This window comes from Pseudomonas mucoides, assembly GCF_015461845.1.
GTDB classification, from domain to species: domain Bacteria; phylum Pseudomonadota; class Gammaproteobacteria; order Pseudomonadales; family Pseudomonadaceae; genus Aquipseudomonas; species Aquipseudomonas mucoides.
The window spans coordinates 1-115,343 of sequence record NZ_JACOPW010000008.1; the positions used below are offsets into that span (position 1 = coordinate 1).

General features: G+C 60.1%; 95 protein-coding genes and 4 pseudogenes. 52 read left to right on the forward strand and 47 right to left on the reverse strand.

The annotated features are described in order from the left end of the window. A partial coding sequence (locus H8F22_RS26180) for an IS3 family transposase (RefSeq protein WP_135192744.1) occupies positions 1–109 on the forward strand: 109 nt, incomplete at its 5' end. Between the two features lie 348 nt (positions 110–457). Here the strand turns inward: H8F22_RS26180 and H8F22_RS26185 are convergent. The 5 genes from H8F22_RS26185 to putP all read right to left on the reverse strand — a co-directional run bounded on the left by H8F22_RS26185 (position 458) and on the right by putP (position 10,274). Further along, positions 458–874 carry a hypothetical protein gene (locus H8F22_RS26185; protein ID WP_194940865.1) on the reverse strand — a complete coding sequence of 139 codons (417 nt, stop codon included), beginning with the start codon at positions 872–874 and terminating at the stop codon, positions 458–460. Continuing rightward, positions 871–5,679, reverse strand: coding sequence for an RHS repeat-associated core domain-containing protein (locus tag H8F22_RS26190; RefSeq protein WP_194940866.1), 4,809 nt, complete (start codon positions 5,677–5,679; stop codon positions 871–873). The genes H8F22_RS26185 and H8F22_RS26190 overlap by 4 nt, the downstream gene beginning before the upstream one ends. Continuing rightward, on the reverse strand, positions 5,679–6,416 hold the full coding sequence (locus H8F22_RS26195) for a DUF4123 domain-containing protein (protein ID WP_194940867.1): 738 nt from the start codon (positions 6,414–6,416) through the stop codon (positions 5,679–5,681). The genes H8F22_RS26190 and H8F22_RS26195 overlap by 1 nt, the downstream gene beginning before the upstream one ends. Beyond that, positions 6,406–8,424 (reverse strand): type VI secretion system Vgr family protein, encoded by a 2,019-nt coding sequence (locus H8F22_RS26200; protein WP_194940868.1) that lies wholly within the window; start codon positions 8,422–8,424, stop codon positions 6,406–6,408. The genes H8F22_RS26195 and H8F22_RS26200 overlap by 11 nt, the downstream gene beginning before the upstream one ends. Positions 8,425–8,789: 365 nt before the next feature. Further along, complete coding sequence (gene putP / locus H8F22_RS26205; RefSeq protein ID WP_027922055.1) at positions 8,790–10,274, reverse strand: sodium/proline symporter PutP; 1,485 nt, start codon at positions 10,272–10,274, stop codon at positions 8,790–8,792. Between the two features lie 463 nt (positions 10,275–10,737). Between putP and putA the strand changes: the two genes are divergently transcribed. Next, the gene (gene putA, locus H8F22_RS26210; protein ID WP_194940869.1) at positions 10,738–14,688 is read left to right on the forward strand and encodes a trifunctional transcriptional regulator/proline dehydrogenase/L-glutamate gamma-semialdehyde dehydrogenase; all 3,951 of its coding nucleotides are present in this window, start codon (positions 10,738–10,740) and stop codon (positions 14,686–14,688) included. Between the two features lie 254 nt (positions 14,689–14,942). Further along, a complete protein-coding gene (locus H8F22_RS26215; protein ID WP_027922057.1) occupies positions 14,943–16,745 on the forward strand; it encodes an acyl-CoA dehydrogenase in 1,803 nt (600 codons plus the stop codon). 115 nt (positions 16,746–16,860) lie between these two features. On the opposite strand, the gene H8F22_RS33160 is transcribed toward H8F22_RS26215, so the two are convergent. The 4 genes and pseudogenes from H8F22_RS33160 to H8F22_RS26230 all read right to left on the reverse strand — a co-directional run bounded on the left by H8F22_RS33160 (position 16,861) and on the right by H8F22_RS26230 (position 19,429). After that, entirely contained in the window at positions 16,861–17,706 is an 846-nt protein-coding gene (locus tag H8F22_RS33160; protein ID WP_371258936.1) for a methyl-accepting chemotaxis protein, read from the reverse strand. An 18-nt stretch (positions 17,707–17,724) separates the two neighbouring features. Beyond that, positions 17,725–18,798, reverse strand: a pseudogene (locus H8F22_RS33165) (HAMP domain-containing protein); the annotation flags it as partial. A gap of 101 nt (positions 18,799–18,899) precedes the next feature. Further along, a complete protein-coding gene (locus tag H8F22_RS26225) occupies positions 18,900–19,202 on the reverse strand; it encodes a cell division protein ZapA (protein ID WP_194940870.1) in 303 nt (100 codons plus the stop codon). Beyond that, positions 19,199–19,429 carry a hypothetical protein gene (locus H8F22_RS26230; RefSeq protein WP_027922060.1) on the reverse strand — a complete coding sequence of 77 codons (231 nt, stop codon included), beginning with the start codon at positions 19,427–19,429 and terminating at the stop codon, positions 19,199–19,201. Before H8F22_RS26230 ends, H8F22_RS26225 begins: the two co-directional genes overlap by 4 nt. Positions 19,430–19,719: 290 nt before the next feature. Between H8F22_RS26230 and H8F22_RS33170 the strand changes: the two are divergent. The 5 genes and pseudogenes from H8F22_RS33170 to selO form a co-directional block, all read left to right on the forward strand. Next, positions 19,720–20,475: pseudogene (locus H8F22_RS33170) on the forward strand (MCP four helix bundle domain-containing protein); the annotation flags it as partial. Next, complete coding sequence (locus H8F22_RS33175) at positions 20,467–21,330, forward strand: methyl-accepting chemotaxis protein (protein ID WP_370741086.1); 864 nt, start codon at positions 20,467–20,469, stop codon at positions 21,328–21,330. The pseudogene H8F22_RS33170 and the gene H8F22_RS33175, both read left to right, overlap by 9 nt. Before the next feature lie 276 nt (positions 21,331–21,606). Next, positions 21,607–23,349 carry a potassium/proton antiporter gene (locus H8F22_RS26240; RefSeq protein WP_027922062.1) on the forward strand — a complete coding sequence of 581 codons (1,743 nt, stop codon included), beginning with the start codon at positions 21,607–21,609 and terminating at the stop codon, positions 23,347–23,349. Between the two features lie 34 nt (positions 23,350–23,383). After that, positions 23,384–26,734 (forward strand): mechanosensitive channel MscK, encoded by a 3,351-nt coding sequence (gene mscK, locus H8F22_RS26245; protein WP_027922063.1) that lies wholly within the window; start codon positions 23,384–23,386, stop codon positions 26,732–26,734. Between the two features lie 48 nt (positions 26,735–26,782). Next, entirely contained in the window at positions 26,783–28,246 is a 1,464-nt protein-coding gene (gene selO / locus H8F22_RS26250; RefSeq protein WP_027922064.1) for a protein adenylyltransferase SelO, read from the forward strand. Between the two features lie 6 nt (positions 28,247–28,252). Here the strand turns inward: selO and mazF are convergent, their stop codons facing one another. Continuing rightward, positions 28,253–28,615: a type II toxin-antitoxin system toxin MazF gene (gene mazF / locus H8F22_RS26255; RefSeq protein ID WP_027922065.1), complete on the reverse strand. Its 363-nt coding sequence runs from the start codon at positions 28,613–28,615 to the stop codon at positions 28,253–28,255. Next, entirely contained in the window at positions 28,615–28,884 is a 270-nt protein-coding gene (gene mazE / locus H8F22_RS26260) for a type II toxin-antitoxin system antitoxin MazE (RefSeq protein WP_194940871.1), read from the reverse strand. The genes mazF and mazE overlap by 1 nt, the downstream gene beginning before the upstream one ends. 270 nt (positions 28,885–29,154) lie before the next feature. On the opposite strand from mazE, the gene trxC reads away from it, so the two are divergent. Beyond that, positions 29,155–29,589 (forward strand): thioredoxin TrxC, encoded by a 435-nt coding sequence (gene trxC, locus H8F22_RS26265; protein WP_027922067.1) that lies wholly within the window; start codon positions 29,155–29,157, stop codon positions 29,587–29,589. Between the two features lie 130 nt (positions 29,590–29,719). Here the strand turns inward: trxC and H8F22_RS26270 are convergent, their stop codons facing one another. Beyond that, positions 29,720–30,490, reverse strand: a complete 771-nt coding sequence (locus H8F22_RS26270) for a ParA family protein (RefSeq protein WP_027922068.1) — start codon at positions 30,488–30,490, stop codon at positions 29,720–29,722. Between the two features lie 355 nt (positions 30,491–30,845). Here H8F22_RS26270 and H8F22_RS26275 point away from each other — a divergent pair, with 355 nt between their 5' ends. The 19 genes from H8F22_RS26275 (at position 30,846) to H8F22_RS26365 (ending at position 48,460) form a co-directional block, all read left to right on the forward strand. Beyond that, positions 30,846–31,571: a beta-ketoacyl synthase chain length factor gene (locus tag H8F22_RS26275; RefSeq protein ID WP_059181766.1), complete on the forward strand. Its 726-nt coding sequence runs from the start codon at positions 30,846–30,848 to the stop codon at positions 31,569–31,571. After that, complete coding sequence (locus tag H8F22_RS26280; protein WP_027922070.1) at positions 31,547–32,356, forward strand: lysophospholipid acyltransferase family protein; 810 nt, start codon at positions 31,547–31,549, stop codon at positions 32,354–32,356. The genes H8F22_RS26275 and H8F22_RS26280 overlap by 25 nt, the downstream gene beginning before the upstream one ends. Next, positions 32,337–32,597, forward strand: a complete 261-nt coding sequence (locus tag H8F22_RS26285; RefSeq protein WP_027922071.1) for a phosphopantetheine-binding protein — start codon at positions 32,337–32,339, stop codon at positions 32,595–32,597. The genes H8F22_RS26280 and H8F22_RS26285 overlap by 20 nt, the downstream gene beginning before the upstream one ends. 9 nt (positions 32,598–32,606) lie before the next feature. Further along, positions 32,607–32,861, forward strand: a complete 255-nt coding sequence (locus H8F22_RS26290) for an acyl carrier protein (protein ID WP_007947135.1) — start codon at positions 32,607–32,609, stop codon at positions 32,859–32,861. Then, complete coding sequence (locus tag H8F22_RS26295; protein ID WP_027922072.1) at positions 32,858–33,403, forward strand: COG4648 family protein; 546 nt, start codon at positions 32,858–32,860, stop codon at positions 33,401–33,403. Before H8F22_RS26290 ends, H8F22_RS26295 begins: the two co-directional genes overlap by 4 nt. Further along, positions 33,400–35,079 carry an acyl-CoA synthetase family protein gene (locus H8F22_RS26300; RefSeq protein WP_194940872.1) on the forward strand — a complete coding sequence of 560 codons (1,680 nt, stop codon included), beginning with the start codon at positions 33,400–33,402 and terminating at the stop codon, positions 35,077–35,079. The genes H8F22_RS26295 and H8F22_RS26300 overlap by 4 nt, the downstream gene beginning before the upstream one ends. 162 nt (positions 35,080–35,241) lie before the next feature. Continuing rightward, positions 35,242–35,976, forward strand: coding sequence for a glycosyltransferase family 2 protein (locus H8F22_RS26305; protein WP_027922074.1), 735 nt, complete (start codon positions 35,242–35,244; stop codon positions 35,974–35,976). After that, a complete protein-coding gene (locus tag H8F22_RS26310; RefSeq protein ID WP_027922075.1) occupies positions 35,973–36,920 on the forward strand; it encodes an LpxL/LpxP family acyltransferase in 948 nt (315 codons plus the stop codon). Before H8F22_RS26305 ends, H8F22_RS26310 begins: the two co-directional genes overlap by 4 nt. Continuing rightward, on the forward strand, positions 36,901–38,445 hold the full coding sequence (locus H8F22_RS26315; RefSeq protein WP_027922076.1) for an HAL/PAL/TAL family ammonia-lyase: 1,545 nt from the start codon (positions 36,901–36,903) through the stop codon (positions 38,443–38,445). Before H8F22_RS26310 ends, H8F22_RS26315 begins: the two co-directional genes overlap by 20 nt. Then, the gene (locus H8F22_RS26320) at positions 38,438–38,863 is read left to right on the forward strand and encodes an acyl-CoA thioesterase (RefSeq protein WP_027922077.1); all 426 of its coding nucleotides are present in this window, start codon (positions 38,438–38,440) and stop codon (positions 38,861–38,863) included. The genes H8F22_RS26315 and H8F22_RS26320 overlap by 8 nt, the downstream gene beginning before the upstream one ends. A 167-nt stretch (positions 38,864–39,030) precedes the next feature. After that, positions 39,031–39,609: an outer membrane lipoprotein carrier protein LolA gene (locus H8F22_RS26325; RefSeq protein ID WP_027922078.1), complete on the forward strand. Its 579-nt coding sequence runs from the start codon at positions 39,031–39,033 to the stop codon at positions 39,607–39,609. Beyond that, the gene (locus H8F22_RS26330; protein WP_194940873.1) at positions 39,593–41,935 is read left to right on the forward strand and encodes an MMPL family transporter; all 2,343 of its coding nucleotides are present in this window, start codon (positions 39,593–39,595) and stop codon (positions 41,933–41,935) included. Before H8F22_RS26325 ends, H8F22_RS26330 begins: the two co-directional genes overlap by 17 nt. After that, positions 41,932–43,092 (forward strand): cation:proton antiporter, encoded by a 1,161-nt coding sequence (locus H8F22_RS26335; RefSeq protein ID WP_194940874.1) that lies wholly within the window; start codon positions 41,932–41,934, stop codon positions 43,090–43,092. The genes H8F22_RS26330 and H8F22_RS26335 overlap by 4 nt, the downstream gene beginning before the upstream one ends. Continuing rightward, on the forward strand, positions 43,079–44,326 hold the full coding sequence (locus H8F22_RS26340; RefSeq protein WP_027922081.1) for an NAD(P)/FAD-dependent oxidoreductase: 1,248 nt from the start codon (positions 43,079–43,081) through the stop codon (positions 44,324–44,326). Before H8F22_RS26335 ends, H8F22_RS26340 begins: the two co-directional genes overlap by 14 nt. 49 nt (positions 44,327–44,375) lie before the next feature. Continuing rightward, positions 44,376–44,858 carry a hypothetical protein gene (locus tag H8F22_RS26345; RefSeq protein ID WP_027922082.1) on the forward strand — a complete coding sequence of 161 codons (483 nt, stop codon included), beginning with the start codon at positions 44,376–44,378 and terminating at the stop codon, positions 44,856–44,858. Continuing rightward, entirely contained in the window at positions 44,855–46,051 is a 1,197-nt protein-coding gene (locus H8F22_RS26350; protein WP_059181769.1) for a beta-ketoacyl-[acyl-carrier-protein] synthase family protein, read from the forward strand. The genes H8F22_RS26345 and H8F22_RS26350 overlap by 4 nt, the downstream gene beginning before the upstream one ends. Beyond that, positions 46,048–46,509 (forward strand): hotdog family protein, encoded by a 462-nt coding sequence (locus H8F22_RS26355; RefSeq protein ID WP_027922084.1) that lies wholly within the window; start codon positions 46,048–46,050, stop codon positions 46,507–46,509. Before H8F22_RS26350 ends, H8F22_RS26355 begins: the two co-directional genes overlap by 4 nt. Then, the gene (gene fabG / locus H8F22_RS26360; protein WP_027922085.1) at positions 46,506–47,234 is read left to right on the forward strand and encodes a 3-oxoacyl-ACP reductase FabG; all 729 of its coding nucleotides are present in this window, start codon (positions 46,506–46,508) and stop codon (positions 47,232–47,234) included. Before H8F22_RS26355 ends, fabG begins: the two co-directional genes overlap by 4 nt. Continuing rightward, positions 47,234–48,460 carry a beta-ketoacyl-ACP synthase gene (locus tag H8F22_RS26365; RefSeq protein WP_027922086.1) on the forward strand — a complete coding sequence of 409 codons (1,227 nt, stop codon included), beginning with the start codon at positions 47,234–47,236 and terminating at the stop codon, positions 48,458–48,460. The genes fabG and H8F22_RS26365 overlap by 1 nt, the downstream gene beginning before the upstream one ends. Positions 48,461–48,664: 204 nt before the next feature. On the opposite strand, the gene H8F22_RS26370 is transcribed toward H8F22_RS26365, so the two are convergent. Together H8F22_RS26370 and H8F22_RS26375 are read right to left on the reverse strand one after the other, a co-directional pair. Next, positions 48,665–49,108, reverse strand: a complete 444-nt coding sequence (locus tag H8F22_RS26370) for a DUF2846 domain-containing protein (protein ID WP_027922087.1) — start codon at positions 49,106–49,108, stop codon at positions 48,665–48,667. Between the two features lie 399 nt (positions 49,109–49,507). Then, positions 49,508–50,404: a LysR family transcriptional regulator gene (locus H8F22_RS26375; RefSeq protein WP_027922088.1), complete on the reverse strand. Its 897-nt coding sequence runs from the start codon at positions 50,402–50,404 to the stop codon at positions 49,508–49,510. A gap of 119 nt (positions 50,405–50,523) precedes the next feature. Between H8F22_RS26375 and H8F22_RS26380 the strand changes: the two genes are divergently transcribed. Then, positions 50,524–51,798 (forward strand): MFS transporter, encoded by a 1,275-nt coding sequence (locus tag H8F22_RS26380; protein WP_194940875.1) that lies wholly within the window; start codon positions 50,524–50,526, stop codon positions 51,796–51,798. Between the two features lie 177 nt (positions 51,799–51,975). On the opposite strand, the gene hemE is transcribed toward H8F22_RS26380, so the two are convergent. The 11 genes from hemE to H8F22_RS26435 form a co-directional block, all read right to left on the reverse strand. Then, positions 51,976–53,043, reverse strand: coding sequence for a uroporphyrinogen decarboxylase (gene hemE, locus H8F22_RS26385; protein ID WP_027922090.1), 1,068 nt, complete (start codon positions 53,041–53,043; stop codon positions 51,976–51,978). Between the two features lie 248 nt (positions 53,044–53,291). Then, the gene (locus H8F22_RS26390; RefSeq protein WP_027922091.1) at positions 53,292–54,710 is read right to left on the reverse strand and encodes an FAD-dependent oxidoreductase; all 1,419 of its coding nucleotides are present in this window, start codon (positions 54,708–54,710) and stop codon (positions 53,292–53,294) included. 33 nt (positions 54,711–54,743) lie between these two features. Then, positions 54,744–59,189 carry a glutamate synthase large subunit gene (gene gltB, locus H8F22_RS26395; RefSeq protein ID WP_194940876.1) on the reverse strand — a complete coding sequence of 1,482 codons (4,446 nt, stop codon included), beginning with the start codon at positions 59,187–59,189 and terminating at the stop codon, positions 54,744–54,746. Positions 59,190–59,538: 349 nt separating this feature from the next. Then, positions 59,539–61,131, reverse strand: coding sequence for an SPOR domain-containing protein (locus tag H8F22_RS26400; RefSeq protein ID WP_027922093.1), 1,593 nt, complete (start codon positions 61,129–61,131; stop codon positions 59,539–59,541). Positions 61,132–61,141: 10 nt separating this feature from the next. Continuing rightward, positions 61,142–62,242, reverse strand: coding sequence for a 3-dehydroquinate synthase (aroB, locus tag H8F22_RS26405; RefSeq protein ID WP_027922094.1), 1,101 nt, complete (start codon positions 62,240–62,242; stop codon positions 61,142–61,144). 150 nt (positions 62,243–62,392) lie between these two features. After that, on the reverse strand, positions 62,393–62,911 hold the full coding sequence (aroK, locus tag H8F22_RS26410; RefSeq protein WP_027922095.1) for a shikimate kinase AroK: 519 nt from the start codon (positions 62,909–62,911) through the stop codon (positions 62,393–62,395). A 4-nt stretch (positions 62,912–62,915) separates the two neighbouring features. Then, positions 62,916–64,982, reverse strand: coding sequence for a type IV pilus secretin PilQ (gene pilQ, locus H8F22_RS26415; RefSeq protein ID WP_194940877.1), 2,067 nt, complete (start codon positions 64,980–64,982; stop codon positions 62,916–62,918). A 13-nt stretch (positions 64,983–64,995) separates the two neighbouring features. Next, complete coding sequence (locus H8F22_RS26420) at positions 64,996–65,523, reverse strand: pilus assembly protein PilP (protein WP_194940878.1); 528 nt, start codon at positions 65,521–65,523, stop codon at positions 64,996–64,998. After that, positions 65,520–66,137, reverse strand: coding sequence for a type 4a pilus biogenesis protein PilO (gene pilO / locus H8F22_RS26425; protein ID WP_059181774.1), 618 nt, complete (start codon positions 66,135–66,137; stop codon positions 65,520–65,522). The genes H8F22_RS26420 and pilO overlap by 4 nt, the downstream gene beginning before the upstream one ends. Continuing rightward, complete coding sequence (locus H8F22_RS26430) at positions 66,134–66,700, reverse strand: PilN domain-containing protein (RefSeq protein ID WP_027922099.1); 567 nt, start codon at positions 66,698–66,700, stop codon at positions 66,134–66,136. Before H8F22_RS26430 ends, pilO begins: the two co-directional genes overlap by 4 nt. Then, positions 66,700–67,764, reverse strand: a complete 1,065-nt coding sequence (locus H8F22_RS26435; protein ID WP_027922100.1) for a pilus assembly protein PilM — start codon at positions 67,762–67,764, stop codon at positions 66,700–66,702. The genes H8F22_RS26430 and H8F22_RS26435 overlap by 1 nt, the downstream gene beginning before the upstream one ends. A 220-nt stretch (positions 67,765–67,984) precedes the next feature. On the opposite strand from H8F22_RS26435, the gene H8F22_RS26440 reads away from it, so the two are divergent. Further along, entirely contained in the window at positions 67,985–70,426 is a 2,442-nt protein-coding gene (locus H8F22_RS26440; RefSeq protein WP_371258937.1) for a penicillin-binding protein 1A, read from the forward strand. Positions 70,427–70,566: 140 nt separating this feature from the next. Here the strand turns inward: H8F22_RS26440 and H8F22_RS26445 are convergent, their stop codons facing one another. The 3 genes from H8F22_RS26445 to rpmE form a co-directional block, all read right to left on the reverse strand. After that, positions 70,567–71,835: a malic enzyme-like NAD(P)-binding protein gene (locus H8F22_RS26445; protein WP_027922102.1), complete on the reverse strand. Its 1,269-nt coding sequence runs from the start codon at positions 71,833–71,835 to the stop codon at positions 70,567–70,569. 182 nt (positions 71,836–72,017) lie between these two features. Then, positions 72,018–72,818 carry a thermonuclease family protein gene (locus H8F22_RS26450; protein ID WP_032833435.1) on the reverse strand — a complete coding sequence of 267 codons (801 nt, stop codon included), beginning with the start codon at positions 72,816–72,818 and terminating at the stop codon, positions 72,018–72,020. A 14-nt stretch (positions 72,819–72,832) separates the two neighbouring features. Further along, positions 72,833–73,063 (reverse strand): 50S ribosomal protein L31, encoded by a 231-nt coding sequence (gene rpmE, locus H8F22_RS26455; RefSeq protein ID WP_059181778.1) that lies wholly within the window; start codon positions 73,061–73,063, stop codon positions 72,833–72,835. Between the two features lie 293 nt (positions 73,064–73,356). On the opposite strand from rpmE, the gene H8F22_RS26460 reads away from it, so the two are divergent. Continuing rightward, positions 73,357–75,576: a primosomal protein N' gene (locus H8F22_RS26460; RefSeq protein ID WP_027922105.1), complete on the forward strand. Its 2,220-nt coding sequence runs from the start codon at positions 73,357–73,359 to the stop codon at positions 75,574–75,576. A 60-nt stretch (positions 75,577–75,636) separates the two neighbouring features. Here H8F22_RS26460 and H8F22_RS32905 read toward each other — a convergent pair whose 3' ends face one another. Then, entirely contained in the window at positions 75,637–75,759 is a 123-nt protein-coding gene (locus tag H8F22_RS32905) for a hypothetical protein (protein ID WP_256218298.1), read from the reverse strand. On the opposite strand from H8F22_RS32905, the gene argS reads away from it, so the two are divergent. From argS to H8F22_RS26505, 9 genes are all read left to right on the forward strand, one after another. After that, a complete protein-coding gene (gene argS / locus H8F22_RS26465) occupies positions 75,758–77,494 on the forward strand; it encodes an arginine--tRNA ligase (protein WP_194940879.1) in 1,737 nt (578 codons plus the stop codon). The genes H8F22_RS32905 and argS overlap by 2 nt on opposite strands. A gap of 1 nt (position 77,495) precedes the next feature. Further along, entirely contained in the window at positions 77,496–78,203 is a 708-nt protein-coding gene (locus H8F22_RS26470; protein WP_027922107.1) for an SPOR domain-containing protein, read from the forward strand. 232 nt (positions 78,204–78,435) lie between these two features. Beyond that, positions 78,436–78,966 (forward strand): ATP-dependent protease subunit HslV, encoded by a 531-nt coding sequence (hslV, locus tag H8F22_RS26475; RefSeq protein WP_007899242.1) that lies wholly within the window; start codon positions 78,436–78,438, stop codon positions 78,964–78,966. Between the two features lie 55 nt (positions 78,967–79,021). Continuing rightward, positions 79,022–80,362, forward strand: a complete 1,341-nt coding sequence (gene hslU, locus H8F22_RS26480; RefSeq protein WP_027922108.1) for an ATP-dependent protease ATPase subunit HslU — start codon at positions 79,022–79,024, stop codon at positions 80,360–80,362. Between the two features lie 79 nt (positions 80,363–80,441). After that, entirely contained in the window at positions 80,442–80,813 is a 372-nt protein-coding gene (locus tag H8F22_RS26485; protein ID WP_027922109.1) for a gamma-butyrobetaine hydroxylase-like domain-containing protein, read from the forward strand. Between the two features lie 257 nt (positions 80,814–81,070). Beyond that, a complete protein-coding gene (gene phaC, locus H8F22_RS26490; RefSeq protein WP_027922110.1) occupies positions 81,071–82,750 on the forward strand; it encodes a class II poly(R)-hydroxyalkanoic acid synthase in 1,680 nt (559 codons plus the stop codon). Positions 82,751–82,897: 147 nt separating this feature from the next. Continuing rightward, positions 82,898–83,752: a poly(3-hydroxyalkanoate) depolymerase gene (gene phaZ / locus H8F22_RS26495; RefSeq protein WP_027922111.1), complete on the forward strand. Its 855-nt coding sequence runs from the start codon at positions 82,898–82,900 to the stop codon at positions 83,750–83,752. Positions 83,753–83,862: 110 nt separating this feature from the next. Beyond that, the gene (phaC, locus tag H8F22_RS26500; RefSeq protein WP_027922112.1) at positions 83,863–85,545 is read left to right on the forward strand and encodes a class II poly(R)-hydroxyalkanoic acid synthase; all 1,683 of its coding nucleotides are present in this window, start codon (positions 83,863–83,865) and stop codon (positions 85,543–85,545) included. 60 nt (positions 85,546–85,605) lie between these two features. Further along, positions 85,606–86,226, forward strand: a complete 621-nt coding sequence (locus H8F22_RS26505) for a TetR/AcrR family transcriptional regulator (RefSeq protein WP_027922113.1) — start codon at positions 85,606–85,608, stop codon at positions 86,224–86,226. A gap of 107 nt (positions 86,227–86,333) precedes the next feature. On the opposite strand, the gene H8F22_RS26510 is transcribed toward H8F22_RS26505, so the two are convergent. From H8F22_RS26510 to H8F22_RS26520, 3 genes are all read right to left on the reverse strand, one after another. Further along, complete coding sequence (locus tag H8F22_RS26510; RefSeq protein ID WP_027922114.1) at positions 86,334–87,206, reverse strand: phasin family protein; 873 nt, start codon at positions 87,204–87,206, stop codon at positions 86,334–86,336. Between the two features lie 10 nt (positions 87,207–87,216). After that, positions 87,217–87,639, reverse strand: a complete 423-nt coding sequence (locus H8F22_RS26515) for a phasin family protein (RefSeq protein ID WP_027922115.1) — start codon at positions 87,637–87,639, stop codon at positions 87,217–87,219. Between the two features lie 252 nt (positions 87,640–87,891). Then, positions 87,892–88,167, reverse strand: coding sequence for a polyhydroxyalkanoic acid system family protein (locus H8F22_RS26520; RefSeq protein WP_027922116.1), 276 nt, complete (start codon positions 88,165–88,167; stop codon positions 87,892–87,894). Positions 88,168–88,322: 155 nt separating this feature from the next. On the opposite strand from H8F22_RS26520, the gene ubiE reads away from it, so the two are divergent. The 11 genes and pseudogenes from ubiE (at position 88,323) to H8F22_RS33185 (ending at position 96,438) form a co-directional block, all read left to right on the forward strand. After that, on the forward strand, positions 88,323–89,093 hold the full coding sequence (gene ubiE / locus H8F22_RS26525; protein ID WP_007948968.1) for a bifunctional demethylmenaquinone methyltransferase/2-methoxy-6-polyprenyl-1,4-benzoquinol methylase UbiE: 771 nt from the start codon (positions 88,323–88,325) through the stop codon (positions 89,091–89,093). Beyond that, positions 89,093–89,716: a ubiquinone biosynthesis accessory factor UbiJ gene (locus tag H8F22_RS26530; protein WP_027922117.1), complete on the forward strand. Its 624-nt coding sequence runs from the start codon at positions 89,093–89,095 to the stop codon at positions 89,714–89,716. The genes ubiE and H8F22_RS26530 overlap by 1 nt, the downstream gene beginning before the upstream one ends. Then, a complete protein-coding gene (ubiB, locus tag H8F22_RS26535; protein ID WP_027922118.1) occupies positions 89,713–91,317 on the forward strand; it encodes a ubiquinone biosynthesis regulatory protein kinase UbiB in 1,605 nt (534 codons plus the stop codon). The genes H8F22_RS26530 and ubiB overlap by 4 nt, the downstream gene beginning before the upstream one ends. Positions 91,318–91,397: 80 nt before the next feature. After that, positions 91,398–91,799, forward strand: coding sequence for a phosphoribosyl-AMP cyclohydrolase (hisI, locus tag H8F22_RS26540; protein WP_007989281.1), 402 nt, complete (start codon positions 91,398–91,400; stop codon positions 91,797–91,799). Then, positions 91,792–92,124 (forward strand): phosphoribosyl-ATP diphosphatase, encoded by a 333-nt coding sequence (locus H8F22_RS26545; RefSeq protein ID WP_027922119.1) that lies wholly within the window; start codon positions 91,792–91,794, stop codon positions 92,122–92,124. The genes hisI and H8F22_RS26545 overlap by 8 nt, the downstream gene beginning before the upstream one ends. Positions 92,125–92,149: 25 nt before the next feature. Next, a complete protein-coding gene (locus H8F22_RS26550) occupies positions 92,150–92,428 on the forward strand; it encodes a twin-arginine translocase TatA/TatE family subunit (protein ID WP_010464483.1) in 279 nt (92 codons plus the stop codon). 10 nt (positions 92,429–92,438) lie between these two features. Next, the gene (gene tatB, locus H8F22_RS26555; RefSeq protein WP_027922120.1) at positions 92,439–92,888 is read left to right on the forward strand and encodes a Sec-independent protein translocase protein TatB; all 450 of its coding nucleotides are present in this window, start codon (positions 92,439–92,441) and stop codon (positions 92,886–92,888) included. Continuing rightward, a complete protein-coding gene (gene tatC / locus H8F22_RS26560) occupies positions 92,885–93,679 on the forward strand; it encodes a twin-arginine translocase subunit TatC (RefSeq protein ID WP_027922121.1) in 795 nt (264 codons plus the stop codon). Before tatB ends, tatC begins: the two co-directional genes overlap by 4 nt. Then, the gene (locus tag H8F22_RS26565; protein WP_027922122.1) at positions 93,676–94,383 is read left to right on the forward strand and encodes a 16S rRNA (uracil(1498)-N(3))-methyltransferase; all 708 of its coding nucleotides are present in this window, start codon (positions 93,676–93,678) and stop codon (positions 94,381–94,383) included. Before tatC ends, H8F22_RS26565 begins: the two co-directional genes overlap by 4 nt. Before the next feature lie 138 nt (positions 94,384–94,521). Continuing rightward, a pseudogene (locus H8F22_RS33180) lies at positions 94,522–95,580 on the forward strand (methyl-accepting chemotaxis protein); the annotation flags it as partial. A 144-nt stretch (positions 95,581–95,724) separates the two neighbouring features. Beyond that, positions 95,725–96,438, forward strand: a complete 714-nt coding sequence (locus H8F22_RS33185) for a methyl-accepting chemotaxis protein (RefSeq protein WP_371258938.1) — start codon at positions 95,725–95,727, stop codon at positions 96,436–96,438. Positions 96,439–96,484: 46 nt separating this feature from the next. On the opposite strand, the gene H8F22_RS26575 is transcribed toward H8F22_RS33185, so the two are convergent. From H8F22_RS26575 to H8F22_RS32985, 10 genes and pseudogenes are all read right to left on the reverse strand, one after another. Then, positions 96,485–97,219, reverse strand: a complete 735-nt coding sequence (locus H8F22_RS26575; protein WP_027922124.1) for an amino acid ABC transporter ATP-binding protein — start codon at positions 97,217–97,219, stop codon at positions 96,485–96,487. After that, the gene (locus tag H8F22_RS26580; RefSeq protein ID WP_027922125.1) at positions 97,212–98,171 is read right to left on the reverse strand and encodes an amino acid ABC transporter permease; all 960 of its coding nucleotides are present in this window, start codon (positions 98,169–98,171) and stop codon (positions 97,212–97,214) included. The genes H8F22_RS26575 and H8F22_RS26580 overlap by 8 nt, the downstream gene beginning before the upstream one ends. 175 nt (positions 98,172–98,346) lie before the next feature. Beyond that, on the reverse strand, positions 98,347–99,144 hold the full coding sequence (locus tag H8F22_RS26585; protein ID WP_194940880.1) for a transporter substrate-binding domain-containing protein: 798 nt from the start codon (positions 99,142–99,144) through the stop codon (positions 98,347–98,349). 211 nt (positions 99,145–99,355) lie between these two features. Continuing rightward, positions 99,356–101,926, reverse strand: a complete 2,571-nt coding sequence (gene mdoH, locus H8F22_RS26590; protein WP_027922127.1) for a glucans biosynthesis glucosyltransferase MdoH — start codon at positions 101,924–101,926, stop codon at positions 99,356–99,358. After that, positions 101,919–103,733 (reverse strand): glucan biosynthesis protein G, encoded by a 1,815-nt coding sequence (locus H8F22_RS26595; RefSeq protein ID WP_027922128.1) that lies wholly within the window; start codon positions 103,731–103,733, stop codon positions 101,919–101,921. The genes mdoH and H8F22_RS26595 overlap by 8 nt, the downstream gene beginning before the upstream one ends. A gap of 321 nt (positions 103,734–104,054) precedes the next feature. Then, complete coding sequence (gene dtd / locus H8F22_RS26600) at positions 104,055–104,492, reverse strand: D-aminoacyl-tRNA deacylase (RefSeq protein WP_059181779.1); 438 nt, start codon at positions 104,490–104,492, stop codon at positions 104,055–104,057. Beyond that, the gene (gene pip, locus H8F22_RS26605; protein WP_027922130.1) at positions 104,489–105,460 is read right to left on the reverse strand and encodes a prolyl aminopeptidase; all 972 of its coding nucleotides are present in this window, start codon (positions 105,458–105,460) and stop codon (positions 104,489–104,491) included. The genes dtd and pip overlap by 4 nt, the downstream gene beginning before the upstream one ends. Before the next feature lie 105 nt (positions 105,461–105,565). Continuing rightward, positions 105,566–106,483 (reverse strand): alpha/beta hydrolase, encoded by a 918-nt coding sequence (locus H8F22_RS26610; protein ID WP_027922131.1) that lies wholly within the window; start codon positions 106,481–106,483, stop codon positions 105,566–105,568. 74 nt (positions 106,484–106,557) lie between these two features. Next, positions 106,558–107,505 (reverse strand): choline ABC transporter substrate-binding protein, encoded by a 948-nt coding sequence (locus H8F22_RS26615; protein ID WP_027922132.1) that lies wholly within the window; start codon positions 107,503–107,505, stop codon positions 106,558–106,560. 150 nt (positions 107,506–107,655) lie between these two features. Then, positions 107,656–107,922, reverse strand: a pseudogene (locus H8F22_RS32985) (N-formylglutamate amidohydrolase); the annotation flags it as partial. Between the two features lie 38 nt (positions 107,923–107,960). Here H8F22_RS32985 and H8F22_RS26620 point away from each other — a divergent pair. Then, positions 107,961–108,500 (forward strand): hypothetical protein, encoded by a 540-nt coding sequence (locus H8F22_RS26620; protein WP_194940882.1) that lies wholly within the window; start codon positions 107,961–107,963, stop codon positions 108,498–108,500. A 91-nt stretch (positions 108,501–108,591) separates the two neighbouring features. Here H8F22_RS26620 and hutG read toward each other — a convergent pair whose 3' ends face one another. The 5 genes from hutG to H8F22_RS26645 form a co-directional block, all read right to left on the reverse strand. Beyond that, positions 108,592–109,392, reverse strand: a complete 801-nt coding sequence (gene hutG, locus H8F22_RS26625; RefSeq protein WP_059181781.1) for an N-formylglutamate deformylase — start codon at positions 109,390–109,392, stop codon at positions 108,592–108,594. A 10-nt stretch (positions 109,393–109,402) separates the two neighbouring features. Further along, complete coding sequence (hutI, locus tag H8F22_RS26630) at positions 109,403–110,608, reverse strand: imidazolonepropionase (protein ID WP_027922135.1); 1,206 nt, start codon at positions 110,606–110,608, stop codon at positions 109,403–109,405. A 17-nt stretch (positions 110,609–110,625) separates the two neighbouring features. Beyond that, positions 110,626–112,035, reverse strand: coding sequence for an amino acid permease (locus H8F22_RS26635; protein ID WP_059181783.1), 1,410 nt, complete (start codon positions 112,033–112,035; stop codon positions 110,626–110,628). A gap of 120 nt (positions 112,036–112,155) precedes the next feature. Continuing rightward, positions 112,156–113,688, reverse strand: coding sequence for a histidine ammonia-lyase (gene hutH, locus H8F22_RS26640; protein ID WP_194940883.1), 1,533 nt, complete (start codon positions 113,686–113,688; stop codon positions 112,156–112,158). A 113-nt stretch (positions 113,689–113,801) separates the two neighbouring features. Next, positions 113,802–115,325, reverse strand: coding sequence for an HAL/PAL/TAL family ammonia-lyase (locus H8F22_RS26645; RefSeq protein WP_194940884.1), 1,524 nt, complete (start codon positions 115,323–115,325; stop codon positions 113,802–113,804). Positions 115,326–115,343: the final 18 nt, after the last annotated feature.

Here is a 115,343-nt window from a genome sequence, read left to right on the forward strand (position 1 = left end):
CGATTACATCGAGATGTTCTATAACCCTAAACGCCGACACAGCAGTGCTATGCAGCTGTCTCCAGTAGAGTATGAGAAACGCTATTTCCTGAGCTTGGAGAGTGTCTAGAAAACCAGGGGCGATTCAATATACCCGCAATGCCTCACCTAGTGTTTCCTCACGATCAAAAACAGAGACGCCTCCCAGCCAGTACAATAGCGTTGGCTCAAAAGGAAGGTCATACATAGGCCACTTCAACATTTTATTATCCTAATCTGTAACAAAAAGGGGACGGATTTATTTGTTGTTCTACAACAACACCTTCGAAGCTAGCAGCAAAATTAAATCTGCCCCCTTTGATTCCCAGTGACCACCAGAGACTATTGATGAAACGCGTTGCCCACCAGTTCATGAAAGCCGCCGCAGATTTGCAGGAAACTTCCGACGACCCTACCCAGAAATTTCACTGACTTCATCTCACCAAGTGGATTGATCCTCAAGGCTTGCCTTTAGCAGCTGACCTTTCCACTCATCGCTCAAAACACTGTAAATATCTTCAAAAAATGCACGAGGATTTTTCATTTCATCCCAACCACTTGGAAAGAGATACGTGCTTTCGCAGTCATGCTCTAGCAATGCCTGAAAGTCATAAGACTCATCTTGTAGTGCAGACTCAAGAACGGCCACCAGCGAAAATTTATGTCTATAACTCAAAAAATCGTAACTAACTAAAATATATTTTCTTGCAAGAGCCCTCCTATCAATAGAAAGATTGATATCGTATTTCTCTAACTCTACACCAAGAGTGTGCTCCCTATCATAAATATCAAAATCCCCTATAAGCTCCCTCACTGTTGGCGAGTATGGCTGATCTAAATATGGATCTTTAATCATTTAATTATCACCGGATGAGATGTAAACGGTTTAGGGTTGTCACCTTTACTAAATTTTGTTTCCGAACCGTGCATATTTTCAAACAGGTGTGGATTTTCCGGGTCTTTTCTATTTGGCTTATACCCTCGCCCAACATTTCTATTCTCCCTTCTAACCACATTGTAGCCATTGACATCTTTGCCGGTGAATTGCGGAAGCCCTCGAACAACCCTAGTCATATCATCGTTTAGCGTATGCATTTGCAAGTTCCAGCTTTTATATTGCGAGCTTAAGTTCCCTCTGTTTTCTCTATGGGGAATCTTAGTAATGGGATCCGTACCGTCTACCGAGCGCTGTCGAATTACCACATCAGGAACCTCGATACTATGCTTACCGATGGAATGCATTCCAGGGTACTTTTTCTCAAACCGCTCAACCCAGCGCTTAGCAACCTCCTCCTTAAGAATCCCAATCCTTTCTCGCCGCTGATCACCTGTCAGCTTCGGCAGAGCCGGCTCACCTTCATCTACCCTAGCGCCAGCCGTATCATCCGGCGCCCCACACCCAGGCTTATTCGGCGGCGGGCAATTCCCGCTCAACCCCAACGGATCAACCCACCCCGTCGGGTTCGGCGTGTACTGGTACTGATTCAGCCCACCCGCCAACTTGATCGGGTCCGGCGTCAGGTATCGGCCAATCTTCGGATCATAGTACCGATGCCGGTTGTAGTGCAGACCGCTCTCGGCGTCGAAGTACTGCCCCTGAAACCGCAACGGCTGTTCAAGTTGCTCGCCCCCGCCGAACGCCTGCTGCGTAACCTTGCCGTAGGCGTTGTACTTCGCCGACCAGACGATCTCGCCACCAAAATCGGTCAGTTCTTGCGGTGTGCCGAGGTGGTCGAGTTGGTAGTAGAACGGGCAAGCCTTGCGTGGGCCTTTGCCGTCGAGCATGGCCAGCGGGCGGAAGCTGCCGGGTTCGTAGAGGTAGCTGCGGTAGTGTTCGCGGCTGCTTTCGGCGACGAGGTTGTCGCCTTGCCAGAAGAATTCGGTGGTGTGGCCGTCGACGGTTTTGGCGATACGGCGGCCGAAGGCGTCATAGCGGTAAGTGGCGGTGCGACCGTCCGGGGTGGTGACGCCGATCAAGCGGTGTTGGCAGTCGTAGCGGTAGTCGGTGACGAGTTTTTGCCCGGTGCCGCGGCGTTCGCGGATGAGGTTGCCGAAGGCGTCGTAGTCGTAGTGGCGGTCGCCTTGTAGGAGCAGGCGATTGCCCAGCACTTTCGCGGCGCCGGGGCGGTCCTGCATCAGCAGGTTGCCGGCCAGGTCGTGGGCGAAGCTTTCCGCTGGGGTGTCGCGGGTGTGGCGCACGCGGGTCAGGCGGTTGAGCGGGTCGTAGGTATAGTTGCGTTGGCCGTGGCGGGTGTCGGCGATATGGTCGAGATTGCCGTTGGCGCTGTAGGCATAGTCGCGGCGATACAGCGGTTGTTGCTGTTGGCTGACAGCATGGGCTTTCAGACGCCCCTGATCGTCGTAGGCAAAGTCGCTGAGCAACTGGCCTTGCTGACGTTGTTGTTCGCGACCGAAGGTAAATTGGTGGCGGGTGAGCCGCGTGCCGTTGAGGTCGATGGCGGTGAGTGCGCCGCCCTTGGCATGGTGGTAATCGAGTTTGCTGCCGTCCGGCAGGCGCAGGCGCTTGAGTTGGCCGCAGGCGTCGTAGCCATAGCGCAGGGTGCCCCAGCCCTGATGTTCGGTGATCAGGCGGTCCTGTAGATCGTATTCGAATTCCAGCGGATGGTCGTGGCCGTCGTCGACGCCGATCAGGCGGCCGAGGCTATCGTAGCGGTACTCGACCTTGAGCCCGTCGGGCAGGGTTTTGACCAGCAGTCGCCCTGAGGAATCCCGTTCGTAAGCGGTGACCAGCTGCGAACCGTCTGCGCCGAACTCGGTCTTTTCCTGCAGATGACCATTGAGGTCGTAGGCGTACGCCGTGCGTTGACCGTCGAAGCCGGTTTCCTGTCGGATCAAGCCGCCGGGCGTGTAGTCCAGCCGATATTGCTCGCCGGATTCGTTTTCGATTTCCGTGAGCAACAGCTGCGCGTTGTCGTAGCGATACTTCAGCTGGGAGCCGTCGGCATTGAGCCGACGGCTGACCAGGTGCAGGTCGTTGAGGTATTCGTAGCGCGTGATGCGGCCGAGCTCGTCGCGTTCGGCGGTGATTTTTCCGTAGGCGTTGTAGCTGTAGGCGCGACTGGCACCGGTAGGAAGAATCGTCTGGATCAGTCGGCCAACGGCGTCCCATTGCGACTGAGTGACTGCACCCTGCTCGTCCTGACGGGTAATCTGTCGGCCGAGCGAGTCGTAGGAAAACCGCCGTACACCACCGTCCGGTAGCGTTTCCTCGACCAGTTGCCCCAAACCGTTCCAGACGAACACATGCCGACTGGTGTCCGGATAGCGAATCGACAGCAACTGACCTTTTTCGTCGTAGTGGTAATGGGTGATCTGGCCGTCGGGATCGGTCGCTTCGGTAACGTCACCCTGGGCATTGCGCCGATACTTCCACACGGCTTTACCGCGATAGCGGGCGTGCAGGAAACCGTTGCGGTATTCGTAGGCCGTTGGCTCGTCTTCCGGCGGAATCAGCGCCACCAGGCGTCCGACTTCGTCGTATCGGTATTCGGTGACGGCGCCGAGCGGGTCCTGCTCGGCAATCAGCCGGCCTTCTTCGTCATAGGCCTTGAGCTGTTCACCGCCATCCAGTTCGACCTTGCGCACCAGCCGCGCCCGCTCGTCGTGGACGTAAACCTCTTCGCTGCCGTCGACGTTGTGCACGGTGACGCTGCCGGCGTCATCCCACACGTAGCGCGCATCCATCTGTGCGAATGAGGCCCAGTGGCGGACACAGCGTGCCGCTTTTCCGGACCTTTCCCACGCCCAGAAGAAACTCGCCCCACCGGCCAGTTGCCGCTGGAGGATGACGTGCTGGTCGTCGTAGTCGTAGCGTTCGCTTTCACCGGCGGCGTTGCTGGCTTCGATCAGGTGTGCGCGTTCGTCGTAGGTGTAACTGACCAGGGTTTGCTCGGTCTTCCAGGACTCATCGAGGGTCTCGGCCGGGACAAATACCTGGTAGTCGACGGCGACCAAATGGCTGCGCTCATAACGCAAGCGCAAGGCGCGGCCGGCGCCGTTGTCGAGACGCTGGATGCGGTCCTGACGGTCGCGGGTGATGCGCAGGCGGTTGTCGTATCCGTCGCTGATCGCGGTCAAAAAACCATTTTGAAAGTGGTAAAAGCGCGTTTCGTCACCGGCCTGGGCGAGGATCAGTTCTTCGGGTTCAGCCCCGAGATAAATCGCCGCGCGCGACAGGCTGTTGTGAATCGCCGGGCGTTCAGCGGTCGGCAGCGGGAATGGGGTGCGACGGTTTTCGTGGTCGATCCAGATGACGCTGTCGCCGTCGATGTCCAGTCGATGGGAGAGCGAGTGGCTCCAGCCGAAACCGAGGCCGCAGTCAATTTCGGCGGCGCTGGTGCGATAGAGCCGGGTGAAGTCGAACGGCAGGAGGCCGTCCAGCGAACCGTCGGTGAGGGTCAGCAGTTCTTCGCCGGTGACCATCGACACCGGGCATTTGTTGGTGGCGGTTTTATTGGCGGAATCGGCAGGGTCGCCATTGGGATTTTTTGACTGATCCGGGGCGTTGTCGTGGTGTTCGTTTTGCTTGAGGGTGGTGTTGCGTTTGGCATCCCAGCGCAGTTGCATGCGCCCCTTGTTTAGTCCCGCTGCAACGCCGCGCGCGGCGACTGTTTTGTAGCGGTCTACGTACTCCATAAAGTTGTCGATGATCGTGACCATCGACTTCACGAAGCCCATCACGGCCTGAAAAATCTGCGCGCTGTACTTGGCCAGTCGCACTGTCAGCCAGGCAATACCGACGCCGACCACGCTCAACACCAAGCCAATCAATACGTCGATGACCAGGCCAACCACACCTTTGGAAATGGCCTCAGCCGACGTCCCGGCCAATTGCGATGGCGGCAATGCTTCGAGCCATAACATTGCGGTGCGCATCAGCAAACACAACGCCGCCTCGTCGCTGGCCAGCAACAGGGCTTTTTCCATTTTGTCTGGGGCGCTTACAGCGAGACTTGCCAGTTCCCCTGCGCTTTCACCCAGTTTCTCGGCAAAGGCGTCAGGGTCTTTCAGAATGTCGGTTAGTTCACCGATACCATCCCAAACAGCCTGAACGGCCGCCCAACCTCCTGCGAGCATTCCATTGCCCACGGCGGCCAACGAGGCCGACATCGTTTGCTGCGACCACTGCGGTTTAAACCCCTGCCACTCGTTGCGCAGCCAGCCTTCCAGCTCCGTGGTCAGGCCTTTGTAAGAATCAAAAAGCTTGTCGATCTGCTTCGGTGTAACTTCACTCTGAACATGAACACGGTAGAACTTGCCAGGTATCCCTTCGAACTGCCCCTTACCGTTTTCATCGAGCTTGACCGATTTGATCTCGCCGCCATCCCGGGCAATCACATCAACTGAAATATTCCCCAACGGAATGTCATAAACCGATTCAAACTTGCTCTCGATTTCCAGAATCCCACTTGCCGGACACTGAGCAACACCCGAGAAAAAATCATCATCGCCACCGCTCACCGCTGTCGTGGTGCTCCCAAGTTTTACCAGTCGCTCCATGTCCATCAGCGAAGGCAAATCCATCGCCCGGCTGACCCTGTCCGTATTCCGCCCCAAGAAGCTGCCAAGTTGCTGGCGATACACAACCAGCGTGTCTTTAAACCCGTCGAGCTCCTGCTCTATCCGCACGATCTGATCCATCAGTCCAGCTCCGTCATCAGGTAATCCACCAAGGCTGATTTCGGTGCTTGAGGCAGGTCCGGCGTCTGCAAGAAGAGCGCGACTTTGTGCCGCAATACGCTCGGCGAAAACGCTTCATAAAGATCAGGTCGGTCCTCGCTCAACCACATCAGCAAGTTGTTGATGCGAGTCGTCGCGGACTCGCCAGCGAGGTACTTGAGTAGCGACTCGGAAACTTCCCACCACGGAAAAACCCTGGTGGTTTTCAGCGCACTGCCGCCGATATCCAGCGGCTGACCATTGATCAAACAACGGTCGATCACCGGCATTAACTGCGTGGCATTCACTTCGCCGGACTGAAGAATCGGCAGCACATAACGCCCGTCCCAGAAGCGGAAAAACACCGCATGTCCGTTGGGCAAAAGTACCTGGGTAAGGCTGCGCAGATGCTCGACCAGCCCCTCTTGAGACGCAGAAGAAACCGCTAACCAACCCCAATCGCGAGACTCGGTGGCAGCGACCCACTCGAGAAACTCACTGCCTGCCTCAATGATTCCCACAAAAGGCATCACCGGTTCCCACTCGGCGTAGGCGGTATCGACCCAGATCGGGTGCGGCGCGTGAACGGTGGTCGATTGCTGCCAGACTTTGAACGGCTCAGCCGTGCTGGCATTACTGAAAACCGCAAAAAGCTGTTCCGATGATTTCAGCGGCTGCCGGGCTAGCCAGTCGCGAGGCGTTAAATGATCAGGCCGCACAGACACCGTCCTTGCAGCGCTCACACTCCTCACAAAACGGCGCGTCGCTTTTCAGGCTCATGATTTGTGCAGCACTCAACAACGCTGCCGGCGCAGCGGCGAGTTTCAACGGCGTATTCGGCGCCGTCGGCGCAGCCGCCATCGGCGGCATCAACGCCCCGCCCACCTGAATCGGCACGCTGCTGAAAATCCCCCCAGGACCGATATTGATCCACTGCCCGCCCGCCTGAATCGTCGCGCTGGCGCCACCGTCGATCACCACTTGCTGGCCGGCGCTGACGTGGAATTGCTGACTGGCGTTGAGCGCCTGGCTGGTTACGCGAATGTGCCGATCACCCATCACCACCAAGTGATCGTCGAGCTTCACTTCGGCCTGGCGCTGGCCATGGGTGATGCGCTGCTCGTCGGCCTTCAACTCGTGGCGAGCGGTACCCGTGACGACGATGCTGCGCTGGTTATCGACCTGCACGTGCTGATCGTTCAACACATGCTGGGTCCAGTTTCGCTGGGCGCGCAGGTAGATTTCCTCGGCGCCTTTGCGATCCTCGATGCGCAGTTCGTTGTACCCCCCGCCTCCCGGACTGCTCTGGCTGCGGAAAATGCTGCGGGTCTTGTCGGCGGGCAGGTCCAGCGGAACGGGCGTCGACGCGTTCGGCAGGCAACCCATCACCAGCGGTTTGTCAGCATCAGCGTCGATGAAGCCGACCAGCACTTCCATGCCGACGCGCGGGATCAGCACGCTGCCATAACGGTCATGCGCCCAGCCCGTGGCCACGCGCAGCCAGCAACTGGAGTGTTCGTTGAGTTGTCCATCGCGGTCCCAGGCGAGCTGAACCTTGACCCGACCGAACTCGTCGCAATGGATTTCGCTGTCAGTCGGCCCAGTGACCACGGCCGGTTGATAGCCGAGCATGCGGGGCTTTTGCGGCCCCAGTGGCGGACGAAACGAAACGTCCCACGGCGTCGCCAGAAACGTATTGCGATAACCCTGAAAGTCGTCCGGGTCGTCACTGGTGGCCGATTCCTCCAGCACTTGTGGCTGGCGGCCGCGATGTTCGATTTGAGTGATCAGCCACAGGTCGTTCCATGCCTGACGCGGATGCTCGGCGAGGTGCAGGAAATGCCCGCAAACCAGCGACGAATCGTCGCCTTTACCTTCAGCCAGACGAAAGTCCGCATTGTGGCGTTCGAGTGCACGGAGGGTCAGTTGCTTGCCATGTTCGCGATCAATGAACTGGCCGGGGAAGTGGTAATCCTCCAGCACCGGGCGCTGTTCGCTGTCGAGACGGGTTTCGAGTTGCAGGCGAGGTTTTTGAAAGTCGTAGTCGCGACGCGCGACCGCGGTCGTGCGGGTTTCCAGACGCACGTTGAAGCGTTTGATGGCCGGCGCAACCGCCGCCATTCCGCTGCCCGGCAGATACAGCGTCGACTCGGGCAGACGAGGAAAAACCGTCTGGTCATCACCGAACACCAGCAGATGCCCGTCGGGGCTGTGTTGGAAGTGGTAGTGAATGCCGATCTCGGCACACAACCGCTGGATGAACGCCAGATCGCTTTCGGCGTACTGCACGCAGTACTCGCGAGGTGCGTAGTCGCTGCCGAGCTGAAACTCGAACGCATCGCGCTGGATGCCATGGTCCTTGAGGACTTGGGCGATGATCGTTGGCACACTTTTGTGCTGGAAGATGCGCTGGTTGATGCGCTGACCGAGGTAAGCCAGGCGCGGCACGAGGCTGATCTGATAACCCGTCAGACGTTTGCCGGAGTCGCTTTGGCCGACGAGAAAAATCTGACCGTGGATACCGGAACCTTGTGCATCGAAACTCAGAAACGCCTGACGGTGCAGCAGGCTTTCCAGTTCTATGTCTGGCCGTTCACTGACCAGTTCCAGGTCAAAACGGTAGGGTTGGCTGATGGCTTCCGTGCCCGTGAACTCAAGGACTTTGAGCTCATTCTGGACGCCGTCGAGGGTCAACGTGAAACGCGGTTGATTGGCAGGCGCGAACATCCGATGTGTCTCTGCAGAATGAAGGCGGGCGATTCTGCATGAGCGACAAGGGGGGTTGAGGGAGGGACAAGGAAATCAGATTCCCCCTACTTTTAAAGAGATTTGTCCTTCACGAATCAGTGCGTTTGGCTACAGACATCTCCCTCAAAACCACCACCAATCCCCTGTAGGAGTGAGCCTGCTCGCGATAACGGTTAATCATTCAACTTGATGTCGACTGACCCGGCTATCGCGAGCAGGCTCACTCCTACAGGAATATGTACAGGGATTCGAGATTTATACAGGCCAAAAAAAACGGCCCGTCTCCATCAGGAAGCGGGCCGTTTTCATGTTCGGCGAGAGATCAGCGCCTCAGCTCATCCCCATCACTTGTTCAGACGGAAATCTGCCTCGGCCGCAGCAAAACGCTGGAGCATGCCGTGAGTCGGCGAACCCAGCTTGCTGACGATGTAGATCGCCAGGCTGGCGAAGATGAAACCAGGGATGATTTCGTACAGGCCCAGCAGTTCGAAGTGTTTCCACACGATCACGGTGATCGCGCCGACCAGGATGCCGGCCAGTGCGCCGTTGCGGGTCATGTCTTTCCAGATCACGGAGATCAGCACAACCGGACCGAACGCAGCACCGAAACCGGCCCAGGCGTAGCTGACCAGACCCAGTACGCGGTTTTCCGGGTTGGCGGCCAGTGCGATGGCGATCAGGGCAACCAGCAGCACCATGGCGCGACCGACCCAGACCAGTTCCACCTGGGAAGCGGATTTACGCAGGAAGGTTTTGTAGAAGTCTTCGGTCAGGGCGCTGGAGCACACCAGCAACTGGCAGCTCAGGGTGCTCATCACGGCAGCCAGGATGGCCGACAGCAATACACCGGCAACCCATGGGTTGAAGAGGATTTTCGCCAGTTCGATGAACACACGTTCGTGGTTTTCAGTGACCGGACCGGCCAAATCAGGGTTCGCCGAGAAGTAAGCGATACCAAAGAAACCTACCGCAACGGTGCCGCCCAGGCACAGGATCATCCAGGTCATGGAGATGCGACGGGCGTTGGCAATCGACTTGACCGAATCCGCCGCCATGAAACGCGCGAGGATGTGCGGCTGGCCGAAGTAGCCCAGACCCCAGCCCATCAGCGAAATGATGCCGATGAAGGTGGTGTTTTTCAGCATGTCGAAGTTGCTGGCGTCTTGCGCTTCGATGGCCAGAAACGTGGTGTCGACGCCACCGGTGGCGAGCAGCACGATGATTGGCGTCAGCAACAGCGCGAAGATCATCAGTGTGGCTTGTACGGTATCGGTCCAGCTTACGGCGAGGAAACCGCCGACGAAGGTGTAGGCAATCGTCGCCGCAGCACCGGCCCACAGCGCGGTCTCGTAGGACATGCCGAAGGTGCTTTCAAACAGACGGGCGCCAGCGACGATGCCGGAAGCGCAGTAAATGGTGAAGAACACCAGGATTACCACCGCAGAAATGATCCGCAGCAGGCCGCTTTTGTCTTCGAAACGGCTGGCGAAGTAATCCGGCAGGGTCAGGGCATCGCCGTTGTGCTCGGTCTGCACGCGCAGACGGCCAGCGACGAACAGCCAGTTCAGGTAAGCACCGATGATCAGACCAATGGCGATCCAGCTTTCGGACAGGCCAGACATGTAGATGGCGCCCGGTAGGCCCATCAACAACCAGCCACTCATGTCGGATGCGCCGGCGGACAAGGCCGTGACGACGCTGCCCAGGCTGCGACCGCCCAAAATGTAGTCAGAAAGGTTGTTGGTGGAGCGATAGGCCATCAAGCCGATCAGCACCATTGCTGCGATGTAGATCACGAACGTGATCAGGGTTGGATTGCTTACGCTCATTCTGTGATGCCCTGGCTTTGTTTTTATGTGGCGCCAGCGTGTGAACCCGCCGACAAACGACAACGTTTGTTCAGACGATTTCAAAGCCCGCGCATTTAAGACTGATGTTTCCCCAGGAAAGCCATCAGCCGGCGCACCGATTTTTCATCCGGTTGCACCTTGGGGCGCGAATCCTATTCAACAATCCAAATAAGGTGCAACCCATTTCGTGAGAATTAGTTGCACCCAAACTGTTTTCCGTGAAACCGAGCGGTTTTTGCTCCCTTTTAGCGCAGTCACGCGATGTTTCTAGAAGTAAAAGCACCAAGCAGAAGCGGTACGTTCGTACCGGAATTTAATTCCTGACGAGCTGCTTATTATTCCGACAAAAAAAGGGTTGCACCCGGTTGCACCTCGACGGTTGCGCGGCTAATCTTGCCGCCAGCTGATGCCACGCGGTCGTGGCAAACATGAGGATAAAAAAATGGCTACCACCACCCTTGGGGTCAAACTTGACGACCCGACCCGCGAGCGCCTGAAGGCTGCCGCGACCTCGATTGATCGCACGCCGCACTGGCTGATCAAGCAGGCAATTTTCAATTACCTGGAAAAACTCGAGGGTGGTGCAACCCTGACCGAGCTGAGCGGTTTGACCAAGGATTCCGACGACGCCGTCGATGCGCCTCTGGATCACGCTCACCAGTGCTTCCTCGAATTCGCCGAAAGCATCCTGCCGCAATCGGTGCTGCGCGCTTCGATCACCGCCGCTTACCGTCGCCCTGAGCCGGAAGTGGTGCCGATGCTGATCGAGCAGGCGCGTCTGCCGGCAGCGATGGCTGAAGCCACCAACAAACTGGCCTCATCGATTGCCGAGAAGCTGCGCAATCAGAAAAGTGCCGGTGGCCGTGCCGGGATTGTTCAGGGCCTGTTGCAGGAATTTTCCCTGTCATCCCAGGAAGGCGTAGCGCTGATGTGCCTGGCCGAAGCGCTGCTGCGCATCCCGGACAAAGGCACCCGCGACGCACTGATTCGCGACAAGATCAGCACCGGTAACTGGCACCCGCACTTGGGCAACAGCCCGTCGCTGTTCGTCAACGCGGCCACTTGGGGCCTGCTGCTGACCGGCAAACTGGTCGCCACGCATAACGAAGCAGGTTTGACTTCGTCCCTGAGCCGCATCATCGGCAAGAGCGGCGAGCCGATGATCCGCAAGGGCGTCGACATGGCCATGCGCCTGATGGGCGAGCAGTTCGTCACCGGCGAAACCATCGCCGAAGCCTTGGCCAATGCGAGCAAGTTCGAAGCCAAGGGTTTCCGTTATTCCTACGACATGCTGGGTGAAGCGGCACTCACCGAGCACGATGCGCAGAAGTACCTGGCCTCGTACGAACAAGCCATTCACTCGATCGGCAAAGCGTCCCACGGTCGTGGGATTTATGAAGGCCCGGGCATTTCGATCAAGCTCTCGGCACTGCACCCGCGTTACAGCCGCGCGCAGTACGAGCGTGTGATGGACGAGTTGTACCCGCGCCTGTTGTCGCTGACCTTGCTGGCCAAGCAGTACGACATCGGTTTGAACATCGACGCCGAAGAAGCCGACCGCCTCGAGCTGTCGCTGGATCTGCTCGAACGCCTGTGCTTCGAGCCGCAACTGACCGGCTGGAACGGCATCGGTTTCGTGATCCAGGCGTATCAGAAGCGTTGCCCGTACGTGATCGACTACGTAATTGACCTGGCTCGCCGCAGCCGTCATCGCCTGATGATCCGTCTGGTGAAAGGCGCGTACTGGGACAGCGAAATCAAGCGCGCCCAAGTCGAAGGCCTGGAAGGCTATCCGGTCTACACCCGCAAGGTGTACACCGACGTTTCCTACATCGCCTGCGCCCGCAAGTTGCTGTCGGTGCCGGAAGTGATCTATCCGCAATTCGCCACGCACAACGCCCACACCCTGTCGGCCATTTATCACATCGCCGGTCAGAACTATTACCCGGGTCAGTACGAGTTCCAGTGCCTGCACGGCATGGGTGAACCGCTGTACGAACAAGTTGTAGGCAAAGTTTCCGAAGGCAAGCTGAACCGTCCGTGCCGCGTGTACGCTCCGGTTGGTACGCACGAAACGCTGTTGGCTTACCTGGTACGTCGCCTGCTGGAAAACGGCGCGAACACTTCGTTCGTCAACCGCATCGCCGACCAATCGATTTCGATCCAGGAGCTGGTGGCCGATCCAGTGGCCAGCATCGAGCAGATGGCGACGCTGGAAGGCGGCTTCGGCCTGCCGCACCCGCGTATCCCGCTGCCGCGTGATCTTTATGGTGCCGAGCGCGCCAACTCCAGCGGCATCGACATGGCCAACGAACATCGTTTGGCTTCGCTGTCCTGCGCCCTGCTGGCCACGGCTCACAACCACTGGAAAGCCGCGCCGATGCTCGGTTGCGCCTCCAGCACTGAACCCCCTGCGCCTGTGCTGAACCCGTCCGATTTGCGTGACGTGGTTGGCCATGTGCAGGAAGCCACCGTCGAAGACGTCGACAACGCGATCCAGTGCGCCCTGAACGCCGCACCGATCTGGCAGGCCACCCCGCCCGCCGAACGCGCCGCGATTCTGGAACGTGCCGCCGATTTGATGGAAGGCGAGATCCAGCCGCTGATGGGCCTGTTGGCTCGTGAAGCCGGCAAGACTTTCGCCAACGCCATCGCAGAAGTGCGTGAAGCCGTGGACTTCCTGCGTTATTACGCAGTGCAGGCGCGCAACGATTTCACCAACGACGCCCACCGCCCACTGGGTCCGGTGGTGTGCATCAGCCCGTGGAACTTCCCGCTGGCGATCTTCAGTGGCCAAGTCGCGGCAGCACTGGCGGCCGGTAACCCGGTTTTGGCCAAGCCTGCGGAACAAACTCCGCTGGTCGCCGCTCAAGCCGTGCGTCTGCTGCTCGAAGCCGGGATTCCGGAAGGCGTTCTGCAACTGCTGCCGGGCCGTGGCGAAACCGTGGGTGCCGGGCTGGTCGGTGACGAGCGCGTTAAAGGCGTGATGTTCACCGGCTCCACCGAAGTCGCTCGTTTGCTGCAACGTAACATCGCCGGTCGCCTGGATGCCCAGGGCCGTCCGATCCCGCTGATCGCCGAAACCGGTGGTCAGAACGCGATGATCGTCGACTCTTCGGCACTGACCGAACAGGTCGTGATCGACGTCGTGTCGTCGGCCTTCGACAGCGCCGGCCAACGTTGCTCGGCACTGCGCGTCCTGTGCTTGCAGGAAGATTCCGCTGACCGTGTCATCGAAATGCTCAAGGGCGCCATGGCTGAATGCCGTCTCGGCAATCCTGAGCGCCTGTCCGTGGACATCGGCCCGGTGATCGACGCCGAAGCCAAGGCGGGCATCGAGAAGCACATCCAGGCCATGCGCGACAAAGGTCGCAACGTGTACCAGGTGGCTATCGCCAACAGCGAAGAAGTCAAACGCGGCACCTTCGTGATGCCGACCCTGATCGAACTGGAAAGCTTCGACGAACTGCAACGGGAGATCTTCGGCCCGGTGCTGCACGTGGTTCGCTACAAGCGCAAAGACATCGATCAACTGATCGGCCAGATCAACGCTTCCGGTTATGGCCTGACCCTGGGCGTGCACACGCGTATCGACGAGACCATCGCCAAGGTGATTGACAACGTCAACGCCGGCAACGTCTACGTGAACCGCAACATTGTTGGCGCTGTAGTTGGCGTGCAGCCGTTCGGTGGCGAAGGCTTGTCGGGTACGGGTCCGAAGGCGGGTGGTCCGCTGTACCTGTACCGCCTGCTGTCGACACGTCCTACCGATGCGATCGAACAATCCTTCGCTCGCGGTGATGCTATCGCCGCGCCGGACGTTCGTCTGCGTGACGCCATGAGCAAGCCGCTGACGGCCCTGAAAGCCTGGGCCGACAGCAACAAGTTTGCCGACCTGAGCACCCTGTGCGTGCAGTTCTCGGCGCAATCGCAAAGCGGGATCACCCGTGTTCTGGCGGGCCCGACCGGCGAGCGCAACAGCTACGCCATCCTGCCGCGTGAGCACGTGCTGTGTCTGGCCGAGGTTGAAGGCGATCTATTGACTCAACTGGCAGCGGTGTTGGCTGTCGGTGGTTCGGCGGTGTGGCCGGAATCTGACGTGAGCAAGGCGTTGTTCGCACGCCTGCCGAAGGAAGTTCAGGCACGCATCAAGCTGGTGTCCGACTGGAACAAAGACGAAGTGGTGTTTGATGCGGTTCTGCATCATGGCCATTCGGACCAGTTGCGTGCGGTGTGCCAGCAAGTGGCCAAGCGTGCGGGCGCCATTGTCGGTGTTCATGGTTTGTCGCAAGGCGAGACCAACATTGCGTTGGAGCGTCTGGTGATTGAGCGGGCGTTGAGCGTTAACACCGCTGCGGCGGGTGGTAATGCGAGCTTGATGACCATCGGCTAAACCCGAACCGGGCACCTGCAACGGGGCCTGGCTTGGCAATAATCACTGTGGGAGCGGGCTTGCCCGCGATAGCGATGTGTCAGTCACTATTAATGTTGACTGATCTGCCGCTATCGCGGGCAAGCCCGCTCCCACAGGGGTTTGTGGTGTTTGCTAAGTTTCTGCGCGGCTCTACCATCACGCTCATCAATCATCCTGTTCAGCCTTTATTCCCACGCCTAGACTCGGTCCATTCCAAAAAAAGGTAGGCCGCCATGTCCGAGACGTTGCTCAGTTCCCGCAATCTGGCTTTCGAGCTGTATGAAGTCCTCGATGCCGAGGGCCTGACCCAGCGTGAGCGTTTCGCCGAGCACAATCGCGAGACCTTCGATGCCGCCATCGGCACCGCCCGCAACATCGCCGAAAAGTTCTTCGCCCCGCACAACCGCAAGGGCGACGAGAACGAGCCGCGCTATGAGGACGGTCAGGCGATTCTGATTCCGGAAGTGAAGCCGGCAGTGGACGCGTTCCTCGAAGCCGGTTTCCTCAACGCCGCGCGCAGTTTCGACGCGGGCGGCATGCAACTGCCGACGCTGTTGTCCCAGGCGTGCTTCGCGCATTTTCAATCGGCCAACGCGGCCTCCACTTCATACCCGTTCTTGACCATGGGCGCAGCGAACCTGATTGAAAGCTTCGGCACCGAAGAGCAGAAACAGCGCTTCCTGCAACCGATGATCGACGGGCGTTTCTTCGGCACCATGGCCCTGACCGAACCGCATGCCGGCTCGTCGCTGTCGGATATTCGTACGCGCGCCGAACCTGCGTCTGACGGCACTTATCGCCTCAAGGGCAACAAGATTTTCATCTCCGGCGGCGATCACCCGCTGTCGGAAAATATCGTGCACATGGTGTTGGCCAAGCTGCCGGACGCACCGGCCGGGGTGAAGGGTATTTCGCTGTTCATCGTGCCCAAATTCCTGGTCAACGAGGACGGCAGCCTCGGCAAGCGCAACGATGTGTTGCTGGCCGGGTTGTTCCACAAGATGGGCTGGCGCGGCACCACGTCAACCGCGCTGAATTTCGGCGATAACGGCGAGTGTGTCGGCTACCTGGTGGGCAAGCCGCATCACGGTTTGAGCTACATGTTCCAGATGATGAACGAAGCGCGGATCGGCGTCGGCATGGGCGCGGTGATGCTCGGTTATGCCGGGTATTTGTACTCGCTGGAATACGCCCGGGAACGTCCACAAGGTCGCGTGCCGGACAGCAAGGACCCGAACACCGCGCCGGTGGCGATCATCCAACACGCCGACGTCAAGCGCATGTTGCTGACGCAGAAAGCCTATGTCGAAGGTTCGTTCGACCTCGGCTTGTACGCGGCGCGATTGTTCGATGACACCACCACGCTTGAAACCGAAGCCGAGCGCAAACAAGCCCATGAGTTGCTGGATTTGCTGACGCCCATCGTCAAATCCTGGCCGTCGGAGTTTTGCCTCAAGGCCAACGAACTGGCGATTCAGATTCTCGGCGGCCACGGCTACACCCGCGAATACCCGGTGGAGCAGTACTACCGCGACAACCGTCTGAACCCGATTCATGAAGGGACACACGGCATTCAGTCGCTGGACTTGCTCGGGCGCAAACTGGCGCAGAACGGTGGTGCGGGGCTCAAGCAATTGATCCGGCTGATCGCCGACACAGGCGCGCGGGCGCAGGCGTATGAATCCTTGACCGCATTGCGTGAACCGCTGGAGAAACTGGTGGCGCGCCTGCAAACGGTGACCATCGGCCTGCTGACTGATCTGGCGCAGGGCAAGGTCAACAGCAGCCTGGCGAACTCGGCGTTGTACCTGAAAGTGTTCGGGCACACGGTGATTGGCTGGCGCTGGCTGGAACAGGCGATTCGGGCCGAGGAAGGGTTGGCCAAGGGTCATGCGGCGGATGTGAGCTTTTATAAGGGCAAGCTGCAGGCGGCACGGTATTTCCTGACGTGGGAAGTGCCGGGTTGCCACCATGAACTGACGATTCTTGAGGCGCGGGATGATGTGTGCCTGAACATGCAGGATGAGTGGTTCTGATCCTGATTCTTTGGTGTTGCTGAAGGCCAATCGCGAGCAGGCTCACTCCTACAGTTGAAATGCGATCAACTGTGGGATTGAGCCTGCTCGCGATAGCGTCAGCGCAGACAACTCATCAGCTCAGTTTGAAACTGCTCATCTGCCGCGCCAAATCATCCGCCAACCGCTGCAACGTCTGACAGTCCTCACGGCATGCTCTCACTTCTCCAGCCGTAGCCCGCGCCAAATCCGAAATCCCCTGCACGTTGCGGTTGATCTCCTCGGTCACCGCCGACTGCTCTTCCGTCGCCGTCGCCACCTGATGATTCATGTCGCTGATCCGTTCCACCTGCCCAGTAATCGCCGTCAACGACGCGCCAGTGCGCTGGCTCGATTCAACACCGGTGCCCGTCGCCGCTTGTCCGCTGTGCATCGACGACACCGCATTCTCCGCACCCTGCTTGAGGCTGCCGATCATCTGCTGAATCTCATCGGTCGACGACTGCGTGCGGCGCGCCAAGGTGCGCACTTCATCCGCGACTACCGCAAATCCACGGCCCATGTCCCCGGCTCGCGCCGCTTCGATGGCGGCGTTGAGCGCCAGCAAGTTGGTCTGCTCGGAAATCCCGCGAATCACCGCCAACACCTGATCGATAGAGGCGACCTGATGAGCCAGCTCGCCCACCGCCGTCGCCGCAAGGCCGATTTCATCCGACATGCTTTCTATATGTCGAATCGATCCGCCGACCACTTCCCGCGCCTGCATCGCCTCATCGCGAGCATTTTGCGAAGCAACCGCTGCGTTGCCGGCGTTCTGGGCGATTTCCTGCACGGTCAACCCCATCTCATGAACGGCCGTGGCGACCATGTCAGTCATTTCCTGCTGCCGACCAGAGCGCTGGGCCGTGTTGTCCACCACCTTCGCCACCTGGCCGACGGCGGTGCGCAAGCGTTCGCTGGTGGTCAGCACTTCGCCGATCATTTCACGCTGGCTGTCGAGGAAGCGATTGAAGCCGCGCGCCAGGTCACCCAGTTCATCGGCGCGGCTGGAATCTAACCGGTGGGTCAAATCTCCACCGCCGCTACCGATGGCTACCAATGCCGCTGTTACCTGACGGATCGGGCGCACCAAACCACGGGCCAGCAACACCACCAGCATCAGGCACACCAGCGCCACGGCCAGGCCGATGCCGCTGCTCATCCACATGGCGCGGCGGGCTTCGGCGTAGATCTGCGATTGTGGCACTTCGGCCACCAGCGTCCAGCCCAGGTCTCGCAGCGGCAGGCTCAAGGCGAGGAAGTCTTCACCGTCTCTTACGAAGCTGCTGTTTGTGGCGGTTTTTTGACCCATGACGGCTTGCGCCGCCGGAGCACCGATTTGCTCGGCCAAGGTGCGTTTTCCGCTGAATTTCGCTTCGGGATGCACCTGGATCAAACCGTCAGAACGCACGAGATAGACCTTGCCGCGCGCCCCGAAGGCGAAGTTGTGGATCAGCTCCGACAGCTCTTTCATGCTCAGCCCCAGGCCGGCAACGCCCACGACTTTACCGGCAGCCTGGACCTTAAGGTCGATGAACAGCGCCAATTCTCCGGTCGCGGTGTCATTGTCGATATTAAGGGTGCGCGGCTGATTGCTGTCGAGGAAGGAGTAGAACCAGGCGTCTTTGGGATTGGAACGGCTGAGGGTCCGGTCCAGACCTTTTTCGGTCAAATAGTGATTTGAAGCGGTGCCGATAATCAGCGCGGTGAAGGCTTTGTGTTCAGCACGGATGCCTTCCAGGTATTGCGCAAATTCAGCCGTCCGGCCGCTGTCTTCACCCGCGGCCAACCAGTCTCGCACCATGCTATTGCTGGCGATGTCCTTGGCGGCTGTGAGGGGTTGAACGAGGATTCGCTCGATGTCGTTGCGCATCGCTTCGATGCTCGACGGCAGGGCCTGTTCGACCAGATAGCTCTGGGCGAGACGGTTAACCACGAGGGTATAAATGCCCACTACGATCAGGATACTGACCAACAGGGCGGTGCCCATGCTCAAGATCAACTGCCATTGAATACTGCGTCGCCAGAACTGCATGGTGCACCCCCAAAGAATAAGAGGCTGAAACACTGCAACAGCCGTGCCGATTGTATACAACACTTATCGACAATTTATTCTTTGGTTGTGCGCAAAGCCGATCAGGCCTGATTGATCGTCTTGGAGATCACTTCAACCGTGGCGCTGACTTGCTCTTGGTAACGGTCGAGTTCCTGCTTGTGCTGCTTTTTCATTTCGATTTGCTGCGAGCACAGATTCATCGCGGCCAGCACCAGCAGGCGGTCACCGATCAGGGTCGGGTACTTCCGTTTGGTGTCGGCCAAAGCAGCTTTCAACATCATCGCGGCGTCCAGCAGGGTTTGCTCTTCCCCGGCCGGCGCCTTGATCGAATAGTCCTCCCCCAGGATCGAGACGACTTTTACCCCTGCGACGCCGTGATTCATGCGCTGACCGGACCGGCGCTGACGCGCTCAACCAAGGCTTGAATGCGTGCGGCGGTGGCGCCTTGTTTCTCTTCCTGCTCCATCAGGCTCAGTTGCAGGCTTTCGTTTTCGTCCTTGGCCTGAGCCAGTTCTGCGCTCAGGGTCTGGTTAGTGCCCAGCAGTGCCTGGTTCTGTTGCACCAGATCATTTACCAGTTGTTCCAATTGGCTTAGGGATGCTTCCAACATTTTGATTTTCCGAGCATTTTCAAAGGGCGCGTACGATAAAGAAAAGTCACCACGGATGCCAGGGTTATTGGGCCTAAAGCCTTGATTTTCCTGGCGGGCGACCTTTCTCGCGAGCAGTAGAGACTGTGATTGGCGGATCCGGTTCCTGCACTTCGTCGCCAGGGGGGCTTGTGCGACAAAAACGCGCAGGGACTCAAGACTTTAGTCGCATGACCGATAAGTCACTCATACGTCAGCTTCAGCGCCGCACGGGTGCGCTCACTTCGGTAAACACAATGTCCCTTCGTAATATGAATATCGCTCCACGGGCGTTCCTCGGTTTTGCCCTGATTGGCAGCTTGATGCTGATCCTGGGCGTGTTCGCCTTGAACCAGATGAGCAAGATTCGCGGTGCCGCCGAGGAGATCACCCTGAGCAGCGTGCCGAGCATTAAAAGCCTCGACGAATTCACTCAGCTGACCCTGCGTCTGCGCGTTCTGTCTTATCGCTTGCTGGTCAACCGCGAGCCGGACGTGCAGCAGAAAACCATGGACCTGCTGGAAACCCGTAATCAGCAGATCCGTACCGCCCAGACGACCTACGAAAAACTGATCAGCAGCCCGCAGGAACGTGCGGCTTATGATCAATACGTGCAGTTACTGGGTCAGTACCGCCAGATCGAAGACCGCATGAAGAGCCTGTCACGCAACAATCAGGTCGATGAACTGCGCACGTTGCTCAATACCGACTTGCTGACCAACTCCGAAGCGGTCAACACCGTGCTCAACCGTTTGCTGGAGATCAACACACAGCAGACCCTCGACACCAACCAGCAGGCAGCCGACCAGTATTCCTCGGCATTCAACCTGGTGATCACCCTGCTGGTCGTCGCCACCGGCCTGACTTTGCTGTTCGCCTGGTTACTGACCAACAGCATCACCAAGCCGATCGCCAACGCACTGAGCGCTGCCGAGGAAATTGCCGAAGGCAACCTGACGCGCCCGATCACCGTCGATGGTGAAGACGAAGCCGGTCGCTTGCTGCTGGCGATGTCGAAGATGCAGGACAAGTTGCGCGACACCCTGCAACGGATTTCCGGCTCGGCCACGCAACTGGCATCCGCCGCCGAAGAGCTCAACAGCGTCACCGACGAAAGCGCTCGTGGCCTGACTCAGCAGAACAACGAAATCGAACAGGCGGCCACTGCGGTCAACGAAATGACCAGCGCCGTGGAAGAAGTCGCACGTAACGCCGTGAGCACCTCCGAAGCCTCGAAAAATGCCACGACGTCGGCCGGTGATGGCCGTGATCTGGTGCAGGAAACCGTCAGCGCCATCGAACGCATGAGCGCCGATGTGCAGAGCACCGCGACGCTGATCGGCGACCTGGCCAACGAATCCCGCGATATCGGCAAAGTGTTGGACGTGATTCGCGGTCTGGCCGACCAGACCAACCTGCTGGCCCTGAACGCGGCCATCGAAGCGGCTCGCGCCGGTGAGGCCGGTCGCGGTTTTGCGGTGGTGGCGGATGAGGTTCGTGCCCTGGCGCATCGCACTCAGCAGTCGACCAGCGAGATCGAACGCATGATCGGCAGCATCCAGAGCGGCACCGAGCACGCCGTGGATTCGATGCGCAACAGCACCGAGCGCGCCGAGTCGACGCTGAACATTGCTCGTGGCGCCGGCCTGTCGCTGGACACTATCAACAGCGCCATCGTCGAAATCAACGAACGCAACCTGGTCATCGCCAGCGCCGCCGAAGAGCAGGCGCAAGTGGCCCGCGAAGTGGATCGCAACCTGGTGAACATTCGTGATTTGTCGGTGCAATCGGCGACCGGGGCGAATCAGACCAGTGCGGCGAGCAATGAGCTGTCGCGATTGGCGCTGGACCTGAACAACATGGTTGGGCGGTTCAGCCTCTGACACCCATCACACCGCCCCTGTAGCAGCTGGCGCAGCCTGCGTTCGGCTGCGCAGCAGTCGTCAAATAGTCATTCGCTGTATGTCAGACAAATCCGGTACATAGGAATCGCGACTGCTGCGCAGCCGAACGCAGGCTGCTACAGGGCGGGTATTGCCATCGCGGTGTATCAATGCAAAAACCTTTTTGACAGCATCACATTTCAACAGGTTAGAATCGCTGGCACGCAGACTGCATGGTCAGTTTGTGCCCGCCTTTCGTTTTCTGGAGTACTGCCTTTGAATGCAATCACCATCAACAGCCTGTTTCTGATCGGCGCGTTGCTGGTAGGTGCGAGCATTCTGGTGAGCTCACTTTCGTCCCGCCTCGGCATCCCGATCCTGGTGATTATCCTGGCCGTGGGCATGGCTGCCGGCGTCGACGGTGGCGGCATTATTTTCGATAACTACCCCACGGCTTATCTGGTCGGCAACCTCGCATTGGCGGTAATCCTGCTCGACGGTGGCTTGCGCACCCGGGTCGCGAGTTTCCGCGTTGCACTGTGGCCGGCGCTGTCGCTGGCCACGGTCGGGGTGTTAATTACCACGGCGTTGACCGGCATGGTCGCCGCTTGGCTGTTCAACCTGAGCATTATTCAGGGCCTGCTGATCGGCGCGATTGTCGGCTCGACCGACGCCGCAGCGGTGTTCTCGCTGCTGGGTGGCAAAGGCCTGAACGAACGGGTCACCGCCAGCCTCGAAATCGAATCCGGCAGCAACGACCCGATGGCGGTGTTCCTCACCGTCACCTTGATCGACATGCTCGCCAGCGGCGAGACCGGCCTTCACTGGAGCTTGCTCGGGCACTTCGTGCGTGAGTTTGGTATCGGCGCCGTCGTCGGCCTCAGCGGCGGCTGGCTGATGCTGCAACTGGTCAACCGGATCAACCTGGCCAACGGCCTCTACCCGATTCTGGTGATTGCCGGCGGTCTGGTGGTGTTTGCCTTGACCAACGCCCTGCACGGCAGCGGCTTCCTCGCGGTGTACCTGTGCGGTCTGGTCATCGGCAACCGGCCGGTGCGTAGCCGTCACGGCATTCTGCACATGCTCGACGGCATGGCCTGGCTGGCGCAGATCGGGATGTTCCTGGTGCTGGGTCTGCTGGTTACCCCGCATGACTTGCTGCCGATCGCCCTGCCCGCGCTGGGCCTGGCGCTGTGGATGATTCTGGTCGCGCGGCCGCTGTCGGTGGTGGCCGGACTGCTGCCGTTCAAGGCATTCCATGGCCGCGAAAAAGCGTTCATTTCCTGGGTCGGCCTGCGCGGCGCGGTCCCGATCATTTTGGCGGTGTTCCCGCTCATGGCCGGTTTGCCCCACGCCCAGCTCTATTTCAATCTCGCCTTCTTTATTGTGCTGGTGTCGCTGCTGGTGCAGGGCACAAGCCTGCCTTGGGTGGCCAAACTGCTGAAAGTGACGGTGCCGCCGGAGCCCGCGCCGATCTCGCGGTCTGCACTGGAAGTGCATGTCACCAGTGAGTGGGAACTGTTCATTTATCGCCTCGGTGCCGAGAAATGGTGCATCGGCTCGCCCCTCCGCGAGCTGAAAATGCCCGAAGGTACGCGCATCGCAGCCCTGTTTCGTGGCCAGCAATTGCTCCATCCGTCGGGTAGTACGGTGCTGGAAGTCGATGATTTGCTGTGTGTTATCGGCCATGAACACAACCTGCCGGCGCTCGGAAAACTCTTCAGCCAGGCACCGCAGCGGGGTCTGGATTTGCGCTTCTTCGGCGACTTCGTACTCGAAGGAGACGCCCAGCTGGGCGCGGTTGCTTCGCTGTACGGGTTGAAAGTCGAAGGCATCGATCCGGACATGACGCTCGGCCACTTCATCGCCCAGAAAGTCGGGGGTGCACCCGTGGTCGGCGACCAGGTGGAGTGGAACAACACCATTTGGACCGTGGCGGTCATGGAAGGGAACAAGATCGGCAAAGTGGGCGTCAGATTCCCCGAAGGAAGTCGCCCGGGTCCGGGCTTGTTCCTCTAAACTCCACTCTTCGTCTCGTTTTCGATCGGTCTCTATGTCAACCCTGCGCACCTTTTTCGTCATGGCCCTGCTGGGCTTGAGCCTCTCCATCGGCACGCTGCAAGCGGCCGAACCGCCGTCCAGCGAAGCCGTGCAGGCAAGCCTGGACAAGATCGCCGACCGCAAGCTGCCGGAAGCCGACCAGAAAGCGCTGCAAGCCATCCTGCAGAACACGCTGACCCAGCTCAACAACGCGCGTGACTACGAGCAGAAACTCGCCGACCTCAAACAGCAACTGGCCACCGCGCCCAAGCAGAACATCGAGAACCAGCGTGAACTGGCGCGCCTCAAGGCGACCAAGGCGCAGCCGGTGGGGCAGCGCTACGCCAACCTGTCGATCCCGCAGCTCGAGCAAATGCTCACCGAGCGTTCGACTCAGCAAAGCGATCTGCAAAAAGCCCTGGCCGATGCCAACAGTCTGGTGATTACCGCCCAGACCCGACCAGAGCGCGCCCAAGCGGAAATTTCGACCAGCCAGACGCGCATTCAACAAATCAACAACACCCTCAAGACGGGCAAAGATGCCGGCAAAACCTTGAGTGGTGAACAGCGCGACTTGCTCAATGCTGAGCTCGCCGCCCTGAATGCACTGATCCCGTTGCGCCGTCAGGAACTGGCCGGCAACAGTCAGTTGCAGGACTTGGGCAGCGGCCAGCACGATTTGCTCTCGGAAAAATCCGATCGCCTGGATCAGGAGATCCAGGAGCTGCAAACCCTGATCAACCAGAAACGCCTGGCCCAGTCCCAGGAAACGGTGACCCAGCAGTCCATCGAGGCGCAGAAGTCCGGTGGCAGCGCCCTGTTGGCCACCGAAAGCGCGGCCAACCTGAAGCTGTCCGACTACCTGCTCAAAAGCACCGACCGCCTCAACGAAGTCACCCAGCAAAACCTGCAAACCAAGCAGCAACTGGACAACGTCACCCAGAGCGATTCAGCGCTGGACGAGCAAATCAACGTGCTCAAGGGCAGCCTGCTGCTGTCCAAGATTCTCTACAAACAGAAGCAGTCTCTGCCGCGCTTGAGGCTCGACCGCGACCTGGCCGACCAGATCGCCGACATTCGCCTCTATCAGTTTGAAGTCAGCCAGCAACGCGAACTGCTGAGTAATCCGGCCACTTACGTCGACAATCTGCTGTCGACCCAGCCGCCGGATCAAGTCACCCCGCAACTGCGCAAGAGCCTGCTGGAACTGGCCACGACCCGCGCCGACCTGCTGGAGCGACTGAACCGCGAATTGAGCGCCGTGCTCAACGAATCCATCACCCTGCAACTCAATCAGAAGCAACTGCTGAGCACCGCGCAAAGCCTGCGCGCGACCCTCGACGAGCAAATGTTCTGGATCCCCAGCAATAAGCCGCTGGACCTGGAATGGATTCACGCCGTGCCGGAACGCTTGCAGCGCCAGGTCACCACCTTGCCGTGGTTTTCCAGCCTGAGTGAGTTGAGCGATGGCCTGATTCAACGTCCGCTGCTGTTTCTGCCGCTGGTGCTGCTGATCGGCGCCCTGCTGTGGCGACGCAAAAGCCTGTATGCCCGACTGAACAAGGTTCACAAGGACATCGGCCACTTCAAGCGCGACAGCCAGTGGCACACGCCTCAGGCCATTCTGATCAATATTTTGCTGGCGATGCCGGTCGCGCTCGGCCTGGCCTTGTGCGGCCTCGCCTTGCAGATCGACGCCCGCGGGCAAAACGCCAACATGGGTGCCGCGCTGCTGCAAATGGCCCAGGCGTGGCTGGTGTTCTACACCGCCTATCGGATCCTCGCGCCGGGTGGCGTGGCGGAACTGCATTTCCGTTGGGAAAAGCCTCAGGTCGAATTCCTTCAAGGCTGGGTCCGTCGACTCGGTCTGGTGGTCATGGCGCTGGTGGCGGTAGTGGCGGTCGCCGAACTGCAACCGGCAACGCTCGCCGATGACGTGCTGGGCATGCCGGTGGTGTTGACCTGCTATGCCTTGATGGCCTGGCTGCTCAGCCGCTTACTGATGCGAAGCCCGACGCACGAGAACACTTCGCTGTTCCGCAAAATTGTAGGGATCCTGTTTACCGCCCTGCCAATCGCGCTGTTCGTGGCCGTGTGCTTCGGCTACTACTACACGGCGCTCAAGCTCAGTGATCGACTGATCAACACCCTTTACCTGCTGATGTTCTGGCTGGTGATCGAAGCCACCTTTGTCCGCGGCCTCAGCGTGGCGGCGCGCCGCCTGGCGTACCAGCGAGCCCTGGCCAAACGTCAGGCTGCGAAGGAGGCCGGTGATGGCGAAGCAGTCATCGAGGAACCGACGCTGGACATCGAGAAGGTCAACGAACAGTCCTTGCGCCTGATTCGCCTGGCGCTGCTCGGCGGCTTCATGGCCGCGCTGTACTGGGCCTGGTCCGACCTGATTTCGGTGTTCTCGTACCTGGACAACATCACCCTCTACGAATACACCAGCGGCACGGGCGCCACCATGAGCATGGTGCCGATCAGCATCGGCGACATGCTCGGCGCGCTGATCATCATCGGCATCACTTTCGCCCTCGCCCGCAACTTGCCGGGTCTGCTGGAAGTCTTGGTGCTGTCCAAGCTCAACCTGGCGCAGGGCAGCGCCTACGCCACGACCACGCTGCTGTCCTACGTGATCGCCGGCGTCGGTTTTGTCTCGACCCTGTCGACCCTCGGCGTGAGCTGGGACAAGTTGCAATGGCTGGTAGCGGCGCTGTCGGTCGGTCTCGGTTTCGGGATGCAGGAAATCTTTGCGAACTTCATCTCCGGCATCATGATTCTGTTCGAGCGCCCGGTACGAATCGGCGACACCATCACCATCGGCAACCTGTCGGGTACGGTGAGCAAGATCCGCATCCGCGCCACGACCATCACCGACTTTGACCGCAAGGACATCATTGTCCCGAACAAGACGTTCATCACCGGGCAACTGATCAACTGGTCCCTCACCGACACCATCACCCGGGTGACCCTCAAGCTCGGCGTCGATTACGGCTCGGACCTGGACCTGGTGAAAGAGCTGCTGCTCAAGGCGGCCCGCGATAACCCGCGCGTGCTCAAGGACCCGGAACCGCACGTGTACTTCCTGAACTTCGGCGAAAGCACCCTCGACCACGAGTTGCGCATGCATGTGCGCGACCTCGGTGACCGCAACCCGGTGCTCGATGAGGTCAACCGCTTCATCAACCGCGAATTCAAGAAGCAGCACATCAACATCTCGTTCCGGCAGATGGAGGTCTACCTCAAGAACCTTCAGGGTCAGGAATACAAAATGGTGCCGATCGAGCCGGAAAGCAAAACCATCGTGCCGATGGCCGATGGCAAACCCGTGCAAGAGCCGCCATCCGCCAAGCTCGACTAACCGCCCTATCCCCAGCAGAATGCTTGGACATTCTGCTGGAGATGGCCGGTGAAAGCCCTCGACGAACTGACCTTCGATAATCGTTTTGCCCGTCTGGGCGATACGTTTTCCGCCCATGTGCTGCCCGAGCCCATCGATAACCCGCGCCTGGTGGTGGCCAGCCCTGCGGCCATGGCATTGCTGGACCTGGACCCGACCGTTGCTGAAACCCCGGAGTTCGCCGAGCTGTTCAGCGGCCACAAGCTCTGGGCCGACGCGGTACCGAGGGCGATGGTCTATTCCGGGCACCAGTTCGGTTCCTACAACCCGCAGCTGGGTGATGGACGCGGCTTGTTGCTGGGCGAGGTCTACAACGAGGCCGGTGAACACTGGGACTTGCACCTCAAGGGCGCCGGCCAGACGCCTTTTTCACGCATGGGCGATGGCCGCGCGGTGTTGCGCTCCTCAATCCGCGAGTTTCTCGCCTCTGAGGCGCTGCATGCCCTGAACATTCCGACCACCCGAGCGCTGTGCGTGATTGGCTCCGATACGCCGGTCTGGCGCGAGAAGCAGGAACGCGCGGCGATGGTCCTGCGTATGGCGCCGAGTCACGTGCGCTTCGGGCATTTCGAGTATTTCTACTACACCAAACGCCCCGAGAAGCAGAAAGAACTCGGCGAGCACGTGCTGGCCATGCATTTCCCCGAATGCCTGGAACAACCGGAACCGTATCTGGCGATGTTCCGCGAAATCGTCGAGCGTAACGCCGAGCTGATTGCCAAGTGGCAGGCCTATGGCTTCTGCCACGGAGTGATGAACACCGACAACATGTCGATCCTCGGCATCACCTTCGACTACGGCCCATTTGCCTTCCTCGACGACTTCGACGCCCACTTCATCTGCAACCACTCCGACGATCAGGGCCGGTACTCCTTCAGCAACCAGGTGCCGATCGGCCAATGGAACCTTAGCGCCCTCGCCCAGGCTTTGACGCCGTTCATCAGCGTCGAAGCCCTGCGCGAAGCCCTCGGGCTTTACCTGCCGCTGTACCAGGCCCACTACCTGGACCTGATGCGCCGTCGCCTCGGCCTCACCACCGCTGAAGACGATGACCAGAAACTGCTGGAACAGCTGCTGCAACTGATGCAGAACAGTGGCGTCGATTACAGCCTGTTCTTCCGTCGTCTCGGAGATAAGTCACCGGAAATGGCTGTCGCCCGCTTGCGTGATGACTTTGTCGACATCAAGGGCTTCGACGCCTGGGGCGAGCTCTACGTTGCCCGGGTGGCTCGCGAAGGCGCGGTTGACCAAGCACAGCGCCAGCAACGGATGCACGCGGTCAATCCGCTGTACATCCTGCGTAACTACCTGGCGCAGAAGGCTATCGATGCGGCGGAGAGCGGGGATTATTCAGAGGTTCGGCGGCTGCACGCGGTGCTGAGCAATCCGTTCGAGGAACAGCCGGGGATGGAGAGTTACGCCGAGCGGCCGCCGGAGTGGGGCAAGCATTTGGAGATTAGTTGTTCGTCGTGATGCTGGCTAATCCAGTGGATCGATGGAACTGACGACTCGAGCAACGATGTCGGCCATTGTCACGTCATCAAGACGCTCGATAAATTTGGCAGAGCCATCACGGACGCGCTGTTCAATATCAAAACTGCGCACCTGATTACACACCGCGACCCCAGTCGTGTCATGTCCTGATACGACAACCGCAAGGCCCGAGTTTCGACTGAAGCTGCCGCCGCTGGTGATAGGGACCGTCATGCTGACACCCAGAGCATTGATTTCCCTTGGCGTTATCACCACGAAGCGATGCCGATTCATCATCTCTCGTCCAGCAACCGGATTGGGGTCAACCCAATAGACGTCGCCCCGCTGCGGGGCCTGCCCACGCACCATCAACCCAACTCCCGGCCAACTGGATCACCTTCGCGGGCAGACGATGTCAGCGCATTCAATTCAGCCATTTCTTCAGCGCCTTCAAGCAACTCAGTCAAGCTGTAGCGTTTACGAGAAGACGGCACAACGGGGCGAGCAACCAACTCACCATTAACCACGTTGAGCTCCAACTGTGCCCCTACCTCCAGATGCAGGAGTTTCAGTAAGGTAGGTGGGAGAGTTATCACGGCGGCTCCACCTTGACGGCGGATTTTGGAAGTCACGGACATGGGAGTACTCCTATCCGGAAAGTGAAAAACATCGAGAAGTCGATAAGTGCAACAAAAGTAGCACGCAGTTGAAAGCAAAGCGATCTCCTTGACTGAAGATAAGTCGTGTTGAGTTGCCCGCAGCGTAGCTACCGTTTCAGCACTGCCCCTCCGGAAACTGTGTGCAATTGCGACGGCTGTGAATTCGATTCAGTCGTTTTATCAACTTGATAAATCCTGCCTTCGACTCCAAATCAGCGAGTCTGATTGCTCAATTTTTTGGAGCCCAAAATGACCGACCCTCTCCTCATCCCCTGCCCGCACTGCAACGGCCTCAACCGCATCCCCGCCGAGCGCCTCAACGACCATCCAAAATGCGGGCGCTGCAAGGCCGAGGTCTTGCTGAGCAAGCCGTTCGAATTGAAGCAAGGCGATTACGCCAGCCAGATCAAAGGCGATCTGCCGTTGCTGGTGGACGTGTGGGCGGACTGGTGCGGGCCGTGCAAGTCTTTTGCGCCGGTGTTCGAGCAGGCGGCCATTCAGTTGGCGGGCAAGTGCCGGTTGGCGAAACTGGACAGCGAGGCGAACCAGCAGTTGTCGGCGCAGTTGGGGATTCGCTCGATCCCGAGTCTGATTCTGTTCAAGAACGGCCGGGAAGTGGCGCGCCAGAGCGGGGCGTTTCCGTTACCGCAGTTGATGAGTTGGCTGCGTAGCCAAGGTATTTAAGACCACCGCCAATCAAATGTAGGAGTGAGCCTGCTCGCGATAGCGGTATATAACAGTCAAATTGATGTCGACTGACACTCCGCTCTCGCGAGCAGGCTCACGCCTACAGGGGGTCGGTGGTTACGCAGGATCAGGCATTTTCCAGCAGATTGTGCAGTTCGACGAATTGCTGGGTCAGCTTGTGCCGTGGGTCGAGGTGGATCAGCGGCGTGTTCGCCTGGTGAGATTCGCGCATACGCACAGAACTGGCCAGGTACACCGGCAACACCGGCAACCCTTCTGCGATCAACTCGTCGAGGATCTGTTGGGGCAGGCTGGCGCGAGCCTGGAACTGGTTGACCACAATGCCTTCGACTTCCAGGCCTTCGTTGTGGTCTTCCTTCAATTCCTCGATTTCAGCCAGCAGGCCGTACAACGCCTGACGCGAGAAGCTGTCGCAGTCGAAGGGGATCAGCACACGATCCGCAGCAATCAACGCCGATACCGCGTAGAAGTTCAGCGCGGGCGGTGTATCCAGGTAAATCCGGTCGTAATCTTCCCCCAACTCGTCAAGCAGCTTACGCAGCTTGTTGATCTTGTGTTTGGCTTCAAGTTTGGGCTGCAAATCCGCCAGTTCAGCCGTGGCAGTGATCACATGCAGGTTGTCGAAGGGCGTTTCGTAGATGTCGACCTGGTTCTTCTTCGAGAACGGGCCGGAGGAAAGGGTTTGTTTGAAGAAATCGGCGATGCCCATCGGGATGTCATTGCCGGTGAGGCCCGTCAGGTATTGAGTGGAGTTGGCCTGGGCATCGAGATCCACCAATAGGGTGCGATAGCCCTCGCTGGCGCTGACCGCCGCCAGATTGCAGGCAATACTGGATTTGCCCACGCCACCTTTTTGATTAAATACCACGCGCCGCATGTCAGACCTCCGTGTATCAAAGAATGACCGAGTGTAGTAGTCCACGGCATCGCTTAGCTACCTCCTTGGGACAGGGACTACACGGTCATGTCCTGTTTCCCCATTGATAGGAGGCAATCTCATTCACTGATTCGGGTAACGGGCCGACAGACGCGCACATGCTGATGTGGATAATGGCCAACAGACAGCTTTTCGCGAACCGGACGGTACATTTCCTTGCGCAAAATGTAACCAGCATTTGCTACGCACCCGTAGCACCCGGATAATGCGCGCCACTCGGCGTTACGCGCCACGTAAGGTCTGTCGCTGTTTTTGCGACTCACCGCGTCACGTTAGCCCTGCAGGGGCGGGATGTATGTCTGTGATCAACTTCAACATCGCCCAATGGCGCGCGTGGGCTCCCGGGCTCGAAAGCGTGGACGACTGGCAGGCATGGAGCCGACAACCGGTCGTGCTTGCGAGCAGCGATGCCGCTCCCGACGTGTCGTTTCTGCCCGCCATGCAGCGCCGGCGACTCAGCCGTTTGGCGCGAATGGCCTTCAGTGTCGGCTGGCCCTTGGCCGATGGTCGCACTGACCTACCGTTGGTCTTTATATCCCGCCACGGCGAAACGCCGCGCACGTTCGAAATCCTCAGGGATCTGGCGGCCGACCAACCGTTGTCACCCACTCAATTCAGCTTGTCCGTCCACAACGCCGTTATTGGTCTATGGTCGATCATGCGTGGCGAAACCAGCGAAATGACGGCGCTCGCTGCCGCCGGTGACGGGCTTGAACACGGCATGCTAGAGGCTGCGGCGATGCTGGACGAAGGCGCGCCTGCCGTCCTGCTGATTGTCGCCGAAGAACAACCGCCCGACGCCTACGAGACCTGGATCGACGATGTGCCGTTTCCCTATGCCGTGGCTTTGTTGCTGACCCCCGGTACCGACTGGCAGTTGTCCTTGAACAGCTCGACGCAAAGCTTGTCCAAAGCCCACTGGCCCCATGCCCTGAATCTGTTGCGTACCCTGCTCGGCCAGCAAACCACTTGCCAACATGCCTGGAAGAATCGTGTATGGACCTGGCATCGCACCCCGTAACCGGAAAAAACCGCGACGCCTATTACTGGCGCCTGCTGGCCACTGCCGCAAGCTTCACCCTGTTCGGGTTGGGCGGCCTGTGCCTGCGGCTGGTGGTTTTCCCGCTGCTGGGTTGCCTGCCCGGTGATGCCAGAACCCACCGCCTGCGCGCACGAAAAACCGTCAGTCGTTGCTTCTGGTTTTTTGTCCGGTTCATGGCCCGTACCGGTGTCCTGACCTACGACATCCAGGGCGCGGAAAAACTCGGTCGCCCCGGGCAAATGATCCTGGCCAATCACCCCTCGCTGATTGATGTCGTGTTTCTGATTGGCCTGGTGCCTCATGCCAATTGCGTGGTGAAACAAAGCCTCTGGGACAACCCCTTTACCCGCGCCCCGCTACGCCGTACCGAATACATCAGCAACGACGGCAGCATGGACATGCTGGACGCGGCTGCCGATGCGCTGAAAGACGGTCAGACCTTGATCATTTTTCCCGAAGGCACGCGCACTCAGCCTGGCGAGGCGCCAGCCTTTCATCGGGGGGGCGCGGCGATCGCCCTGCGCGGTGCGAAAATCCTCACCCCGGTGATTATCAAGGTCAGCCCGACGACATTGACCAAGGCCGAGCCCTGGTATCGGATCCCGAAACGCCGCGTGCACTTCAGTTTTCGCGTTGGGGCCGATATAGACCCACAGTCTTTCGCAACGCTAGGCCCGCCCCCGCAGGCTTCGCGCAAGCTCAACGAATATTTGCATACTTACTTTATTAAGGAGCTCGCCGAAGATGAGCGATCTACACCGTGAAATCAAAGATCTGATCATCGACGCCCTCGGCCTCGAAGACATCAGCGCCGACGACATTGACAACGAACAGACATTGTTTGGCGAAGGCCTGGGCCTGGATTCGGTGGACGCTCTGGAGCTCGGCCTGGCGATTCAGAAAAAATATGGCATCAAAATCGACGCCGACGCCAAGGACACCCGTAATCACTTCACCAACGTGGCGAGCCTTGCGGCGTTCGTCACTGCAAAACAGGCAGCTTGAGACCGGACCATGCAAACTCGTGACGACATTTTCAACACCCTGCGCGATGCCTTGGTCGAACTCTTCGAGCTGGACCCGGCGCGCGTGAGCCTCGAATCAAACCTGTATCAGGATCTGGAAATCGACAGCATCGACGCCGTCGACCTGATCGATCACATCAAGCGTCAGACCGGCAAGAAAATCGCCGCCGAAGAATTCAAATCGGTGCGGACTGTCAGCGACGTGGTCGAGGCGGTGTATCGCCTGGTTCAACCGGCAGCATGAGCCGACTGATCGGCCTTGGCCTGCTGCTCGCGGGCCTGTTGTACCCCTTTGCGGTGTATTTCGGCATGGAACATTTTGCTCCGTGGCAGTTCGGCCTGCTCTTGGGCAGCCTGTGGCTGGCTCGGGCGCTGCTCGGTGCGCGGCGTCCCGGCAGCCTGTGGATGGCGACCATCGCCATCGCTTTTTGCCTGTTGCTGGCACTGTTCGACAGCCCGCAGTTGCTGCGCTGGTACCCGGTACTGATCAGCGCGTTCATGCTCGGGCTGTTTGGACTGAGCCTCAAAGTCGGCCCGCCGATGGTCGAACGCCTGGCGCGCCTGCGTGAACCGCACCTGCCGCCAAAGGCCATTATTTATACGCGTCAGGTGACAATTGCCTGGTGTGTGTTTTTCATCTTTAACGGCGTGCTCGCCGCCGCCCTGACCCTTTGGGCGCCGCTGAGCTGGTGGATGTTGTACACCGGTCTGATTTCCTACGGATTGATGGGCCTGCTGTTTGCCATTGAATGGCTGATACGACAACGGGTACGAGGCCACTCATGAATTGGATAACACTTGAGCAGCTGTTGCTCAAGGCTCAGCCGGAGCGTGCCGTCACGGCCGAACCGGCGTTGAATCATGCACAACTGTGCGAACAGGCCCTGCGTTTGGCAGCCGGCCTGCAAGCCCAAGGTGTGCAGCGCATTGCCGTCCACCTGGAAGACGCCGCCGACCTGGCCATTGCCCTGCTCGGTGCCTGGCGTGCCGGCGTCAGCGTGCTGCTGCCCGCCGATTTGCAACAGCAGACTCGCCAGCGCTGGTCCGCCGATGTCGACCTGTGGCTGACCAATCTGGCCGATGACGCACACCTGGGCGATTACCGTCACCCGCCTCTCCCCGGTGCCGTGCTGGATTTAGACGCCTGCCAGTTGAGCCTCTGCACTTCCGGCTCCAGCGGCGAGCCCAAGCGCATCGACAAAACCCTGCGCCAACTGGCCAATGAAGTTCAGGCGCTGGAACAGCTCTGGGGCGCAGACCTGGGCGAGGCATGCATCATCGGCAGCGTCGCCACTCAACATATCTATGGCTTGCTGTTTCGGGTGCTGTGGCCGTTGTGCGCCGGGCGGACATTTGTACGCAAGCAACTGGCGTTTCCCGAAGACTTGCAGCGCGCCAGCCGTGAACACCCGGCCTTCGCCTGGGTCGCCAGCCCGGCGCTGCTCAAACGCATGGGAGACAACCTCGACTGGCCTGCCTTGAGCGCCGTGCGACGAGTGTTTTCCTCAGGTGGTGCGTTGCCCGCCGAGGCCGCGCAGCGCCTGCACCAGTGTCTGGAACAATGGCCGACAGAAATCCTCGGCAGCTCGGAAACCGGTGGAATCGCCTGGCGACAAGGGGACGATCTCTGGCAGCCGTTTGCGGAGGTCGAACTGAGCCAGGACAGTGACGGCGCGCTGCTGATCCAATCGCCCTATTTGCCGGCCGGCCACACCGAACACACTGCTGACGCCGCACGCATTACGGCCACCGGCCGTTTCGAATTGCTCGGCCGGCTGGACCGGATCGTCAAACTGGAAGAAAAACGTATCTCGCTGCCCATGCTGGAAAAGGCTCTGATGGACCACCACTGGGTCGCGGAAGCGCGCCTCGGTGTGGTCCAGGAAAACCGCGCCTCGCTGGGTGCGCTATTGGTGTTGAGCGAATCGGGCCTGCACGCCTTGCGCAATCAGGGGCGACGCACCCTCACGCAGGAATTGCGTCAGCACCTGACTCAGCACTGCGAAACCCTCGCCCTGCCCCGACGCTGGCGATTGCTGCGGCAAATGCCACTGAACGCTCAGGGCAAGTTGCCTCAGGCCGATGTCGAAGCCTTGCTGCTGGCGCCCCGCGTCAAGGCGCCGGAAGTGCTCGAACAGGTCGAAGTCGACGGCGAGTGGAGCCTGCAACTGGCAGTCCCGCCGGACCTCGCTTACTTCAGCGGCCACTTCCCGCAAACGCCGGTACTGCCCGGCGTGGTGCAGGTGGAATGGGCGCTGAACCTAGGCCAGCAATTGATGGACCTGCCGGCGAAATTCGCGGGCATGGAAGTGCTGAAATTCCAGCAACTGGTGCGCCCCGGTGACGAAATCCAGCTGCACCTGCGCTTTGACCCGGAACGCAGCAAATTGTATTTCGCCTATCGCAATGAAACTGCCACCTGCTCCAGTGGGCGGATTTTGCTGGAGGCCGCTTGTGGATAAGTTGAAGCCCCCTGTAGCAGCTGCCGAAGGCTGCGTCCGAGTGCGAAGCGCTCGCATCGACACCACCCCCTATATCCCGGAAAACCGCACATACCGGTTTACGACCGCTTCGCGGCCGGACGCAGGCTTAGCCAGCAGCTACAAGGTTGAGGTGTGATTGGTATGCATAGCCCCTGCGCCGTAATTCCGGTCTACAACCACGAAACCGCCATCACCACGGTGGTTGACGCGGTGATTGCCAGTGGCCTGCCGTGCATTCTGGTGGACGATGCCAGCGATCAAGCCTGCGCCAGAGTGCTCGACCGATTGGCGCAGCGCGAGATGGTCAACCTGATCCGCCTTACTGCCAACCAAGGCAAGGGCGGCGCCGTCATGACCGGCCTGCGCGAAGCCTCACGCCTGGGTTTCAGCCACGCGCTGCAAGTCGATGCCGACGGACAGCACGACCTGCAGGACGTGCCGCTCTTCATCGAGCAGTCACGCGCCCACCCGGATGCGGTGATCTGCGGTTACCCGCAATACGACGCCAGCGTGCCTAAAGGTCGTTTGTATGCCCGCTACCTGACGCACGTCATGGTGTGGATCAATACGCTGTCCTTGCAGATTCGCGATTCCATGTGCGGCTTTCGCGTCTATCCATTGCCGCCGACTCTGGAGCTGATCGACTCGGCGAAGATCGGCAAACGGATGGACTTTGACTCCGACATTCTGGTGCGCCTGGCCTGGCGCAACCTGCCGATGCAATGGTTGCCGACCCGGGTTCATTACCCGCTCGACGGCGTCTCGCATTTCCGCCTGTTCCACGACAATGTGCTGATCTCCAGCATGCACACACGGCTGTTTTTCGGCATGTTGCTGCGGGCACCGGTGATCCTCTGGCGACGGTGGCGGGCATGAGCAGTGACGTAGATAAAAAGCACTGGGCCGATCGCCAGGAGCGAGGCAGCTTCTGGCTGATGAAGCTCACCGCGTTCGGCGCCAAAGTGCTGGGCCGGCGGCTGTTGAGCCCGATTTTGTACGGCATCGTCCTGTACTTTTTCCTGTTCGGACGCAGCGCGCGCCACAGCGCCTGGCAGTACCAGCAACGTCTCGTCGACTGGAGCGGTCGCGCGGAACTACGCCCCACCCATTGGCGCGTGTTCGGCCAGTTCATGGCGTTCGCCGACTCCATGCTCGACAAGCTCGACGTGTGGAACGGCAAGCTGAGCATCGACCAGATCGAAATCATCGACTCGGCGCTGCTGCGCAATCAACTGCGCGGCACTCGTGGGCAAATGCTGGTGGGCGCGCATCTGGGCAATCTCGAAGTCTGCCGCGCACTCGCGGAAATCGGCGAAAAAGTCACGATGAACGTGCTGGTCCACACCAAGCACGCCGAGCAGTTCAACCGCTTGCTCGGCGAGGCCGGTGCAACCAATTTGCGACTGATACAGGTCAGCGAGCTGGACCCGGTGATCATGCTGCAATTGCATGAGCGGCTCGAGCGTGGCGAATGGCTGGCGATTGCCGGCGACCGCGTGCCGCTGCACGGCGGACGCAGTGTGACCGTGGATTTTCTCGGCCACCCGGCGGCGTTCCCTCAGGGGCCGTGGCTGCTCGCCGGTTTGCTGAAATGCCCGATCAATCTGCTGATGTGCCTGAAAAAACCATCGGGCCAATATCGCGTGACCCTCGAACCGTTTGCCGAGGCCGTGGTGTGGAAACGCAGCGATCGCGAACAGGTCATTCATCAGTGGGCGTCCCGCTACGCCGAGCGCCTGGGTCACTATTGCCTCGAAGCGCCCCAACAATGGTTCAACTTTTACCCTTTCTGGAAGACCGATGACGACGCCAACGCATGAGCCGGTAACCTTCGGCGAACTCCCTTTGCGCATCGAAGACGTGCTGGCCCTGGCCAACCGTCAGGTGCCGACGCAGTTGCAGGGCGATCCCGCGTACCGCGAGCGTATCGCCAAGGGCGCGCGATTCCTCGATTCCCTGCTGGACAAGGAAGGCGTGATCTATGGCGTGACCACTGGTTATGGGGACTCCTGCGTAGTCGCGGTGCCGCTGCATCACGTCGAGGCGCTGCCCCGTCATCTGTATACCTTTCACGGCTGTGGCCTGGGCAAACTGCTCGACGAACAAGCCACCCGAGCGGTGCTCGCCGCGCGTTTGCAGTCGCTGTGCCATGGCGTATCCGGGGTGCGCGTGGAACTGCTGGAACGCCTGCAAGCGTTCCTCGAACACGACATCCTGCCACTGATCCCGGAAGAAGGTTCGGTCGGTGCCAGCGGTGATCTGACGCCGTTGTCCTACGTTGCCGCAACGCTGTCCGGTGAACGCGAAGTGATGTTCCGAGGTGAACGCCGACAAGCCGCCGACGTGCATCGTGAACTGGGCTGGCAGCCGTTGGTACTGCGACCGAAAGAGGCACTGGCGTTGATGAACGGCACCGCCGTGATGACCGGCCTCGCCTGCCTGGCCTTCGCCCGCGCCGATTACCTGCTGCAACTGGCTACCCGCATCACCGCACTGAACGTGGTGGCGTTGCAGGGCAACCCGGAACACTTCGACGAGCGCCTGTTCGCCGCCAAACCGCACCCGGGGCAGATGCAAGTTGCCGCGTGGCTGCGCAAGGATCTGGCGATCGACGCGCCGACCGCGCCACTGCACCGCCTGCAAGACCGTTATTCCCTGCGTTGCGCGCCCCACGTCCTCGGCGTGTTGGCGGACAGCCTGAACTGGCTGCGCTCGTTCATCGAAATTGAACTCAACAGCGCCAACGACAATCCGATCATCGACGCTGAAGCCGAGCGCGTTTTGCACGGCGGGCATTTCTACGGCGGCCACATCGCGTTCGCCATGGACAGCCTGAAAAACCTGGTGGCCAACGTGGCCGACTTGCTGGATCGGCAACTCGCGTTGCTGGTGGACGAGCGTTACAACCATGGCTTGCCGAGCAATCTGTCCGGCGCCAGCGCTGACCGGGCGATGCTCAACCACGGCTTCAAGGCCGTGCAGATCGGCACCAGCGCCTGGACCGCCGAAGCACTGAAAAACACCATGCCGGCCAGCGTTTTCTCGCGCTCTACCGAGTGCCACAACCAGGACAAAGTGAGCATGGGCACCATTGCCGCCCGCGATGCGATTCGTGTGCTGGAGCTGACCGAACAGGTCGCCGCCGCGACTTTGCTCGCAGCCAATCAGGGCGTGTGGCTGCGCAGCAAGGCCGAGGATGCTCGCCCATTGCCGCCAGCCCTGGCCGCCATGCACGAGGAACTGGCCAAGGACTTCCCGCCGGTCATCGAAGATCGCGCACTGGAAGGCGAATTGCGCCTGTGCCTGAAACGAATTGCCGAGCAACACTGGAGGCTGCATGCGTAGCAAGGGAGTGCTTCACACCGATACGGAAATCCAGGTGCCGTTCTTTGACGTCGACACCATGCACGTGGTCTGGCATGGCCATTACGTCAAATATCTGGAAGTCGCCCGTTGCGCGTTGCTGGACAAGATCGGCCATAACTACACGGCGATGTCCGAGTCGGGTTACGCCTGGCCGGTGATCGACCTGCAACTGCGCTACGTGCGTGGCGCAGTGTTCGGCCAGAAACTGAACGTGCGGGCAAATCTGGTGGAGTGGGAGAACCGGTTGAAGATCAATTACCTGATCAGTGACCTGGAAACCGGCGAACGCCTGACCCGCGCCAGCTCCGTGCAAGTCGCCGTCGACATGGCCAGCCGCGAAATGCAGCTGGCCTCACCGAAGGTCTTTACCGACGCTGTCGAAAGGACGCTGGCATGAATCTGCTTACGACTCTCTATAGCAGCCTGCGTTCGATCTGTAGCAGTTGGCGAAGCCTGCGTTCGGCTGCGCAGCAGTCGCCCTGCGTTTTTGCTGAAGCACCGCATGTGCAGGTTTTACGACGGCTTCGCCGCCGGACGCAGCCTCGCGGGCTCAGCAGCTGCTACATGTTTGTGGTGATGCTCGGTTTCTCTTCACTTGCGCAGGCATTTGATTCGCAGCAGTTGAGCGATCAACTGGCCAAACCCGATGTCATCCACGGTAACTTCATCCAGGAAAAACACCTGCGCGCCCTGCCCCAACCGCTGACCAGCAAGGGCACGTTCGTTCTCGCAAAAAATCATGGCCTGCTGTGGCTGCTGAAAACCCCGCTGCAACAGGATTACCGCATCACCGCCAACGGCATCGCCCGACGCGACGCCAGCGGTTGGCAAATGCTGCCGGACAAGAGCGCCGGCGCCGAGCAGAACCGCTTGTTCCTCGCCGTGCTGCAAGGCGACAGCAGCGGTTTGCAGCGTGACTTCGAGCTGTCATTGAGCGGCGACGCGCAGAACTGGAAGTTGACGTTGATCCCGCGCTCGCTGCTGCTCAAGCAAGTGTTCAAGCAGATCAACATCACCGGCAGTGAATTGGTGAGCACCATCGAACTGCTGGAAACCCAAGGCGACAGCACCCTGTTACGCATGCAGGACAGCACCAGCGCCCAACCCTTGAGCACTGCGGAGCAACATGACTTTGCCGAGTGAACGCAGGCTGCCATGGCTATTCCTGATCCTGCTGCTGGCAGTGCTCGCGCTCGCCGGTTGGCAATGGCGCGATGGCGCGCCGCTGTCGGCCAACCTGATGGAACTGGTGCCGGGCACGGCGCCGGATGCGCTGGAACTGCGCGCCGAACAACGCATGCAAGCACCGCTGAACCGCGAAATGCTGGTGTTGGTCGGCCATAAGGATCGCGAGCAAGCCATCGCCATGGCGCAGAAACTCGGCGAGCAATGGCAGGCCAGCGGTCTGTTCGAGAAGGTGCAGTGGACGTTACAAGCCGACTTGCCCGCACTGCGCACGCAACTGCTGCAAGGCCGATTGGCAATGCTGTCCGAGGCGGATCGACAGCAACTGATCGACCATCCAGACGTCTTCATCCAGCAACGGGTTCAGGCGCTGTTCGACCCGTTTACCGGCTTCAGTCTGGTGCCGAGCCAGGATGACTGGTTGGGCCTGACCGGACGCATCCAGAACAGCCAACCGCAACACGGCGCCGTGCAACTGGACATTGGCAGCGGCGCATTGATCGCCGATGCCGACGGCAAGAGCTGGGTGATGCTGCGGGCAAAAACAACCGGCAATGCGTTCGACATGAGCCTGCCGCTGCAAGTGGCCGACCTGCTGAAACATAGCCGCGAACAAGCGGCGCAGTCTGACGTGCAATTGCTGGCAGCCAGCGGATTGCTCTACGCCGCGAGCGGTCAGCAACAAGCCACCCGCGAGATGACATGGGTCGGCGGCGGCGCCACGCTGGGGATATTGGCGTTGCTGTTGCTGGCCTTCCGGCGATGGCGGGTATTGCTCGCGTTCGTTCCGGTGCTGGTGGGCATGCTGTTTGGCGCGGTGGCCTGCGTGGCGTTGTTCGGCCATATGCATGTGATGACGCTGGTGCTCGGCTCCAGCCTGATCGGTGTGGCCGTCGACTATCCGCTGCATTACCTGTCGAAAAGCTGGAGCCTGAAACCCTGGCACAGCTGGCCCGCGTTGCGCCTGACGCTGCCGGGCCTGACGCTGAGCCTGATCACCAGCTGCATCGGTTACCTGGCGCTGGCGTGGACACCGTTCCCGGCCCTGACCCAGATCGCCGTGTTCTCCGCCGCCGGTTTGCTGGGTGCCTATCTGTCCGCCGTTTGTCTGTTGCCGGCACTGCTCAAGGGCGCCGATATCCGTCCAGCACAATGGCCACTGCGCCTGTGCGAATGTTTGCTGAGCCTGCGTGACGCGCTGCTCAAACAGGCCAGCACGCCGGTGTTGCTGGCCCTGCTGATTGCCTTCTGCGTGGGCGGTCTGCTGAAACTCGACAGCAAAAACGACATCCGCCAATGGATCGGCGCACCGCAGCAATTGACTGACGAAGCCAAGACCATTGCGCGCATCACGGGTTTTCAACCGACCAGCCAGTTCTTCCTGGTGCGCGGCGCCAATCAGCAAGAACTGCTGGAGCGTCAGACCGCGTTGAGCGAACGGCTGAATCAGTTGGTGAACCTGGAAAAACTTCAGGGTTACCTGTCGCTGAATCAGCTCGTGAGCCAGCCAAGTGAACAGCAGCAAGTGCGTAATGCACTGAGTAAACTGCCGCAGTTCTGGCAACCGCTGCTCGCCGTCGGCGTACCGGCCGAAGCGCTGCATGCCGAGCTGACGAAATTGCAGGCGTTGCCCACCGAAGACATCGATGCCGCACTGCTCGGGCCGCTGGCTGAACCTTATCGTCCACTGTGGCTGGGGCCGACCGATGACGGTGGCGTGGCAGCGATGGTCAGCCTGCAAGGGCTCAACGACCCGACCCTGTTACGCGTTCAGGCGTTGGACTTGCCCGGCGTCAAACTGGTCGACCGCCTCGGTGAATTGAACAGCGTTTTCGCCGCGACACAGATCAGCGCAGCAGAGCTCAAACTCGCCTCCTGCGCACTGATCGTGCTGGTGTTGATGCTGCCATTCGGTTTCGGCGGTGCCCTGCGCATCGTCGCCCTGCCACTGCTCGCCGCGCTGTGCAGCCTGGCCAGTCTCGGCTGGCTGGGGCAACCGTTGACGCTGTTCAGCCTGTTCGGCCTGCTGCTGGTGACGGCGATCAGCGTCGATTACGCAATCCTCATGCGCGAACAGGTCGGCGGCGCCGCTGTGAGCCTGCTCGGCACCTTGCTGGCAGCGCTGACCACTTGGCTGTCGTTCGGTCTGCTCGCCGTATCAAGTACCCCGGCCGTGAGCAATTTTGGATTGTCAGTGAGCCTGGGGCTGGCTTTCAGTTTCATCCTGGCGCCATGGGCGGGCCGACATCTGCACACGGCTCCGGTTGCGGAGTCAGCCGCATGATGATCGCCCTGTTCTGGCTGATGGCCCTCGCGCTGTTCGCCGTGGCCACCCGTGTCGGTCGTCATTTTGGCCTGATCCCGATCGTCAGCCAGTTGCTGCTGGCGACCTTCGGCCTGCCGCTGCTGATGTACCTCTGGATCGAGCCCGGCTGGCAGCTCAGCGGCGCTGAACTGATCTCGCCGACATGGCTGAAAAACCTCTACAGCCTGAGCTTTGCCTTGCTGCTGGGGCACATTCTCAGCGACGTGATCGACCTGCGGCTGGACCGCCAGAGCCTGAAAATCGCCCTGCCGAGTTTTTGCGTTCCGTTCGCGGGCGGGTTGGCGACGGCGGTGTGGTTGCTGCCTGCGCAATCGTGGATCAGTTCATTGGCGGTGGGCCTGGTGTTCGCCATCACCGCGATTCCGGTGCTGTATTTGTACCTGCGCCACATCAACTACCCGCCCGACGCCACCCGGCGCCTGGTGCAGACCGCGATCCTCATCGACCTGGCGTGCTGGACGCTGTTCGGCTTCGCCCAAGGCAGCCTGCACCTGAGCAGTTTGCTCCTGCCGCTGGCTGGCGCCTGCCTGCCGGTGCTGTTGCGTGTGCTCGGTCTGCGTCAGCCGTTGCTGCACAGCGGCTGTTTTTTCGCGCTGCTGGTGGTCGCCGAGCACTTCAAGCTCAATGCGCTGATTTTCGGCATCGGTTATCTGCTGTGCATGGCCGCGCTGAAAGTACCGCTGGTGTGGCCAATGTCCGCAGTGTGGATGACCCGTCTGCAAACCTGGATCGCCATTCCGCTGATCCTCACGTTCGGCATTGTGCAGATCAACATTCACGCCGCCATGACCAGCCTGAGCTGGCTACAACTGGCCGCATTGCTGCTGTTGCCGATTGCCAGCAAACTGCTGGGCAACTGGCTGGGTCTCGGCTGGGCCGGCGCCTCCTTTGAAGGCGCCAGTCGCTGGCGGGAAAGCTTGCTGCTGAACATTCGTGGCTTGAGCGAGATCGTTTTTCTCAACCTGCTGCTGCAACAACAGCTCATCAGCCCGGCGCTGTACTTTGCGCTGATGGTGATGGGCCTGATCGCGACGCTGCTGCCGGCACTGGCCGGCATGCACAGCCCCCCTTTGAACATCGCCGCCCCGGCAAGGAGCCCCCGTGCCAACAGTTGAAATGCAACGTCGCCAGGTCGTCGTCATCGGCGCGGGGCCCTCGGGCGCCATCGCTGCCGCGCTGCTCAAGCGTAACGGTCATGATGTGCTGATGATCGAGCGCCAGCACTTCCCACGGTTCTCCATCGGCGAGAGCCTGTTATCGCATTGCCTGGATTTCGTTGAAGAAGCCGGCATGCTCGAGGCCGTGAACGCTGCAGGTTTCCAGCTTAAAAACGGCGCAGCCTTCGCCTGGGGCGAGCAGTACAGCGCCTTCGATTTTGGCGACACGTTCAGCCATGGCAAGCCGACCACGTTCCAGGTGCAACGGGCCGATTTCGACAAGCTGCTGGCCGATCAGGCTGCGCTGCAAGGCGTAGAAGTGCGTTATGGCGAAGCCATCGTCAGCGTCGATTTCGACTTGCCCAAGCCGCAGCTCGAGGTGCTGCGCGAAGACGGCAGCCAGTACCGCGTCGAAGCGGATTTCGTGCTCGACGCCAGCGGCTACGGTCGTGTGCTGCCGCGCCTGCTGGACCTTGAAGCGCCGTCGAATTTTCCGGTGCGCCAGGCCGTGTTTACCCATATCGAAGACCACATCGACAGCCCGTCTTTCGAGCGGGAAAAGATCCTGATTACGACCCACCCCATCCATCGCGACATCTGGTTCTGGACCATCCCGTTCAGCAACGGTCGATGTTCGGTGGGCGTGGTCGCGGCCGCTGAACATTTCGAAGGCCGCATGGAGAATCTGGACGAGTGCCTGCGCGGGTTCATCGCTGAAACCCCAAGCCTGGCTGGCGTACTGAAAAATGCCGTGTGGGACACGCCCGCACGCACCATCGGCGGCTACTCGGCCAACGTCAAAACCTTGCACGGCCCGGGCTTTGCGCTGCTCGGCAACGCCGCGGAATTCCTCGACCCGGTGTTCTCCTCCGGCGTGACCATCGCCATGCGCTCGGCGAGCATGGCCGCGGGCGTGTTGCATCGCCAACTGCAAGGGCAAAGCGTGGACTGGCAGAGCGAGTTCGCCGAACCGCTCAAGCGTGGCGTCGACACCTTCCGTTGCTACGTCGAGGGCTGGTACGCCGGGACCTTCCAGGATGTGATCTTCCACACAGGCGGCTCACCGGATATCCGCCGCATGATCAGCGCCATTCTCGCCGGTTATGCCTGGGACGAACGCAACCCGTTCGTCAGTGAACCCAAGCGTCGGCTGCGCATGTTGTCAGAACTCTGCGCCAGAGATGTCACATGAATGACAGGACCGCCTGTTTGCGGTGCAACTCCCTTGAAGGTAATGCCTGATGATCCGTTTTCTGCTCCTGGGCTGCCTGCTGTTGCTGAGCGCTTGCGCCAGCCAGGCACCGCTGCCCGAGCACATCCCGAAGCTGTCGTTGCCGCTGCAACTGCACATCCAGCGCCTGGAAGCCGCGCAACGTCAGGACTGGGTATTGGTGATCCAGCAGGAAGAGGTGGGGCTTCGCTGGTCGATGATGGATCTGCTGGGCATTCCACAAGCGCGGCAGAAACTGATCGATGGCAAATGGCACGCCGATGGTCTGTTGCCGCCCAACCCGGAAGCCCGGGAGCTGTTCGCCGCGTTGCTGTTTGCCCTGACCCCCAAGGACGAACTGTCGGGTAATTACCCCACTGCCTGGCAGCACGGCAGGCAACGCTCGCTGCCAACACACTGGGACGTCTTATATTCACAGCCCATGACCTTTGAATTGAACCTGCCCAAGGGGCCCCGGTATGAAGTCACGCCGCTGAGCGGGGAAGCACCATGACAGCCTACTTGAATGCCCTCGGGGTGATCTGCGCATTGGGTCGTGGCAAACACGAGGTTGCCGCCAATCTGTTTGCCGGCGATTGCTCGGGCCTGCGCGTCGAAACCGGCTGGGTGCCAGAGCGCGCCTTGCCGGTAGCGGCAGTGAGCGGCGAACTGCCGTCGATTCCGCTTGAGTTGAAAGTGCAAGACACTCGCAACAACCAATTGCTGATGGACGCCGCACTGCAAATTCGCGACGAGATTGATCAGGCGATCCAGACCTACGGCCGTGATCGGATCGGCGTGATTCTGGGCACCAGCACCTCGGGTATCGATGAGGCCAGCCGTGGGTTGGCCCATTACATCCGTGAACATCAATTCCCTGCCGAGTACGACTATCAGCAACAGGAACTCGGCGCGCCGGCCAGCTTCCTCGCCGACTGGCTGCAATTGAGCGGTCCGGCCTATGTGATTTCCACCGCCTGCACCTCCAGCGCCCGGGCGCTGATGAGCGCCCAGCGCCTGCTGGACCTGGGCCTGTGCGACGCGGTGTTGTGCGGCGGCGTCGACAGCTTGTGCAAACTGACCCTCAACGGCTTCTCGGCCCTGGAAGCGGTGTCCGGACAACGCTGCAATCCGTTTTCAGTCAACCGCAACGGCATCAACATCGGCGAAGCCGCCGTGTTGTTTCTGATGAGCAAAAACGCAGGAGATGGCCAGGCCATTGCCTTGCTCGGCAGCGGCGCCAGCTCCGATGCGCACCATATCTCCGCGCCGGAACCGACCGGTCGTGGTGCACTGCAAGCCATGAGCAAAGCCCTGAACCGGGCAAACCTGCAACCGCAGCAGATCCATTACCTGAACCTGCACGGCACCGCGACCCAGCATAACGACGCCATGGAAAGCCTCGCCGTGGCGACGCTGTTCCCGCAAGGCGTACCCTGCTCATCGACCAAGCCGATGACCGGTCACACCCTCGGCGCTGCCGGCGCTCTGGAAGCCGCGTTCTGTTGGCTGAGCCTGAGCCCGGACAATCGCGACCACGCCCTCGCGCCTCATCTCTGGGACGGCCAGCCCGACCCGCTCCTGCCCGCGCTGCATTGGGTGACCCCGGCCGATCGCCTGACGTCCATTGCACCTCGCTATTTGATGAGCAATTCCTTTGCCTTCGGTGGCAACAACGTCAGCCTGATTATCGGAGATGCACCATGATTGACTGGCCGCTCGCCGAGTTGCTGCCCCACGCTGGCGACATGATCCTCATCGAGCAGATCCTGGCGTTCGATGACGAGCAGATTCACACCCGCCTCACCGTCAGACCCGGCGGCCTGTTCAACCGTCCCGACGGCAGCCTGCCGGCCTGGGTCGGCATCGAGATAATGGCCCAGAGTGTTGCCGCCTACGCCGGTTGCCATGCGCGCCAGCGCGGTGATGCGGTGGCGCTGGGCTTTCTGCTGGGCAGCCGTAAATTCGAGTGCAACGTCGAGCACTTTCCGGCGGGTACGGAACTGACCATCCACGGCCTGCGCTCGCTGGAAGACGACAATGGCATGGGCGTGTTCGAATGCCATATCAACGCCCCGGGCATCCACGCCAGCGCGCGCCTGAACGTGTTTCGTCCGCCTCAGGCCGCTCAATATCTACATGAACCCGAAGGAGTCCAGTCATGACTGAACCTGTACTGGTCACCGGTTCCAGCCGTGGCATCGGCCGCGCCATCGCCTTGCGCCTGGCTCAGGCCGGGCACGACATCGTGCTGCATTGCCGCAGCGGCCTCGCGGACGCCATCGCGGTAAAAGGCGAAATCGAAGCCTTGGGCCGCCATGCACGCGTCCTGCAGTTCGACGTTTCCGACCGTGCCAGCTGCAAAGCCATTCTCGAAGCCGACGTCGAAGCCCACGGCGCCTATTACGGCGTGGTGCTCAACGCCGGCCTGACCCGCGACGGTGCTTTTCCGGCGCTGAGCGAGGATGATTGGGATGTGGTGATGCGCACCAACCTCGACGGTTTCTACAACGTGCTGCACCCGGTGATGATGCCGATGATCCGTCGTCGCGCCGCTGGGCGAATTGTCTGTATCACTTCGGTGTCGGGGTTGATCGGCAACCGTGGCCAGGTCAACTACAGCGCCTCCAAGGCCGGCCTCATCGGCGCAGCCAAGGCGCTGGCGATTGAATTGGGCAAGCGTAAAATCACCGTCAACTGTGTCGCGCCCGGCCTGATCGACACCGCCATGCTCGACGAAAACGTGCCCGTGGAAGAACTGATGAAAATGATCCCCGCACAACGCATGGGCACCCCGGAAGAGGTGGCTGGCGCGGTGAATTTCCTGATGTCGGCGGAAGCCTCGTACATCACCCGGCAGGTTCTGGCCGTCAATGGAGGCCTGTGCTGATGAAGCGCGTTGTCGTCACCGGCATGGCCGGCATCACTTCACTGGGCAGCGACTGGGACACCATCGCAGGGCACTTTGCGGCCAATCGCAGCGGCATTCGGCGCATGGACGAGTGGGATCGCTTTACCGAACTCAACACGCGCCTGGCCGGCCCGATCGATGACTTCAAGATCCCGAGCCACTGGACCCGCAAGCAATTGCGCAGCATGGGCCGGGTGTCGCGGCTTGCGGTGGGCGCGGCCGAGCAAGCGCTGGCCGATGCCGGATTGCTGGGCGACGAGTCGATCAAGGACGGGCGCATGGGCGTCGCGTGCGGCTCGTCCACCGGCAGCACCGACGAGATCAAGGCATTCGGCAACATGCTGCTCAACTCGGTGGCCGAAGGCCTGAACGCCAACTCCTACGTGCGGATGATGCCGCACACCACAGCTGCGAATATCAGCATTTTCTTCGGCCTCACCGGCCGTTTGATCCCGACGTCGAGTGCCTGTACCAGCGGTAGCCAGGGCATCGGTTACGCCTATGAGTCGATCAAATTCGGCCGCCTGCCGCTGATGCTGGCGGGCGGCGCCGAAGAGCTGTGCCCGACCGAAGCCATGGTCTTCGATGCGCTGTACGCCACCAGCCTGAAAAACGACGCCCCGCAATCCACCCCTCGTCCTTATGACAAGGGTCGCGACGGTCTGGTGATCGGTGAAGGCGGCGGCATGCTGGTGCTTGAAGAGCTGGAACACGCACTGGCTCGCGGCGCGCGCATCCACGCCGAACTCGTCGGCTTCGGCAGCAACGCCGACGGTCAGCACACCACCCGTCCCGAGCAACTGACCATGCGCCGGGCCATGGAGCTCGCGCTGGAAGACGCCGGACTGCAACCGTCGGACATCGGCTACGTGAACGGCCACGGCACCGCAACCGAACAAGGCGACATTGCCGAAACACTGGCCACCAGCGCGTTGTTTGGCGAACACATGCCGATCAGTTCGCAGAAAAGCTTCCTCGGTCATACGCTAGGCGCCTGCGGTGCACTGGAATCCTGGTTCAGCATCGAAATGATGAACCGCGATTTGTATGCCCACACGTTGAACCTCGACGAGGTCGATCCGCATTGCGGCAAGCTCGACTACCTGCGCGGGGAGTTTCGGCAGATGAGTAATGAATACGTGATGAACAACAATTTCGCGTTTGGTGGCGTCAACACCTCATTGATCTTCCGTCGTTGGCGCTGACCTGAACCACGTTTGGAGTAAAAGGAATGACTCTTTTGCGTTGTTTGTCATGGCCGGTGCTGGACCGCCACATAAGCGAAAGCGAGCGCTATCAGGATCTACTCAAGAAGGGAGTGTGGCGTGGCGATGGGGGATGAGTTAGCGCGACGGGTGTGATGTTGCTTGGTACGGCCCCTGCACTGGATGCAGGGACCGTACCGATACTTACTGAGCTTGAATCAACTTGCTTTCAGCAACGCCAGCACGACCGGTCTGGTCATCAACCACTTGCAGGTTGTTGCGTGCCTTGATGAAGCCCACTTTCACTTCCTGCCAGACAAAGTAGTTCTTGCCGGCTTCTGCGGTGAGTTTCAGTTCGGAATCGTTTTCCGCCGAGGACACCAGGGTCTGCTGACCAGCCGGGACGGCCAACATCAGGTACGACTTGGCGACGGTCTGGCCGACCGGTTTACCGTTCAGCGTCACCGGCATTTTCACCCCAGCGCCCATGCTTTCGTTGCGATAAACGTAGATGTTGGCTTTGTCCGGGGCGACCTGGAAGGTCTTCGCCTGAGCGTCCTGAGTGTCATCCGCCATTTTTACCGAAGCACAACCACCGGTCAGCGCCATCATGGCCAGCAACGCGGTAAAAGTTAATTGCTTGAACATCCTGTATCTCCATTGTTTGTGATGAGTCCGAAACCGTTATCGGCTGATCAGAAAAAAGGCGAAGGGATGTATCAAAAAAACATGGCAAGCACCAAGGCGTGAATTTTCGCGGCATCAGAAGTGCTGAAGGCGATAGCGTCCGAGGTGGTGTTGCGTGGGGATCGGGTACAAATAGACTGAAGTGGGTCATGCTAAAACGACAAAGGGCGCCTTTCGGCGCCCCTTCACAAACAGGCCGGCTTGTCATCGCCCTGTACCTGTCTGGCTCTGCGATGGCTGGGTGCCCAGGATCCTCAGAGTCTCACAAGCCCCTTTCGGGAACGGCGCGAGTATTGCGCGAAACAGAACTCAGGGCAACGACTGGCCATTCGCCTCGCTAGGCCTGAAGTGTCCCCACGCTTAAGTCCCTTCAACCTTACGCGTCAACAACTCGACAAACGCCTTGGCCATCGGCGATTTCTGATCCTTGCGCTGCACCAGCCACACCGCCGACACCGCCGCGGGGTCCAGCAACGGTCGATACACCACGCCATCGATGCGCATCCGCTGATACGACGCCGGCAGCACCGACACCCCAAGCCCCGCTGCTACCAGGCCGATAATGGTCATCGCCTCGCCCGCCTCTTGCGCAAAGTGCGGACTGAAACCCGCATCGCGGGCCAGGCTGAGCAATTGTGCGTAGAGACCGCTGCCATAGCTGCGTGGGAAAAAGACGAAAGGCTCGAGGGCCAGTGCTGACAGAAACAGTCCATCTTCGCTGCCATTGACCAAGGGGTGCTTGGAGCTGAGCACCGCCACCAGTGGCTCGCGCATCAGCTCCACGACGCTGAGGGAATCCGGCAACCCCAACGGTCGCATGATGCCGACCTCGATCGACTCGTCGACCAGCGCATCGGCGACCTGGGTGCTGCTCAGCTCCCGCAAATTAAGGTGCACCGCCGGGAAGCGCTGGCGGAACGAAAAAATCGCCTGAGGAATGGTCGAGTTGAACGGTGCAGAGGACGTGAAACCGATCTTCAGTTCACCGAGTTCACCCAGTTGCGCACGCCGCGCCACGTCGGCGGCTTTGTCGACTTGCGCCAGCGCCAATCGCGCCTCTTGCAGAAACAACCGACCGGCTTCGCTGAGCTCGACCCGACGATTGGTTCGCTCGAACAAGCGTGCGCCAACCTCGGCCTCCAGTGCCTGAATCTGTTGGCTCAGCGGCGGCTGAGAGATGCCCAGCACCTGAGCGGCGCGGCCAAAGTGCAGTTCTTCGGCGACGGCGATGAAGTAGCGCAGGTGACGCAATTCCATGAAAACCCCATTAGGTCGTAAAAGCTCTCAAACAGGTCGAACAATATATTGGATTGAATCATTAGGCAGCTATATGATTTTTTCATTGCCTGCCCGGCTGCGTCCCTCCGAGGTTCAACGTGAAAACTGCTGTCGCTCCACTCGCCCATGAAGTTCCGCCCGCCGTGGCGGACGATGTCGTCGCCGAGCTGAAGGAGATTTACATCGAAAAAGGCACGCCGATGTTCATGCGCACCGTGCTGGCGCTGTTCTCCGGCGGCTTCGCGACCTTCGCGTTGCTCTATTGCGTGCAACCGATGATGCCGCTGCTGTCCCACGAGTACTCGATCAACGCGGCGCAGAGCAGCCTGATCCTGTCGGTCGCGACCGGCATGCTCGCCATCGGCCTGCTGATCACCGGCCCGATCTCCGACCGTGTTGGCCGCAAACCGGTGATGGTTGCCGCATTGTTCGCCGCCGCGCTGTGCACCATGGCCAGCGCGATGATGCCGAGCTGGCACGGCGTGCTGGTGATGCGCGCACTGATCGGTTTGTCATTGAGCGGCCTGGCAGCGGTCGCCATGACGTACCTGAGCGAAGAGATTCACCCACAGCACATCGGCCTGGCCATGGGTTTGTACATCGGCGGCAACGCGATTGGCGGGATGAGCGGGCGCTTGATCACCGGCGTGTTGATCGACTTCGTCAGCTGGCACACGGCGATGCTGGTGATCGGCGGCCTGGCCCTGATCGCCGCAGCGGTGTTCTGGAAAATCCTTCCCGAATCCCGTAACTTTCGCGCCCGCTCGCTGCACCCGCGCAGCTTGCTCGACGGCTTCACCATGCACTTTCGCGATGCCGGTTTACCGTTGTTGTTCCTTGAAGCCTTTGTGTTGATGGGCGCGTTCGTCACGCTGTTCAACTACATCGGCTACCGCTTGCTGGCCGAGCCGTATCACATGGAGCAAGCCTTCGTCGGACTGCTCTCGGTGGTGTACCTCTCGGGGATCTACAGCTCGGCGAAGATCGGTTCGCTGGCTGACAAGCTGGGTCGCCGCAAAGTGCTCTGGGCGACGATTGTGCTGATGCTCGCCGGCCTGGCGCTGACCCTGTTCACACCGCTGCCGGTAGTGATCATTGGCATGCTTATCTTTACCTTCGGCTTCTTTGCCGCGCACTCCGTGGCGAGCAGCTGGATCGGCCGTCGGGCGATCAAGGCCAAGGGGCAGGCGTCTTCACTGTATCTGTTCAGCTATTACGCCGGGTCGAGCATTGCGGGTACTGCCGGGGGCGTGTTCTGGCATTTGGGTGGCTGGAACGGAATCGGGTTGTTCATTGGCGGGTTGCTGGTGATTGCGCTGCTAGTGGCGTTGAAACTGGCGAAGTTGCCGCCCCTGAGCGGAGTGAAAGCCTGACGCATAACCCATGCAGGAGTGAACCTGCTCGCGATAGCGGAGTGTCAGCCAATACATTCAGCGACTGATTTACCGCTATCGCGAGCAGGCTCACTCCTACATTTGATCTGCGCCCGACATTGGATCGTGCAAACAAAAACGCCCGGCATTAGCCGGGCGTTTTTTATTGGACGACGATCACTCGTGATACTGCGCCGACAACTCATGTACTGCGCGCAAGAACGCACCCGCGTGTTCCGGATCAACTTCCGGGGTGATGCCATGACCCAGGTTGAACACGTGGCCGCTGCCTTTGCCGTAGCTGGCGAGGATGCGCCCGACTTCGGTGCGAATGGCTTCCGGTTTGGCGTACAGCACGGTCGGGTCCATGTTGCCTTGCAGCGCGACTTTGTTGCCGACGCGATCACGGGCGCTGCCGATGTCGCAGGTCCAGTCCAGACCCAAGGCATCAGCGCCAGCGTCGGCGATGCTTTCCAGCCACAAACCGCCGCCCTTGGTGAACAGGATCACCGGCACCTTGCGGCCTTCGTGTTCGCGGATCAGGCCGCTGACGATCTTTTTCATGTAGGCCAGGGAGAATTCCTGGTACGCCGCCGCCGAGAGGCTGCCGCCCCAGCTATCGAAAATCTGCACGGCTTGCGCACCGGCCATGATCTGGCCGTTGAGGTAGCTGGTGACCGTCTGCGCGAGTTTGTCTAGCAGCAGGTGCAAGGCTTGCGGGTTGTCGTACAGCATGGTTTTGGTCTTGCGGTAGTCTTTCGACGAGCCGCCTTCAACCATGTAGGTGGCCAGGGTCCATGGGCTACCGGAGAAGCCGATCAACGGCACACGACCGTTCAGTTCGCGGCGGATGGTGCTGACCGCGTCCATGACGTAGCCGAGGTCTTTGTGCGGATCAGGAATCGGCAGGGCTTCGATGTCGGCCAGGGTGCTGACGACTTTCTTGAAGCGCGGGCCTTCACCGGTTTCGAAGTACAGGCCCTGGCCCATGGCATCGGGGATGGTCAGGATGTCGGAGAACAGGATCGCCGCGTCCAGTTGCGGATAGCGGTCGAGCGGTTGCATCGTGACTTCGCAAGCGAACTCCGGGTTCATGCACAGGCTCATGAAGTCACCGGCCTTGGCACGGCTGGCGCGGTATTCAGGCAGGTAGCGACCGGCCTGACGCATCATCCACACAGGAGTGACGTCTACGGGTTGCTTGAGCAGGGCGCGAAGGAAACGGTCGTTCTTCAGGGCAGTCATGTCGGCATCCGGAAAAAAAGTGCGGGCATTTTCTCAGAGCGCGACGCAAAAGGCACGGTTGCAGGTCAGCCTTTTGTCTATCGGGTCAATTTGTCGCGGTGAAACCCGGTTTTCGCAACACCACAAACCATTGTGGGAGCTGGCTTGCCTGCGATGCAGACACCTCGGTTTGTCAGTTAGACCGAGGTGATGCTATCGCTGGCAAGCCAACTCCCACAGGTATTGCATTTCAATCAGGTGGAACGGGTTTAGACGCCCAGGTAATCCAGGATCCCTTCAGCCGCATTGCGGCCTTCGAAGATCGCGGTCACCACCAGGTCAGAACCGCGAACCATGTCGCCACCGGCGAAGATTTTCGGGTTGCTGGTCTGGTGCTTGAACTTGCCTTGTTCCGGGGCCACTACGCGGCCCTGGCTGTCGGTCTGGATGTCGAACTGTTCGAACCACGGCGCCGGGCTTGGGCGGAAACCGAAGGCGATGACCACGGCGTCGGCCGGGATGATCTCTTCGGAGCCCGGGATCGGCTCAGGGCTGCGACGGCCACGGGCGTCCGGTGCGCCGAGACGGGTCTCGACCACCTTCACGCCTTCGACGCGGTCTTCACCGACGATCGCAATTGGCTGGCGGTTGTAGAGGAATTTCACCCCTTCTTCCTTGGCGTTCTTCACTTCTTTGCGCGAGCCCGGCATGTTCGCTTCGTCACGACGGTACGCACAGGTCACCGACTTGGCGCCCTGACGGATCGACGTACGGTTGCAGTCCATCGCCGTGTCGCCACCGCCGAGTACCACGACCTTCTTGCCTTTCATGTCGACGAAATCTTCCGGCGACTTTTCAAAGCCCAGGTTGCGGTTGACGTTGGCGATCAGGTAGTCGAGCGCATCGTGCACGCCCGGCAGGTCCTCACCGGCAAAGCCGCCCTTCATGTAGGTGTAGGTGCCCATGCCCATGAACACGGCATCGTATTCTTCGAGCAGTTGCTCGACGGTCACGTCCTTGCCCACTTCGGTGTTCAGGCGGAACTCGATGCCCATGCCGGTGAAGACTTCGCGACGATTGCTCAGCACGGTCTTTTCCAGCTTGAACTCGGGGATGCCGAAGGTCAGCAAGCCACCGATTTCCGGGTTCTTGTCGAACACCACCGGGGTCACGCCGCCACGTACCAGCACGTCGGCACAGCCCAGGCCTGCAGGACCGGCACCGATGATCGCGACACGCTTGCCGGTCGGCTTGACCTTGGACATGTCCGGGCGCCAGCCCATGGCGAACGCGGTGTCAGTGATGTACTTCTCGACCGAACCGATGGTTACCGCGCCGAAGCCGTCGTTGAGGGTGCAGGCACCCTCGCACAGACGATCCTGCGGGCACACCCGGCCGCACACTTCCGGCAGGGTGTTGGTCTGGTGCGACAGCTCGGCGGCCTGGAGGATGTTGCCCTCGGCCACCAGCTTCAGCCAGTTCGGAATGAAGTTGTGCACCGGGCACTTCCATTCGCAATACGGGTTACCGCAACCCAGGCAGCGGTGGGCCTGATCAGCCGAATGCTGGGGTTTGAAGGGTTCGTAGATCTCCACGAACTCTTTCTTGCGTTGACGCAACAGTTTCTTCTTCGGATCTTTGCGCCCGACATCGATGAACTGGAAGTCGTTATTCAGACGTTCAGCCATTGTTAAAACCTCATCAAACTCTTCAGGCGCATATCACTGCGGGTTGGCACGGGTGCTGGAAAGCAACGATTTCAGGTTGGCAGCCTTGGGCTTGACCAGCCAGAAACGACGCAGGTAGTCGTCGAGGTTTTCAGCGAGGTTACGACCCCATTCGCTGTCGGTTTCCTCGACGTATTCGTTCAGCACGCGTTGCAAGTGGCTGCGATAGGCTTCCATCGCCTCACCGCTGATCCGCTGGATTTCCACCAGTTCGTGGTTGACCCGGTCAACAAAGGTGTTGTCCTGGTCGAGCACGTAGGCGAAACCGCCGGTCATGCCTGAGCCGAAGTTGTAACCGGTCTTGCCCAAGACGCAGACGAAACCACCGGTCATGTACTCGCAGCAGTGATCGCCAGTGCCTTCCACAACCGTGTGGGCGCCGGAGTTACGCACGGCAAAACGCTCGCCTGCGGTGCCGGCGGCGAACAACTTGCCCCCAGTGGCGCCGTACAGGCAGGTGTTGCCGATGATGGCACTGTCCTGAGTCTTGTAGACGCTGCCCTTCGGCGGAACGATGACCAGTTTGCCGCCGGTCATGCCTTTGCCGACGTAGTCGTTGGCGTCGCCTTCCAGGTACATGTTCAGGCCGCCGGCGTTCCACACACCGAAGCTCTGACCGGCCGTCCCTTTGAAACGGAAGGTGATCGGCGCGTTCGCCATGCCTTGGTTGCCGTGCTTGCGCGCGATTTCACCGGAGATCCGTGCGCCGATCGAACGGTCGCAGTTGCAGATATCCAGGGCGAAATCGGCGCCGCTCATGTCGTTGATGGCCGAGGTGGCCATGTCGACCATTTTCTCGGCCAGCAGGCCTTTGTCGAACGGCGGGTTGCGGTCCACCTGGCAGAATTGAGGCTTGTCTGCCGGGATGTGATCGCTGCCCAGCAACGGCGTCAGGTCCAGGTGTTGCTGCTTGGCGGTCTGGCCTTCGAGGACTTCCAGCAGATCGGTACGACCGATCAGCTCTTCGAGGGAGCGCACGCCCAGCTTGGCCAGCCACTCACGGGTTTCTTCGGCGACGTAGGTGAAGAAATTCACCACCATGTCGACGGTGCCGATGTAGTGATCCTTGCGCAGCTTCTCGTTCTGAGTCGCGACGCCGGTGGCGCAGTTGTTCAGGTGGCAGATACGCAGGTATTTGCAGCCCAGTGCGATCATTGGCGCGGTGCCGAAGCCAAAGCTTTCAGCGCCGAGGATCGCAGCCTTGATCACGTCGAGGCCGGTTTTCAGGCCGCCGTCGGTTTGTACCCGCACTTTGCCGCGCAAGTCGTTGCCGCGCAGGGTCTGGTGGGTTTCAGCCAGGCCGAGTTCCCACGGAGCACCCGCGTATTTGATCGAAGTCAGCGGCGATGCGCCGGTGCCGCCGTCGTAGCCGGAGATGGTGATCAAGTCCGCGTAGGCCTTGGCCACACCGGCCGCGATGGTGCCGACGCCCGCTTCTGCTACCAGTTTCACCGAGACCAGCGCCTTCGGGTTGACTTGTTTCAGGTCGAAAATCAGCTGCGACAAGTCTTCGATCGAATAGATGTCGTGGTGCGGCGGCGGCGAAATCAGGGTCACGCCCGGCACTGCGTAACGCAGCTTGGCGATCAGACCGTTGACCTTGCCACCCGGCAACTGACCACCTTCGCCGGGCTTGGCGCCCTGAGCGACTTTGATCTGCAGTACTTCAGCGTTGACCAGGTATTCCGGGGTCACACCAAAGCGGCCAGTCGCAACCTGCTTGATTTTCGAGCTCTTGATGGTGCCGTAACGCGCCGGGTCTTCGCCGCCTTCGCCGGAGTTGGAACGCGCACCGAGACGGTTCATGGCTTCGGCCAGGGCTTCATGGGCTTCCGGCGACAGGGCGCCCAACGAGATACCGGCGGAGTCGAAGCGCTTGAGCACCGATTCCAGCGGTTCGATTTCGCTGATGTCCAGCGGCGTGTCGAGGGTTTTGACCTTGAACATGTCGCGGATCATCGACACCGGACGGTTGTCCACCAGCGCCGTGTATTCCTTGAACTTGCTGTAGTCGCCCTGCTGCACAGCCGCTTGCAGGGTGTTGACCACGTCCGGGTTGTAGGCGTGATATTCGCCACCGTGGACGAACTTCAGCAGGCCGCCTTGCTGGATCGGCTTGCGCGGGCTCCAGGCTTCGGCGGCGAGTGCTTTCTGCTCGGCTTCGATGTCGACGAAACGCGCACCCTTGATGCGGCTCGGCACACCACGGAAGCTCAGCTCGCAAACTTCTTCGGACAGACCGATGGCTTCGAACAACTGCGCGCCGCGATACGACGTGATGGTCGAAATACCCATCTTCGACAGGATCTTCAGCAGGCCTTTGGTGATGCCTTTGCGGTAGTTCTTGAACACCTCATAGAGGTCGCCCAGCACTTCACCGGTACGGATCAGGTCGCCCAGCACTTCGTACGCCAGGAACGGATAAACGGCGGAGGCGCCGAAACCGATCAGCACGGCGAAGTGATGCGGGTCGCGAGCGGTCGCGGTTTCCACGAGGATGTTGGAGTCGCAACGCAGGCCTTTTTCGGTCAGGCGATGGTGCACCGCGCCAGTGGCGAGCGAAGCATGGATCGGCAACTTGCCCGGGGCAATGTGCCGGTCACTCAACACCACCTGGGTACGACCGGCGCGCACGGCTTCTTCAGCCTGATCGGCAACGTTGCGGATCGCCGCTTCGAGGCCGACGCTTTCGTCGTAGTTGAGGTCGATGATCGCGCGCTCGAAGCCCGGACGATCGAGGTTCATCAGCGAACGCCACTTGGCCGGGGAAATGACCGGCGAGCTGAGGATCACGCGCGAGGCGTGCTCCGGCGATTCCTGGAAAATGTTGCGCTCGGCACCGAGGCAGATCTCCAGCGACATGACGATGGCTTCACGCAGCGGGTCGATCGGCGGGTTGGTGACCTGCGCGAACTGCTGGCGGAAATAGTCGTACGGCGTGCGCACGCGCTGGGACAGCACGGCCATCGGCGTATCGTCGCCCATCGAGCCCACGGCTTCGTAGCCTTGCTCGCCGAGCGGACGCAGCACCTGATCACGTTCTTCGAAAGTGACCTGGTACATTTTCATGTATTGCTTGAGCTGATCGACGTCGTAGAACGCCGAACCATGGTCGTTGTCTTCCATGGTCGCCTGAATGCGCAGGGCATTCTTGCGCAGCCATTGCTTGTACGGGTGACGGGACTTCAGGCGGTTGTCGATTGCATCGGTGTCGAGGATCTGACCGGTTTCGGTGTCCACGGCAAAGATCTGGCCCGGACCCACGCGGCCCTTGGCGATCACGTCTTCAGGCTGGTAGTTCCAGACACCGATTTCCGAAGCCAGGGTGATGAAACCGTTCTTGGTGGTGACCCAACGCGCCGGACGCAGACCGTTACGGTCGAGCAGGCACACCGCGTAGCGACCGTCGGTCATGACCACGCCGGCCGGGCCGTCCCACGGTTCCATGTGCATCGAGTTGTATTCGTAGAACGCACGCAGATCCGGGTCCATGGTTTCGACGTTCTGCCACGCAGGCGGAATGATCATCCGCACGCCACGGAACAGGTCGATGCCACCGGTGACCATAAGCTCCAGCATGTTGTCCATGCTGGAGGAGTCGGAACCGACGCGGTTGACCAGCGGGCCGAGCTCTTCCAGGTCCATCAGATCGTTGGTGAACTTGGTGCGACGGGCCACGGCCCAGTTGCGGTTGCCGGTGATGGTGTTGATCTCGCCGTTGTGCGCCAGGAAGCGGAACGGTTGAGCCAGCGGCCATTTCGGCAGGGTGTTGGTGGAGAAGCGCTGGTGGAACACGCAAATCGACGTTTGCAGGCGCTCATCGCTCAGGTCTGGATAGAAGGCGGTCAAGTCCGCCGGCATCATCAGGCCTTTATAAATGATGGTCTTGTGCGAAAAGCTGCAGACGTAGTGGTCGGTATCGGCGGCATTGGCCACGGACGAGCGACGACGGGACGTGAACAGCTTGACGGCCATGTCCTGATCGCTCAGGCCTTCACCGCCGATGAACACTTGTTCGATCTGTGGCAAGCGCTCAAGGGCCAGGCGGCCGAGGACGCTGGTGTCGATCGGCACTTTGCGCCAGCCGACGAGGGTCAGGCCGGCCGCAAGGATCTCGCGGTTCATGTTCTCGCGAGCGGCTTCGGCTTTTATCGGGTCCTGATTGAAGAAGACCATGCCCACAGCATATTGCTTGGGCAGTGTGACGCCGAAGGTTTCCTGGGCGATGGCACGCAGGAACACGTCCGGCTTTTGAATCAGCAGACCGCAACCGTCACCGGTCTTGCCGTCGGCATTAATCCCACCGCGGTGGGTCATGCAGGTCAGGGCCTCAATGGCCGTTTGCAAAAGGGTATGACTGGGCTCGCCCTGCATATGGGCTATCAGGCCGAAACCGCAGTTATCCTTGAATTCATCTGGTTGGTACAGACCTGCTTTCATAGACACTTTCTCACCAGGCTGCCTCTTGTCGAGGCAAATTTCTTTTCAATTCAACCACTTGCCATCCACGCCGAACGTTCGTCAGCTTTGCGGGAGCAAAAGGGAGGTCATTGTACACACCGACACTTACGCTCACAAATTTGACGACGAACTGTCGCAAATCTATGTCGCATTTGTGAAAGGTTTAAAGCGATCTGCTGTGCTAGTCAAAACTTTTTTAATTTTGACCGCACGACTCAAAGACTACTGTGACGCAGACACCACAAGGCACGCGGCCTGTAGAGGCGGCATGCACTTGTAGAAATTTTGAGGTGCCGGGAGAGGCGGCCTGGGTAAGGCCGCCGAATCTTCAGCGAGTTGTAGCCAGTTCCTGTTGGACGCTGGCGACAGTGCGAGGCCAAGGTTTACCAGCCTGAACCTTCGCTGGCAAGGCCTTGATGGCGGTAACGGCTGCATCGCGGCTGGCGAAGTTACCGTAGGTGATGACGTAAAGCGGCTTGCCGTTGAGGACTTTCTTGAAATAACGGTACTCGCCGCCCTGCTCTTTCACGAAGTTTTGTGCAGTCGTTTCGGAGCTGGTGCCGAGAATCTGCACCACGTAGTTGCTGGTCGGCTGACCGGCGTACCAGGTGCCACCCGCGGCCTTGGCGGCAGGGGCTGGCTTCTCGGCAGGCTTGGCGGCAGCCACAGCGGCTGGCTTGGCTGGCGCGGGAGCCGGCTTCACGGCCGGCGCAGTCGGGGCTGGCTTGGCGGTGGCGACCTGAGTCGGTGCTGGAACCGGTTTAGCGGCTGGCGTCGGCGCAGGACCCGGCTGAATGCCCGCTGGCGGCGCGACAGTGGTCACGGTTGGCGGTGTCGCGCTGGAACCCTCGACCGGCACGCCATCGTCGCCCTCGGTGATGCCACCGGCCGCTTCAGCCAACGGACCGCGCATGACCGGTTGCGAGTTGCCGACCAGCGGCAATGGCATCGGCTGCGAGTTACCGGCGAATTCGACGGAAGGTGCACCGCCGTTAGGCTGTGGCGAACCCTGTCCGAGCGGCAGTTGTGCCTGTTCGTTGGCAGGTGCGCCGGTGGTCGGTGCTTTGCTGCGACCCGGCATCAACCAGGCGGCGGCTACCGCGACCACGACAACGGCGGAAATCGCCAATACGTGTTTCTTCGGCATGTTAAACCCCATACTTGGACGCTTCACCGCTGAGCGGCTGGCAATCATGGCTTCGATCATTGCATCGCGGGCGACCTGGTTGATGTTGCCAGGCCAACCGTCGGAGCTTTCGTGAATATCAGAGATCTGATCCGCGGTGAAAAGTTCGATACCCCGACCGGCACCTTCGAGGCGCTGATCCAGATATTCGCGAGTTTCTTCTTCGGTGTAAGGCTGCAGCTCGATCACGTGGAAGCGCTCTTCCTCAAGGCTCAGCGCCTCAAGCTGAGCGATCAGCGACGACTCGCCAAACAGGAACACGTGCGGGCGACCTTCCGGTGCGCCGGCCGCCAGAGCCATGAGGGCTTCCAGCGCGGACTCGTCGAGCTGCTCGGCGTCATCCACCAGCAAATAGACTTCCTGACCGGTCAACGCCAGTTGCACCACTTGCGCCAGAATCGCGCCGATCTCGGCCTGTTCGACGTTCAGCGATTGAGCGACCTGGCGCAAGATGCCGGCCGAATCGCCCGCCCCGCGAGCGGAAACCACCACGCTCTGCACCGACTGCTTGTTGGTGCTGGCTACCAGAGCCTGGCGCAACAGGGTCTTGCCACTGCCTTGCGGGCCCGTGACCACCAGCAGCAGCTGGCTATAACGCGCCAGGTGATGCAGTTGCCCCAGCACCGGTTTGCGCTGGGCCGGGAAAAATTTGAAGCCAGGTACCCGTGGAGCAAAAGGGTCATGACTTAACTGGTAATGGCCGAGGAAAGCCTCGTCGGCATGCAAACTAGTCATCGGGATCTTATTAACCTTTCAGCTGAGCCAGGGCGCGGTAATCCGCTCCCAGCGTGGCCTGTAAAATCTCTTTCGGATAATCGTCGGTCACCACCGCTTCGCCCATGTGGCGCAGCAGCACCAGGCGCAAACGACCGTCGATCACTTTCTTGTCAATTGCCATGTGTTCAAGGAAATCGGCTTCGGTCATCTCTTCTGGCGGGATGACCGGCAGGCCGGCACGCTGGAACAGGCGAATACCGCGATCACGTTCTTGCTCACTGATCCAGCCCAGTCGCGCCGACATCTCCAAAGCCATCACGGTGCCAGCAGCGACGGCTTCACCGTGAAGCCAGACACCATAGCCCATGTGGGTTTCGATGGCGTGGCCAAACGTATGACCGAGGTTCAATGTGGCGCGAACACCGGTCTCTTTTTCGTCGGCGCCGACCACTGCAGCCTTGGCGGCGCAGGAGCGTTCGATGGCATAGGTCAGGGCGACCTGATCCAGGGCACGCAGGCGATCAACGTTTTCTTCGAGCCAGGTCAGGAACGGCTCATCGCAGATCAGTCCGTACTTGATGACTTCAGCCAGGCCAGCGGACAGTTCGCGGGCCGGCAGGGTATTGAGGGTCGCGGTATCGATCAGCACCACGTTGGGCTGATAGAACGCGCCGACCATGTTCTTGCCCAGCGGATGGTTGATACCGGTCTTGCCGCCCACCGAAGAGTCGACTTGCGACAGCAACGTGGTCGGCACTTGAATGAAATCAACGCCACGCTGGTAACAGGCGGCAGCAAACCCGGCCATGTCACCCATCACGCCGCCACCGAGGGCGATCACGGTGGTGCGGCGGTCGTGCCGTGCGGTCAGCAGGCCGTCGAAAATCAGTTGCAGGGTTTCCCAGGTCTTGAAGGCTTCGCCGTCAGGCAGGACAACGGAAATCACCGAGTACTGCGCCAGGCTGCGGGTCAGACGTTCGAGGTAGAGCGGTGCAACGGTCTCGTTGGAGATGATCGCTACTTGCCGTCCGCGAATATGCGGGGCCAGCAGCTCAGGCTGATCCAACAAACCTTCGCCAATGTGAATCGGGTAGCTGCGCTCGCCTAGATCGACCTTGAGTGTCTGCATGTGTCCCCACAGTGAAGATGAATCAGGCGTCCTGCCTTGAGTTATCGAATGTCCACGGCACCCGTTGGTGTGACGCCGTTCGGTAGCCATCTGCCATAACCTGGAGCGGTCATGGCAGGACGCCGAGGATAGCGCATTTCGCGCTGCGCATTAACGGGGCGGTAGCTGCTGCAAGCGTTCGAGGATGTCGAGCACCACCATTCGCGGCGGCCGCTCATCGGTTTCAACCACCAGGTCGGCGATTTCCCGATACAGCGGATCGCGGATTGCCAGCAGATCCCGCAGAGTCTTGGCCGGATCAGCGGTACGCAACAGGGGGCGATTGCGGTCACGGGCAGTTCGGCCGACTTGCTGTTCGACAGAAGCATGCAAGTAGACCACCCGACCACCGGCATGCAGCGCCCGACGATTGGCTTCGCGCATGACTGCGCCCCCACCGGTTGCCAATACCACGCCATCGCAGCCGCACAGCTCGGCAATCATCGCCTGCTCGCGGTCACGAAAGCCCGGTTCGCCTTCTTTATCGAAAATCCACGGGATATTGGCGCCCGTGCGCAATTCAATTTCCTTATCGGAATCTTTGAACGGCAGGCGCAGCTCTTTGGCCAGCAACCGGCCGATGGTGCTTTTACCAGCGCCCATCGGTCCAACAAGAATCAAATTTCGCACAGAATCAATGACTCACAGCAATCGCCTGGTTGTTCATGATACGCGGAGTGAGAAATACCAGCAGCTCGGATTTTTTCTCCGAAACCACGTCACGCCGGAAAAGGCGGCCAAGATACGGCACATCGCCGAGAAATGGCACCTTATCTACAACCTTGCTTTGAGTATTTGAGAAAACCCCGCCAATCACGATGGTCTCGCCATCGTTGACCAGGACCTTGGCGTTGACCTCGTTTTTCTTGATCGGCGGTACATCCTGCACCTTGTTCAGGTAGTCCGGCTCATCCTTGGTGACCTTGACCTCCATGATAATCCGGTTGTCCGGGGTGATCTGTGGTGTCACTTCCAGCGACAGCGAGGCTTCCTTGAAAGACACCGAAGTCGCGCCACTGGAGCTGGCTTCCTGGTAGGGAATCTCCGTGCCCTTGAGGATTTTTGCGGTTTCCTTGTCGGACGTGACCACCTTGGGCTGCGAGACGATTTCGCCGTTGCCGGTTTTCTCCATCGCCGTCAGTTCCAGGTCCAGCAACACGTTGTCGGTGATGAAGGCGATGCCGATGCCCGAGGTGCTGCCTGCTGCGCCCATGTCGACAAACGACGAGTTGGTACTGGTACTTTCCGGTGTGCCGATGGTCCTCCCATCGCTGGCCCCGGACGTATTCCAGTTGCCCTTGTTCCGCACCGAACCACCCCAGCGCACGCCGAGGCTTTTGTCGTAATCGACGTTGGCTTCGACGATTCGCGCTTCGATCATCACCTGGCGAACCGGGATGTCCAGTTGCGTGACGATGCGGCGAAGCTCATCGAGACGGTCCTGGGGCTGGTAAGCAATGATGTTGTTGGTGCGCTCATCAACGGTGATCGACCCCCGCTCGTCGGCTTTCGCCTCGGCACTGGTCACTGAAGTGAACAACTTGGCAATGTCCGCCGCCTTGGCGTAGTTGACCTGCAACAGCTCGCGACGCAGCGGCGCCAGTTCGGAGATCTGCTTCTGCGATTCCAGTTCCTGGCGTTCCCGGGCGGCGATTTCATCGGCCGGCGCCACTAACAGCACGTTACCGATCTTGCGCTTGTCCAGGCCCTTGGTTTTCAGCACCAGGTCCAGTGCCTGATCCCATGGCACGTTTTGCAACCGCAACGTGATGCCGCCCTGCACGGTGTCGCTGGCCACCAGATTGAGGTTGGTGAAATCGGCGATCAGTTGCAGCACCGAGCGCACGTCGATGTCCTGGAAATTCAGCGAGAGTTTTTCGCCGGTGTAGGCGAAGCGCTCTGCGTTGCGCTTTTGCAGATCGTCGACCGTCATCGGCCGGATGCTGACGGTCAGCTTGTTGTCGGTCTGATAGGTCGAATAGTCGAACGCGCCGCCAGGCTCGATGGTGATCGTGGCACGGTCGCCAGTGGCGACGGCGTTAACGAATTGCACCGGAGTGGCGAAATCCTTGACGTCGAGGCGCACACGCAACTTTTCGGGCAATTGGGTCCTGGCAAAACCGAGGATGATCTTGCCTTCGTGTTCCTGGATGTCTGGTGCGATGGACGGATCCGACAGGTCGATGACCACATTGCCTTCACCCTGAGTACCCCGCTGGAAGTCGACGCCGCGAATGGTCTTGCTCGAAGGGGCGTAGGTTTTAGCCGGCGCCGGTGTTGCTACCGCGGCGCGAGCCGCCGGTTTCGACGCCTTGCTGTTGGCCCCCTGCCCGACCACCACCAACAGGTTGTTGCCTTCGACCCTCGCGTTATACGGCGTCAACTGCGTCAGGTTAATGATCAATCGCGTGCGGTCGTTGGCCTCGACCACCGTGGCACTGCGGGCATTGCCGCCACCGAGGTCGCGCGTCTTGCTCTTCAGCTGACTGACCACGCCGGGCAGGTCCAGTGCAATCCGCGCCGGCTGTTCGGTCGTGTAACCGTCGGGCACCGGTGGCGGCCCATCGAAAGACAACTTCAACTCGACGCGATCACCCGGCAGCGCGGCAACATCCAGCGCTTTGAGGTTGCTCGCCAGCACCATCGGAGACACCAACGCTATCCATAGCGAAATGCCGAGGGTTGAGAAAGTCCTGTTCATTATTCGAGTTCCACTATGAGTGCTCTTTCAAAGGAAGGGTCCGTGGTCGCTCCAGCCAGGCACCCTCGCCATCGGGAACGATTTCGACCACATCAACTTGTGAGCCGCTGATGGCGACGATCCGCCCATCGTTACGCCCCAGGTAATCACCGACTTTCAGCCGATGCACCCCGCCCGCCCCGCGCAACAGTACAAAGGAGCCAGAGGCATTGGAGATCGTGCCGACCATTTCAAACTGCTCGATGTTGAATCCTTCGAGGTACTGCTTGATCCGATTGGGGTCGGGCTTGACGTTGCGCGAGCCGCGTTTCTGGCCTGCCAGGTCCACTCTGACCTGCCGGGAAAACGGGCTGCGCAGGTTGGCGGCGTTGTAGGTGAACGTTGGGTAAGACCGAAACGTCGGCGTTGGTTCAATTTTGCCCGGAGCCCGCAGGCGCACTTCGTTCATGTAGGCATCCAGGTCGCCGAGGTCGTTATCGCTGCCACACGCGGCCAGGCTGGCGAACAACACCACCATCGATACACAACGAAGCGGACTCATTTCTGCGCCCCGTTGTAGCGATAGGTCTTGGCAAGGATGCTCATGCGCAACTTCGGACCACCTTCAGGGCTGGCCGGCGCGATGTCGAAATCATGCAGCGTCACGATCCGGGGCAGCCCGGCCACGCCACTGACGAAGGTCGCCAGGTCGTGATAGGCACCAGTCACCGTGATCTGGATCGGCAGTTCGATGTAGAACGGCTGGGTGACTTCCGGCAGCAGTTTGATCTCTTCAAACTCCAGTCCGCTGCCCAGCCCCGTGCGGGTGATGTCCTCCAGCAGGCCGGGAACCTCGGTGTCGCTGGGCAATTGCCGCAGCAGCATGCCAAAGGACGTTTCCATCTCCTTCATTTGCTGGGTGTACAGCTCCAGATTTGCCGCCATGTGGGCCTTGGTCGCGAACTGTTCCTTGAGGGTCGACTCTTCCTCGCGCTTCAGGTTGAGCTGGTCTTCGAGATCACTGAGGTAAAAGGTGTACCCCAGCGCCAACACCAACAGCATGAGCAAAACAGCCACCACGGCCTTGATCGCTGGCGGCCAGGAACCCATGTTGCTGGTGTCCAGATCGTTGAGATCAACATTGCGCAACCCTTCCAGCCATTGAGACGGACTCATTTATCCTCCTCCACGGCAGCGGGCTGGGTCTGACGAACGGTCAGCTGAAAGACATTGGCCTGATCCAGCTGACCGGCGGTCGTCGCCTTGACCTCGGTAAGACTGGGGGCATCGAACCAGTCGGACGCATCCAGGTTGCGCATCAGGTCCGACACGCGATTGTTCGACTCCGCCGCGCCGGTGATGGACAGGGTTTTGCCGACCATTTTCACTTCAGTGAAATACACACCGTCCGGCAGCGTGCGCGCCAATTGATCGAAGATCCGGCCGCTGATCGGCCGGTTGCCTTGCAGGTCCTGGATAATGCGCATGCGCTCGACCAGTTGCTGGCGTCGGGCTTTCAGATCACTGATCTGTGCGATCCGCTCGTCGACCACTGCGATCTGCTTGCCGATGTAGGCGTTACGGGCAGCCTGCCGATCAATGGCTCCACTGATGAACTGGTCCGCGACCAGTACGCCCCCCACGGAACACAGCAGCACGCCGACCAACGTCAGCAAAAAGCGTTTGCGGCGTTCTTCCCGCAGCTCTTCGCGCCAAGGTAAAAGATTGATCCGCGCCATCAGTCGAAACTCCTGAGGGCGAGCCCGCACGCGATCATCAAGGCTGGCGCATCGCTAGCCAGCGCGCCGGCGTTGACCTTGCTGCTCAAGGCCATGTTGGCGAACGGGTTGGCCACCTGAGTCGGCGTATCCAGGCGCTGTTCGATCAACCGGTCCAGCCCCGACACCGACGCCGTGCCACCGGCCAGCAGAATGTGATCGACCGCGTTGTACTGGCCAGAGGCAAAGAAGAACTGCAACGAGCGCGAAACCTGCTGTACCAGCGCCTCGCGAAACGGTTGCAAGACTTCGTTGACGTAGTCGTCTGGCAATCCGCCCTGCTTCTTCGCCAGCCCGGCCTGCTCGACCGTCAGGCCATACCGGCGCTGAATTTCCTCGGTCAGCTGCCGCCCCCCGAACAATTGCTCGCGGGTATAAATGATCTTGCCGTTGTGCAGCACGCTGAGGGTGGTCATGGTCGCGCCAATGTCCACCACCGCAACCGTCAGGCGCTCCTGGGTGGCGGCCAGTTGTGTCGAGAGCAAGCCGAAGGAACGCTCCAGCGCGTAAGCCTCGACATCGACCACGCGCGCAGTCAGGCCGGCCAAGGCCAGAGCCGCCTCTCGGACTTCGACATTTTCCTTGCGACAGGCGGCCAGCAACACATTGACCCGCTCCGGGTTACGCGCGGACACGCCCTGGACTTCGAAGTCGATGGCGACTTCATCCAAAGGGTAGGGAATGTACTGATCGGCCTCGATCTTGAGCTGGTTTTCCATCTCGTCGTCGGAAAGACCACCGTCCATCTCGATGGTCTTGGTGATCACCGCCGAACCGGCCACTGCCACCGCCACGCTCTTGAGGCTGGTTCTGGCCTTGAGCAACACACGAGAGAGCGCCTGCCCGACACCCTCGAGCTCAGCGATGTTTTTTTCGACTACCGCATTGGCCGGCAACGGCTCTACCGCGTACGCCTCGACCCGATAACGGTCACCCTGACGACTCAGTTCCAGAAGCTTTACCGACGTGGAACTGATGTCGATCCCCAACAGCGAGTTGGCTTTTTTATTGAAGAGTCCTAGCACTACCCATTCCCTATGACTATCCGTGTCTTACGGACTCTGTAATATCCGTTGCGTTCATTACCTCCCGTCTTGACAGAAGCGCCCATGACGCTCCCTGCGGAAAAATGCTTATAATGCCCAGCGTTTTTTTTCCGGTTTTTACTTCAAGCGCGGGTCGTTCCCTGTTTATCCGAACCCTGATGCCTCATTCATTCTTTGCCCTGGATGTCCAAAAGCCTTGATTCGTCTGCTGAAATTTTTCGGTTGGTCCATCGTCGCCGTTTTCTGCGGACTGCTTCTGGGTCTGAGTGGCGCCTTTCTTTACCTTAGTCCCGGATTACCGTCCGTGGAGGCGCTGAGAAGCATCCAGTTGCAGATTCCTTTGCGGGTCTACAGCAGCGATAACAAGTTGATCGCAGAGTTTGGCGAAATGCGCCGTACTCCGATCCGTTTCGCCGACATTCCCCCCAATTTCATTAATGCGTTACTAAGTGCTGAAGACGACAATTTCGCCAACCACTACGGCGTCGACCCCAGCAGCCTGATGCGTGCGGCGACCCAATTGGTCAAGAGCGGGCACATTCAGTCCGGCGGCAGCACCATCACCATGCAGGTCGCGAAAAACTTCTTCCTGACCAGCGAACGCAGCTTCTCGCGCAAAACCACCGAAATTCTCCTGGCCCTGCAGATCGAACGACAGCTGACCAAGGACGAGATCCTTGAGCTGTACGTCAACAAGATCTACCTGGGCAACCGCGCCTACGGCATCGAAGCCGCCGCGCAGGTTTACTACGGCAAATCGATTCGTGACGTCAGCCTCGCCCAGATGGCGATGATCGCCGGCCTGCCAAAAGCCCCGTCGCGCTTCAACCCGCTGGCCAACCCGGCCCGCAGCAAAGAGCGCCGCGACTGGATTCTGGGGCGCATGTACAAGCTCGGGAAAATCACCGAAGCCGACTACACCACGGCGATCAACGAACCCCTGAACGCCAGCTATCACGTGCCGACGCCGGAAGTGAATGCACCTTACATCGCCGAAATGGCCCGGGCCGAGATGGTCGGGCGTTATGGCAGCGACGCCTATACCGAAGGGTTCCGCGTGACCACGACTGTGCCGAGCAATCTGCAGGAAATGGCCAACACCGCGGTTCACGAAGGCTTGATGACATATGACCAGCGCCATGGTTATCGCGGCCCCGAGTCGCGCCTGCCGGGCAAGACGCGCGAGGCCTGGGCTACCGAGCTGACCAAGCAACGCACCATCAGCAGCCTTGAACCCGCCATCGTGACTCAGGTCGACAAAAACGGCCTGCAAGTGATGACCCGCACCGGTGACGAACACGTCGGCTGGGATAGCATGAAGTGGGCGCGTCCGTTCCTGAACACCAACAGCATGGGCGCCAATCCGAAGCAGCCTTCGGATGTGGCTCAAGTCGGCGATCTGATTCGCGTGCAGCGTCAGCCGGACAACTCGCTGAAATTCAGCCAGATTCCGCAGGCGCAGGGCGCACTGGTATCCCTTGATCCGCAGAACGGCGCCATCCGTTCGCTGGTCGGCGGTTTTGCGTTCGAGCAGAGCAACTACAACCGCGCCTTGCAGGCCAAGCGCCAGCCAGGCTCGAGCTTCAAACCGTTCGTCTACAGTGCGGCGCTGGACAACGGCTACACCGCCTCCAGCCTGGTGAACGACGCGCCGATCGTGTTTGTCGACGAATACCTGGACAAGGTCTGGCGCCCGAAGAACGACACCAACACCTTCCTCGGTCCGATCCGTCTGCGCGAGGCGCTGTACAAGTCGCGTAACCTGGTGTCGATCCGCTTGCTGCAAGCGATGGGCGTCGGCAGGACAATCGACTACATCACCCGCTTCGGTTTCAACAAGCAGGACCTGCCGCCCAACCTGTCCCTGGCACTGGGCACCGCGACCCTGACCCCGATGGAGATCGCCACGGGCTGGAGCACCTTCGCCAACGGCGGCTTCAAGATCACCCCGTACATCATCGACAAGATCGAAAGTCGCAACGGCGACACGCTGTTCGTCGCCAACCCGCCGAGCGTTCCTCAGGGCGACGCAGCGTCCAGCGGCATTGCTGCCCCGGCCGCGCAGACCTTTACAGTCAACGCGACACCGGGTGAGGCGCCAGCCGCTCCGGGCACCGCGCCGCAAACGCCGGCCGTTGCCGAACGCATCGTCGATGGCCGCACGACCTACATCCTCAACAGCATGCTGGAGGACGTGATCAAGCTCGGCACCGGCCGTCGCGCACTGGCCTTGGGACGTGGCGACATTGCGGGCAAGACCGGTACGACCAACGAATCCAAGGACGCGTGGTTCTCCGGCTATAACGCCGACTACGTGACGACGGTCTGGACCGGTTTCGACCAGCCTGAAAGCCTCGGCCGCAAGGAGTTCGGCGGCACCGTCGCGCTGCCGATCTGGATGAGCTACATGGGCGCCGCCCTCAAAGACAAGCCGCCGCATACGCAGCCAGAGCCGGAAGGCATCCTGAGCCTGCGGGTCGACCCGGTCAGCGGTCGTGCCGCCAGCCCGGGCACGCCAGGCGCGTACTTTGAACTGTTCAAGGCCGAAGACACGCCACCGTCGGTGAATGAGCTGGGCAACGGCACAGCGCCGGGCAGCCCGCTGCCAGCGGATGAAGCGGCACCGATCGATTTGTTCTAGAGAGACAGCTACAGGTTTCAAGCTGCAAGCCACACGCTGAAGCAAGAGCCGCATCGCTTTTAACTTGCAGCTTGTAGCTTGCCGCTTCAAGCCCATAAAAAAACCCAGCACTTGGCTGGGTTTTTTATGGGCGGCTGCTTTTATCCGTTGAACACGTCATCCACGCTTTTCAGCGGGTAGTTCTTCGGATATGGCAGGGTCGCTACGCCGGTCTCGATGGCAGCCTTGGCCACCGCATCGGAGATCAGGGTGATCAGGCGGGCATCCATTGGTTTCGGAATGATGTACTCACGGCCGAATTCCAGTTTGATACCGCCGTAGGCGTCGCACACTTCCTGAGGAACCGGCAGCTTGGCCAGTTCACGCAGGGCGTTGGCCGCAGCCACTTTCATTTCTTCGTTGATGCGCTTGGCGCGAACGTCCAGGGCACCACGGAAGATGAACGGGAAGCCCAGCACGTTGTTGACCTGGTTCGGGTAGTCCGAACGGCCGGTGGCCATGATCACGTCGTCACGGGTGGCGTGAGCCAGTTCCGGGGAGATTTCCGGGTCCGGGTTGGAGCACGCGAACACGATCGGGTTGGCCGCCATGGATTTCAGGCCTTCAGCGCTCAGCAGGTTCGGACCGGACAGGCCAACGAACACGTCTGCGCCTTGCAGGGCGTCTGCCAGGGTGCGCTTGTCGGTCGCGTGAGCGAAGACAGCCTTGTACTGGTTCAGGTCGTCACGGCCGGAGTGGATCACGCCGGTACGGTCAACCATGAAGATGTTTTCGATGTTGGCGCCCATGCTCACCAGCAATTTCATGCAGGAGATGGCCGCCGCACCGGCGCCCAGGCAGACGATCTTGGCGTCAGCGAGGGTTTTGCCGGCGATTTCCAGGGCGTTGATCATGCCGGCCGCGGTAACGATCGCGGTGCCGTGCTGGTCATCATGGAACACTGGAATGTCACACTGCTCGATCAGAGCGCGTTCGATTTCAAAACACTCCGGTGCCTTGATGTCTTCCAGGTTGATGCCACCGAAGGTGATGGAGATGCGCTTGACGGTGTCGATGAAGGCTTGCGGGCTTTCGGAGTCGACTTCGATGTCGAAAACGTCGATGCCGGCGAAGCGCTTGAACAGCACGCCTTTACCTTCCATCACAGGCTTGGAAGCCAATGGGCCGAGGTTACCCAGGCCGAGAATCGCGGTGCCATCGGAAATGACTGCAACCAGGTTGCCTTTGCCGGTGTATTTGTAGGCCAGCTCAGGATCGCGGGCGATTTCGCGTACTGGTTCGGCTACGCCGGGGCTGTAGGCCAGCGACAGGTCGCGGGCAGTAGCGGTGGCCTTGGTGAGCTCGACGCTCAGCTTACCTGGACGAGGATGGGCATGATATTCGAGAGCGGCAGTTTTCAAATCAGACATGGGGGCATTCCGCTTTTACTGTTGGACAGACTGGTCAGCGAGGATACGCGCCTCGCAAAATCCCCACAAGACTGACCGGTCACCCCTGTCAAGCGCCCTGCCCTACGACTTTGGGCCAAGAGCCGCGGAACACAAGGGATGGACTGTTCACAATCGACAGCAAAAATGTCTACAATTTTTTCTTAGCGCGCGATTTGCAGCATCGACGGATCGGTGAGCGGCAGAAGCCAGCGCGCCTGTCCGGATTTCAACCCGCCGCGACGGGAACGATCCACTACCCAGCCACGCGCCTCGATCTGCTTGCCTTCCAGGTTTTCCAGCGCCGGGACATCGAACTGCCCGAGTAAATTGGGTGCAACACGCAATACAACTGAATCCTGCAACTCGATCCAAATCCCACCGCGATTGCGCTGAACCTTGCTCACACGCCCACTGAGCACGGCGAAACCGGAAGCGTTGATCTGCTCTGCTTTCAGTACAGGTGATTGCCGCCACAGGCCAAGGCCGGCCTGACGGGCACTGCGTTCGGCGGATTGCTGGCAGCCGACCAAATCGACATTCGGCGCGACTGCCACTTGGAAACCGAGCCCTTCTGCGAGCATCTGCGCTTCGAGATTGGCGCCATCGGCGCTATAGACATGAGCCAGAGTGCGACCGTAATGGTCCTTGCTCTCCTTGCCGGGCAACAAGCCGACCCGTCCATCGCTGGCGGCCACCAACGCTTCCAGGCGTTTGCGCGCGGCCACGGCGAACGGCTCGTCGGAACGCCCCTTTTTGCCCAGCTCCGGGGTGTTCAGACCGATCATGCGCACACTGCGGCCATCGTCGAGGCGCAAGGTGTCGCCATCCACCACTCGCTGCACCATGACCGACTCCAGTGCGCTCGGCGTCGGACAAAAGGCGTGGGCGCCGGACAGCCAAATCGCGGACACAAAAAAGGCGCCCGCGAGGGACGCCTTTTTCAACAGCAAGGAAAAGCCCATCGGGCCCTTCAACCTTACTCTGCAGCAGCTGGAGCTTTCTTGCCGAAAGCGCCAAAACGGTCTGCGAAGCGCTGTACACGACCGCCAGTATCCAGAGTCTTCTGCTTACCGGTGTAGAACGGGTGGCACTCGTTGCATACGTCGATCGCCAGAGGCTTGGCCAGGTTCGAACGGGTTTCGAACTTGTTGCCACAGCTGCAGGTAACTGCGGTGACTTCGTATGTTGGATGGATATCGGCTTTCATGGTGTCTTCCTCGGGCTAGCGTGCCGCCACTCAACACTATTGTTGAATACCGCACGTAATTAGGCCGCGGATTCTACCAGACATTGCCAATCGCGCAAGCTGTCGCTGAGACCGACCGTCTGCTAGGCTCCCGACCCAAAGCGCCGTCCCGTGCAGGAGTGAGCCTGCTCGCGAAGAGGGTGTGTCAGCCCAGCATTTGTGGTGCCTGACACACCCTCTTCGCGAGCAGGCTCACTCCCACAGGGTATGCGCCCGGTTTTTCATTTATTGCCTGTCCAAAGAGAATCCCCCGCGTGCCCGACGCCATTTTGCGCCTCGCCCTGCCTTCGCCGCTGCGCCGCCTGTTCGATTACCGTGCCCCGGCCGGAGTCCTGCGTGCCCAGCTGCAACCGGGCATGCGCCTGCGGGTGCCGTTCGGTCGACGGGAAATGATCGGAATTCTGGTGGAGGTCACCGACACCAGCGAAGTCCCGGTAGAAAAGCTCAAACCGGCGATCGCCCTGCTCGACGCCACGCCGCCACTGCCGCCCGCACTATTCAAGCTGTGCCTGTGGACGTCCCAGTATTATCAGCACAGCCTCGGCGACACCTTGAGCTGGGCGCTGCCGGTGTTGCTGCGTCAGGGCGAACTGGCCGAAGCGCGCCAGGAACGCTTCTGGTCCGCCGCACCGGGCGCCAGCCTGGATGACCCGCGCATTGCCCGCGCGCCCCGCCAGCGCGAAGCCCTGGCGACACTGGCCCAGCATCCCCACGGCGTGGCGCATCAGTTGCTGAGCAAACTGATGCTGAGCAAGGACAGCCTGGATTTGTTGCTGGCCAAAGACCTGGTCCAGGTCGAAATCCGCAAACACGCCCCCGGCGCACGCCACGAGCACTGGCTGGCGCAACCGGAATTGCCACTCAACCCGGAACAACGCGCCGCGTATGAAGCGATTCGCGCCGGGTTCGACAGCTATCATGCGTTTCTGCTGGCCGGCGTCACCGGCAGCGGCAAGACGGAAGTCTATTTACAGCTGATCCGCGAAACCCTCGAGGCCGGCAAGCAGGCGCTGGTGCTGATCCCGGAGATCAACCTCGGCCCGCAGACCCTGGCGCGTTTCGAGCAGCGCTTCAATGCGCGCATCGCGCTGATTCACTCGGCGGTTAACGACCGAGAACGCCTCGAAGCCTGGCTTGCCGCGCGGGACGGTGACGCCGACATCATTATCGGCACCCGCTCGGCGCTGTTCACGCCGATGAAAAACCCCGGCCTGATCATCATCGATGAAGAGCATGACGGTTCCTATAAACAGCAGGAAGGCTTGCGTTACCACGCCCGCGATCTGGCACTGGTCCGCGCCCGCCAGGAAAACATCCCGATTGTCCTCGGCTCCGCCACACCCTCACTGGAAAGTCTGCACAACGCCTACACCGGCCGTTACGGCCTCCTGCGGCTGAACGAGCGAGCCGGCGGCGCCAAGCAGCCACGCTTCCTGCGCCTGGATGTCAAAAGCCGCCCGCTGGACAGCGGCATTTCCGGGCCGATGCAGCAAGCGATCGGCCAGACTTTGGCCGCTGGCCAGCAAGTATTGGTGTTCCTCAACCGTCGCGGTTTTGCGCCGACGCTGTTGTGTCACGACTGCGGCTGGATGTCCGAATGCCAGCGCTGTGATGCGCGGATGACCGTGCACCAACGCTCCGGCGAACTGCGCTGCCATCATTGCGGCTACGTCGAGCGCGTGCCTCGGCGTTGCCCGAAATGCAGCAAAGTCGATTTGCGCCCCGTGGGTGCTGGCACCGAGCGCGCCGAGGAACGGCTGGCGATTCTGTTCCCGGACGTCCCGGTGTTGCGGGTCGACCGTGACAGCACATCGCGCAAGGACGCGATGAATCAGCTGTTCGCCACCATTCAGAAAGGCCAGCCGTGCATATTGGTCGGCACGCAAATGCTTGCCAAAGGGCATCACTTTCCGCGGGTGACGCTGGTGTCGATTCTCGACGCCGACGGCGGCCTGTTCTCCGGCGACTTCCGCGCCAGCGAGCGCATGGCGCAGTTGATCGTTCAAGTGGCCGGCCGCGCCGGACGGGCGGAAGAGCCGGGCAGAGTGATTATCCAGACGCACCTGGCAGACCATCCGCTGCTGGTGCAACTGACCGAGCAAGGATATTTCGCCTTTGCCGAGCAGGCGTTGAGCGAACGTCGCTCCGCTGGACTGCCACCGTTTGCGCATTTGGCGCTGCTGCGGGCTGAAGCGCATAAACCGGGGCAGGCTGAAGGCTTCCTGGATGAAGCATGCAGCGAGGCCGAACGCTTGCTGGCCGAGCAGAATCTGGGTGGGATCGAGTTGCTGGGGCCAGTGCCCGCGCCGATGGAGCGTCGCGCCGGGCGCTATCGCGCACAGTTGTTGTTGCAGGCCACGGCCCGGGCGCCGCTGCATCGGTTGTTGAGCAGCTGGTTGCTGGTGCTGGAGCAGATGCCGAGCGGGCGGGCGGTGCGCTGGTCCCTTGATGTCGATCCCGTGGATTTGTATTGAATTAGAGATCGCCTTCGCGAGCAGGCTCCGGGCGGCGTTCCGACGAAGGCTGACTATTTGTCACCACATATCCATAACCTGCCCGCTATAGTTGGCAAGCCCGTCTTCGCAACGGATAATGCCCAGTTTTTCCACCAGCGCATCGAAGCGCGCACCGCGCTTGCGGTCGAAAGAGACCACCATGAAAGACACCATTCGCCAGCTGATCCAACAAGCCATCACCCAACTCGTCAACGAAGGTGTGTTGCCTGAAGGCCTGTCGCCGGCGATCCAGGTGGAAAACTCCCGCGACAAAAAGAACGGCGACTTCGCCAGCAACATCGCGATGATGCTGGCCAAACCGGCTGGCATGAAGCCGCGTGACCTGGCTGAGAAAATCATCGCTGCGCTGCCGGCTGATGAAAACGTCAGCAAAACCGAAATCGCCGGCCCGGGCTTCCTGAATTTCTTCCAGAACACTGATGCCCTGGCCACTCGCCTGGATGCCGCCCTCGCCGACGACCACATCGGCGTGCGCAAAGCTGGCCCGGTGCAGCGCACTGTGGTCGACCTGTCGGCACCGAACCTCGCCAAAGAAATGCACGTCGGCCATTTGCGCTCGACCATCATCGGTGACGGCGTGGCGCGCGTTCTGGAGTTCCTCGGCGACGACGTGATCCGTCAGAACCACGTCGGCGACTGGGGCACCCAGTTCGGAATGCTGATGGCGTACCTGCAAGAAAACCCGATCACCAGCGACGAGCTGTCGGACCTGGAAAATTTCTACCGTGCGGCCAAGCAGCGCTTTGACGAATCCGAAGAGTTTGCCGATCGTGCCCGTGGCCTGGTGGTCAAGCTGCAAGCCGGCGACCCGGACTGCCTGGCCCTGTGGACCAAGTTCAAGGACATCTCGCTGTCGCACTGCCAGAAAATCTACGAACTGCTGAACGTCAAACTGACCATGGCCGACGTGATGGGCGAAAGTGCCTACAACGACGACCTGATCAACGTGGTCAACGACCTCAAGGCCGCCGGCATGCTGGTCGAGAGCAATGGCGCCCAGTGCGTGTTCCTCGACGAGTTCAAAAACGCCGACGGCGACCCGTTGCCGGTGATCATCGTCAAGGCAGATGGCGGCTACCTCTACGCCACCACCGACCTGGCTGCCGTGCGTTACCGCAGCGGCAAGCTCAAGGCTGATCGCGCGCTGTACTTCGTCGACCAGCGTCAGGCCCTGCACTTCCAGCAAGTGTTCGCCGTGGCGCGCAAGGCCGGCTTCGTGACGCACCCGATGGAAATGGAACACATGGGCTTCGGCACCATGAACGGCGCCGATGGCCGTCCGTTCAAGACCCGTGACGGCGGCACCGTGAAGTTGATCGACTTGCTGACCGAAGCTCAGGAACGTGCCTACACCCTGGTGAAGGACAAGAATCCGGAACTGGCCGAAGCCGAGTTGCGCAATATCGCCAAGGTGGTGGGCATTGGCGCGGTGAAATACGCCGACCTGTCCAAGCACCGCACCAGCGACTACAGCTTCAACTTCGACCTGATGCTCAACTTCGAAGGCAACACCGCGCCGTACTTGCTGTACGCCTACACCCGCGTCGCTGGCGTGTTCCGCAAACTGGGCAAGGACTTCACCGAAGTCGAAGGCCAGATCGTGCTGGAAGCGGCACACGAACACGAACTGGCGGCGAAACTGGCGCAGTTCGGTGAAATCCTCAACAACGTGTCCGATAAAGGCACGCCGCACATCCTCTGCACCTACCTGTACGATGTGGCTGGACTGTTCTCCAGTTTCTACGAGAACTGCCCGATCCTCGGCGCCGACACCCCGGCGCAAATGCAAAGCCGTCTGCGCCTCGCCGCGCTGACCGGCCGCACTCTCAAGCAAGGCCTGGAACTCTTGGGTCTGGAAACTCTGGAGCGTATGTAAGTTGGCTGCCAAGAAAAAACCTGCACCCAAGCGTGGCGCCAGCCGTTACCAAGCTCCTGCAAAACAGCCGATCCCGGGCTGGCTGTGGATGGCCATCGGCCTGACGGTTGGCGCGTTCATCGTCTTCCTGATGAAACTGGAGCCCGGCAAGGGCAGCGACACGGTCAAGCGCGAGAAGGTGGAACAGCAACAGAAAGCCAAGATCGCCGAGGCCAACAAGACCCCGCCGAGCCCGACGCAACCGGTGAAGCCGAAGTACGACTTCTACACCTTGCTGCCGGAATCGGAAGTGATCGTGCCGCCGGATGCCGTGCCGGAGAAGACGCTGCCAACGCCACAAGTGCCAGCCATTCCGACCACGCCGGTGACACCAGCCGAAGCGGCGAAGATCGACACGGCGCGGGCTCAGGCCGCTCTGGCCGGGATTACGCCACCACCGGCGCCACCCGTTTCCAAAGCGGCGCCGGTGACCAAGTTCTTCCTGCAGGCCGGTTCGTTCCGCAAGGAAACTGACGCGGACAAGGTTCGCGCGCAGATCATTCTGCTGGGGCAGGCCGTGGCAGTTGAGTCAGGCACGGTGAAGGATGAAACCTGGTATCGCGTGCTGGTCGGGCCGTTCAGCAATCGCGAACAACTGACCACGGCGCAGAAACAATTGGCCGGCGCAGGGTTTAGCAACCTGTTGTTACAACAACGCCAAAGCCGCTGACTTCACGGCAGGACCGCCGCGTCATCGTTCATCGCGAGCAAGCTCGTTCCCACAGGATATGCGCCAACCCTGTGGGAACGAGCTTGCTCGCGATGGCGTCGTGATAGACACCCAATTCCCTCACAGACTCACACCGCTCGTCTCCCGCCCCATCCCGCAGTTGAAAAACGCTCCACCACCCCCATATGAGTTGGCATAAGGCATTTTCGCCCCGCTGCGTGGAGACTCTCCCTTGACCACCATCGTTTCAGTTCGCCGCCACGGCAAAGTCGTCATGGGCGGCGACGGCCAGGTTTCTCTCGGCAATACCGTGATGAAAGGCAACGCGAAGAAAGTTCGCCGCCTGTACCACGGCCAGGTTATCGCCGGTTTTGCCGGGGCCACCGCTGACGCCTTCACCCTCTTCGAACGTTTCGAAGGCCAGCTTGAGAAACACCAAGGTCACCTGGTTCGCGCTGCCGTCGAACTCGCCAAAGAATGGCGCACCGACCGCTCCCTCAGCCGCCTCGAAGCCATGCTCGCAGTCGCCAACAAAGACGCCTCCCTGATCATCACCGGCAATGGCGATGTGGTTGAGCCTGAAGAAGGCCTGATCGCCATGGGTTCCGGCGGCGGCTACGCCCAGGCCGCTGCCAGCGCACTGCTGAAGAAGACCGATCTGTCGGCCCGGGAAATCGTCGAAACCGCCCTCGGCATCGCCGGCGACATCTGTGTATTCACCAACCACACCTTCACCATTGAGGAGCAGGACCTCGCTGAGTAAGCCTGTTTTGGCCACCACGCCACGGCTCACTTTTACCTGAGGACCGCCAATTACTATGTCCATGACTCCCCGTGAAATCGTCCACGAACTCAATCGCCATATCATCGGCCAGGACGATGCCAAACGCGCCGTCGCCATCGCGCTGCGTAACCGCTGGCGCCGGATGCAGCTGCCTGAAGAGCTGCGCGTTGAAGTAACCCCCAAAAACATCCTGATGATCGGCCCGACCGGTGTCGGTAAAACCGAGATCGCTCGCCGCCTGGCCAAGCTCGCCAACGCGCCGTTCATCAAAGTCGAAGCGACCAAGTTCACTGAAGTCGGCTACGTAGGCCGCGACGTTGAATCGATCATTCGTGACCTGGCGGATGCGGCGATCAAGCTGCTGCGCGAACAGGAAATGACCAAGGTTCGCCATCGCGCCGAAGACGCCGCCGAAGACCGTATCCTCGACGCCCTGCTGCCACCGGCTCGCATGGGTTTCAGTAACGAAGACGCCGGATCGGCCACCGATTCCAACACCCGCCAACTGTTCCGCAAGCGCCTGCGCGAAGGTCAGCTGGATGACAAGGAGATCGAAATCGAAGTCGCCGATGTAGCCGGCGTCGACATCTCCGCGCCACCGGGCATGGAAGAAATGACCAACCAGTTGCAGAGCCTGTTTGCCAACATGGGCAAGGGCAAAAAGAAAAGCCGCAAGCTCAAGGTCAAGGAAGCACTGAAACTGGTGCGTGATGAAGAAGCCGGCCGCCTGGTCAATGAAGAAGAGTTGAAGGCCAAGGCGCTGGAAGCGGTCGAGCAGCACGGCATCGTGTTCATCGACGAAATCGACAAGGTCGCCAAGCGCGGCAACTCCGGCGGCGTCGACGTATCCCGTGAAGGCGTACAGCGCGACTTGCTGCCGCTGATCGAAGGCTGCACCGTCAACACCAAGCTGGGTATGGTCAAGACCGACCACATCCTGTTCATCGCCTCCGGTGCATTCCACCTGAGCAAGCCGAGCGACCTGGTGCCTGAACTGCAAGGCCGTCTGCCGATTCGTGTCGAGCTCAAGGCGCTGACGCCGGAAGACTTCGAGCGCATTCTCAGCGAGCCACATGCCTCGCTCACCGAGCAATATTGCGCACTGCTGAAAACCGAAGGCCTGGGCATCGAGTTCCAGCCGGACGGTATCAAGCGCATTGCCGAGATTGCCTGGCAGGTCAACGAGAAGACCGAGAACATCGGTGCCCGTCGCCTGCACACCTTGCTCGAGCGCCTGCTTGAAGAGGTGTCGTTCAGCGCCGGTGACCTGGCCAGCGTCCATGACGGCAAGGTGATCATGATCGACGCTGACTACGTCAACAGCCACTTGGGCGAATTGGCGCAGAACGAAGACCTGTCCCGCTACATTCTGTAAGCCTCAAGTTGCAAGCTACAAGCGTCAAGCTTATCGAGTTAAGCTTGCAGCTTGTAGCTTTCCTCCCGAGGCTCTTCCTATGCTCCCCACCGACATCAAACTGCACAAAGCCTCGAAAACCCTGTCGCTGAAATACGCGTCCGGCGAGGAATATCACCTGCCCGCCGAGTTCCTGCGCGTGCACTCTCCCTCCGCCGAGGTCCAGGGCCACGGCAAACCCATTCTGCAATTTGGCAAGAAGAATGTCGGCCTGACCAAGGTAGAACCGGCCGGTCAGTACGCACTGAAGTTGACCTTCGACGACGGCCACGACAGCGGCCTGTTCACCTGGGAATACCTCTATGAGCTGGCGCGACGTTATGACGCACTTTGGGATGACTATCTTGCCGAGCTCAAAGCCGCTGGAAAAACCCGCGACCCAAACGAATCCGTCGTCAAGCTGATGCTCTAAGTCAGGCCTCTTGCTCTTTAGAGGGCATTTTCTAATTTCATCTGTTTGAATGCTCCGCCTCAGGGCCAATGATTGGCCCGCTTGCGAAAAAAATTAAACTCGGGTAACCAATGGATCTGGCAAGTTCCCTGCAGGCTCTCTGAACTAAAAAGCAGCGATGCAGTATTAACGGTCACCCGAGCAGTAGTACCTGGCATTGGCTGTGTGACTACCCAGTCAGGCTCAGGTACTCGTCTCAGGACAATGGAGCGTCGTAGATGAGTAACAAGAATAACGATGACTTGAAATATCAAGCCTCGGAAAACACTTTAGGGCTGAATCCTGTCGTTGGGCTGCGTGGTAAAGATCTACTGGCTTCTGCTCGCATGGTGCTCAGGCAGGCCATCAAACAACCGGTCCACAGTGCCAAGCATGTTGCCCATTTCGGCCTTGAACTGAAGAACGTGTTGTTCGGTAAATCCGAACTGCTTCCGACCCCCGAAGACCGTCGCTTCGCCGATCCGGCGTGGAGTCAGAACCCGCTCTATAAACGTTATCTGCAAACTTACCTGGCGTGGCGCAAGGAGCTCCACGACTGGATCGACGAGAGTAACCTGGCGCCCAAGGATGTCGCGCGCGGGCATTTCGTGATCAACCTCATGACCGAAGCCATGGCCCCGACCAACACGGCGGCCAACCCGGCGGCAGTCAAGCGCTTCTTCGAAACCGGCGGCAAAAGCCTCCTCGATGGCCTTTCGCATCTGGCCAAGGACATGGTGCACAACGGCGGCATGCCGAGCCAGGTCAACATGGGCGCATTCGAAGTCGGCAAGAGCCTGGGTGTGACCGAAGGCGCTGTCGTGTTCCGCAACGACGTGCTGGAACTGATTCAGTACAAGCCGACCACCGAACAAGTCTTGGAGCGCCCCCTGCTGGTGGTGCCGCCACAGATCAACAAATTTTACGTATTCGACTTGAGCCCGGAAAAGAGCCTGGCGCGCTACTGCCTGCGCAGCAATGTGCAGACCTTTATCGTCAGCTGGCGCAACCCGACCAAGGAACAGCGCGAGTGGGGCCTGTCGACCTACATTGAAGCGCTCAAGGAAGCGGTCGATGTGGTTAGCGCCATCACTGGCAGCAAAGACATCAACATGCTCGGCGCCTGCTCCGGCGGTATCACCTGCACCGCGCTGCTGGGCCATTACGCGGCGCTCGGCGAGAAAAAGGTCAACGCCCTGACACTGCTGGTCAGCGTGCTGGACACCACCCTGGACAGTGACGTCGCCCTGTTCGTCGACGAGCAAACCCTGGAATCCGCCAAGCGCCAGTCCTATCAGGCCGGTGTGCTGGAAGGCCGCGACATGGCGAAAGTCTTCGCCTGGATGCGCCCCAACGATTTGATCTGGAACTACTGGGTCAACAACTACCTGCTGGGTAACGAACCGCCGGTGTTCGACATCCTGTTCTGGAACAATGACACCACCCGATTGCCTGCCGCGTTCCACGGCGACCTGATCGAGATGTTCAAAAGTAATCCACTGATCCGTCCCGATGCACTGGAAGTGTGCGGCACGCCAATCGACCTGAAACAAGTCACCGCAGACATTTATAGCCTGGCTGGCACCACCGACCACATCACCCCGTGGAAGTCCTGCTACAAGTCGGCGCAACTGTTTGGCGGCAAGGTCGAATTCGTGCTGTCGAGCAGCGGACATATCCAGAGCATTCTGAACCCGCCGGGCAACCCGAAATCGCGCTACATGACCAGCAGTGAAATGCCGGCCAAGGCCGAAGACTGGCAAGAAAACTCCACCAAGCACACCGATTCCTGGTGGCTGCACTGGCAGACATGGCTGGCCGAACGTTCGGGCAAACTGAAGAAGGCCCCAACGGTTTATGGCAACAAAACCTTCACCGCCGGCGAAGCAGCACCGGGTACTTATGTGCATGAGCGGTAACTGACACACCCCACCCTCCTGCAGGAGTCGAGCTTGCTCGCGAAGGCGGCGGCACAGTCAATGTAACTGCGTCTGCCTCACCGCTATCGCGAGCAAGCTCGCCACCTACAGGGGATCGGGGATGAATTAACCCACAGGGCCTGAAGCATGCCGCAACCGTTTATATTCCGTACCGTCGACCTGGATGGCCAGACCCTCCGCACGGCAGTACGCCCCGGCAAGCCTCACTTGACGCCCTTGCTCATTTTCAACGGCATCGGCGCCAACCTGGAGCTGGTGTTTCCGTTCGTCGCGGCATTGGACCCGGACCTGGAAGTCATTGCGTTCGACGTACCCGGTGTCGGCGGCTCGTCGACGCCGAATCGGCCGTACCGCTTTCCGGGCCTGGCGAAACTCACAGCACGGATGCTCGATTATCTCGACTACGGACAAGTCAACGTGATCGGCGTGTCCTGGGGCGGCGCCCTCGCCCAGCAATTTGCGTATGACTACCCCGAGCGCTGCAAAAAACTTGTGTTGGCGGCCACGGCGGCTGGAGCCGTCATGGTGCCGGGCAAACCGAAAGTGCTGTGGATGATGGCCAGCCCACGACGCTACATCCAGCCGTCGCACGTGATCCGCATTGCACCGATGATCTATGGCGGCGCCTTCCGTCGCGACCCCACCCTGGCGGCCAGCCACGCAGCGAAAGTCCGTTCGGCGGGCAAGCTCGGTTATTACTGGCAGTTGTTTGCCGGCCTGGGCTGGACCAGCATTCACTGGTTGCACAAGATCAACCAGCCGACGCTGGTACTGGCCGGTGACGACGACCCGTTGATCCCGTTGGTCAACATGCGCCTGCTGGCCTGGCGAATTCCCAATGCCCAGCTGCACATCATCGATGATGGGCATCTGTTCCTGATCACCCGTGCCGAAGCCGTGGCACCGATCATCATGAAATTCCTCGAGGAAGAACGCCAGCGCGCCGTGATGCATCCGCACCCGACGCCGTTGGGCAGTTAGTCGCTTCATCGGCCGGCAGGACGCCGCGCCGCGCAACAACCCACAACAGCGTCTATGGTGATCTGGTTCAGTGAGTTTGTTTTTGGCTTGAAACGAAGGAGTGTTGAGACATGCGCGACAAACCAGCGAGAGACGCTTTACCCACTCCCGCCGCGTTCATCAACGCACAGAGTGCAATTACCGGCCTGCGCGGCCGTGACCTGATTTCGACCCTGCGCAACGTGGCGGCCCACGGCTTGCGCAACCCGGTGCACAGCGCCCGACACGCCTTGAAACTGGGCGGTCAGTTGGGCCGTGTCTTATTGGGTGAAACCTTGCACGCGACCAACCCGCAGGACAGTCGTTTCACCGATCCGGCGTGGAGTCTCAACCCGTTTTATCGTCGCAGCCTGCAGGCCTATCTGAGCTGGCAGAAACAGGTTAAAAGCTGGATCGACGACAGCGCCATGTCCCCCGACGATCGCGCCCGCGCGCACTTTGCGTTTGCCTTGCTCAATGACGCCGTGTCGCCGTCCAATACCCTGCTCAATCCGCTGGCGATCAAGGAAATCTTCAATTCTGGCGGCAACAGTCTGGTGCGCGGTATCAGCCATCTGGTCGACGACTTCCTGCACAACGACGGCCTGCCCCGGCAAGTCACCAAGCAAGCATTCGAAGTGGGTAAAACCGTCGCCACCACGACCGGCTCGGTGGTGTTTCGCAACGAGCTGCTGGAGCTGATCCAGTACAAGCCAATGAGCGAAAAACAGTATTCAAAACCGCTGCTGGTGGTACCGCCGCAGATCAACAAGTACTACATTTTCGACCTGAGCCCGCATAACAGCTTCGTCCAGTTCGCCCTCAAGAACGGCCTGCAGACGTTCATGATCAGTTGGCGCAATCCCGATGTGCGCCATCGCGAATGGGGGCTGTCGACCTACGTCGAAGCCGTGGAAGAAGCGATGAATGTCTGCCGGGCGATCACCGGCGCGCGCGAAGTGAACCTGATGGGCGCCTGCGCTGGCGGGCTGACCATCGCCGCGCTGCAAGGTCACTTGCAGGCCAAGCGACAGCTGCGGCGGGTGTCGAGCGCGACCTACCTGGTGAGCCTGCTCGACAGTCAGATGGACTCCCCGGCAACGCTGTTCGCAGACGAACAGACCCTTGAAGCGGCCAAGCGCAAGTCCTATCAGAAAGGTGTGCTGGATGGTCGTGACATGGCCAAGGTGTTCGCCTGGATGCGCCCCAACGACTTGATCTGGAGTTATTTCGTCAATAACTACCTGCTCGGCAAAGAACCGCCCGCGTTCGACATCCTCTACTGGAACAACGACAACACGCGGCTGCCGGCGGCCTTTCACGGCGATCTGCTGGACTTCTTCAAACACAACCCGCTGAGCCACCCGGGCGGCCTTGAAGTGTGCGGCACGCCCATCGACTTGCAGAAAGTCACCGTCGACAGCTTCAGCGTCGCAGGCATCAATGACCACATCACGCCGTGGGACGCGGTGTACCGCTCGACTCTGTTGCTGGGTGGTGAACGACGCTTCGTGCTGTCCAACAGCGGCCACGTGCAGAGCATCCTCAACCCGCCGAGCAACCCGAAAGCCAACTACGTCGAAGGCGCAAAATTGAGCAGCGACCCACGCGCCTGGTATTACGACGCCAAGCAAGTCGACGGCAGCTGGTGGACGCAATGGCTGGAGTGGATTCAGCAACGTTCCGGCGCGCTGAAAGAAACCCACATGGCCCTCGGCAATCAGAACTATCCACCGCAAGAGGCAGCACCCGGTACTTACGTGCGTGTGCGCTGACGTTCAACCCTCCACGGCCGGCGTTGGCCGTGGCACTGACTCGATCATTAAGAAGACTGGATGAAAACCCGCGACCGGATTCTCGAATGTGCTTTGCAGTTGTTCAATCAGAAAGGCGAACCGAACGTCTCCACCATGGAAGTTGCCAACGAGATGGGCATCAGCCCTGGCAACCTCTACTACCACTTTCACGGCAAGGAGCCGCTGATTCTCGGGCTGTTCGAGCGCTTCCAGTCTGAACTGGCGCCGCTGCTCGACCCTCCTGCCGATGTGGAACTGGCACCGGACGATTACTGGCTGTTCCTGCACTTGATCGTCGAACGGCTGTCGCATTACCGGTTTCTGTTCCAGGACCTGTCGAACCTCGCCGGACGCCTGCCAAAGCTGGCCAAGGGCATACGCAACCTGCTCAATGCGCTGAAGCGCACACTGGCGTCATTGCTCGCGCAGTTGAAGGCTCAGGGGCAATTGGTCAGTGATACGCAGGCGTTGGGGCAGTTGGTGGAGCAGATCACAATGACGCTGCTGTTCTCGCTGGACTACCAACGGATTCTTGATCGTGAGGGTGAGGTGAGGCTGGTGGTGTACCAGATCATGATGCTGGTGGCGCCGCACTTGCTGCCGCCGATCAAGGTGGCGACGGAGCAGATGGCGCTCCAATATCTGGAAGAACACGAGTAAACCTGAGACCGCCGCTCCCACATTGGATTGGCGGTGTTCTGGAGAATGGGTTCACCAACAAAAACGCCCGACCTTGGCAGGCCGGGCGTTTTTTTGAGCCCTGAAAATCAGGACTGACTGGTTGGCGTCGTTGCTGGCGCTACAGTCGGGGTTACAGCAGGGGTCGGCGCGGTTGCAGAGTTCGATGCGCTGACCGGGGCGGCCGGGGTTGCCGGTTTGGCAACAGCAGCCACTGCTGGTTTTGGTGCGGCGGCTTTCGGCGCTGCCGGTTTTTTCACCGCTGGCTTCTTCGCTGCAGCAGGTTTTGCTGCTGGCTTGGCGGCCGGTTTGGCAGCTGCGGTTTTGGCAGCTGGTTTAGCCGCTGGCTTGGCGGCTGCTTTAGCGGCAACCGGTTTAGCCGCTGGCTTGGCAGCAGCAGGTTTTGCTGCGGCAGTTTTGGCAGCAGGCTTGGCCGCTGCTTTCGCAGCAGGTTTGGCAGCCGGTTTAGCGGCGGCTTTGGCCAGTGGCTTGGCAGCGGTTTTAGCCGCTGGCTTGGCCGCTGCGGTTTTCGCCGCAACAGGCGCAACCTTGGCACCGGTGAGTTTTTCGATTTGCTTGGTCAGGGTATCGACCTTGCTGTGCAGTGCTTTCACTTCGTTGCGGCTCGGGACACCGAGGCGCGAAATGGCACTGTTCAGGCGCTTGTCGAAAGCCCCTTCCAGCTCATCCCATTTGCCCAGCGCGCGATCTTTAACGCCAGTGATGCGCGACTTGGCCGACGAAGCAGAATCCTTGGCGGCGTCGACTTTCTTGCCAACAGCGTTCTTGGTGAGCTTCTCGGCTTTCTCGCCGTCTTTGACCAATGTATCGAAGAGCTTGCTGCCGTCAGTGTCGATCTTCGAGTACACGCCTAAACCAGCCAGCCAGATTTTGCGGGAGTAGTCTTCGACTTTCCCGATCCACGAGCTGCCTTCTTTTTCGGTGTTCTTTTTAACAGCCATCCCGTTCTCCTTAAGATTTACGCGCGACGCGTTCGAGCAATGCCGTCAGCTCATCGAGCTTAGCAGAGAGTGTCTCAACGTCATGTTTAGACGGAATGCCGATACGATTCAAGGCACTTGCGACACGCGAGTCAAAAGCCTTCTCGACCTTGTCGAGTTGAACTTCGACCTTGCCTTTGAAAGTACTCACTTCACTCTTGGCTTCAACGATCTCGGCGTTAGCGGCTTCAAGCTTTTCAGCCACTACTTTTTTGCCTTTCTTTTCAACAGTTTGACCCGCCTTGATCAACTCTTGAAAGTACTCGCTACCCTCTTGCCCGACCTTGGCGTAGGCACCCAGGCCAGCCAGCCAGATCTTGCGGGCATAGGATTTGACGTCGCCCAGAGCGGTGGTCGATGCGTCGATTTTTTTCTTCAAAATAACTTTGGCCATGGTGCACCTCACGCGCAGAAGGTTTGAGGAACTGCCCGGACAAGTGTCGGGCTCAGGCACAAAGTAGGGAGAAAAATTAGAAACGGCACCCTAACAACTGACATAAACAAGTAGTCGGAACGCCAACCAACCTGTGGGAGCGGGCTTGCCCGCGAAGACGATGGATCAACCACAAAATTTATTGCGGATGTTCCGGCCTCTTCGCGGGCAAGCCCGCTCCCACAGGGATCGTGTTTCACAGAAAGAACCGGATCAGACCAACGCTTTATCGAGGGCCTTTTCGATTTCAGATTTGATCATGCCGCTCATGGCCGACATCATCAGGCCCAACTCCACATCGACGCGGATCGAATCTTCGCTGACATGCACCGCGCCTTTCACTCCGGAGCGCTTGAGGTTCAGCGTGTCACCGGACCACTGCGGCTCCAGGCCGTATTGATCGGACAGTTTCTGCGCCAGCTTGTCGGCCTTCTCGCGGGCCGCTTCCTTGCCCAGGCCGTGGGCACGTTCAACACTAATACGGGCCATCGAATGACTCCTGCTTTATGGATACTTTCCTGAAGCATCTTGACCATGACTGCGTCAAAACGTCCCGGTGGTTGCCCATCTTACCTTCAGCCTTGCCAAGACAAAGCATGCCTTGGGGATTAGAATGTCCCGCATTCTCTTCTGGTGACAGCGATATGACTGATCAGCGCAAAGGCAGCGATGCCGAACCCACCACTCACTTTGGTTTCAAAAACGTTCCGGAAAGCCAAAAAGCGGAAAAAGTCGCTGAGGTTTTCCATTCGGTAGCCGCCAAGTACGACTTGATGAATGACCTCCTGTCGGGCGGCATGCACCGTTTGTGGAAGCGTTTCGCAATCGAGCTTTCGGGCGTGCGCACCGGCAATCGCGTGCTGGACATCGCCGGCGGCACGGGCGACCTGACCAAGAAATTCTCACACCTCGTCGGCCCGACCGGCCAGGTGGTGTTGGCCGACATCAACGAATCCATGCTCAAGGTCGGTCGTGACCGCCTGCTGGACCTCGGTGTGGCCGGCAACGTCGAATTCGTTCAGGCCGACGCTGAAAAGCTGCCGTTCCCGGACAACCATTTCGACTGCGTGACCATCGCCTTCGGCCTGCGCAACGTGACGCACAAGGAAGACGCCCTGCGTTCGATGCTGCGCGTGCTCAAGCCTGGCGGTCGCCTGTTGGTGCTGGAGTTTTCCAAGCCAACCAACGCGCTGATGTCCAAGGCCTACGACGCCTACTCGTTCGCCTTCATGCCACTGATGGGCAAGCTGATCACCAACGACTCGGAAAGCTATCGCTACCTGGCCGAGTCGATCCGCATGCACCCGAATCAGGAAACCCTGAAGTCGATGATGGTCGAGGCCGGTTTCGACCGCGTGACCTACCACAACATGACCGCAGGCATCGTCGCCCTGCACCGCGGCATCAAACCCTGATGTTGCTGGCCGGCCTGCTCGCCAGCGTTGAACTCGGCCTGAACCGGGTGCTGCGTCTCGACAGCACCGCGCTGCCGCGGCTGGCGCATTTGAGCGGCCGGGTGATTGCCGTCGACTGCCGCAGCCCGGCATTGCAGCTGTTCATCCTGCCCAGCGATGAAGGCCTGATGCTCGCTTCCCACTGGGAAACCGGCGCCGACTGCACCCTGCGAGCACCGGCTTCGAGCCTGTTGAAACTGGCGATGAGCAAGGACAAGACTTCGGTCCTGCATGGCCCTGAAGTCGAACTCGACGGTGACAGCGGCGTGCTGCTGGAACTGGCGGCGATCCTTCAGGACCTCGAACTGGACTGGGAGTACGAACTCTCGCGCTGGCTGGGGCCGGTGGCCACACAACTGGTTGGCGGTCACCTGCGCAGTCGCGCCCGCTGGTATCAGCAAGGGTTCGCCAGCCTGGGGCAGAACCTCGGCGAATACCTGGCTGAAGAGTCGCGCACCCTTGTCGGTCAGCGCGAAGCCGAAGCCCGATTCAGTGAACTGGACCAGATCAAACTCGATCTGGAACGACTCGAGGCGCGCTTCGAGCGCCTTTCCCGATCCCTCGACCCAAGCGATAACGCATGAAGCTGCTTGCCGTCCGCCGTTTGTTGCGCATCCAGCGCGTTGTGATTCGTTACCGCCTCGATGACCTGCTGTTTGCCCTGCCGCTGCCGTGGTTTCTGCTGGCACTGCGTTACGCGCTGCCGTGGCGCTGGTTCCCGCGCAAGACGCTGGACCTGAGCCGTGGCGCGCGATTGCGCCTGGCGTTGCAGGACCTGGGGCCTATCTTCATCAAGTTCGGGCAGATCCTGTCCACCCGCCGCGACCTGTTGCCGGAAGACATCGCCGACGAGCTGATGAAACTGCAGGACCGTGTGCCGCCGTTCGACTCGCAAGTGTCGGTCAAGCTGATCGAAGAGCAGCTCGGCAAGAAAATCAGTGAAGTGTTCAGCCGTTTCGACGTCGAGCCGCTGGCGTCCGCTTCGGTGGCGCAGGTGCATGCCGCGCAGTTGAAAACCGGCGAAGAAGTGGTGGTCAAGGTGATCCGCCCGGGCCTCAAACCGATCATCGCCCAGGATCTGGCGTGGCTGTTCATTCTGGCCCGCGCTGCTGAAAAGCTCTCGGCCGACGCGCGCCTGCTGCACCCGGTGGACGTGGTCAGCGACTACGAAAAAACCATCTACGACGAACTCGACCTGCTGCGCGAAGCGGCCAACGCCAGCCAGCTGAAGCGCAACTTCGAAGGCTCGCCGCTGCTCTACGTGCCACAAGTCTATTGGGACTGGTGCCGCCCGAAAGTGTTGGTGATGGAGCGCATCTACGGCATCCAGGTCACCGACCTGACCACCCTGGCCGACCAGCGCACCGACATGAAAATGCTCGCCGAACGCGGCGTGGAGATCTTCTTCACCCAGGTGTTCCGCGACAGTTTTTTCCACGCCGACATGCACCCTGGCAATATCTTCGTCAGCACCGTCAACCCGTGGAGCCCGCAGTACATTGCGATCGACTGCGGTATCGTCGGCAGCTTGACCCCGGAAGACCAGGACTACCTGGCCCGCAACCTGTTCGCCTTCTTCAAGCGTGACTACCGGCGTGTGGCGCAATTGCACATCGATTCGGGCTGGGTGCCGGCGGAAACCAAACTCAACGAATTCGAAGCAGCGATCCGCACCGTGTGCGAGCCGATCTTTGAAAAACCGTTAAAAGATATTTCTTTCGGCCAAGTTCTGATGCGCCTGTTCCAGACCGCTCGACGCTTCAACATGGAAGTTCAGCCGCAGCTCGTGCTGTTGCAAAAAACCCTGTTGAACATCGAAGGCCTGGGCCGTCAGCTGTACCCGGACCTGGACTTGTGGAACACCGCGCAGCCGTTCCTTGAACGCTGGATGCGCGAGCGCGTCAGCCCCAAAGCCTTGCTCGGCAACGTGCAGAGCCAGTTCGAACAGCTGCCGCACCTGGCCAACATGGCCCGCGACCTGCTCGAACGCATGTCCCAACCCCACGCCTACGACCCGCCACCACCGTGGCATAAACGCAAGGATGACTGGTTCTTGCGCCTGCTCGGCTGCGCCCACCTGGCGGGCGGCGTTATTCTGCTGGCCGGTGGACCACTGAACGAACTGGGTCATTGGCCCGGGGGAATCATGGTGGCCGTTGGTTTGTATCTGGTCGTTCGCCGATAGCCAGTTGTGTGATCCACTGGCACACTGTTTGAACGTTGGGCCAGGCTAATGAAGTGCGAAGCCCGCTGTCGGAGTCGAAGATGAAAAACTGGCTGGACGAGATCAAGTGGGACGCTGATGGCCTGGTGCCGGCGATTGCCCAGGATCACAAGACCGGGCGTGTCCTGATGATGGCCTGGATGAACCGTGAAGCGCTGGAACTGACTGCTGCCGAGAACCGTGCCATTTACTGGTCGCGTTCGCGTGGCAAGCTGTGGCGCAAGGGCGAAGAGTCCGGCCACGTGCAAACCCTGCATGAGATGCGCCTGGACTGCGACGCCGACGTGATCATCCTGATGGTCGAGCAGATCGGCGACATCGCCTGTCATACCGGCCGCCAAAGCTGCTTCTACCGCGTCTATGAGAACGGCGACTGGACAACGGTCGACCCGGTCCTGAAAGATCCGCACGCCATCTATTCCGCAGGACACAAACATGAGTGACACTCTGACCCGCCTGGCCGCAGTGCTGGAAGAGCGCAAAGGCGCCGCTGCCGACAGCTCGTATGTCGCCAGCCTGTACCACAAGGGCTTGAACAAGATTCTGGAAAAAGTCGGCGAAGAGTCGGTCGAAACCATCATTGCCGCCAAGGACGCCGCCATCAGCGGCGACTGCAGCGATGTGATCTACGAGACCGCCGATTTGTGGTTCCACAGCATGGTCATGCTCGCCCAACTGGGGCAGCATCCGCAGGCTGTACTTGATGAACTGGACCGTCGCTTCGGTCTGTCCGGACACGCCGAGAAAGCCTCGCGCCCGTCCGCCTGAACAATTATTAGAGAGGAGCAGCAACATGGGCATTTTTGACTGGAAACACTGGATCGTCATCCTGGTTGTTGTCGTATTGGTATTCGGCACCAAGAAACTGAAAAACCTCGGCACGGACGTGGGCGAGTCGATCAAGGGCTTCAAGAAAGCCATGAACGACGACGAAAAACCGGCCGATCCGACCGTGACCCCGGCGCAACCGGTTCCACCTGTTCAGCCACAGACTACGCAGTCCGTGAACCAGCCGCACACCATCGACGTGCAGGCACAAAAAGTCGAAGAGCCGATCCGCAAAGACGTGTGAGCACTGACTAATGTTTGGTATCAGCTTCTCTGAACTGTTGCTCGTCGGCCTAGTGGCCCTGCTGGTGCTGGGGCCCGAGCGCTTGCCGGGTGCTGCGCGCACCGCCGGCCTGTGGGTCGGGCGCTTGAAGCGCAGCTTCAACGCGATCAAACAGGAAGTTGAACGTGAAATCGGTGCCGACGAGATTCGTCGGCAGCTGCACAACGAGCACATTCTGTCGCTGGAGCAGGAGGCGCGGAAGATTTTCTCGCCGACTCAGCAGGAGCCGACGCCGGTGGAGCATGTGGGGGAACAGACGATTCACGCGCCTGTCGCCGCCACTGAACCAACGCCTGCGCCAGCACCTGTTGTAGCGACTGCGCAACCTGAGTCCGTTGTATCAGCACCACCGGTTGCTCCTGCCGCCGCGCCGACAGCGCCGGCCCCTCATGACCCAACACTGCCGCCGCGAGCCCCATGAGCGATCTCCCCGAAAACGACCAGCACATGCCGCTGGTTTCGCACCTCACCGAGTTGCGTACCCGTCTGCTGCGCTGCGTAGCGGCGATTTTCATCATCTTCGCCGGGTTGTTTGCCTTTACCCAGCAGATCTACACCTTCGTCTCCACGCCGCTGCGCGCGTACCTGCCCGCCGGCGCGACGATGATCGCCACCGACGTGTCGTCACCCTTCCTGACGCCGCTGAAGCTGACCATGATGGTCTCGCTGTTCCTGGCGATCCCGGTGATCCTGCACCAGATCTGGGGCTTCATCGCACCGGGCCTGTACAAGCATGAAAAGCGCATCGCGGTGCCGCTGCTGATGTCCAGCATCGTGCTGTTCTACACCGGCATGGCGTTCGCCTATTACCTGGTGTTCCCGTTGATCTTCAAGTTCTTCGCCGCCGCCACCCCGGCCGGCGTGGAAATGATGACCGACATCACCAGCTACCTCGATTTCGTCATGACGCTGTTCTTCGCCTTTGGCGTGGCGTTCGAAATTCCGGTGGCCGTGGTGCTGCTGGTGTGGATCGGCGTGGTCGACGTCAAATACCTGAAGAAAATCCGCCCGTACGTGGTCATCGGCTGCTTCGTGGTCGGCATGATCCTGACGCCGCCGGACATCTTCTCGCAGACGCTGTTGGCGGTACCGATGTGGCTGCTGTTCGAGATCGGCATCCTGTTTGGCAGCCTGATCAGCAAACGTGGCGAGCATCCGGACGACCAACCGGTTGACGATCACAACGACCAGCCGCCAGCGACCCAACCGTGAACCTGCTGCTGCTCGAAGAAGCCGATTTCATTGCGGCCGACCGGGTGATCCTGCGTGATCGCCGGTTGACGCACATGCAGGAAGTTCACCGCTGCGAAGTCGGTGACAGCCTGCGTGTCGGTCGGATCGGCGGGTTGATGGGCGCGGCCGAGGTGTTGCGCCTGGACGCCGCTGAAGCCGAATTGCGCGTCACCCTCGACCAACCGCCCCCGAACAAGCTGCCGTTGACCCTGGTGTTGGCCCTGCCGCGCCCGAAAATGCTGCGCAGGGTGTTTCAGACCGTGGCCGCCATGGGTGTGCCGCGCGTCGTGCTGGTGAACAGCTATCGCGTCGAGAAGAGCTTCTGGCAAACCCCGTTCCTGGAACCCGAGGCGATTCGCGAACAATTGATCCTCGGCCTCGAACAGGCCCGGGACAGTGTGCTGCCCGAGATCGTTATCGAGAAGCGCTTCAAGCCCTTCGTTGAGGACCGTCTGCCGGCGATCACCGAGGGCACCCTCGGCCTGGTCGGACATCCCGGAAACTACCCGCCTTGCCCCCGCGGCCTCGACGAACCGGTGACCCTGGCCATCGGCCCCGAAGGTGGCTGGATCCCTTACGAGATCGACCTGCTGGGCAAGTCCGGCCTGCAACCGGTGCAGCTCGGCGAGCGCATCCTGCGCGTCGAGACCGCCGTCACCGCCCTGCTCGCCCGCCTGTTCTAACACGGCCCCTTGTAGCAGCTGGCGAAGCCTGCTGCTACAAGGGATGTGATCGTCGCCAGTCTTTTTCGCCCTACAGAACCGGCTTTGCCTGCCGATACAGTTCCCACAAAACCAATCAGTGGTCCAGGGAGTTGTAGCATGTACCAATGGCTAGCCGAGAATCTGGGGAACATCAGCGTCAATCGCAAACTGGGAATCGGTTTCGGTCTGGTGCTGTTGCTTACCCTGTTGATCACCTTCACCGGCTGGACTGGCCTGAGCGACGTGACGAGCCGTGGCGACAAGCTCGGGTTCATCGCCAGCCTCAATGACCTGACCAAAGACCTGCGCCTGGCCCGTCTGGATTATGAAATGCGCCGGGGCGAACAAGGCCCGGGGGCGGTCAACGACAAGCTGGCGCAACTCGATGCGGGCCTGCAAACCGCTCGCAAACTGATTGAGCAACCGGCCGACGCGGCAATGGTTGACCAGCAATTGGCCGCCGTCAGCCAGTACAAACAAGCGTTCAGCGCGATGATCCAGGCCGGTGCCAACCGCGAAGACGCGCGCAGCAAACTCGGGGCCACGGCCGACAACGCCGTCGCCCGCGTCGCCGAAGTCGAGAAATCCCTGCTGCAAGGCGACAACGTCGCCCAGTTCAATAGCGTGATCGATTTGAGCAAATTGATTCAGCAAGCGCGCTTCCAGGTTCGCGGCTACACCTACAGCGCCAAGCCCGAAGCCGAACAACCGGCGCTGGACGCCATCGACAACGCCCTGAAAAACCTCGAAAGCCTGCCGTCCAAACTGCCGGAAGAACACACCGCCAACCTGCAACAGGCGACCGATTCGCTCAAGGCCTACCGTGCCGCCGTCAGCCAGTACCGTGACTCCCAGGTCGCCAGTGCTGCCGCACTCGTGCGCATGGCCGAGCAAGGCGATATCCTGCTCGACGTCAGCAAAAAACTCACCGTGTCGCAAACCATCGTCCGCGACACCGATGCGGCTCACGCCAAGAACATGCTGCTGATGGCCACCGCCCTGGCCCTGGCCTTCGGCATAGTCGCAGCCTGGGCGATCACTCGCCAGATCGTCATCCCGCTGAACCAGACCCTGAAAGTGGCTGAACGTGTGGCCGCCGGCGACCTGACTCACAACCTGACCTCCAAGCGTCGCGACGAACTCGGCCAGCTTCAGCGTGCCATGCAGAGCATGACCCTGGGCCTGCGGGAACTGATCGGCGGCATCAGCGACGGCGTTACACAAATCGCCAGCGCCGCCGAAGAGTTGTCGGCGGTCACCGAGCAGACCAGTGCCGGGGTCAACAGCCAGAAAGTCGAGACCGATCAGGTAGCGACCGCAATGAACGAAATGACCGCGACCGTGCAAGAAGTCGCACGCAATGCCGAAGAAGCCTCCGAAGCCGCCGTCGCCGCCGATCAGCAAGCCCGCGAAGGTGACAAAGTGGTCGGCGAAGCCATCGCCCAGATCGAACGCCTGGCCCTCGAAGTTGGCAATTCCACCGCCGCGATGGGCGATCTCAAACGCGAAAGCGACAAGATCGGCAGCGTGCTCGATGTCATCAAATCCGTGGCCCAGCAAACCAATCTGCTGGCCCTCAACGCCGCCATCGAAGCCGCCCGTGCCGGTGAAGCCGGACGCGGTTTTGCGGTGGTGGCCGATGAAGTTCGCAGCCTGGCGCAACGCACCCAGAAGTCCACCGAAGAAATCGAAGAGCTGATCGTCGGCTTGCAAAACGGCACCCAGCAAGTCGCCACGATCATGGACAACAGCCGCGTCCTGACCGACAGCAGCGTCGAACTGACCCGCCGCGCCGGGGGCTCACTGGAAAGCATCACCCGCACCGTGTCGGCGATTCAGTCGATGAACCAGCAGATCGCCGCCGCTGCCGAGCAGCAAACGGCAGTGGCCGAGGAGATCAACCGTAGCGTGCTGAACGTGCGTGACGTGTCCGAGCAGACCTCGGCAGCCAGTGAAGAGACGGCGGCATCCAGTATTGAGCTGGCGCGGCTGGGAACGCATCTGCAGATGCTGGTGGGCAGGTTCAAGGTTTGAGGTGATGCGGACTGATCGTTCCCACGCAGAGCGTGGGAACGGTCGACTAGAGAACCTGACGCAAAAACGCCTGCGCCCGCGCATCCTTCGGCGCATCAAAGAACTCCGCCGGTGACGCATCTTCCAGCAATTTGCCGTGATCGAAGAACAACACCCGATCCGCCACTTCCCGCGCAAAGCCCATTTCATGGGTGACGCAAACCATGGTCATGCCTTCCACGGCCAGGGTTTTCATCACGTCCAGCACTTCGCCGACCATTTCCGGGTCCAGCGCCGAGGTCGGCTCATCGAACAACATGACCTTCGGCTCCATGGCCAACGCCCGGGCAATCGCCACGCGCTGTTGCTGGCCGCCGGACAGACGCGACGGAAACTCGTGGGCTTTCTGTGCAATGCCGACCTTTTCCAGCAACGCCAGGGCCTTGGCCTCGCGCTCTTTCTTGCCGCGTTTGCGCACGACTTTCTGCGCCAGGCAGAGGTTTTCCAGCACGGTCATATGCGGGAACAGGTTGAAGTGCTGAAACACCATGCCGACCTCGCGCCGGTAGGCGTTGACGTCGGTTTTCGGGTCGGCCAGTTGCAGACCGTCAATGCTCACCGAACCCGAGTCGAATGCTTCCAGGCCATTAAGGCAGCGCAGGAAGGTCGATTTGCCGGAGCCGGACGGGCCGATCACCACCAGCACTTCACCCTTGGCCACGTGCGTGGTGACGTTATCCACCGCGCGAACCACCTGGCCGCGGGTATCGAAGACTTTTACCAGATCGCGAACTTCAATCACTTTGCGCGAGCCTCCGCTCAAGCCGGCTGGCAATTTTCGACAGCGGCAGGTTGATCAACAGGTACAACCCGGCCACGCAGAACAGGATTTCGAATGGCGAGAACGAGGTGGTGATGACTTCACGACCGCTTTTCAACAGTTCGGTAATTGCGATGACCGAAACCAGCGACGTGTCCTTGACCAGGCTGATGAATTGCCCGGCCAGGGGCGGCAATACCCGCTTCAAGGCTTGAGGCATCACCACGTGGCGCATCGACTGGCCAGCGCTCAGCCCCAACGAACGCGCGGCTTCGTTCTGGCCGCGGGCGATGGACTGCACGCCGGAACGGATGATTTCCGCGACGTAGGCGCCCGTGAACAGCGACAACGCCGCGATCCCGGCGAATTCCCGGGACAGGTTCATCACGGTGCCGATGAAGAAATAGAAAATGAAGATCTGTACCAGCAGCGGTGTGCCACGGACCAGTTCGACGTAAATGGTCGAGAGGTCGCGCAGGGTCGGGTTGCTCGACAGCCGGCACAAACCGGTGACGAGACCGATCAACAGACCGAGTACGCCAGACACCACGGACAACCACAACGTGGTCCACAGCCCCCAAAGCAGTGGACCGGCGGCCCAATGGCGTGTCACGCCGATCACATCGCCTTCGGCCACATCATCGCCTTGGGCGACTTGCAGGCTGTTGTCGTCGACGGTCACGCGCTGCTCATCACCCGCGTCGTTGCGCAGGGTGACTTCGGCTTTATCGCCCGTGCGCACCAGTTCGCTGACGGTGGAGATGTCGGCGGCGCGCTGGGATTCTTCGGCGTGGTAGGCGAAGTATTGCGGCACTCGGTTCCAGCGCCATTCGTAGGACATCAGCGAGGTGGCGTAATACAACGCGCCGGCCAGGCCGATCAGCACCAGCACGGTTAAAACGTGCCAGGGCCATTGGATTTTTTTTTGTTTCATTTGCTTTGAAGCTTCCGAATTCTGTGTCGCCGGGAAGGCCGTCATCGCGGGCAAGCCTGCTCCCACAAGGTTCTGCGCCGGACACAAAATTTGTGTTCACCCAGATCACTGTGGGAGCGGGCTTGCCCGCGATTGGGGCGGCGCGGTCTAACTGACCGAACGCCGCTTGTCAGCGTTACTCCATGTCCTTGAGCCAAGCGGTGTCTTTGAACCACTTGTCATGGATGCGATCGTAGGTGCCGTCTTCGTGGATCTGGTGCAGGAAGTTGTTGATGAAGTTGATGCTGTCGTAGTCACCCTTCTTCAGGCCGAAGGCCAGCGGCTCGTACGTGAACGGCTTGTCGAGGAACACCAGTTTGCCGGCACCAACCTTGTTCACCGCCACCACGTTGTACGGCGCGTCGTAGATGAAGGCATCAGCCTTGCCATTGACCACGTCCAGCACCGCTTCCTGTTCATTGTCATAGCCGTGGTACTCGGCTTTGGAGATCAGCTTCTTGGCGACCATCTCGCCGGTGGTGCCGAGCTTGGAGGTGATGCGGTAGTCGGCGGTGTTCAAGTCCTTATAGGACTTGATGGTGCCTTCCAGCTCTTTGCGGATCAGCAGGGTCTGACCGACGACGATAAACGGTTCGCTAAAGTTCAGGCGCAGGTTGCGTTCCTGGGTCAGGGTCATCCCGCTGCCGATCATGTCGAACTTGTCGGTCATCAGGGCCGGGATGATGCCGTCGTAGCCGGTGGACACCAGCTCCAGCTTGACGCCCATGGCTTTGGACATGGCTTTGAGGATGTCGACTTCGAAACCGATGATCTCGCCGCGCTTGTTGGTCATCTCGAACGGCATGTAGGTCGGGTCCATGCCGACTTTCAGCGTGCCGCGCTTGACCGCGTCATCGATGGCACCGGCCTGCGCCGCGCTGACTGCAACCAATGCCGTGACGCCGACCAGCAGCATCGAGAGATACTTCTTCATCATCATGTCCCCAAAACCATTGCGGTGTGAGGCGCGCAAAAACGGCGGCTTCCCTCAGGAAACGCCCCCATACGGACAAAAATTATCCGGGCGCACCAATTCGGGGACGGATCCTAAACTACTCGCCCGTTTGCACAAGGGCTGAAACAGGATTTGTTGGCTGACGCCGATCAGGCAAAAAAAAACCCCGCTGGATGAGCGGGGTTTTCTATTACGCCAACTGAGGCTGTGCGCTCAGCGGTTTGAGCGGCAGCAACGGCGCGTGGGGATCGGCTTTCACCGATTGACGCCAGGCTTGCAGCCATTCGGGGTGACCTTCACTCCAGACCTGCTCATGCAGACGACCCAATGCCACCGGGTCACTCAGCAATTGCACACGCTCATTGTTGTTCAGGCCATCAGGCCCGACCTTCAAGGCGTGACGAACCCGTTCGACACGCAGCCACTCGATTGGCTCGGCCTGACCGTGACGAGAAGTCGCCAGCGAGCACGCCAGGGCGTTCTGCTGCGGATCGACCACCGCCCGGATGAAGCCGTCGTTCAGTGCGTGATAACGGTTTTCGTGGGTGTACTGGTCGGTGGCCAGCAGCGCCTGCGGCGGATTGTATTCCTCAGGGATCAGGAACAGGCTTTCGTCACGGGACTTCAAGCCCAGACCGACACGGCTGGAAATCACCGACACCGGAATCGACAGCATCAACGAACCGACAATCGGCACCAGCCACCACAGGAAGCTCGGGTTCAGCCAGATCACCAGCAAGGCCCAGAAGAAGCCCAGCAAGGTCTGCGGACCGTGGCGCTTGACCGCTTCGCTCCATGGCGTGGAATCGTCGTCACGTTGTGGCGAGTTCCAGGTCGCGGCCCAGCCGAGGAACGCGGCCAGTACGAAACGGGTGTGGAAAATCATCCGCACCGGCGCCAGCAGCATGGAGAACAATACCTCCAGCAGCATCGACATCGTCACCTTGAACTTGCCACCGAACTCTTTCGCACCTTTGGCCCAGATCAGGAGGATGCTCAACAGCTTCGGCAGGAACAGCAGCACGATGGTCGTGGAGAACAGCGCCACAGCCTTGTCCGGGTGCCATTGCGGCCACAGCGGATACAGCTGTCGCGGCTCCATGAAGTATTGCGGTTCCATCAGCGTGTTGACCGCCAGCAGCGCCGTCGACAGCACGAGGAAGAAGAACCACAACGGCGCCGACAGGTAAGACATCACGCCGGTCAGGAACACCGCCCGGTGAACCGGGTGCATGCCCTTGACCAGGAACAGGCGGAAGTTCATCAGGTTACCGTGGCACCAGCGACGGTCACGCTTGAGTTCGTCCAGCAGGTTCGGCGGCAGTTCTTCGTAGCTGCCCGGCAAATCGTAGGCAATCCACACGCCCCAGCCGGCACGGCGCATCAGCGCGGCTTCAACGAAGTCGTGGGACAGGATCGCACCGGCGAATGCGCCTTTACCCGGCAATGGCGCCAGGGCGCAGTGCTCGATGAACGGCTTCATGCGGATAATCGCGTTGTGGCCCCAGTAGTGGGATTCACCCAACTGCCAGAAGTGCAGACCGGCGGTAAACAACGGACCGTACACGCGAGTCGCAAACTGCTGCATCCGTGCATACAAGGTGTCCATGCCCGACGCACGCGGCGCGGTCTGGATGATCCCGGCGTCCGGTGTGGCTTCCATCAAGCGCACCAGGCTGGTCAGGCATTCACCGCTCATCACGGAGTCCGCGTCGAGCACGACCATGTACTTGTAGTCACCGCCCCAACGACGGCAGAAGTCGTCGAGGTTGCCGCTTTTACGTTTCACGCGACGGCGACGGCGGCGATAGAAGATCTTGCCGAAGCCACCGGCTTCGCGGCAGACGTCCAGCCAGGCTTGCTGCTCGGCAACGCAGATGTCGGCGTCGTTACTGTCGCTGAGGACGAAGAAGTCGAAGCGATCCAGGTCACCCGTGGCCGCTACCGATTCAAACGTCGCACGCAGACCGGCAAATACACGCGGCACGTCTTCGTTGCAGATCGGCATCACCAATGCGGTGCGCGCGTCCTTTGGAATCGGCTCATTACCGGCACTTTTACCGGAGATGCGGTATTTATCGTGCCCGGTGAGCAACTCGAGGAAGCCCATCAGCGCGGTCCAGAAACCGGCCGACACCCAGCAGAACAGAATCCCGAACAGGATCAGGATGCTGGTTTGTAATGCGTATGGCAGCACTTGTGTGGCGGTTTGCAGCAGCGGTTGATGCAGCACTTCGTTGAGGTCGACGAACGACCAGCCCTGGTACGGCATGATGCCTTTCATGTACCAGCCGGCGACGATGGTCTGGCCGAGCATCAATACCAGCAGAATGTAGCGACGGATCGAACCCACAGTGCGCCAGCGAGCGGCCGGCAGCACACGTTCATCTTTCGGCGGAGCCGGCGGATTGGTGCGACCGGTCAGGCGGCGCCAGCCACGTACCAGAATGTTGGTGCGCCACGGCTCCGGCACGACTTTGGTCCGACGGATCGGCGGGGTCGCTTTGAGGCAAACCCGACCGCTGGCGTCGACCACCAGCATTTCCGCTTCTTCCAGTTCTTCAGCCGTGTTCAAGGTCAAACGACGGCCCACCGAGGCTTGGGCAGCCTCGGTCGGAGCGTCGAACGTCTGCGACGACAGACGCTGGTGCAATTCGCTGAAGGACTGGCAGCCCGCGAGTTCCGCGCGCTGCTCGTCGGTCATCGGTAGATGCGCCAGATACTCGGCAAGCGTCTCTGGCTGTATTTGAGAATTACTCATCGGCAGACAACTGATAGCTCCAGGTCTCGGTCAGGACTTCTTCAGTCGATGCCGATTCCGGTGTGGCTGGGGCCGCGTCGGCAGCGACTGGCTGCTTGGCGTCTTTATTAGCCTTGTCCTTGGCATCTGCAACCGGCTTGGCATCGGCCTGCTTGGCCTCTGCTTGCTTGGCTTCCTTGTCGGCTTTTTCCTGTTGCTTGGCGGCAACCTTGTCGGCTTTGGCGACAGACGAATTCGAGGCTGGAACCGACGTCTTGGCCAGGTCTGCCGGCACGATGTTCTGAACCAGGGCCGCGCGCATTTCGGTGGCTTTGCTCGCATCCTTGATCTTCATGCGCAGCGTCAGGCGCCAGCCCTTGGTTTCAGGGTTGTAACGCACGCTGTTCTCGACCAGTTCAGCGTTGTCGCCCACGCTGACCTGGCTGCGAACGTCCGCATCCGGTGGCAATGCCGCCAGGGACGGGCCTTCGAAGTCCACCAGATAAGCAACGCTACCGTCCGGCTGACGGATCAGGTTGGACTGTTTAACGTCACCGGTGGAGCGCAGGGTCTGTTTGACCCAGGCACTGTCAGGCGCGTGGATGGAAGCTTCGTCCATGGTCCAGTGCATGCGATAGGCAACATCGAGCGGCTGGCCAGGCTCTGGCAGTTTTTCCGGGTTCCAGAAAGCCACGATATTATCGTTGGTTTCATCGGCGGTCGGAATCTCGACCAGATCCACGGTACCCTTGCCCCAGTCACCCTTCGGCTCGATCCAGGCGCTTGGGCGCTTGTCGTAGCGATCGTCGAGGTCTTCATAGTGGCTGAAATCGCGGCCACGTTGCAGCAGACCGAAACCACGCGGGTTCTCGACCGAGAAGTTGCTCACCGACAGGTGTTTCGGGTTGTTCAACGGACGCCAGATCCATTCGCCGTTGCCGGCATGGATCGCCAGGCCGCTGGAATCGTGCAGCTCACGACGGTAGTTCAGCACTTTCGAAGGCTGGTTGGCGCCGAACAGGTACATGCTGGTCAATGGAGCAATACCCAGCTTGCCGACCTTGTCGCGCAGGAACATCTGCGCCTTGACGTCGACAATGGTGTCGCTGCCCGGACGCAGGGTCAGGCGATAGGCACCTGTCGCACGCGGCGAATCCAGCAACGCGAAAATCACCAGGTGCTTGTCACCCGGCTTCGGCTGTTGAATCCAGAACTCGGTGAAACGCGGGAATTCTTCGCCGGATGGCAATGCGGTATCAATCGCCATACCCCGGGCAGACAAACCATAAACGTGGCCCTTGCCGACGACGCGGAAGTAGCTGGCGCCGAGCATGGTCATGATTTCGTCTTGCTTGTCAGCCTTGTTGATCGGGTACAGCACCCGGAAACCGGCATAACCCAGTTGTTCGGTGGCCTTAGGATCGAACTTCACGTCGCCGAAATCGAAACGACTCGGGTCATATTTGATTTCTTCGACGGAATTAGCCGTGATTTCGTTGATTTTCACCGGTGTATCGAAATGCATACCCTGGTGATAGAACGACAGCTTGAACGGGGTTTTCTGATCCGCCCACTCGGCCTTCTCGGTCAGGAAACGAATTTTCTGATAGTCCGCGAATTTCATCTCGCGGAACTCGGTTGGCAGGTTACTGCGCGGAGCTTCGTATTTTTGCGCGGCCAGCTCTTTTGCCTTGACCGACACATCCTCCAGACTGAATGCCCAAAGCTGGCCGGCGCTGAATAGGCAGAGCAGTGCAGAGCCCGCTACCAGAGCGCTTCGGAACCGTTTGGCAGTCAATTTTGGTGCATTACAGGGACTAACAATCACGAGCAACCCTCGCCGAAAACAGATCAAAAAACCAACGGCCAGTTGAAGGGTTCGCACGGTCAACGGCATGAAAAAACCGACCTTGCAAACCACTCTTGCCAAGTTGGCGAGCATTGTTCCGACTCCGATGGGGCTAAATGATTCCCCAAACGGTTCAGGACAAGTCTCTACCTAAGTCAAAATGGACCAACGAACGCCGATCCCCGTAGCGCGCGATTATCTAGTAGGCCGCGTTACAACGCATCAGGCGCAACAAAGTATTTCTCGCGAAAAACGCCTGTTTACAGTCGAAAAGCTCTTAAAAAGTTGTTTCAAGCGCTTTCAGGTCTGTAACAGGAAGGTTACCGGGCCATCGTTGACCAGGTGCACCTGCATATCCGCGCCGAATCTACCTGATGCCACAGTGCCATGCACCTGTTTCGCTTTGCCTAATAGATAGTCGAAAAGCTCCTCACCCAACGCAGGAGGGGCCGCGGTCGAAAAACTCGGACGCAGCCCGCTTTTAGTGTCAGCAGCCAGGGTGAACTGTGAGACCAGCAGCAACCCGCCACCGACATCCGCCAGGGACAGATTCATCTTGCCCTCAGCGTCGCTGAATACCCGATAGTTAAGCAGCTTATTGAGAAGTTTGTCGGCGCTGGCCCGAGTATCCTCGGGCTCGACGGCGACCAGTACTAGCAACCCTTGGTCGATCGCCCCCACCACTTCCCCCGCGACCTCGACTCGCGCACCCCGTACGCGTTGCAACAACCCCTTCATGCTTCTTCGGGCGGCAGATCGAGCAAGCGGCGCGCCATCTGGCCGGCGGCCCGTACCAACGCATCGGTGATGCCCGGTTCGGCCGCTGCATGGCCGGCGTCACGGATGATCTGCAGCTCACTGTTCGGCCAGTTCTGGTGCAATTCCCAGGCGTTATCCAGCGGGCAAATCACATCGTAGCGACCGTGGATAATTACACCGGGCAAATGGGCAATCTTGCCCATGTCACGGATGAGCTGGTTGGGCTCAAGGAAGGCGTTGTTGGTGAAGTAGTGACATTCGATGCGTGCAATCGACAACGCGCGCTGAGGTTCCGAGAAGCGATCGACCACCAGCGGATTCGGACGCAACGTTGCGGTCCGGCCTTCCCACGTGGACCAGGCCTTGGCCGCATGCATCTGGGCAATCTGGTCGTTGCCGATCAGGCGCTTGTGGAAAGCGCTGAGCAAGTCGTCGCGCTCGTCCAGCGGGATCGGCGCAATGTAGTCCTGCCAGTAATCGGGGAACAGACGGCTGGCGCCTGCCTGGTAGAACCACTCGATTTCCTGCGGACGGCAGAGAAAGATCCCGCGCAGGATCAGGCCGTGGACACGCTCCGGGTGGGTTTGCGCGTAGGCCAGCGCCAGGGTTGAACCCCAGGAGCCGCCAAACAGCACCCATTTGTCGATGCCCAGATGCTTGCGAATTCGCTCAAGGTCGGCGACCAGATCCCAGGTGGTGTTGTTTTCGAGGCTGGCGTGGGGGGTGGAGCGACCGCAACCACGCTGGTCAAAGGTGACAATGCGATACAGGTTTGGATCGAAATACCGACGGCTCTGGGCATCACACCCGGCGCCGGGGCCGCCGTGGATGAACACCACCGGCAAACCTTCCGGTGAACCGCTTTCGTCGACGTAGAGCGTATGGGTGTCATCGACGGCCAGATCGTGCCGGGCGTGGGGTTTGATCTGTGGGTACAAAGTCTGCATTGCGCGCTCCGTAAGGGGTCGAGGTCATCCCTGTGGGGACTTCTATTATTCTGCCGTCCGGCATCATAAACCCGAATTACGTCAATGAGCATGCCCCTTGCTGCGTCAGAGTCTGTCAGCCAAAAACCCGAGCAGCGTTTCATAGAGTTCGTCCACCTCGGCGACCTGGCCGCGCGCGCGCAAACAGCCGTGAACCAGCCCTTCGCCATAGTACAACGTAGTGTCCACGCCAGCGGCTTCCAGTTGTTCGGCGTAGACCACACCGTCATCGCGCAGAGGATCGAATTGCGCGACGGCAATCAAGGCCGGCGGCAGTCCACCGAAATGCCCGGCGAGCAATGGCATGGCATAAGCGCCCGGCTGTCGGCTGCCGCGCAAGTACAAGGCGTGATAGCAATCGACATCGCTGCTGCTGAGTAACGGCGCGTCGATGCATTCGCTGCGCGATGGCGACTGCTGATCGCCGCCCAGGCCCGGATAGATCAGGACCTGCGCAGCGGGCAGTGGTTCGTGGGCATCGCGTAACGCCAGGCACAACGCCGCGGCCAGATTGCCGCCAGCACTGTCCCCCATCACCAGCGTCCGCGCTGGATCAAGTCGGAACGGCCCGGCACGCAACGCGCGCCAGACCTTGAGACAGTCATCGAATCCCGCCGGATATGGATGTTCGGGCGCCAGACGGTAATCAACGGCAATCACCAACACGCCGAGTGTCGAGGCGAGCTCGGCGCAGATGAAGTCGTGGGAATCCAGATCGCCGACCACCCATCCGCCACCGTGCAGATACACGATGCACGGGCACGTATCGGACGATGGCGAGGCGTGTGGCTGATACGACCTGACGGCCACACCGGCCAAATCGAAATCGACGACATAGAGCCCTTCAGGACGCGGCGGGGTAAACGCCTGGCACATCTCGCTGTAGGCCAGGCGCAAACCGGCGAGGCTGGTGTCGGTGCTGTTGAAGCTGACGGTTTTCTCGACGAAGGCCGTCATCTGTTCGGAAAGCAGGTAGGGAGTCATGAGCCAGTGTCAGTCCGTCAGAATTTCGTGAACAGGGCCTTTGTGGCGAGGGGGCACTCGTCATTACCGATGGGTCAGTTTTTCAAACTGGCCTGTACGGTTGCGAGGCCGTCCTTGCCATCAAAACTGGACACGCCCGCCAGCCAGCGCTGCAAATCTTCCGGGTGATCGCGCAACCATTGCCTGGCCACGTCCTGCGGCGTCTTGCGTTCCATGATCGGCACCATCAACTGGCTTTCCTGGGACGCGGTAAACGTCAGGTTTTCCAGCAGACGATTGACGTTCGGGCAACGCTGGGCGTAATCCGGCGCGGTGACGGTGGAAACGGTGGCCGCGCCTTCGTTCGGCCCATACACGTCTTCACTGCCCGTCAGGTAGGCGATCTTCATGTTGATGTTCATCGGGTGCGGCGTCCAGCCGACGAACACCACGAATTCCTTGCGATTCACCGCGCGTTGCACGGCGGCAAGCATGCCGGCCTCACCGGACTCGATCAGTTTGAAATCCTTCAAGCCAAAGTGATTGGTCTCGATCATGGTTTTGATTGTGGTGTTGGCGCCGCTACCCGGCTCGATGCCATAAATCTTGCCACCGAGCTGGTCCTTGAATTTTGCGATATCGGCGAAGGTTTTCAGTCCGGCGGCGGCCACATAGTCCGGCACCGCGAGCGTCGCCTGGGCATCGGCCAGGCTCGGTTTGTCCATGACCTTCACTTGATTGGCGGCCACGAACGGCGCGATGTTTTTGTCCATCGCCGGTTTCCAGTAACCAAGGAAGATGTCGAGCCGCTTGTCGCGGATGCCGGCGAAGATGATTTGCTGCACGGCGCTGGTTTGCTTGCTTTCGTAGCCCAGGCCATTGAGCAGCACATCGGCCATGCCGCTGGTGGCGATGACGTCGGTCCAGTTGACCACGCCCATGCGCACGGCTTTGCAGGAAGCATCGTCACTGGCCAGGACGCTGGTGCTCAAAAGAGCCGTGCCGCAGAGGATTGAGAGACAGCGGGTGAACAGTCTTTTCATCGTGAGAGTCTCGTGCGGCAGATTATTGTGAGGGCCGGTGTCTTCGTGCACCGTGCTCAGCACATTACGCAGCAGCGAGAGGGTAAAAGCGAACTGTGGCGACCGAGATTTGCACGGTGGCGACGGTACTGCCCAGTTCTGCCCCAACTCCCGTTGCACCGCATGGATGTTTTCGGCCGGGTTGCCGTAATGCCGGGTGATGTGGCCGCCCTTGAAACGACCGTTCAGCACATGGCTGTAGTCGCCGTGAGGCGCGCAGATTGCTTCCAGCTGAGTGGCCAAGCGTTGATATTCATTCAGCGAGAGGGTGCAAAAAAAACAAAACAATATAACCAAACAATATAAAAAACTGTCAGAAGTACCAGCAGACAAAAAACCTGAAGAAATATTAAATCGACAAGGTAGCCGTAATTTCACCCTCCTCGAATATAATATTTCAATCCGGGAAATGTATTATGAGCACACCCTCAACCTCACAAATACTTAATGAAGAATTCACTGCCACCATAAAACTCCCAGCTGGAAACTTCGCATTCAAAGCAAACAAGATAAACATAAAAGAGAGCATTGATTCTTCAGGGAGTAAATGCTGGGAGCTACAGGCCTTCCACGATATTTTTAAAGACTTCCCCCCCAAAGCTGGCTTAGCAGGCATCAAAGAGGTTATCGCAATTCACTTATATATCGGAGCAGAGCTCAAGGGAACAAACGAAGCGCTGGTCTCCGCACGCCTCCCGCCCAACGTGATCAAACACAGTGGAAACCTATTCAAGATAGTCGACAGAAACCCTGACAAAGACAATCTGATAGATACGACCGATAACTACCGGGGCATCGAAGGCTCGACAAGTTACGAGTGGGATCAACAGCGAACACGGATCAACGGCACTTTCAATCTTCTGGTAATGGACCACGACAATCCAGGCCCCACTACAGATATCCGAATAATGAATGGAAACTTCAATTTATTAAACAGAGGCCAACATTCTATTTAATTCCAGCTCAATACAGAGGGCGATTTTCCACCATCAAAAATCGCCCCCACCCTTAATCATCCCCTCACTCTGCGCGGGAATGATCGATCAGTCAGCCGTAGTGGTTTTCGCCCCAGGCCAGCAGGCCTTGCAGCAATTCCTTGAGCACCACTTGCGTCGGCTCGGCCAGATCCGGGCGATAGCGGAACGGCTCGAACTCTTCCATGTAGGTGCACTGCCCCAACTCCAGTTGCACCGCATGGATGTTTTCGGCCGGGTTGCCATAATGCCGGGTGATGTGGCCGCCCTTGAAACGACCGTTCAGCACATGGCTGTAGTCGCCGTGACGCGCGCAGATGGCTTCCAGCTGAGTGGCCAACTGCGGATCGCAACTGGCGCCATTGAAGGTGCCAAGATTGAAGTCCGGTAGTTTGCCGTCGAACAGGTGCGGGATGATCGAGCGGATCGAGTGCGCGTCGAACAGCAACGCATAGCCGAACTCGGCTTTCAGTCGCGCCAGCTCGTTTTGCAAGGTCGTGTGATACGGCGTCCAGATCTGCTCCAGATAGGTCGCGCGCTCCTCTTTCGACGGCTCCAGCCCTTCACGGAACAATGGAATGCCGTCGAACAGCGTCGCCGGGTACAGACCGGTGGTCGCGCCGACATACAAAGGCTTGTCGTCGGATGGCCGGTTCAGGTCGATCACGAATCGCGAATACTCGGCTGCCAACGTACTCGCGCCCAACTCTGCAGCAAACGCGTAAAGCTGCGGAATGTGCCAGTCGGTGTCCGGCAGGCTGCGGGCGTCGGGGATCAACCCGGCTTCGACCGCCGGGGTCAGGCGCAGGCCGGCGTGGGGCATGCTGATCAGCAGCGGCACGCGGCCTTGTTTGAAGTTCAGAACCTTATCCACAATTGCTCTCCTAAACGCTTGTCTCGACGCCGTGACGCACGACGCGTTTTTCCAGGTCACCGCCCAGCCAGTACGACAGGTCGGCCGGACGATCGATTTGCCAGGCGACAAAATCCGCGACCTTGCCAGCTTCCAGCGAACCGTGGGTGTCGGCCATGCCCAGCGCGGTGGCGGCATGAATCGTTGCACCGGCCAGTGCTTCTTCCGGGGTCATGCGGAAACAAGTGCAGGCCATGTTCAGCATCAAGCGCAACGACAGCGCCGGCGAGGTGCCGGGGTTGAGGTCGCTGGCGATGGCGATTTTCACCCCGTGCTTGCGCAGGGCTTCCATGGGCGGCAACTGGGTTTCCCGCAGAAAGTAGAACGCGCCCGGCAGCAGCACGGCGACGGTGCCGGACTTGGCCATGGCGATGGCGTCGTCCTCGGTCATGAACTCCAGGTGATCCGCCGACAGTGCGTGATAACGCGCCGCCAGACTCGAACCGTGCAGCGACGACAGTTGTTCGGCGTGCAGCTTCACCGGCAAACCGAGCTCCTGTGCGGTGACGAACACGCGCTCGACCTGCGCCGGCGAGAACGCCAGGTATTCGCAGAAGGCATCCACGGCATCCACCAGCCCTTCGGCGGCCAGGGCCGGGAGCATGTCGGCGCAGATGTGATCGATGTAGTCGTCGGCGCGATCGGCGTATTCCGGCGGCAAGGCGTGAGCGGCCAGGCAGGTGCTGCGCACGCTCACCGGCAGTTCGGCGCCGAGACGGCGGATCACGCGAAGGATTTTGCGTTCGCTGGCCAGGTCGAGGCCGTAGCCGGATTTCATCTCGACGGTGGTCACGCCGTCGCGCATCAAGCTCTTCAGACGCTTGGCGGCACTGGCGAACAGTTCGTCTTCGGTCGCCGCACGAGTAGCGCGCACGGTGCTGGCGATGCCACCACCGGCCGCGGCGATTTCCGCGTAGCTGACGCCTTGCAGACGCTGTTCGAATTCACCGCTGCGGTTACCGCCAAACACCGTGTGGGTATGGCAGTCGATCAGGCCCGGAGTCACCCAGGCCCCTTTAAGATCATTGACTGCCGGGTACTCGCCCGACGGCAGTTCAGCGCGTGGGCCGATCCACTCAATGTGCGCACCTGACGTCACGATGGCCGCATCCTCGATGATCGAGTAGACGCCTTGCGCCATGGTTGCGACGTGGCAGTGTTGCCAGAGAGTTTTCATCCGTGGCCTCCGTTAGGTTATCGATGAGAAAAAGAAGGTTCCCGCTCTACCGGTACTGCCTTCCCTGCCGCCGGTTTTACCCACGTCAGGTAGGCCAGCACCAGCAATACAATCCAGACCACGCCGACGATCAGAGCCGCCTGGGTGTCCGGGAAATAGCCCAGCACGCCGAAAATGAACAGCATGAAGGCAATCGCTGCCATCGGCGCATAGGGCCAGAACGGCACCGGGAATTTCAGTTCGGCGACCTGTTCGCGGCTCATGGAACGACGCATGGCCACCTGGGTGAACAGAATCATCAACCAGACCCAGACTGTTGCGAAGGTGGCAATGGAGGCGATCAACAGAAACACGTTTTCCGGAATCAGGTAGTTGAGCAGCACGCCCAGCAGCAGCGCGGCACTCATGACCACCACGGTCATCCATGGCACACCGTTGCGCGACAAGCGGGCAAAGCCTTTGGGTGCGTGCCCTTGCTGGGCCAGACCGTACATCATGCGGCCCGCCCCGAAGATGTCACTGTTGATCGCCGACACCGCCGCCGAGATCACCACGATATTGAGAATGGTCGCCGCCGAGCTGATCCCCAGATTGTCGAAAATCTGCACGAACGGGCTGCCCTGGCTGCCGATCTGCTGCCATGGAAAAATCGACATCAGTACGAACATCGTCAGCACGTAAAACAGCAGGATACGCAACGGTACGGCATTGATCGCCCGGGGCAGCACGTGCTGCGGGTCTTTGGCTTCGCCGGCCGTCACACCGATGATTTCGATGCCGCCAAACGCAAACATCACCACCGCAAACGAAGCGATCAGGCCGCCCACGCCATTGGGCATGAATCCGCCATGGCTCCAGAGATTGCTGATGTCGGTCGCCTGAGCACCGGGTGCCGTGCTGATGCCGAACAGCATGATGCCAAAGCCGCCAAGGATCATCGCAACGATAGCTGCCACTTTGAGCAGCGACAGCCAGAACTCCATTTCACCGAAGACTTTGACGTTGCACAGGTTCAAGCCGCCGACCACCGAAACGATGCCCAGCACCCAGATCCAGCGGGCGACTTCCGGAAACCAGAAGCCCATGTAAATACCGAACGCGGTGACGTCGGCCATGCCGACGATGACCATTTCAAACGCGTAGGTCCAACCGAGGATGAAGCCCGCCATCGGCCCCAGATAGGTGCTGGCGTAGTGGCCAAAAGAGCCGGCCACCGGATTGTGCACCGCCATCTCGCCGAGGGCGCGCATGACCATGAACACCGCCGCGCCACCAATCAGGTATGCGAGCAGTACCGCAGGCCCGGCCATTTGAATGGCCGAGGCAGAACCGTAAAACAGCCCGGTGCCGATCGCCGATCCCAGTGCCATGAAGCGAATATGTCGGGCAGAGAGCCCGCGTTTCAAACCTTTTGCTGGCTGTTGCATTTCTCGTCCTTAATTATTCTTATTCGACTCAAAATCGTATCGCGAGCAGGCTCGCTCCCACAGGGGTTGTGTGAACACTGGAGATCCACTGTGGGAGCGGGCTTGCTCGCGAAGAGGCCATTACAGGCTAGGCAGCAACTTCACCGACAACAGCTCGTTCAGGCAACGCGTTGCCAACAACTCGGTCGCGGCATTGATGTCCGGTGCAAAGAAGCGATCCTTCTCATAGAACGGCACTTCTTTACGCAAGATGGCACGCGCCTTTTCCAGTTTCGCCGAAGTCTTCAAACCATTGCGCAAGTCCAGGCCCTGAGCCGCCGCCAGCCATTCCACCGCCAGCACGCCACGGGTGTTTTCAGCCATTTCCCACAGACGCTTGCCTGCCGCCGGAGCCATGGACACGTGGTCTTCCTGGTTCGCCGAAGTCGGCAGGCTGTCCACCGAATGCGGATGCGCCAAGGCCTTGTTCTCACTGGCCAGTGCCGCCGCCGTCACCTGAGCGATCATGAACCCGGAGTTCACGCCACCGTTAGCCACCAGGAACGGGGGCAGTTGCGACATGTGTTTGTCCATCATCAGCGAGATACGACGTTCGCTCAGGGAACCGATTTCAGCGATGGCCAACGCCATGTTGTCGGCGGCCATGGCCACCGGTTCGGCGTGGAAGTTACCGCCGGAAATCACATCACCTTCAGCAGCGAATACCAGCGGGTTATCCGACACGGCGTTGGCTTCGATCGCCAACACTTCGGCAGCCTGACGGAACTGGGTCAGGCAGGCGCCCATGACTTGTGGCTGGCAGCGCAGGGAGTACGGGTCCTGGACCTTTTCGCAGTTTTCATGCGAGTCGGACACTTCGCTGCGCTCGCCCAGCAGATCACGGTAAGCGGCAGCGGCGTCGATCTGGCCTTTCTGGCCACGGGCAGCGTGGATGCGTGCGTCGAACGGCGAGCGCGAGCCCAATACCGCTTCAACGGTCAGCGCGCCCAGCGCGACAGCGCCAGCGAACAGGTCTTCACCCTCGAACAGACCGCGCAAGGCGTAAGCAGTCGATACCTGAGTGCCGTTCAGCAGCGCCAGGCCTTCTTTTGCGGCCAGGGTCAGCGGGGTCAGGCCAGCGATTTTCAGCGCTTCGGTGGCTTCCATCCATTCGCCCTTGTAGCGCGCCTTGCCTTCGCCCAGCAGCACCAGCGACATGTGCGCCAGAGGCGCCAAATCGCCGGAAGCACCGACCGAACCTTTCAATGGAATGTGCGGGTAAACCTCGGCGTTGATCAGGGCGATCAGCGCGTCGATGACCACGCGACGAATCCCGGAAAAACCACGGCTCAGGCTGTTGACCTTGAGCACCATGACCAGGCGTACCAGCGCGTCGCTGATCGGCTCGCCGACACCGGCGGCGTGGGACAAAACGAGCGAGCACTGGAGGTTTTCCAGGTCTTCGCTGGCGATACGGGTCGAGGCCAGCAAGCCGAAACCGGTGTTGATGCCATAAGCGGTGCGGTTCTCGGCGAGGATCTGTTCCACGCAGGCCACGCTGGCTTCGATCTGGGCCGAGGCGCTGTTGTCGAGGGTGATTTTGACCGGTTGCTGATAAACATCACGCAGTTGGGCAAGGCTCAGTTGGCCGGGAATCAAATTAAGCGCAGTCACATCATTCTCCTTTTGAGAGTTTTTATTAACTCACCAGACGCTCCGGAGATTTCCGTTGTCCGTCGCGTCTCGCTTTTGGGGAGACGCGCCTTGGCACGCTGGTGTTATGGAAATCAGTTCAGGTTCGGCAACGCGTTGTGCAGCAAAATCGGGTCTTTCAACACACCGGCAGCGGCGGCGATGTCCGGTGCAAGCCAGCGGTCCTGGTCGTAGGCCGGAACCCGCTCGCGCAGCAGACGCCACGCGACATCGGTGCCAGCGCCAAAGCGTTGCTCTTTCAAGAATTCAAACGCCTGAGCCGCCAGCAAGTACTCGATGGCAAGGATCTGCGTGCAGTTTTCCAGCGCACGATGCAGCTTCAGCGCGGCGTTGGTGCCCAGGCTCAAGTGGTCTTCCTGCAGGCCCGACGTAACGTAGTTGTCGAGCACGGCGGGTTGCGCCAATTGCCGGTTTTCCGCGCACAGGGACGCGGCGACGTACTGAACGATCATCATCCCGGAGTTGACGCCCGGATTGGCCACCAGAAACGCCGGCAGACCGCTGACGTGCGGGTTGATCAGGCGATCGAGGCGACGTTCGGCGATGGAGCCGATTTCAGCCATGGCGATGGCCAGCAGGTCCGCTGCCATCGCTACGGACTGGCCGTGCGGGTTGGCTTGGGAAACGACGCGGTAGTTGTCCGGCGTGCCCAGCACCAACGGGTTATCGGTGGCGCCGTTGAGTTCGTTTTCGATTTGTTGAGTCGCGTGAACCAGCTGGTCACGGGCAGCGCCGTGGACCTGCGGGATCGAGCGAATGCTCAGGGCGTCCTGGGTACGAATACCTTTGCTGCTGGCGATCACTTCACTGCCATCGAGCACCGCGCGCAGGTTGACGCCGACTTGCTGCATGCCCGGGTGCGGCTTGAGCGCAATGATCTCGGCGTCGAACGCATCGATCTGACCGCGCTGGGCTTCAAAACTCATGGCGCCGATCACATCGGCCCATTGCAGCAAATGCGCGGCGTCGGCAATCGCCAGGCAACTGAGGCCGGTCATGCACGGCGTACCGTTGACCAGGCACAAACCGTCCTTGGCGCCGAGCTTGACCGGTTGCAGACCTTCTTCGGCCAGGGCTTGCTGAGCGGAAACGATTTGCCCGCGATAGCTGACATTGCCAACACCCAGCAGCGCGATGCCGATGTGCGCCATGTGCGTCAGGTAGCCCACGGAACCCTGGGACGGCACTTGCGGGGTGATGCCACGGTTGAGCAGCGCTAGCAGGGCTTCGACCACTTGGCGGTGCAGGCCGGATTTGCCGTGACTGTAGTTGACGACGGCGGCGCACATGATGGCGCGCGTCTGCTCGTTGGTCAGCGGTGCACCCACGCCACAGGCGTGGCTGAGCAGGGTGTTGCGCGACAACTGGCTGAGTTGTTCATCTTGCAGGGAGACGTTGCACAACGCGCCCAGCCCGGTGTTGATGCCATAGGCACGCTCGCCGCTGGTGACAATGCGCTGGACGATGCCCTGGGCGTTTTCAATGCGTGCCCAGACCGGCGCCGACAGCTCAAGCTGCGCGCCATGACGGGCAACGGCGACCACATCCTGCCAGCGGACCTGCGCTTCGGTGATAACGATTTTTTCAGCCTGGGACATCTTTGACCTCGTGCGTAA

What these genes read in the sequence shown, in the direction of transcription:
- H8F22_RS26185 (WP_194940865.1), bottom strand. Translation starts at nt 874, where the DNA reads ATGATTAAAGATCCATATTTAGATCAGCCATACTCGCCAACAGTGAGG.
- H8F22_RS26190 (WP_194940866.1), bottom strand. Translation starts at nt 5,679, where the DNA reads ATGGATCAGATCGTGCGGATAGAGCAGGAGCTCGACGGGTTTAAAGAC.
- H8F22_RS26200 (WP_194940868.1), bottom strand. Translation starts at nt 8,424, where the DNA reads ATGTTCGCGCCTGCCAATCAACCGCGTTTCACGTTGACCCTCGACGGC.
- putP (WP_027922055.1), bottom strand. Translation starts at nt 10,274, where the DNA reads ATGAGCGTAAGCAATCCAACCCTGATCACGTTCGTGATCTACATCGCA.
- putA (WP_194940869.1), top strand. Translation starts at nt 10,738, where the DNA reads ATGGCTACCACCACCCTTGGGGTCAAACTTGACGACCCGACCCGCGAG.
- H8F22_RS26215 (WP_027922057.1), top strand. Translation starts at nt 14,943, where the DNA reads ATGTCCGAGACGTTGCTCAGTTCCCGCAATCTGGCTTTCGAGCTGTAT.
- H8F22_RS33160 (WP_371258936.1), bottom strand. Translation starts at nt 17,706, where the DNA reads ATGATCGGCGAAGTGCTGACCACCAGCGAACGCTTGCGCACCGCCGTC.
- H8F22_RS26225 (WP_194940870.1), bottom strand. Translation starts at nt 19,202, where the DNA reads ATGAATCACGGCGTCGCAGGGGTAAAAGTCGTCTCGATCCTGGGGGAG.
- H8F22_RS26230 (WP_027922060.1), bottom strand. Translation starts at nt 19,429, where the DNA reads ATGTTGGAAGCATCCCTAAGCCAATTGGAACAACTGGTAAATGATCTG.
- H8F22_RS33175 (WP_370741086.1), top strand. Translation starts at nt 20,467, where the DNA reads ATGCAGGACAAGTTGCGCGACACCCTGCAACGGATTTCCGGCTCGGCC.
- mscK (WP_027922063.1), top strand. Translation starts at nt 23,384, where the DNA reads ATGTCAACCCTGCGCACCTTTTTCGTCATGGCCCTGCTGGGCTTGAGC.
- mazF (WP_027922065.1), bottom strand. Translation starts at nt 28,615, where the DNA reads ATGGTGCGTGGGCAGGCCCCGCAGCGGGGCGACGTCTATTGGGTTGAC.
- mazE (WP_194940871.1), bottom strand. Translation starts at nt 28,884, where the DNA reads ATGTCCGTGACTTCCAAAATCCGCCGTCAAGGTGGAGCCGCCGTGATA.
- trxC (WP_027922067.1), top strand. Translation starts at nt 29,155, where the DNA reads ATGACCGACCCTCTCCTCATCCCCTGCCCGCACTGCAACGGCCTCAAC.
- H8F22_RS26270 (WP_027922068.1), bottom strand. Translation starts at nt 30,490, where the DNA reads ATGCGGCGCGTGGTATTTAATCAAAAAGGTGGCGTGGGCAAATCCAGT.
- H8F22_RS26275 (WP_059181766.1), top strand. Translation starts at nt 30,846, where the DNA reads ATGTCTGTGATCAACTTCAACATCGCCCAATGGCGCGCGTGGGCTCCC.
- H8F22_RS26280 (WP_027922070.1), top strand. Translation starts at nt 31,547, where the DNA reads ATGGACCTGGCATCGCACCCCGTAACCGGAAAAAACCGCGACGCCTAT.
- H8F22_RS26285 (WP_027922071.1), top strand. Translation starts at nt 32,337, where the DNA reads ATGAGCGATCTACACCGTGAAATCAAAGATCTGATCATCGACGCCCTC.
- H8F22_RS26290 (WP_007947135.1), top strand. Translation starts at nt 32,607, where the DNA reads ATGCAAACTCGTGACGACATTTTCAACACCCTGCGCGATGCCTTGGTC.
- H8F22_RS26295 (WP_027922072.1), top strand. Translation starts at nt 32,858, where the DNA reads ATGAGCCGACTGATCGGCCTTGGCCTGCTGCTCGCGGGCCTGTTGTAC.
- H8F22_RS26300 (WP_194940872.1), top strand. Translation starts at nt 33,400, where the DNA reads ATGAATTGGATAACACTTGAGCAGCTGTTGCTCAAGGCTCAGCCGGAG.
- H8F22_RS26305 (WP_027922074.1), top strand. Translation starts at nt 35,242, where the DNA reads ATGCATAGCCCCTGCGCCGTAATTCCGGTCTACAACCACGAAACCGCC.
- H8F22_RS26310 (WP_027922075.1), top strand. Translation starts at nt 35,973, where the DNA reads ATGAGCAGTGACGTAGATAAAAAGCACTGGGCCGATCGCCAGGAGCGA.
- H8F22_RS26315 (WP_027922076.1), top strand. Translation starts at nt 36,901, where the DNA reads ATGACGACGCCAACGCATGAGCCGGTAACCTTCGGCGAACTCCCTTTG.
- H8F22_RS26320 (WP_027922077.1), top strand. Translation starts at nt 38,438, where the DNA reads ATGCGTAGCAAGGGAGTGCTTCACACCGATACGGAAATCCAGGTGCCG.
- H8F22_RS26325 (WP_027922078.1), top strand. Translation starts at nt 39,031, where the DNA reads ATGTTTGTGGTGATGCTCGGTTTCTCTTCACTTGCGCAGGCATTTGAT.
- H8F22_RS26330 (WP_194940873.1), top strand. Translation starts at nt 39,593, where the DNA reads ATGACTTTGCCGAGTGAACGCAGGCTGCCATGGCTATTCCTGATCCTG.
- H8F22_RS26335 (WP_194940874.1), top strand. Translation starts at nt 41,932, where the DNA reads ATGATGATCGCCCTGTTCTGGCTGATGGCCCTCGCGCTGTTCGCCGTG.
- H8F22_RS26345 (WP_027922082.1), top strand. Translation starts at nt 44,376, where the DNA reads ATGATCCGTTTTCTGCTCCTGGGCTGCCTGCTGTTGCTGAGCGCTTGC.
- H8F22_RS26350 (WP_059181769.1), top strand. Translation starts at nt 44,855, where the DNA reads ATGACAGCCTACTTGAATGCCCTCGGGGTGATCTGCGCATTGGGTCGT.
- H8F22_RS26355 (WP_027922084.1), top strand. Translation starts at nt 46,048, where the DNA reads ATGATTGACTGGCCGCTCGCCGAGTTGCTGCCCCACGCTGGCGACATG.
- fabG (WP_027922085.1), top strand. Translation starts at nt 46,506, where the DNA reads ATGACTGAACCTGTACTGGTCACCGGTTCCAGCCGTGGCATCGGCCGC.
- H8F22_RS26365 (WP_027922086.1), top strand. Translation starts at nt 47,234, where the DNA reads ATGAAGCGCGTTGTCGTCACCGGCATGGCCGGCATCACTTCACTGGGC.
- H8F22_RS26370 (WP_027922087.1), bottom strand. Translation starts at nt 49,108, where the DNA reads ATGTTCAAGCAATTAACTTTTACCGCGTTGCTGGCCATGATGGCGCTG.
- H8F22_RS26375 (WP_027922088.1), bottom strand. Translation starts at nt 50,404, where the DNA reads ATGGAATTGCGTCACCTGCGCTACTTCATCGCCGTCGCCGAAGAACTG.
- hemE (WP_027922090.1), bottom strand. Translation starts at nt 53,043, where the DNA reads ATGACTGCCCTGAAGAACGACCGTTTCCTTCGCGCCCTGCTCAAGCAA.
- H8F22_RS26390 (WP_027922091.1), bottom strand. Translation starts at nt 54,710, where the DNA reads ATGGCTGAACGTCTGAATAACGACTTCCAGTTCATCGATGTCGGGCGC.
- gltB (WP_194940876.1), bottom strand. Translation starts at nt 59,189, where the DNA reads ATGAAAGCAGGTCTGTACCAACCAGATGAATTCAAGGATAACTGCGGT.
- H8F22_RS26400 (WP_027922093.1), bottom strand. Translation starts at nt 61,131, where the DNA reads ATGACTAGTTTGCATGCCGACGAGGCTTTCCTCGGCCATTACCAGTTA.
- aroB (WP_027922094.1), bottom strand. Translation starts at nt 62,242, where the DNA reads ATGCAGACACTCAAGGTCGATCTAGGCGAGCGCAGCTACCCGATTCAC.
- pilQ (WP_194940877.1), bottom strand. Translation starts at nt 64,982, where the DNA reads ATGAACAGGACTTTCTCAACCCTCGGCATTTCGCTATGGATAGCGTTG.
- H8F22_RS26420 (WP_194940878.1), bottom strand. Translation starts at nt 65,523, where the DNA reads ATGAGTCCGCTTCGTTGTGTATCGATGGTGGTGTTGTTCGCCAGCCTG.
- pilO (WP_059181774.1), bottom strand. Translation starts at nt 66,137, where the DNA reads ATGAGTCCGTCTCAATGGCTGGAAGGGTTGCGCAATGTTGATCTCAAC.
- H8F22_RS26430 (WP_027922099.1), bottom strand. Translation starts at nt 66,700, where the DNA reads ATGGCGCGGATCAATCTTTTACCTTGGCGCGAAGAGCTGCGGGAAGAA.
- H8F22_RS26445 (WP_027922102.1), bottom strand. Translation starts at nt 71,835, where the DNA reads ATGTCTGATTTGAAAACTGCCGCTCTCGAATATCATGCCCATCCTCGT.
- H8F22_RS26450 (WP_032833435.1), bottom strand. Translation starts at nt 72,818, where the DNA reads ATGGGCTTTTCCTTGCTGTTGAAAAAGGCGTCCCTCGCGGGCGCCTTT.
- rpmE (WP_059181778.1), bottom strand. Translation starts at nt 73,063, where the DNA reads ATGAAAGCCGATATCCATCCAACATACGAAGTCACCGCAGTTACCTGC.
- argS (WP_194940879.1), top strand. Translation starts at nt 75,758, where the DNA reads ATGAAAGACACCATTCGCCAGCTGATCCAACAAGCCATCACCCAACTC.
- H8F22_RS32905 (WP_256218298.1), bottom strand. Translation starts at nt 75,759, where the DNA reads ATGGTGGTCTCTTTCGACCGCAAGCGCGGTGCGCGCTTCGATGCGCTG.
- hslU (WP_027922108.1), top strand. Translation starts at nt 79,022, where the DNA reads ATGTCCATGACTCCCCGTGAAATCGTCCACGAACTCAATCGCCATATC.
- H8F22_RS26485 (WP_027922109.1), top strand. Translation starts at nt 80,442, where the DNA reads ATGCTCCCCACCGACATCAAACTGCACAAAGCCTCGAAAACCCTGTCG.
- phaC (WP_027922110.1), top strand. Translation starts at nt 81,071, where the DNA reads ATGAGTAACAAGAATAACGATGACTTGAAATATCAAGCCTCGGAAAAC.
- phaZ (WP_027922111.1), top strand. Translation starts at nt 82,898, where the DNA reads ATGCCGCAACCGTTTATATTCCGTACCGTCGACCTGGATGGCCAGACC.
- phaC (WP_027922112.1), top strand. Translation starts at nt 83,863, where the DNA reads ATGCGCGACAAACCAGCGAGAGACGCTTTACCCACTCCCGCCGCGTTC.
- H8F22_RS26505 (WP_027922113.1), top strand. Translation starts at nt 85,606, where the DNA reads ATGAAAACCCGCGACCGGATTCTCGAATGTGCTTTGCAGTTGTTCAAT.
- H8F22_RS26510 (WP_027922114.1), bottom strand. Translation starts at nt 87,206, where the DNA reads ATGGCTGTTAAAAAGAACACCGAAAAAGAAGGCAGCTCGTGGATCGGG.
- H8F22_RS26515 (WP_027922115.1), bottom strand. Translation starts at nt 87,639, where the DNA reads ATGGCCAAAGTTATTTTGAAGAAAAAAATCGACGCATCGACCACCGCT.
- H8F22_RS26520 (WP_027922116.1), bottom strand. Translation starts at nt 88,167, where the DNA reads ATGGCCCGTATTAGTGTTGAACGTGCCCACGGCCTGGGCAAGGAAGCG.
- ubiE (WP_007948968.1), top strand. Translation starts at nt 88,323, where the DNA reads ATGACTGATCAGCGCAAAGGCAGCGATGCCGAACCCACCACTCACTTT.
- H8F22_RS26530 (WP_027922117.1), top strand. Translation starts at nt 89,093, where the DNA reads ATGTTGCTGGCCGGCCTGCTCGCCAGCGTTGAACTCGGCCTGAACCGG.
- ubiB (WP_027922118.1), top strand. Translation starts at nt 89,713, where the DNA reads ATGAAGCTGCTTGCCGTCCGCCGTTTGTTGCGCATCCAGCGCGTTGTG.
- hisI (WP_007989281.1), top strand. Translation starts at nt 91,398, where the DNA reads ATGAAAAACTGGCTGGACGAGATCAAGTGGGACGCTGATGGCCTGGTG.
- H8F22_RS26545 (WP_027922119.1), top strand. Translation starts at nt 91,792, where the DNA reads ATGAGTGACACTCTGACCCGCCTGGCCGCAGTGCTGGAAGAGCGCAAA.
- H8F22_RS26550 (WP_010464483.1), top strand. Translation starts at nt 92,150, where the DNA reads ATGGGCATTTTTGACTGGAAACACTGGATCGTCATCCTGGTTGTTGTC.
- tatB (WP_027922120.1), top strand. Translation starts at nt 92,439, where the DNA reads ATGTTTGGTATCAGCTTCTCTGAACTGTTGCTCGTCGGCCTAGTGGCC.
- tatC (WP_027922121.1), top strand. Translation starts at nt 92,885, where the DNA reads ATGAGCGATCTCCCCGAAAACGACCAGCACATGCCGCTGGTTTCGCAC.
- H8F22_RS33185 (WP_371258938.1), top strand. Translation starts at nt 95,725, where the DNA reads ATGAACGAAATGACCGCGACCGTGCAAGAAGTCGCACGCAATGCCGAA.
- H8F22_RS26580 (WP_027922125.1), bottom strand. Translation starts at nt 98,171, where the DNA reads ATGAAACAAAAAAAAATCCAATGGCCCTGGCACGTTTTAACCGTGCTG.
- H8F22_RS26585 (WP_194940880.1), bottom strand. Translation starts at nt 99,144, where the DNA reads ATGAAGAAGTATCTCTCGATGCTGCTGGTCGGCGTCACGGCATTGGTT.
- mdoH (WP_027922127.1), bottom strand. Translation starts at nt 101,926, where the DNA reads ATGAGTAATTCTCAAATACAGCCAGAGACGCTTGCCGAGTATCTGGCG.
- dtd (WP_059181779.1), bottom strand. Translation starts at nt 104,492, where the DNA reads ATGAAGGGGTTGTTGCAACGCGTACGGGGTGCGCGAGTCGAGGTCGCG.
- pip (WP_027922130.1), bottom strand. Translation starts at nt 105,460, where the DNA reads ATGCAGACTTTGTACCCACAGATCAAACCCCACGCCCGGCACGATCTG.
- H8F22_RS26610 (WP_027922131.1), bottom strand. Translation starts at nt 106,483, where the DNA reads ATGACTCCCTACCTGCTTTCCGAACAGATGACGGCCTTCGTCGAGAAA.
- H8F22_RS26615 (WP_027922132.1), bottom strand. Translation starts at nt 107,505, where the DNA reads ATGAAAAGACTGTTCACCCGCTGTCTCTCAATCCTCTGCGGCACGGCT.
- H8F22_RS26620 (WP_194940882.1), top strand. Translation starts at nt 107,961, where the DNA reads ATGAGCACACCCTCAACCTCACAAATACTTAATGAAGAATTCACTGCC.
- hutI (WP_027922135.1), bottom strand. Translation starts at nt 110,608, where the DNA reads ATGAAAACTCTCTGGCAACACTGCCACGTCGCAACCATGGCGCAAGGC.
- H8F22_RS26635 (WP_059181783.1), bottom strand. Translation starts at nt 112,035, where the DNA reads ATGCAACAGCCAGCAAAAGGTTTGAAACGCGGGCTCTCTGCCCGACAT.
- H8F22_RS26645 (WP_194940884.1), bottom strand. Translation starts at nt 115,325, where the DNA reads ATGTCCCAGGCTGAAAAAATCGTTATCACCGAAGCGCAGGTCCGCTGG.